Consider the following 114163-nt stretch of genomic DNA (forward strand, 5'->3'; position numbering starts at 1 on the left):
GATCTCCTGGGATTGAAACGCGCAGATGGCTCTTTCGCTCGTCGACAAACTGGTGGTGGCAATCTCGTCGCGCGCGCTGTTCGACTTCGAGGAAGAGAACCGCGTGTACGAGGAAGGCGATCTGCACGCGTATGAAGCCTTGCAGCGCGACCGTCTGAACGTGCCGGCCAAACCGGGCGTCGCGTTACCGCTGATCCGCAAGCTGCTGGCGTTGAACGCCGGCGGCCATCGCGTCGAAGTGGTGATCCTGTCGCGCAGCGATCCGATCAGCGGATTGCGCGCGTTTCATTCGTGCCGCGAACATGGGCTCGCGATCGAGCGCGGCGTCTTCACACGGGGACGCGCGCCGTTCGGCTATCTGAAGCCGTTGAACGCGTCGCTGTTTCTGTCCGCGAATCAGCAGGACGTGCGCGACGCGCTGGCCGCCGGATTTCCCGCCGCACGCGTGTTGCCCGAATCGGCGAAAATGGCGAGCAAGTATCCGGACGAAATCCGCATTGCTTTCGACGGCGACGCCGTGCTGTTTTCCGACGAAGCCGAGCGCGTGTTCCAGACGGATGGCCTGCGCGCCTTCGTCGGCCACGAGACTCACAACAAGGACCTGCCGCTCGCGGACGGTCCCTTGAAGCCGTTGCTCGAAGCGCTGCACCGGCTGCAAAAACTAGCGGACCAGGCCGCGCCGATGCATATTCGTACGGCATTGGTGACGGCGCGCTCGGCGCCCGCGCACGAGCGCGCGATCCGCACCCTGATGGCGTGGAACATCGAAATCGACGAAGCGATGTTCCTCGGCGGTCTCGACAAGAGCGCATTCCTGCGCGAGTTCGAGCCGGACTTTTTCTTCGACGACCAAATTGGCCATTGCGAATCGGCCCGCGTCGTGACGGCGACCGGGCACGTGCTGAGTGGCATCGTGAATGCATCATGACACCCGAACAATCTCCGCTGGGTAAAGCCTCCACTTACACCGAACAGTACGACGCGTCCCTGCTGTTTCCGATCGCGCGCAAAAACGCGCGCGAGGCGATCGGGATCGGCGCGCAGTTGCCGTTTTTCGGCTCGGACATCTGGAATGCGTATGAGCTGTCGTGGCTGAACAGGCGCGGCAAGCCGCAAATCGCGGTGGCGACTTTCTTCGTGCCGGCCGACTCGCCGAACATCGTCGAGTCGAAGTCGTTCAAACTCTATCTGGGCTCGTTCGCGCAGACGGCCTTTGAATCGATCGAGGTGGTGCGCGACACGATCAAACGCGACGTGTCCGCGGCGTGCGGCGCGACCGTGTCGGTTCATCTGGCGACGCCGCACGAGTTCGGCAAGCTGAAGATGGAAGAGTTCGAAGGCTTGTCGCTGGATCGGCTGGATCTGGAGGCCGACGTTTATCAGCCGGACGCCACGCTACTGAGCGCCGCGCACGATGAAGCACCGGTAGAGGAAACGCTGTTCTCCAACCTGCTGAAGTCGAACTGCCCGGTGACCGGACAGCCCGATTGGGGTAGCGTGCAGATTCACTACGTGGGCCCGCAGATCGATCACGCGGGCCTGCTGCGCTATATCATCTCGTACCGCAATCACACCGGCTTTCACGAGCAGTGTGTCGAGCGGATTTTTATCGACATGATGAAGGCCTGCAAGCCGGTCAAGCTTGCGGTGTATGCACGCTATACGCGGCGCGGCGGGCTGGATATCAACCCGTTCCGCACTAACTACAACTTGCCGATGCCGGACAACATGCGTCTGGCCCGGCAATAAACAAGCCATCGGGTAGTCGCTGAGGACATCGCCCTCAGCGACCGAAACCCGTCAAGCCGCCGGCTTCTTATAAGCGACGCAGTCCACTTCCACCCTGCAGTCGATCACCATCGACGACACCACGCAGGCGCGCGCCGGCGGATTGTCGCCGAAGTACTCGCGAAACACCTTGTTGAACGACGCGAAGTCACGCGGATCGTCGAGCCACACGCCGCAGCGCACGACATGCTCGGCGCCATACCCGGCTTCCTTCAGAATGGCGAACACGTTCTGAATCGCCTTATGCGATTGCTCGACGATCCCGCCATTGATCACTTCGCCGTTTTCCATCGGCGTCTGACCGGACACGAACAGCCAGCCGTCCGCTTCGACCGCGCGCGCAAACGGCATATGTTGACCGCCCGTCCCCTTTCCGCCTTCAACGCCATAACGCTTCATCATCACACTCCTCAAAAAGTCCGGCGCGCGCTCGGCACCCGCGCTGCGCGCGCCACAATCAATCGATTAAAAAATCAGAACGCGCCGTGCGCGTCACCCTTCGACGCCGCGCCGCGCGCGACGAAGTGACCGGCCCGCTCGCCCGTCACCGCGCCGTCGCGATACGACAGCACGCCGTTCACCCACACCGCGTCGATGCCGTCCGCCGCCTGCTGCGGATTCTCGAACGTCGCCGCGTCACGTACTTTGTCCGGGCTGAACAGCACCAGGTCGGCGTGATAGCCGATGTGCACCTCACCTCGCTGCGTGAGGCCAAACCGACGCGCCGACAGGCTGGTCATCTTACGCACGGCCTCTTCGAGCGGCAGCAGACCGGCGTCGCGCGCGTAATGGCCGAGCACGCGCGGAAACGCGCCCCACAAGCGCGGATGCGGCAGCGGATCGTTCGGCAAACCGTCCGAGCCGACCATCGTCGCGGGATGCGACAGGATGCGCCGCACGTCCTCTTCCGACATGTTGTGATACACCGCGCCGGCCGGTTGCAGGCGCTTGCCCGCTTCCTGCTGCGTGACGCCCCACTCCGCCGCGATCTCCTTCACGAGCTTGCCCGCCATCTCCGGATGCGGCTTGGACCACGTGATCGTGATGTCGATATCGCCCGTGATCTGCTTCAGAGCGAGCGTCGACGAACTGCGGTTGTACGGATAGCAATCGCAGCCGATCGGCTGCATGCGCCGCGCGCCTTCGAGCGACTTCAGCACTTCTTCGCTGCGTCCCCAGTTCGACGGCCCCGCGCACTTCAGATGCGAGATCACCACCGGCACATGCGCGTGACGGCCGACGCGGTACGCCTCGTCCATCGCGTCGAGAATCGCGTCGAACTCGGTGCGCATGTGCGTGGTGTACAGCGCGCCCGCGGCGGCGAGCGGTTCGGCCAATGCCATGACTTCTTCGGTCGGCGCGGCGAACGCCGAACCGTACGCGAGCCCCGAACTCAGACCCAGTGCGCCGTTGGCCAACGCCTCTTCGAGCTGCGTGCGCATGCCGTCGATTTCCTGCGCCGTCGCCGCGCGATCGAGTCGGTCCATCTGATTGTTGCGCAACGCGGTGTGCCCGATCAACGCGCCGACATTCACCGCCGGGCGCGCGGCGTTCACCGCCTTCACGTACTCGGCGAAGGTCGGGTACTGGAACGCGTCACGCTCGCCGAGCAGGTTCATCGGATCGGGCGGATCGCCCTTCAGCGCAACCGGCGAAGCGCTAATGCCGCAATTGCCGACGATCACCGTCGTCACGCCCTGAGTGATCTTCGGCAGCATTTGCGGCGAGCGGATCACGTGCGTGTCGTCGTGCGTGTGCACGTCGATGAAGCCCGGCGCGAGCGCGCGGCCGTCGGCCTCGATCACTTCTTCGGCGAGCCAGTTCGACAGATTGCCGATCGCGACGATACGGCCGTCGCGGACCGCCACGTCGCGCTCGACGGGCGGCGTGCCGGTGCCGTCATATAGTTGCGCGCCGACGATCAGCGTGTCGGCGGCTTCGGGATGCGAATGCATGGGTCAATCTCCTAACGGTTGTCGATCGCCGCCGCCGCGGTGCGCGTCGAGCGCGTGCTTCATGCGGCGCAGCAATTCGCGGCTCTCGTCACCCTGGCTGACGGCAAGTTCGGTGACGAGCACATCGAGCGCCATCATCATCGCGTAACGCGACGACGACGGTTTGTAAATGAAATCGGTCTCGAACGCAACGATCGGGATTACCCAATCAGCGAGTTTCGCTAGCGGCGAGGTGGGCGCGGTAAGCGCGATCACGGTCGCACCGTAGCTGCGCGCGATCTTGCAGTTCTCGACCATCTCGGGCACGCGCCCGGTGGTGGACAACGCGATCACCACGCACTCGCGCGACACAGTGCTCGCCACCATGCGCTGCAGCAAGCCGTCCTGATAGGTCGCGACCGGCCGGCCGAGACGCACGAGCCGAAAGCGCATCTCGTCGGCGAGCGCGGTAGAACCGCCGCCCATGCCGAATACGTAGATCATGCGCGCCGCGCGCAGCGCGGCCGCCGCGTCACTCAAAGGCGCCTGGCGCAGCAGTTGATGGTTATGAGCCAGCGCGATTTGCAGCTCATCGAACACGCGGGTCGCGATTGGCTCGGGCGCGTCGCCGGGGCGACCAGGCTGCAGGAAGCGCTGACCGACCGCGGCCGCCTGCGCGAGCCGCAGCTTCAGCTCGCGCACGTCGCGGCAGCCCACCGCCTTGGCAAAGCGCGTGACGGTCGCGACACTCACCTCGGCCTGCTGCGCGAGCGCGCCGATGCTGGCACGCGAAGCGCCCGTCAGATCGTCGAGGATCAACGCGGCGACCTTGCGCTCGGCCGAACGCAGTTCGGGCGCGCATTCGGCGATGCGCGCGACGATGTCGAAGGTCAGCGGTTCGGCGGTCAAGTTCATTGCGGGTTGTGGGAGATCGCGCGCAGGCCCGCGACGACTTACAACGAGCCTTCGGCAAGCCTTGGTACTAAATAACATTTCTCCGGCCATCGTACTTTCGGTAACATGGTAAAGTCAAATTTGTTTCAATTTAACTGGTCGATGGAGCAAGGAGACATGAAAGTTACAAACTATCAAGGCGCAACGATTGATCCTTATAGCAAGGGCTTGGGCATGGTTCCGGGCGCCAGCATCCAGCTCACGGACACCGCGCGTCTCGAATGGAATCTGCTTAATGAAGATGTGAGCCTCCCCGCCGCCGTGCTGTACGCGGATCGTGTCGAGCACAACCTGAAGTGGATGCAGGCATTCGTCGCGGAGTACGGCGTGAAGCTCGCGCCGCACGGCAAGACCACCATGGCGCCGCAACTGTTCCGCCGCCAACTCGAAACCGGCGCGTGGGGTATCACGCTCGCCACCGCGCATCAGGTGCGCGCGGCGTATCACGGTGGCGTCTCGCGAATCCTGCTGGCCAACCAGTTGGTCGGCCGCCGCAACATGATGATGATCGCCGAGTTGCTGAGCGATCCGGACTTCGAATTCTTCTGCCTCGTCGATTCGGTCGAAGGCGTCGAGCAGTTGGGCGAGTTCTTCAAGTCGGTGAATAAGCCGCTGCAAGTGCTGCTCGAACTCGGCGTGCCGGGCGGCCGCACGGGCGTGCGCGACGCAGCGCAGCGCAACGCCGTGCTCGACGCGATCGCACGCTATCCGGACGTGCTCAAGCTTGCCGGCGTCGAGTTGTACGAGGGCGTGCTGAAGGAAGAACACGAAGTGCGCGAGTTCCTGCAAAGCGCGGTTGCAGTCACGCGCGCGCTCGTCGAAGAAGGGCGTTTCGCGCGCACGCCGGCGGTGCTGTCGGGCGCGGGTTCGGCGTGGTACGACGTGGTCGCGGAAGAATTCGTGAAGGCGTCGGAGACCGGCAAGGTCGAGATCGTGCTGCGTCCCGGCTGCTATCTGACGCATGACGTCGGCATCTATCGCAAGGCGCAGACTGATATCTTCGCGCGCAATCCGGTCGCGAAGAAGATGGGCGAGGGTTTGCTGCCGGCGCTGCAATTGTGGGCGTACGTGCAGTCGATTCCGGAGCCGGATCGCGCGATCATCGGTCTCGGCAAGCGCGACTCCGCGTTCGACGCGGGCCTGCCGGAACCGGCGCGCCATTATCGTCCGGGCAGCGTTGCGCCGCGCGATATCGCGGCGAGCGAAGGCTGGGAGATTTTCGGTTTGATGGATCAGCACGCGTATCTGCGGATTCCCGCCGGCGCCGATCTGAAAGTGGGCGACATGATCGCGTTCGACATCTCGCACCCGTGTCTGACGTTCGACAAGTGGCGTCAGGTGCTGGTGGTCGATCCGGCGTATCGCGTCACCGAGGTGATCGAAACGTTCTTTTGATGTTTCCGCGAACGGCGCGCTGGGCGGTGATGCCGCGCGTCGTTTGCGGCACGGCTTACCGTGTCAGGAAAATGAGCTTTGACGGGGCTGGCGATTCAGCGAGCTTGCCGGCCACGCTGAGGCGCCTTAAGCGCCGCGGCCCCGATGAGCCCATTGGCCGCGTGAATCACAACTGACGCGGTGCGCCATTACCCGCAGCTTCAGCCGCCTGCTCGGCAACCGTCCCAGCAGCGGCATTCGCCGCAGCCGCCACTTCGCCAATCCTCACCTCGAGCATCTTCAACGCGCCCGACAGCGCGCTCAATGCTTCGTCCGGCAGCGCGGCCATCGTGTCGTGCAAAAACGCATTGCGGCGCGGCAAGCTCGCCTCAGTCGCGGACTGCCCCGCTTCGGTCAGGCGCACATTGGTCACGCGGTTATCGCGCGTATCCATGCTGCGCGCAATCCAGCCCAATCCTTCCAGCGTCTTCAACTGCCGCGTGAGCGCGCCCGGATCGACCCGCAGGCGCTCGACCAGCCGCTTCTGCGACGACTCGCCCGCCTGCTCGTGCAACGCGAGCAGAATGCGCCAGCGCGGCAACGGGTGGCCGACTTGCGTCTCGAATGCCGACATGAATGCCCGATAAGTGCGCCCAAATTGCTGCATGACGGCGACGCGATCCTGTTCTTCCATGATGTACTCAGTAAAACGGTGAATCTGAAAATCAGTCCGCGTGAATCACGGGCTCGAGCTTGCGCTGTAGTTTGATCGGCGGCACGCGGCGGCTTTGCCATACCGACACCACCGCGATGATCGCCGCCATCGCGAGACCCAGATGAATCGCCCCGACCAGTGCTTCGCGCGCGCTTTCCAGCAGCATCGCGCCGTTGTGGCCCGCATGCGTCAACTGTTCGACCAGGGTGGTTTGCGCGTCCCGGTTGATCAGGATTTGCGGATCGCCGAGATCGGCGAACCAGTGCGATGCGTCCGCGCTGTCGAGCGCGCTGCGCACGCCGCTCGCGTACATATGGCTGACCAGCGTGCCGGTCAGCGCCGTGCCGATCATGCCGCCGATCATGCGCAGCGATTGCAGGAGCGCCGTCGCGATGCCGAGGTGTTCGCGGCCGGCCGTCTGCTGCGCGAAGATCGTCAGGTTCGGCATCACGAAACCGAGCCCCAGCCCGCCCACCACCATGAACGACATCAGCACCCAGTGCTGCATGGAACGCGTCGCGACGACCACGCCGAGACACGACAGAGCAACCAGCGCAAAGCCGATGTACAGCATCAGATTCGGATTGCTCACGCGCGACACGATGCGCCCGTTGGCGATACTGCCGATCGTGATGAACACGACCAGCGGCGTGATGACGAGCCCCGCATCTTTCGGCGACATACCGAAGCCGCCCTGGAACAGCAGCGGCGCATAGAACAGCAGCGAGAACATCGTGAAGCCACCCAGCACGGCCAGCGTGAAGAGCGCGGCCAGGCTGCGGTTGCGGAACATGTCGACCGGCAGGATCGCGGTCGGGCAGCGCTTTTCCCACTGCCACAGCGCGTAGGCCGACGCGATACTCAGCGCGAGCAGCGCGAACGCGCTCAAGGTCACGCCATGTTTCGGCAGCAGTTCGACGAACAATTGCAGCGACCCTAGCGCCACCGCGATCAGCGCGGCGCCGGGCCAGTCGAGGCGCATCTTGCCCGTATGCTCGACGTGCCGCAGATGCGGCAGGAAACGCCAGACGAAAAACAGCGACAGCACGCCGACCGGCAGATTCACGTAGAACACCGAGCGCCAGCCGTAGTACTGCGTGAGGAAGCCGCCCAGCGACGGCCCAACGGCATTCGCAATGCCGAACGCCGAACTCATCAGCACCTGCCAGCGCAAACGCACGACCGAGTCGGGGAACAGATCGGGAATGCAAGCGAACGCGGTGCCGACCAGCATGCCGCCGCCGATGCCCTGCAAGCCGCGCGCGAGCACCAGAAACAGCATGTTGTTGGCCGCACCGCACAGCACCGACGCCGCGGTGAACACGACGATCGACGCGATCACGAACGGCTTGCGCCCGTAGTAGTCGCCGAGGCGGCCGAAAATCGGCACGGTGATCACCGAGGTCAGCAGATACGACGTAGCGACCCACGCGTACAGCTCGAATCCTCTGAGTTCGGAGACGATGGTGGGCAACGCCGTGCCGACCACGGTCTGGTCGAGCGCGACCAGCATCGTGACGAACGAGATGCCGAGCATCGCCAGCAAGGATTCACGGAACGGTAAAACTTGCCCACTCGAGTGGTGGGCCGCGGTATGGACAGCCATTTTTGATGGAGCAACAGTTGACTCGTCAAGAGATTGGGAATCATACCACGGTGCGATGCTCTAAGCGGAACGCGCCGCCGCGAACCATCGCGCCGGCAATCGACCGAAGAATGCACACGACATGACGCCAGGGAGGCACATGCAGCCGAGTTCGCTCGCATCACCGTTATCGGAACAGGACCTGAATGCGCTGCGGCGCGCGAAACACCAGTTGGAGAGCCCCGCGCTCGCGATGAAGCTGGCGAGCATCGTCGGCGCGCCGCTGGAAAAGCTGTTGGCGCGGCTTCCGGCGTTCGCCAACGCAAAGGTCACGGACGCGACCGAACTGGCGTTGCGCAAGTGCCTGTCGATCGCGCTGCGCACGCTGGGCCGGCGCGACGCCGGGTCGTTGATCGCGCCCGACAAGCCGAGCAACCTGCTGCACAAGTTCGCGGTGGCGACCACCGGCGCGGCCGGCGGCGCATTCGGCGTGTTCGCGCTGCCGGTCGAATTGCCGGTCACGACCACACTGATGTTCCGCTCGATCTGCGACATCGCGCGCAGCGAGGGCGACGATCTGTCGTCGATCGAAACGCAGTTGCAGTGTTTGACGGTGCTCGGCATGGGCGGCACGTCGAGCGAGGACGACGACGCCGAATTGGGCTACTTCTTCATGCGCGGCGCGCTCGCGCAGGCGGTGTCGAAAGCGTCGTCGGAAATCGCGACCAAGGGCTTCAGCTCGCATGGCTCGGCGGCGCTGCTGCGACTGCTCAACGCAATCGCCGCGCGCTTTTCGGTGCAGGTGAGCGAACAGATCGCCGCCAAATCCATTCCGGCGATCGGCGCGGTGCTGGGGGCGATGGTCAATACGGTGTTCATCGACCACTTCCAGCAAGTCGCGCACGGGCACTTCACGGTGCGGCGGCTGGAGCGGCAGTACGGCAACGAAACGATCGAGGCCGTGTATCAGACTCTCGATATCGAGCTCGACTCCTGACCGGCCGCTTGCGCACTGTTCGCGGCGCGGCTCGTCGCGCGTCGGACGAAGGCCGCCGCGTGCTCGAGCGCGCGGCTCGCTTCCGGGATGAACGGCACGAACATCGGCCACACGTGCGGCATCTCCTTCCACACTTCGAATTCGCAGTCGACACCTGCCGCGCGCGCGTTGTCGGCGACACGTTGCGAATCGTCGAGCAACACTTCCGTGCTGCCGGCCATCATGAAGAGCGGCGGCAAGCCATGCAGGTCGGCGTAGACCGGCGACGCGTAAGGATCAGTGGCCGGGCTGTCGCCGAGGTAGACCTGCGCGGCCCGCGCGATCGCGGCGCCGCAGAACATCGGATCGACGCTGTCGTTGCCGTGGATGCTCGCGCCGGCCGCGGCTAGATCGGTCCATGGCGAGAACAGCAGGCCGCCTGCCGGCAGCGGATCACCTGCGTCGCGCAGCGCCACCAGCGTGGCGAGTGCAAGGCCGCCGCCGGCTGAATCGCCGGCAATCACGACCGACTCAGGCGCGGTGCCCATCGCGAGCAAGCGTCGATACGCCGCGAGCGCGTCATCGAGCGCCGCCGGGTAGCGATGCTCGGGCGCGAGACGGTAATCGAGCGAAAAGACCCGCGCATCGGCGCGTGTCGCCAGTCCGAACACGATCGAGCGATGCGTGCGCGGTGAGCAGAAGTAGTAGCCGCCGCCGTGGCAATACAGCACGATGGCTGCAGACGCATGAGCAGCCGGCGCGCCGTCAACGCGCTCCAGCCATTCGCCGCGCAGAGGCGCGTCGTGCGCGCCGTATGTTTCACGCAGACGCCAGCCGCGCGGCACACGTGGCGACCAGACGCGCTTCGCGGTCAGCGCACGCGCTCTCCCGACATCGACGCGGGGCTTGAGTGTCTCCGGTCGAAACTGTCTGCGCAGATACCAGCATGCGAGTGCACTTTGCCAACTCATCGGGACGCGCTCCTTCGTAACTGTCCCGTCATGGTACGTGCGTTTAGCGCTGCGCCGGTGGACAGCGGCTTCTAATGCCGGGCGAAGGCCTCGCCAGCAGGCATCCAGAGGGCGCCGCCTAGTTCGCCGGCAAAACCTGTCCGCGAATCTCGCCCATCGGGTTCTGCGCGGTGTGCACGTTGAAGTACCACTGCCCGGCCATCAGATCGGTCACCTGTTGCTCGGTGAGCTTGGCCGATCCTTTGATCGGACTCGCGAGTGCGCCCTTGTCGATCGGCACCTGGACCTTCGCGTTCTGACCGACCGGCGCGGGCCCGTGGAAATGCGCGGCGGTGGTCGGCCCGCTCAGGCCTTCATACGTGACGGTCCATTGCAGCGCTTGGGTCGACGTATCGAAGGTGGCGTTCAGCATGCCGTGTCCATGGCTCACCCGAGGCGGTACTTCGCTCGAAGGTTCGAGGTCCGCCTTCAGATCCACCGTGTCCGCGAATGCGACACCCGAGGCCAGCGCCCATAACACCACAGCCAGATTCAGTTTTCGCAGCGTAATCATGGTCTTCTCCGGACGTTGATGCACCGCCGCACCGACCGGTCGGTCACGCGCGGCGCCACGCCATACTAGTGCAAATCGTTAGCGCATGTTGGCGCGTGGGATCGGGCTTGACCGATGCCGGTGTCGAGGTGTGTTCCCGGCGGGCACCTGTTGTGGTGCTGGTTGGGTAGTTGTCCGTAGTGGTTCGCGCAGATGATCGTGGGCCAAGGCGTTCGTGAGCGTGGGTACGAACCGCGCGTTTTGAGAGCACCCGTGCGTCGAATTCCCGATCAACCTAGCAGCCTCAACGGACGATTTCATCGCCTTATTCAAACAGTTAATTGCGGATTTTGAACTAAATCAATTGCGGCATCTCGGCTATGCTTCCTCTTGCGAGAAGTGACTCCTTCATCGAAGGATGTCTCCAAACCTTTTAACGCGGCTTCGGCCGCGTTTTTTTCGCCTTCCCGTTTTGCGGCCTGATTTTCACGCCCGAGCTGCATTTTCTTGCGTACGGCTGCACTCGCTTGCACTGCCTCATGCAAGCACACTTGCGCATGTCCACCGCCGCAAGCGCTCCAACAGCAACGCTCTACGCGAGCAAAGCCGCCTGCTGCTCGATGCCGTCGAGCATGGCGCTGCATTTGTCAATCAATGCGAGCCCGTCGCTACGCAAACGCTCCGGTGTTTTCTCGGCGATACCGCGGCGATATTCGTCGAGCGCTTGAGCCAGCGGCGGATATTGCAGCACGCTTGCCGCCCCTTCCACGCGATGCAGCCACTCGCGAATGGGCGCAATGTCGACGCGCTCGAGCAACGGCGACAACGCCTCTACATCTTCGCGCACGGACGCGACGAACGCGTCGAGCAAGGCCTTGACAGTTGATTCGCTGCCCCACAGTTGCGTCATATGGGTCAGGTCGACCGGAACGAACGGCTCCTCGGCGCCATGCACAACCGGCCCGACGATCGCCGGCACGCTCGTTTCCAAGGGCGCGGCCTGCGACGGGGCATCGGTGCCGAACCAGCGGCTCAGGTAGTCGCGCAAGGTTGCGAGCCGGGTCGGCTTCACGAGGCTGTCGTCCATCCCCGCGTCGCGGCATAGCCGCAGATCGTCAGGCGCGGTGTTCGCCGTGATGCCGAGGATCGGCAACCGGTACCCGCCGCCCTGTTCGCTCTCGCGCACCCGCCGCGTGAGTTCGTAGCCTGACACGTTCGGCATGTGGCAATCCGTGATCAGGCAGCCATAGTTCGTGCGCTCCAGCGCGCCCAGCGCCTCCGCGCCGTCGTTCACCACGTCGCACGCGAAGCCGAGCAAAGCCAGTTGATGACGGATCAGCTCCTGATTGACCGGATGATCTTCCGCGACAAGAATCAGCCGGCCGCTGCCGATAGCCCGTTCGCGATCCGGCGGCGTCGCGACGCCTTCGGCCGTACGCGGCATACCGGCCGCGGGCCGCGCGACCGATGGCAGCCCCGTCATCGCGGCGGCGCACGCCGCGCCGAGGCCGCGCCACGAGATCGGATTGACGCTCACACGCACCTTGTTGTCGAGAATGCGATAACCGGTCGGCTTCGGCTTCTCGGTCAGGCTGATGATGCGTGTGGCCGGACCGATGTTCGCGGCCACCTGCAACAGCACCTCGTCGCTGACGAACAGCAGCTCGGTTTCGGCCAGCGCGGCGCGATCGCGCAGTTCGGCGGCGTCCGGTTCGAGGCTGCGCATGCGTAGCCCAAGCGCCTCGCCGAAGTGAAGCAGCGCGCGGCCAACCCGCTTGTCCCCGGTCGCCACGATGGCGCGCTTGCCGCGCAGGCCGCTGACGTGCGAGCGCTGCACCACAACCGGCATGGTGAGCCGCAAGATCATGCACGTGCCGAGGCCTGGTTCGCTGCGCAACGTGAGCGTGCCGTCCATCAGATCGATCAGCTTGCGGCAGATCGTCAGCCCGAGGCCCGTACCGCCGAAACGCCGCGTGGTGGACGACTCCGCCTGCACGAACGGCTCGAACAAACTCGCCTGCACATCCGGCGCGATACCGATGCCGGTGTCCTCCACGGTCATTTCGAGCGTTTGGCCGGCGTCGTTCCGCTCGACGACCGCCACGCCGACGTCGACCTCGCCCTGCGGCGTAAACTTGATCGCATTGCCGACCAGGTTGAACAGGATCTGCCGCAATCGCACGCTGTCGCCGCGCAGTGTGGCCGCGACTTCCGCCGCGATATCCACGCGCACCTTCAGCCCCTTTTCATGCGCGCGGCCCGCGAGCAGGCCCACGGCGTTGTCGACCAGTTCGCGTATATCGATGGGCTCGGCTTCGAGTGTCAGCCGCCCGGCTTCGATCTTCGAGTAGTCGAGCAGATCGTCGAGGATCTGCAGCAGCGCGCCCGCGGACTCGTGAATCATGCTCAGCATTTCACCTTGATCCGTATTGAGCGGCGTGCGCTCCAGCACCTCGACGAGACCCAGCACGCCGTTCATCGGCGTGCGGATTTCGTGGCTCATCATTGCGAAGAAGTTGTCTTTCGCACGCGACGCCGCTTCGGCCATGTCACGCGCTCGCGCGAGCTCCTCGGAGCGGGCGCGCTCCACGCTGGCGTCCACCCAGAAGCCGCTCCACACGACGCTGCCATCCGCCTCGCGGCGCGGCACCAGTTCGGCGCGCACCCACTTGATCTGCTGCTCGCTCCTGAGGCGAAACTCCATATGCACAGGCGTTTCGCAGTGCGCCGAGCGCTCCAGTTCAGCCAGCACGAACTGGCGGTCCTCGTCCGCCACCCGGTTGAAGTCGACCTGAGCGTGATGATTCGGCGACCCGTCGTTATCGCCCAGCAAGTGCCGCGCGTCGCCGCCGATATACGGAAATGAATACGCACCGCTCGCGGTGCGGCGCAGCTGAAACACCACCGCCGGCAACGAGCGCGTCACGTCGAACAGAAGCCGTTCGGTTTCGCGCGCGAGCATTTCGGCGCGTCGGATACTGGTGATGTCGACCATCGTGCCGACGAGGCACACGGGCTGTCCCTCGCTGCCGTAGCACACGCTGCTCCAGAACAGCCCGTGGCGCAAGTCGCCGGTGCTGTTTTCAAACTGCAATTCCACCTCGGCGGTGCCGCCTTTGAGCACTTCGCGCGTCATGTCGTCGAGGATGCGGCTGTTCACTTCGCCCCATGTGCGCACGTCCATCGTCGTGCGTCCGAGGACGGCCTCGCGACTCTTGCCGCACACTTCTTCATAAGCCCGGTTGACCGCCATGTAACGGCCCTTCAGGTCTTTGGCGACGAACGCATACGGCACCGTCTGCATCATGGCTTCCTGGAAATTGAGCTGCAGCGCGAGTTCGCGCTCGGTTTTCTTGCGCAGCCTGACTTCGCGTTGCAGTACCAGATAGGCGCGCAACGTGACCAGCAGCACGACGCCGATGCCGATCAACACCGGCAGCAGACGCACCGCACTCACGCTCCAAATGCCTTTGTCCGGCACGGCGCCGGCCACCCACCTCTGCCGGATGCGCTGCTTCTCCGCCACCGGCATGGCCTGCAACGCGCGGTCGATCATCCCGGCGAGCGGCCGCAGGTCCGAACGGACCGCGAAGCTGAGCGAGTCGGATTCGCCGAGCGTGCCGAGAATCCTCAGAACACCGGCATAGCGGCGCCTCAACTGGAAATCGACGGCGGCCACGTTGCCCACCATGACGTCCGCCTCGCCATGCGCGACCATGCGCAGCGCGTCTTCCAGACTGGGCGCGATGACGATATGGTCGGGGGCGATGGCGTCGAACGCGTGCGGAATCGAACCGCCCACGTGCGCCGGAATCACAGCGCGCCGCCACGCGAAATCGTCGCGCGAGGGCGCGTCCGGTTCGCCCGCGCGCTCGATGATCACCATCGGATAGCTCGCGTAAGCGCGGCTCTCGCTCGCGTCGTTCAATGGCGGCCCGTGACTGGACGCCGTGGCGAGCATCGCCAGCTCGCCACGCTGGAAAGCTCCCACGGCGGCGGGCCAGTCGGGCAGGCGGGCGCGGGTGAACACGATGCCAAGGGTGCGGCTCAAATAAGCCAGATAGTCTGCGGTGATGCCGGCGGGACGGCCGGAGTCGTCGACCATGCTGAAAGGCGGCCAATTGCTGTCGAAGCCGATCAGCAACGGCGGCAATGAACGAAGCCACTCCTTCTCTTGCGGCGTCAGCACGAATTGACGCGCGGCGGCGGCCGGCTCCGCGTTGAAGTTGCCGGACAGCCAGCGCACGCGAATCGCCGCGCTTTCGGCCGGGTTCATCGACGCGAGCGCGCGATTGAGTTGATCCCGCAGCGCGGTCCTCCCGCGGGGCACGCCAAAGCGTAAGTCGGCAAACGTGGCGCCTTCTTCGAACGCGACATGCAAGCCGCGAAATTCCTCGGTGGCCAATTCGTACTGGATGACTGGGGTGAAACCGAAATAGGCATCGGCTTCGCCGCGGACCACCGCGGCGAGCGCCGCGCGCGTGGTCGCGTACGCATTGATCTCGGCGCGCGGAAAGCTCTCGCGGACCGGGCGCTCGAGCGCAAAGCCCCGCTCTATTGCAAGGCGTGCTCCGGCGAGTTCGCGACGACTCGCATACCGGTCACCGTCGCGGCGAACCACAGCCGAGATGGAAGAGCGGAAGTACGGCGCCGTGAAATTGATGCACTGTTCGCGCTCGGGCGTGCGCGCGACGCTCATCAGCAAGTCGACGTTGCCCGCGCAGACGGCGGCGAGCAGTTGGGGCATGTCGGGAAACACCAGCGGTTCGATGACGACGTTCGGCCCCACCAGCGCGCGCAGATAGTCGCCGCTGACGCCGGTCAGCCTGCCGTCCTGCACCATGTCGAACGGCGCCCAGCCGCCCGCGAGCACGCCGACGATCAATTTCGCGGGAAACGCGCGCGCGGCCGGAACACGCGCCCCGCCCCCGAACGGTTCGGCGACGGACGAGACCACGGCCGCCGACAAAAACAAGGCGAGTAGAAACAACGGCCCGCGCCGCAGCATGCGCTTCACTGCGATGCGCTGGAGAGGAGGCACGATGAACAGGATGAACGGCGCCGGGACGCGTTCATGCCGCGTCGCTCTGGCCGCCCGCTAGCGCGGCGGCGGACGGATCGGCGTCGCCGTGCAGAAACGAGAACAGAACGCCCGCCGCGATGCCGCCCGACAACGGCGCTGCCCAGAACACCCACAGCTGATCCAACGCCCAATTGCCGACGAACAGCGCCTGCGCGGTGGAACGGGCGGGATTGACCGAGCCGCTGGTGATCGGAATGGACACCAGATAGACGAGCGTCAGACAGGCGCCGATCACCAACGGCGCGATCGACACCATGTTTTTTCGAGCGGCGATCAGCAGGCACGCCATCACGAACGCGAAGGACAGGATGAATTCGATCGTCAGCGCCGAATGCAGTTGATAGTCGGCCGGCGAATGGGCGCCGAAACCGTTCGCGGCGAATTCGCTCGCGCTCAGGTCGAAGCCCGGACGGCCGCTCGCCACATACGCGAGGAGCGCCGCGGCGGCGATGGCGCCGAGCGTTTGCGCGGCGATATACGGCAGCAGGTCGCGTACCGGAAAGCGCTGCGCGACCACGAAACCGACGGTGACAGCGGGATTGAAATGCGCGCCGGAATTGGCTCCGAACGCATAGCTTGCCGTGGCGAACGCAAGGCCGAACGCCAACGACACTTCAAGCCCGCCATATCCCTGCAGCACCATACCGGCGTCCAGCACGGTACTGCCGCATCCCACGAACACCAGCCAAGCCGTTCCCACGCCCTCGACCCACAACCGTTTACCTAGCGCGACCATTCCCTCTCCTGTTTTTCTATGTACGAGGCAGACGGCACCGCGCGATTGCAACCAGACCTCTGCCCTGGATCTTTTCGGCCGATCCCTTTCAGGATGACGGAATTACCTGATGCCTTCGGGCAAACAGCAGGCAAACAGGTAATACGGCCTCAGTCAATTCGCAATTATTGAATGGCAGCCTCTTCAGACCAATCAGAAAATTCTTAAATTATTGATTTACCGAGAAATTAAATAATTACCATCATTCAATTCAAAGTTTAAACATTGTTAATCCAATCCGATTTTCCTTGCGTAATTGATTAAATCAACTTCTGTTTCCAGTCCGAGTTTGCGCATTGCGCTGCGCTTCTGTGTGCTAATCGTCTTGCCGCTGCGTCGAAGACGTTGCGCAATCTCACACACCGCCACGCCCTGCACGGAGAGCTGGAAAACTTCCCATTCACGCGGACTCAGCGCGCCGGTGTGAAGCTGCGGCGCGAGTTCCGCTGCGTCCAGAGCGGCGCGCACCTGCTGCGATAGATGAACACCGCCGGCGGCGACCGCGGCAATTGCCTTGATCAAGGTTTCGGCGGCGTCGCGCTTGTCGACGATTCCGGTCACGCCGATATTGCGCAGGCCCGCCAGCAAGTGGCCATGGCAGATCATGGTGAGCACCACGACGTACGGATGTGGCTCGCGACGCAACAGCCGGCGCAGAAACGGCACCGCGTTGCTGCCGCCGTCGAGCCCCGGCATTTCGATATCCGAAACGACGACGTCGCACGCGTGGGCGTCGAGCAGTACCGCCAGGCCATGGGTGTCGACCGCCTCGCCGACCAGTTCGATGTTCGACCTGGCCTGCAGCAGGTATCTGATGCCGGCGCGCACGCATTCATGATCGTCGGCCACGATGACGCGGATCTTGTGTGTCATTTGTTGTTGTGTTGTCGACCGGCACGCTCCGCACGCACGGTGCTTCCCCGGAGCCATGCCAATACTTCTGCGGTTTCGTCGCGCGGCGGCACGACACTGGCCGGCTTGTCAGCGGCTTTGAACGCACCCTTCGGTAATCACGCCGTGTTCGGTGGCGAAACGAAACAGCTCCGCGTCGGATTGCAATGAGAGCTTGCGCATTGCCGTGCATTTCTGCGCGCTGACTGTCTTGACGCTGCGCCCGAGGCGCGTGGCGATCTCGCTGACGGCGAAGCCGGACGCGTACTGCGTGAACACTTCGAGTTCGCGGCGCGACAGCGTGCCGCGAACGAAATCGAGGCGCTGCGCCAAGGTTGCGTCGGCAATCAGCGTGCGCACCGCCGGCCCGACATAGCACTCGCGCGCGAGCGCCATCACGACCGCCACGTGAATCAGATCGATGCGGTCGCGCTTGCTCACCAGCCCGTCGACCCCGAGCGAAATGACCTGCTGCAGCGCGGCCACCTCGGTTTCCATGGTCAGGACGATGAGCGCGACGTGCGGATAGCGCGACTTGAATTGCCTGACGACGTCCAGCCCGCAGCCGTCGAATCCGACCGGCATGTTGAGGTCCATCACCACCAGATCGCAGGGGATGCGATCGACTTCCATGAAGAGTTCGGTGGCGTCGGCGGCGCGGCCGACAATCTGCATGTTCGCATAGCTTCTCATCAGATTTTCGATCGCCAGCAGAACCAGTGGATGGTCGTCCGCAATGATTGCTCGAACAGGTGTTCTTATCTCAGCGGTGTCGTTCATCGTCTCCAGCTCCTTTACCCTGATTTTCCGTAGCCCTTTCCGGCGCAAACGGCTCTGCAGGGATAATTGAATATCCCTTTGCAGATAAACATCAGATCGCTCCGAAATAACCCAATGCTATTTGTATGAATTAAATTGCCTGGATATGAGATTTAAATTCAGGAATGCCGGCGGCGTGCGTGTTGCCGGCATCGCGAGCAGGCCGGGCAGAATGAATGGGGACTGTTCGCCAGAACGATTTGAAGATGAGCCGGGATTTATCCCATTGGTTGTAGGAATGATTTACGCACGCATTGGAAGAAGCAGAGTCACGCGGCCCGCTTTAACGTGCCGCGTGACGACGAATCAAGCTGCCAGTGCGGCGATAAAATAACCCCTACCGCGCCATGAAAATCGGTGTGATCCTAATCAGGCGATAAGCTAATAGCCGATTGCAGCTGTAACGGAAGATTAAGAATTTATTATCCGGATGGAGTATTTTCGACATTCTCACATCGCTCATTTCCGGTTAAGACGCAATGACTTTGCGCGACTAGCGCCGCCGCTGCGCCCGCGTCAGCTTGCGTCGCAGGCTCGTGCCGTTTGCGCGCAGCCCTTGGGCACCGCGCGCGGAAACACCGGCAACGCGAGCAGCGCGCACGCGCTAGCCATCGCCCACACCATCGGCCACGAACCGACGGAAAGCAGCGGCGGAATCGCAAGCGGCGTCAGGAACAGCATAAGAAACACGCAGGTATTGCCGATGGCGAGCGCCGTACCCGCGCGGCTCGTCCCGGCCAGCGTGGCGAGTTCCGTGAAGGCGACGCCGTGCCATGCCGACGCGCTCACGCCGCCCAGTACGACCATCAGCGCGAGCATCACGGTCATCGCCGCGTGCTGCAAACCGGCGAGCCCGGTCAGCAGCGCCAGCAACGCGAACAACCCGGCGGTCAACAGACTGCAGGTGCGCATGTACTCCCGCCGATTGCCCCGCCGATCGGTCCAACCGCCACTCCAGATCCGCGCGATCGCGGCGCCCGTCTGCACGGCGGCCATCGTCACGCTGATCGCCAGCACGCCGGCTCGGCTGAAGTCGTGCAGGAACACGGTGCCGAACGTGATGACGGCGATTTGCGGCACGCACAGCGCTCCAGCGCCGAGCGCCACGCGCCAGATGCGGGTGTCGCGCAACGGCGAGATCCTGGCGGGCGCAGCAGCTGCCGCGCTGGCGCCGTGCAGCGTCGTGCTGGCCGCTGCGTTTGCGCCATGCATTGCCGTACTGGCTGCCGCGTTTGCACGGGGCACCGCCGCGCTGCTGGCCGCACTCGATCCATGCGCGTGCAGGGCCGTCCACGCGGCGTCCTCCCCATCAGCACTAACGTGCAATGGTTCATGCAACCACAGCCACGCGAACACCGCCGTGATCGCGCACACGAGCGCCAATACCGTATAAGCGCTCGCAAATCCGCAACGCGATGCGAGCGCCGGCAACATCAACGCGCCGAGCCCGCCGCGGCCGGCACCGCGGTCTGCCGGATGCTCATCGCCAACCCGCGCTCGCCCTCGCGAAACCACGCCATCACCGCGCGGCCGCTCGATCCGTTGACGCTGCCGCCGAGCAACCCGACCAGCAGCAGGCCGAGCGCAAGCGTCGTCACGCTGGGCACACGAGCGCCGCTCGGCGCGACGAACAACGCGAGGCCGGCGAGCGCAGCGGCCGTCGAAAGCAGGCCGAGCAGCAACACCCGGCGATCGCCCCAGCGGTCGGTCAGCAGGCCCCACGGCAACTCGCTGAGCGCAATGCCGAGCCCGAGCATGCCGAGCACCAGCCCCAGGCCGTGATTGTCCAGGTGATATCCCGAACGCAAAAACACCGCCGTCGTCGGGATACCGGAAAAAGCGGCGGAAAAGCTGGCGTTCGCCGCGAATCCCACCCCCAGCACCTTCCAGCGATGGCTCGCCGCACGCTTGCCCACGACCCGCATGGCCAGAACCGATCTGTTACCCATCACATCCCCTTCGCAAAGAATCTGGGGTTATCCTACGGGTGGGCTTTCCATCGGAAAAGCCGGAAATTCAGATGACTTCCATCGGATATACCGAATCATGAGCCAACGCGGATTCGACCTCGCGCAGTTGCGCACTTTCGTCGCCGTCGCCGAATCGGGCAGCGTGTCGGCGGGCGCGCAGCGCGTATTCCTGTCGCAGTCGTCGGTAAGCGAGCAGTTGAAGAAACTCGAGGAGCGCGCCGGCCAGCCGCTCTTCGTGCGCAGCAAGCAGGGCGTGAACGCCACGCCCGCCGGCAGCCGTCTGCTCGACCACGCGCGGCGCATCATCGCAATGAGCGAAGCGGCGTTCGAAGATCTGCAAGGCCGTTCGCTCGATGGCGAACTGCGTATCGCGATCACCGACTATTACCGCCCGCACGACATCGCGCGCATCCTCAAGGCGTTCTCCGAACAGCACCCGCGCCTGAAGCTGCATGTCACCGTGCTGCCGAGCGCCGTGATCGACAGCAAGGCCGATGACGATGCGTCGTTCGACATCGGCCTCTCGTTGCGGCTTATCACCGGCAAGCCGCACTCAAGCGGCCGGCGCACCGGCGCGGCGAGCACCGTGGTGCGGCGCGAGAAGCTGCTGTGGGTGAGCGCCGCCGACGCCGCGCCGCGACCGGCCACGCCATATCAATTGGTGCTGCTGCCTTCGAGCTGCCAGTTGCAGCGTTTCGTCGTCAAGCTGCTCGATGAGCACAACGTGCCGTATCTGGTCTCGCATTCCGCGTCGGGCGTGGCGGGCTTGCAACTGGCGCTGAAGGCCGGCCTCGGCATTTCCTGCCTGAACGAATCTTCGATCGGCGGCGGGGTGGTGGCCTGTGCGGCGAACATCGGGCTGCCCGCGTTGCCCGCAGTGGAATTTCATCTGCTGCCGGGGCGGCCCGGCGAAAGCGAACGCGTGAGCAACGCACGGATGGCCTTGATGCGTCTGTTCGCGTGACGCGCATTTGATCAACATCAAACAATCACATTCGCGCGATAGCGTTTATGTAGAAAGAGGCCGCACAATAGGACATTGAAAGCGCTCTAACTGCCGCCTATGATGAACAGACGCACGACTTTCCGACCTTTGGGTCGCTATTGACGCTGCGGATAAATTGCTGCAGCCTGCTACACGCTGCCGCACGTTTCAGGTGCCGTTCTCGCAGCCCGAAATTCGCCATCCACCGGCGCATTCAGGCGGATCATTGTTTGAGTCAAGCAATTGCATTGCCGCATCGAATATTGGTTCGCCATCCAAATTAAGTCCGTTCCGATTTGCAGTAGCGCAGTCGTCATAAGAAAAAAACTGGCAGACCCGCGATGCGTCGTCCGTCGGATTCGCGAATGGATCCGCGAACACACGCATGAGAAACAAATCGAGAAAAAGAACGTTCCCCAACGAGGCCTCGCGTGCATCGTAGAACTATCGGATCTTCGGTTCTGTTCGTGTTTTACGTGCTGTGGAGCGGCGCGGCGCTCGCGGCCGCTGACGCGCCTGGCACCATGCCGCCGGGCATGGATGAGCGCGTGCGTGCCTGCACCTCTTGTCACGGCGTGCAGGGCCAGGGCCGCAATAACGATTACTTTCCACGCATCGCCGGCAAGCCAGCGGACTATCTGTTCAATCAGCTAACCGCCTTCCGCGACGGCGGCCGCACCTATCCGCCGATGGGCTATCTGCTAGCGTTTCTGCCCGACGACTATCTGCGCCAGATCAGCCAGTACTTCGCCGATCTGCAACCGCCCTATCCTGATGCCGATCACTCCGAGGTCGCACCCAAGGTGCTCGCCGCCGGCCAGCAGCTCGTGATGCACGGTGACCCGGCGCGCAAGATACCCGCGTGCATCGCGTGCCACGGCGCGCGCATGACCGGCACGCAGCCTGGCATTCCTGGCCTGCTCGGGCTGCATGCGAGCTACATCGCCGGACAGATGGGTACATGGCGCTCGGGCACGCGTCGCGCGCTCGAACCGGACTGCATGCACACGATCGCGGTCAAGCTGAACGACCGCGACATCACGGCGGTATCGAGCTGGCTCGCGCGCCAACCGCGTCCGGCCGATCCACGGCCCGCACCGGCGTCCGCTGAGCGGCTGCCTCTTGCATGCGGGAGCCAGCCACAATGAACCCGATACTTTGCTTGCTGGGGTTGGGTCGTGCGTTGATTGATGTTTGGGGCGCTACGATGCGCTCTGCCTGGTGCTTCGTTACGTGTCTCTTTTCGTGTCTCTTTTCGCGCGTCAGATCGTTCCGCGCATCGCGCGCCGTTGCACGGGTTACTGCACCGCACCGTCGCCCGATCGCATCACTCGTTTCCGGCTCGCTGACCGCGTGCCTCATCGCAACCGGCGGCGCAGCGCTGCTTCACGCGACGCACACGCAGCTGATTGCCAAAGCCCACGCCGCCGATACCACGCCGCCAGCCGCGCCAACCACAACGCAAGCCCCGCCCAGCCCCTTCACCACGATCACCCCCGCCCACAGCGACCCCAACGACACTCGCCCCGACATCGTCAAACGCGGCGAATATCTGGCGCGCGCCGGCGACTGCATCGCCTGCCACACCGCGCCGCGCGGCAAGCTGTTCGCCGGCGGCCTCGCGATGGAAACGCCGTTCGGCACGCTGTATTCGCCGAACATCACACCGGATGCGCAATACGGCATCGGCACGTGGAGCGAGGAAGCGTTCTTCAAGATGATGCGCAGCGGCCGCAAACCGGACGGCACGCTGATCTATCCCGCGATGCCGATCGCCCAGTACACCAAGGTCACACGCGAGGATTCGAACGCGATCTTCGCTTTTCTGCGGACCGTCGAGCCGGTGCGCCAACCCAATCGCAAGCACACGCTGCGCTTCCCGTACAACCAGCGCGAGCTGTTATACGGATGGCGCACGCTGTATTTCCGCGAAGGCGAGTTCAAGCCCGACCCGACCAAGTCGGTCGAATGGAATCGCGGCGCGTATCTGGTCGAAGGGCTCGGGCACTGCACGATGTGCCATACCAAGATCAACATGCTCGGCGGCTCGTCGCCGCGCGATCAGTTCGCCGGTGGTCTGATCCCGGTGCAGAACTGGTACGCGCCGTCCCTGACATCCGACAAGGACGGCGGCCTCGGCGACTGGAGCATCCAGGACATCATGGACCTGTTGCAAAAGGGCACTTCCGCGCGCGGCGCCGTGTACGGCCCGATGGCCGAAGTCACCTATCACAGCCTGCAACACCTGAGCGACGACGACATCCGCGCGATGGCCGTTTATCTGAAGTCGCTGCCGGACAATGCGGGCCGCAAGACCGGACCGTCCCCGCAAGCCGATCCCAAGACGTTCGCGCTCGGCAAACAGATCTATGCCGACAAATGCGCGCTGTGCCACGGCGCCAACGGCGAAGGACAGTTACCGAATTACCCGCCGCTCGCGGGCAATCAGTCGATCGAAATGGATTCGGCGGTCAATCCGATCCGGATCGTGCTGAACGGCGGTTTCCCGCCGGGCACGAAGCGCAACCCGCAGCCGTATGGGATGCCGCCGTTCGCGCAGGAACTGAACGATGTCGAAGCGGCTGCCGTCGTCACCTATATCCGCACGGCCTGGGGCAATCACGGCCAGCCTGTGACGGCCCGCCAGGTCAGCGAATTGCGCAAGGCGCCGCTGCATTGAACCGCCGCACTGGAGAACCCTCGACATGGATCCGAACGACACCCGCAGCGCGCCCCCGCCCACCGACGACGAAGTGGAACGCGTCGTCGCCGCGGGTCCGCATGGCGCAATCGCGCTGGCCGGCGTCGCCACGCTGATCGTCATGGCGATCTGGTTCGGCTTCTACTTTCTCGCGTTCCTGCCGCGCGGCATCATCCACTGACCATGTCGACCAATCCCAATCATCAACCGGATAGCGGCCACGCGGTCGCGCTGCGCGCCGAGCGCCGCTGGGCGATCTTCGCGGTCGGGCTGATCGTGCTGATGCTGGCCGTGATCGTCTTCTCCGGACTGCATTGGGCGATGATGCCGCCGTCGCGCGTCGAAACGATCGACCCGGCGCGCCTGCAGCTGTCGGGTGAATTCGTCGAAGACAATCTCGGCAGCGCGGTGCAGCCGGACGGCTCGGTGATCGTGCGCTTCATCGCGCAGCAGTACTCGTTCACGCCGCAATGCCTGCTGGTGCCCGCCGACACGCCGATCACGATCCGCACCACCAGTGCCGACGTGGTGCACGGCCTGCTCGTCACCAACACCAACATCAACACGATGGTCGTGCCGGGCTACGTCGCCACGCTGAACACGCAGTTCGACCACCCCGCCGATCACACCATGCCGTGCCACGAATTCTGCGGCTTCGGCCATCAGACCATGTGGGCGCATGTGAAAGTGATCGACAAAGCAGCCTTCTTCGAGCAGGCCCGACAATCACGGAGGCTGAGCTGTGTTTCACGCTAAGCGACTCGTTCTCGCGCATTTCTGGCTCGCCTTCATCACGTTTCTGATCGCACTGTTTCTCGGTGCATGGCAGATGCTGGTGCGCAGTCCACTGGTGCCGTGGATCGGTGATCCGGAGTTGTACTATCGATCGGTGACGGCTCACGGCTCGGTGATGGCCTACGTGATGCCCACGCTGGTATCGATGGGCTTCGGCTACGCGATCGTCGAACTCGCGCTCGCGCAGCGCCTAGCCGGCCTCAAATGGGCATGGGCCGCGCTCATCATGCTGACGGTCGGCGCGGTCATGGCGATGGTGCCGGTCGCGCTCGGCTCCGCGTCGGTGCTCTACACCTTTTATCCGCCGATGATCGGCAGCCCGTTCTATTACCTCGGCGTGGTGCTCGTGGTGGTCGGCTCGTGGATCTGGGTCGCGCTGATGCACGTGAACCTGCGCATCTGGAAGCGCGCGAATCCCGGCATGGCGGTGCCGCTCGCGATGTTCGCCAACGTGGCGGGCGCATATCTATGGGCGTGGACCGCCGTCGGCGCGGCGCTCGAAATCCTGTTCCAGATTTTGCCGGTCGCCTTCGGCCTCACGCGTACGATCGACGCCGGCCTATCGCGCATCCTGTTCTCGTGGACGCTGCATGCGATCGTCTACTTCTGGCTGATCCCGGCGTACATCGCGTACTACACGCTGGTGCCGCGCGCGATCGGCGGACGGCTCTATAGCGATGCGATGGCGCGCGTGTCGTTCATCCTGTTCCTCGTGTTCGCGATGCCGATCGGCATCCACCATCTGTTCGCCGATCCGCAGGTCGGCTCCGGCTTCAAGTTTCTGCACGCGGTGTTCACCGGCATGGTGTCGGTGCCGACGCTGCTGACCGTGTTCACGATTTGCGCGTCGGTGGAGATCGCCGGCAGGCTGCGCGGCGGCAAGGGCGCGTTCGGCTGGCTCACCGCGCTGCCCTGGCGTAACCCGATGATGCTGGTGATCGCGTTCTCGTTCGTGATGCTGGGCTTGGGCGGCGCGGGCGGCCTGATCAACATGAGCTACCAGTTGAATTCGACGGTGCACAACACGCAGTGGGTGACCGGCCACTTCCATCTGATTTTCGGCGGCGCGATCGTCATCATGTACTTCGCGATCGCGTATGAGCTGTGGCCGCAATTGACCGGCCGCGCGATCTGCTCCGAAGGGCTGGTGCGCACGCAATTGTGGCTGTGGTTCATCGGCATGATGACGGTAACGCTGCCGTGGCATTACGTTGGCCTGCTCGGCGCGCCGCGCCGCATGGCCTTTTACGACTACTCCATGTCGGGCATGCAGGACCAGGCGTTCTGGGTCGGCATGTCGGCGGTGGGTGGCCTGGTTCTGGTGGTGTCGGGCGTGCTGTTCGTCTATATCCTCGCGAAGTCTCAACTCGGGCCGGCGGTGCAGCCGCAGGCGTTCCGTTTCGCGAGCGCGGTGCATCCGGTCGAACGGGTGCCCGCCGCGCTCAATAGCTTCGGCTTGTGGGTGGCGCTGATGATCGGGCTCACGGTCGTCAACTACAGCGTGCCGATCCTGCAGTTGCTCAGACTCCCGCAGACCTCGGTGCCGGCGGTTGTCATCGGAGCGCAGCGATGAGTGAGGAACGCGTCTTCAGCTTGCGCAACCCGTGGTTCACCTGGAGCGTGGGCGGCACGCTTGCGATTGCGATCGTGGGCATACTGATCGGCTTCATCTGGCTGCCCTCGGCGAGCAGCGCGTTCGGCGACCGTGGCTTATGGGCAACGATCTGCGGCGCCGCCGGCGCACCGTCGAGCTGGTATAGCGGCGCCAGTGCCGGCGGCCCGGTGCCGAGCGAGGTGGTCGTGCTGCCACCCTGGCACCCGACCCGCTCCGCCGCGGATTCGATCGGCCGAGGCGCGACGATCGCGACGCAGAACTGCTCGATGTGCCACGGCGTGACCGGCGCGCCGCCGGTCACGGCGCCCGCGGTGGCCGGGCAGTACCCGGACGCGGTCTATAAGGAATTGCGCGACTATCAGAGCGGTAGCCGGCAGAGCGCGGTGATGCAGGCGATCATCGCGGCGCGCAGCGATCAGGATCTTCAGGATCTCGCGGCTTACTATGCGTCCGTGGCTAGAGGCCCTGCGGCCGAGACGCCGCGCGCCGGCGAAGAACCCGACGCGAACGCGGTGAGGCTGGCGATGCAGGGCGATCCGCAGCGCAATATCGCGCCTTGCGCGGCTTGTCATGGCGAGCTGGATCGCAAGGGTGCGGCGCCGTGGCTGGGCGGACAGTCGTCGACTTATCTCGCGGCGCAGATGCGCGCGTTTGCTTCCAGCGCGCGGCACAACGACATCAACGAACAGATGCGCAACGTGGCGCGGCAGTTGACGTCGGCGGAAATAGATAGTTTGGCTAAGTATTACGCGGCCATGCCGTAACGGCCCGCTCACGCGCGCGGCGCCTGTCGTCCCGAAGACATAAAGCGCCGCCGTGCGAAACGGGCATCCACGTCAAGCCGTGGCGAATTCGCCCGCGTCGTTCAGCATCGGCGGAGCGGCGGCCGTTGCACGCCGCCCCGAGAAAGCAGCAGCGGAACCGCTGCCCGTCTGGAACACCGCCACCGCCGCGGACAAACGCCGCGCCTGATCTTCCAGCGAACTGGCGGCCGCCGCAGCCTGCTCGACCAGCGCGGCATTCTGCTGCGTCACCTCGTCCATCTGCGCGACCGCGAGATTGACCTGATCGATGCCGGTGCTCTGCTCGGTGGCGGCCGCCGCGATCTCGCTCATGATCGAACTGACCCGCGCGATCGCGTCGACGATCTCGCTCATCGTCGACCCCGAGCGTTCGACCAGTTGGGAGCCGGCCTGCACCCGCGCGGTCGACGCATCGATCAAGCCTTTGATCTCCTTGGCCGCCGCCGCGCTGCGCTGCGCGAGCGAGCGCACCTCGCTTGCGACCACCGCGAAGCCGCGCCCCTGCTCGCCCGCGCGCGCCGCTTCGACCGCCGCGTTCAGCGCGAGGATATTGGTCTGAAACGCGATCCCTTCGATCACGCCGACAATATCGGCAATCCGCCGCGAGTCGTCGACGATGCCATGCATCGTGCCCACCACCTGCTCGGTGAGGTCGCCGCCCTGCGCAGCGAGGCTCGAAGCGCCCTGCGCGAGCGAACTCGCCTGCTTCGCGTTGTCGGCCGTCTGTTTGACTGTCGAGGTCAGCTGTTCGATGCTCGCCGCCGTTTCTTCGAGCGATGCGGCCTGCTCTTCGGTGCGTTGCGACAGATCGGTGTTGCCCGCGGCGATCTCGCTCACGCCGGTGTCGATCGATTCAGTGCCTTGACGCACGGCGTTCACCGTCGCGATCAGCGACTCCTGCATCTTGCGCAACGCGGCCGCGAGACGGCCCATTTCGTTGTTGCTGGTCACGTCGATGCGGCTCGTCAGATCGCCGTTGGCGATCCGCTGGAACTGTGCGATTGTCGCGTCGACCGGACTGACGATGGCGCGCACCAGCACGAGACGGCCGAGCCAGGAACCCAGCAGCGACAGCACTATCCCGACCGCCACCGCAATGGAGATCGCATAGAACAGGTCCTGCGCGTCCTGATAGCGCTGCGCGCCGTGATCAAGCTGCAACTGTTCGAGCGCGAGCATCGCCTTCTCGTACGCGCTATAGAGCGACGGCAGCTTGTGCGCCTGCAACTGCTGGAATGCGTTGCGGTCGCCCGACTTGAGCGCGGCAAGCGCCGGCTCGACGCCCTCGTGCAGGAAAGTGTCGCGCTTGGTCTCCATGTCCTTGATCAGGCGTTGTTCGTCGGCATCCGCGCTCGCGCGGCTCACATAGTGGGCCAGACGATCGTTAGATGCTTTCTGGTACTGATCGAAGCGCTTGAGCACGGCATCCGCGCCACCCTGATCGTTCAGTTCGGCCAGCGATGCGTAGGTGGCCAGCGCGAGACGCAGGCGCAGCAGTTGTCCGGCGCTGCCTTCGAGGTCGGCGACGGCTGGGGTGTCCACCGTGTACATCTGCTGCAACGACGCGTTGCTCGCTCGCAGCGACAGCAGCCCGGCGGCGGCGCCGAGCAGCAGCACGATGCCGAAGAACGCGATCATCAGAGTGAGGCTGGTGCGAATCGACAGATTTCTCAACATCGGACTTGTCTCCATGGGGTTGCCTGGCCGATGGTTCAGAAGCGGCCTCGGCCACGCGTGCTGCGCCCAAACCCCATTCGGCCAGGCCCGCAACTTTTGTCTAAAATTTAAGCGAACAGCACATAGAGGGACTACGGCGGAATAAGGGAAAACTTTATGGTTGATGGCGCATACGGTTGCGCACCGTCAATATTTGGACGAGAGGCCGCGAGGCCATTCGCGCAATGCGTTCTTTTGCGGGACTGTCCGGGTTTCCGGCGTGCTGCAGTTGAGGGAAAGTGGCGAGGCGCATGTCTACGGAGCATTTACATGTCAGAAGTCAGTTCCGCTCTACTGGTGTTCGCGCTGTTGCTGATGGCGACCGGCATCGGCGTGTGGGTGCGGCCGCTTCTGCCGGAGGAGCACAAGGCGCACGAGACGGTTCAGTTGATCCAACTGGTGATCGGCATGCTGGTGACATTTGCCGCGCTGGTGCTCGGCCTGCTGACGGCGTCGGCGAAGTCGAGCTTCGATACCGCGTCGAACGACTTGCGCACCTTTGCGGCCGATCTGATCGAATTCGACACGACCATGCGCGAATTGGGCAGCAATGCGGACCAGTCGCGGCATCTGCTGCGGCAGTACACCGCTGCGGCGATCGCGTCGACGTGGCCTGACGAGCCGGTGCCCAGCGGCGAGTATCCGAAGGACATCGGCTCGCAGGACAATACGCAGAAGCTGGAGAACGTGCGGCTAGGCGATATGCTGACTGCGGTGGGCCGCGAGTTGCGGCAAGTGCAAACGCACGATTCGTTGCAACAGCGCGCGCTCGAAGATGCGTTGACGCAATACCGGCGCGTCGTGGACGCGCGATGGAAGATCATCGAAGAAGCGCACAGTTCGATCTCGCTGCCGTTCTTCAAGACGCTGACATTCTGGCTGGGCGTGATCTTTGTGAGCTTCGGGTTGATTGCGCCGCGTAATACGCTGGCGCTCGTCACCATTTCACTGGGGGCCGTGTCGATTGCTTCGGCGATCTATGTAATCGTGGACCTGGATACGCCGTTTTCGGGGCCCATCGTCATTTCCAGTTCGCCGATGAGAGATGCGCTTACGCACTTGAGGCAGTGACGGCGGGCACGGCACGTCCGCCGCGGTTGTTGATGAGCCTGCCGCGTGAAGCACCGGCGTCGCCCGCATTCGTCACTGGTGCCGCGCCATTCAACAGCAAAAAAAAATGGCCCCGAATATCCCTCTTCCGAGAGACCGGGGCCACCTTTACAGCGTCGTTCAATGTTCCGGGTTAGAACGGAATATCGTCATCCATCTCATCAAAACCGCCGCCGGCCGGCGCGCTCGGGCGGCTCGCGCCACCACCGCCACCACCGCCACCACCGCTGCCAGCGTTACCGCCACGCGAACCGCCAGCCGACATCGCGCGACCACCGCCACCGCCGCCGCTACGCTCCGACGGCTCACCGCGGCTATAACCGCCTTCGTCGCCGCCGCCCATCGAGCCGCCGCGACCGCCCAGCATTTGCATCTGCTCGGCGACGATTTCGGTCGAGTAACGATCGGTGCCGTCCTGCGCCTGCCACTTACGGGTGCGGATGCGCCCTTCCAGGTACACCGACGAGCCTTTCTTCAGATATTCCGAAACGATTTCCGCGAGGCGGCCGAAGAACGACACGCGGTGCCACTCGGTGGCTTCCTTCATCTCGCCGGACGCCTTGTCCTTGTACCGATCCGTCGTCGCAAGGCGGATGTTCGCCACTGCGTCGCCGCTCGGAAGATAACGGACTTCCGGATCGGCTCCGAGATTGCCGACGAGAATGACCTTGTTCACGGATGCCATGAGTTTCTCCTGTTGATTCCGTTGCGGGCGGCGCGGCAATGCGCGGTTCGCGTCTCATGGCTGGCGAGCCCGAGACCAGAATCGCGCCTCTGCCCGCCGCCGGGTGAGTTCTGGGTGAATTCGGGATGTGCCCCCGAGCGCGCCGTACTACGCTTTGCGCGGCGGCTGTTTCATCTTTGCGGCGATTATAAGCCAGCAAAAGACGAGCCCCGAACAGGCGAAGAACACCGCGCTTTGTCCATCCACTTTCAGCAGCCAGCCGCCGATCATGCCGCCCAGCGCAAGACCGATCGACTGCGTGGTGTTATACACGCCGGCCGCCGCGCCCTTGCGGGTTCCGGGCGCCAGTTTCGACACCAGCGAAGGCTGCGACGCCTCGAGAATATTGAAGCCGAGAAAGTACACAAAGAGGATCGCCGCCACACTGAGAATCGTATGCGGAGCGACGCCCAATAACAACTGTCCGATCAGGATAAGACCGATCGCGGACAACAGCACGATCTTCATCTTGCCGCGCTTCTCGGCAGCGATGATCGCCGGCACCATCATCACGAAAGACAGGCCCATCACCGGCAAGTACACCTTCCAGTGCGAAGCGACCGGCAAGCCGCCCGCTTCGAGAATGCGCGGCACGACGAGGAAGAGCGCGGTCTGCGTCGCGTGCAGCACGAGCACGCCGAAGTTCAGGCGCAGCAGTTCGACGTTGTGCAGCACTTCGGCGAACGGCGCGCGCACGTGCACCGGCCTCGGCGCATCGGGCACGACCCACAGCACGAGGCCGATCGCGAGGATCGAGAAGATGCCGACCAGCGTGAACAGCCCGCTCATGCCGAGCCACTGGAACACGATCGGCGCGCCGACGATCGCCACCGCGAACGACACGCCGATGCTCCCGCCGACCATCGCCATCGCCTTGGTGCGATGCTCTTCGGACGTGAGGTCGGCGATGAACGCAATCACCGCCGACGACACCGCGCCCATCCCCTGGATCACGCGGCCGACGATGATCCACGTCATGTCGTGCGCGCCCGCCGCGACGAAGCTGCCAAGCGCGAAGATCAGCAGGCCGGTCGCGATGACCGGCTTGCGGCCGATCTTGTCGGAGATCCACCCATAGAAGATGTAGAGCATCGACTGCGTGACGCCGTACGCACCGAGCGCGATGCCCACCAGCAGCACGTTGTCGCCCCCCGGGATGGTCTTCGCGTAGATCGAGAACACCGGCATGATCATGAAGAGACCTAGCATGCGCAGCGCGAAGATGGCGGCAAGCGACACGGTCGCGCGCAGTTCAGGCGCGCTCATGCGTGTGGAAGTGGCGGACGGATTGGACATCGGGAGCGTTCTTTGAATGAGCTGGGCGGCACACTGCGGGCGACCGGCGACGGGCAATCGGCGGCGGGCGAGCCGGCCGTTGGGACGGCCATACCCCGGCGCTTGGCACGTGACGGGCGGAATGCCCCTGGCGCGGCTTTCGAGCCGTCAGCCTTGCAGCACTCCGCTGGCGTTTCGCTGTGCCTTGTACTCGCGGAAATCGGCCCCAGTTAAAGCCCTTTCCCGCGGCGCTAAACCGCTGCCTTACAGCTTGCCTCGCGCGTTATTCCCGCTGTCAGGAAGCCGTAACGGCAGCCTTGAAAAGTCGTTATAGTAGCAGGTTTAGCCTCTTCCTCTTTCCGCCAGTTCATGGAATAAATCCGTGGAACAAATCCGTATTCGTGGGGCTCGCACCCACAACCTGAAGAACGTCAATCTAGACCTACCCCGTCACAAGCTCGTCGTTATTACGGGCCTTTCCGGCTCGGGCAAATCGTCGCTGGCGTTCGACACGCTCTATGCGGAAGGACAGCGGCGCTACGTCGAAAGCCTCTCCGCCTACGCGCGCCAGTTCCTGCAGTTGATGGAGAAACCGGACGTCGATCTGATCGAAGGCCTGTCGCCGGCAATTTCGATCGAACAGAAAGCGACCTCGCATAATCCGCGCTCCACGGTCGGCACGGTCACCGAAATTCACGACTATTTGCGCTTGCTGTTCGCGCGGGTCGGCACGCCCTATTGTCCCGATCACGAGATTCCGCTCGAAGCGCAAAGCGTGTCGCAAATGGTCGACGCGGCGCTCGCGTTGCCGGAAGAGACCAAGCTGATGATCCTCGCGCCGGTGGTGGCGAATCGCAAAGGCGAGCACGTCGAACTGTTCGAGGAAATGCAGGCGCAGGGCTTCATCCGTTTTCGGGTGCGTTCTGGCGGCGGCACCGCGAATGAAGGCGTCGCGAAGATCTATGAAGTCGACTCGCTGCCGAAGCTGAAAAAGAACGACAAACACACGATCGACGTCGTCGTCGATCGTCTGAAGGTGCGCCCGGACATGAAGCAGCGCCTCGCCGAATCGTTCGAAACGGCGCTGCGTCTCGCCGACGGCCGCGCGATCGCGCTCGAAATGGACACGGACAAGGAGCATCTGTTCAGCTCGAAGTTCGCCTGCCCGATCTGCTCGTATTCGTTGCAGGAACTGGAGCCACGGCTCTTCTCGTTCAACAACCCGATGGGCGCGTGCCCGGACTGCGACGGCCTCGGCCAGATCACCTTCTTCGATCCGAAGCGGGTGGTCGCGCATCCTTCGCTGTCGCTCGCGGCGGGCGCGGTGAAGGGCTGGGACCGGCGCAACCAGTTCTACTTCCAGATGCTGCAAAGCCTCGCGGCGTTCTACGAGTTCGACATCGACACGGCCGTCGAAGACTTGCCGGAGAAAGTCCGCAAGATCCTGCTGTTCGGTTCGGGCAAGCAGGAAATTCCGTTCTCGTACATCAACGAACGCGGCCGCACTTCCGTGCGCGAGCATGTGTTCGAAGGGATCATCCCGAATCTGGAGCGGCGTTATCGCGAGACCGATTCGGTCGCGGTACGCGAAGAACTCGCCAAGTATCAGAACAATCAGCCGTGCCCGGCCTGCGCAGGCACGCGCTTGCGCCGCGAAGCCCGCTTCGTGCGGATCGGCGCGGACGGCGACGCGCGCGGCATCTTCGAAATCAGCGGCTGGCCGTTGCGCGATGCGCTCGGCTATTTCCAGACACTGCGGCTGGAAGGCTCGAAGCGCGAGATCGCCGACAAGGTCGTGAAAGAAATCGTCGCGCGGCTGATGTTCCTGAATAACGTCGGGCTGGACTATCTGTCGCTCGAACGCAGCGCGGAAACGTTGTCGGGCGGCGAAGCACAACGGATTCGCCTCGCGTCGCAGATCGGCTCGGGGCTGACCGGCGTGATGTACGTGCTGGACGAGCCGTCGATCGGTCTGCATCAGCGCGACAACGACCGGCTCATCGCCACGCTCAAGCATCTGCGCGATCTGGGCAACTCGGTGATCGTCGTCGAGCACGACGAAGACATGATCCGCATGGCCGACTACGTGGTCGACATGGGCCCCGGCGCGGGCGAGCACGGCGGCATGGTGATCGCCGAGGGCACGCCCAGGCAGGTGCAGGCGAACGCGGCGTCGATGACCGGGCAGTACATGTCCGGCGCGCGCAACATCGAGTTCCCGGACGAGCGCAAGGAGCCGGACGAACGGCACCTGCGCATCGTCGAGGCGTACGGCAACAATCTGCAACGGGTGTCGCTGGACCTGCCGGTCGGCCTGCTCACCTGCGTGACCGGCGTGTCCGGCTCGGGCAAGTCGACGCTGATCAACGACACGCTGTATCACGCGGTCGCGCATCACCTGTACGGCTCGGCCACCGAGCCGGCGCCGTACGAGTCGATCGAGGGCCTCGAACATTTCGACAAGGTCATCAATGTCGACCAGTCGCCGATCGGCCGCACGCCGCGCTCGAACCCGGCCACCTACACCGGCCTCTTTACGCCGATCCGCGAGCTGTTCGCGGGCGTGCCCGCAGCCAAGGAACGCGGCTACGATCCGGGCCGCTTCTCGTTCAACGTGAAGGGCGGGCGCTGCGAGGCCTGCCAGGGCGACGGCGTGCTCAAGGTGGAAATGCACTTCCTGCCGGACGTGTACGTGCCGTGCGACGTCTGCCACGGCAAGCGCTACAACCGCGAGACGCTTGACGTTCAGTACAAAGGCAGGAATATCAGCGAAGTGCTCGACATGACGGTGGAGACCGCCTATGAGTTCTTCAAGCCGGTGCCGGTCGTCGCGCGCAAGCTGAAAACCTTGCTGGACGTGGGTCTCGGCTATATCCGGCTGGGCCAGTCGGCCACCACGCTGTCGGGCGGCGAGGCGCAGCGCGTCAAACTATCTTTGGAACTGAGCAAGCGCGACACGGGTCGCACGCTATACATTCTTGACGAACCGACCACCGGCCTGCACTTTCACGACATCGCGCTGCTGCTGGAAGTGATCCATCGATTAAGAGATCAGGGTAATACTGTCGTGATCATCGAGCATAATCTCGATGTAATCAAAACAGCCGACTGGGTCATCGACCTCGGTCCTGAAGGCGGAGCGGGCGGCGGGCAGATCATCGCTCAAGGCACGCCTGAGCAGGTTGCGAAGTCGAAGGCAAGTTTTACCGGCAAATATCTGGCGCCTCTGCTGAAACGGGCTGCCACCAAAAAGTAACGCTGCACAACACGGGTTGGAGACGGAATAGTCATGGCCAAGCGGAATCAGGCGCGCGACGACGGGCAAGTGCAGGACCTACGCCCACGCCCGGTCAGGCTGACTAGCGACATGAGCCTGCCGAGGCTGTCGGCAGTCGAAATCGGCAGTTATGTTCTGATGCTGATCGGCATGTGGGCGGTCATCGAACTGAAGCTGCTCGGCGCGCTGCTCGCCGGACTGCTGGTGTTCCAGCTCGTGCATACGATCGCGCCGCGCATCGAGCGCCACATGTCGAGCATGCGGGCACGCTGGCTTGCGGTGGTGATCCTGTCGGTGGTGATCGTGGGGGCGCTCACGGGGCTCACGCTCGGCATCATCGAGCATTTCGAGAACGACGTGCCGAGCGTGCAGAATCTGCTCGATCAGGCCATGCAGCTGATCCATCAGGCGCGCGGCCGGATTCCGCAATTCATCGCCAACTCCCTGCCGGTCGACACCGAGCAGATGAAGGCCAAGGCGGAAGAGCTGATGCACACGCACGCCAACATGCTGCAGCAAAGCGGCACGACCGCGGCGCGCGGCTTCACGCACATCCTGATCGGCATGATCATCGGCGCGATCATCGCGGTCGGCGCGCAGAAGCATATGCACCGGCTGCCGCTGTCCACGGCGTTCGTCACGCGCGTTACGCGCTTCGCCGACGCGTTTCGCCGCATCGTGTTCGCACAGGTGAAGATTTCCGCGATCAACGCGATCTTCACCGCCATCTTCCTGCTGGTGATTCTGCCGATCTTTCACGATCAGTTGCCGCTGTCGAAGACGCTGGTGATGATGACGTTCATCGTCGGCTTGCTGCCGGTGATCGGCAACCTGATCTCGAACACGATCATCGTCGCGGTGGCGCTGTCGGTGAGCTTTCCGGCGGCGGTCATGTCGCTAGTGTTCCTGATCCTGATTCACAAGCTCGAATACTTCCTGAACGCGCGCATCGTCGGCGGGCAGATCGAGGCGCGCGCGTGGGAATTGCTGATCGCAATGCTCGTAATGGAAGCGGCGTTCGGCATCCCCGGGGTCGTCGCGGCGCCGATCTTCTATGCGTATATCAAGCGAGAACTGATCTACTTGCGGCTGGTCTGACCGCGCCACGCGCCACGCGCCACGCGCCACGCGCCACGCGCCACGCGCCACGCGCCACGCGCCACGCGCCACGCGGCAGAGCGGGCAACGGAAGCGGCACTTCGGTGCCGCTTTTTTTCGCGTTTTGCGTTTGATCATGGCAACGCGGGATAGCCGCCGTCCTGACGGGAAGCTTGCGGTAGTTTGCACAAGTCCCTAAGATGCGAACAATTCCCATTCACATCAAACTTGGTTCGTGACGCCCCCTCAGCATTTCCCCTCCGCCCCGGCGCCCCGCGCATGAGACGCCAGTTCGTCCGCCTGCATCGCTGGTTCGGCGTCGCCACTGCGCTGTTCCTGTTCGCCGCCGGCCTGACCGGCGCGATCATCGCGTGGGACCATGAGCTCGATGCGGCGCTGAACCCGTCGTTCTTCAAAGCCCGCACGGACGCAGCGGCGCTGTCGGGGCTTGAGCTCGCGCGTCGCGTGGAAGCCGCCGATCGGCGGCTTCAGGTGACTTATCTGCCGCTCACCGCCGAACCGGGCCATACGCTGCAGATGATGGTGCTGCCGCGCACGAACCCCGTCACGAAGCAGCCCTATCCGCTCGACTTCAACCAGATCGCAGTCGATCCCGCGACCGGAGAGATTCAGGGACGCCGCGAATGGGGCGTTGTGTCGCTCGCGCGGATCAATCTGATTCCATTCATCTACAAGCTGCACTACACGCTGCAATTGCCGTTTACCGGCAACTTCGATACGGGCACGTGGCTGATGGGCATCGTCGGCATCGTGTGGCTGTTCGATAGCGTGATCGCGCTCGTGCTGTCGTTCCCGAGCTTCAAGGCCTGGCGCAAGTCGTTCGCGTTTCGTCTGAAGCGCGGCGGCTATGCGCTCACCTTCGACCTGCACCGCTCCGGCGGCGTGTGGATCTGGGGCCTGCTGACGATCGTCGCGCTGACGTCGATATCGATGAATCTGTCCGCGCCGGTGGTCCGGCCCGTCGTGTCGCTGTTCTCGAAGCTCACGCCGGACCCGATCAACAACCCGGCGCTTCTGCGCGCGCCGCAGCCCGGCGATCAGGTGCTGAGCCGCGAACGGATCGTGGAACTGGCGGAGCAGGCCGGCAAGGCGATGAACCTTTCCGTGCCGCCCGGCGGCGTCTACTACGCGGAATTCCTGCATGCGTACGGCGTGGGCTTCTATGCGCCCGGCGACGATCACGGCGATATCGGCCTCGGCAACCCGTGGATGTATTGGGACGCGGCCACCGGCAAGCCGCTCGGCAAAACGATTCCCGGCAAGGGCACGGCGGGCGACATCTTCATGCAGGTGCAATTCCCGCTGCATTCGGGACGCATCCTCGGACTCGGCGGACGGATTCTGATCAGCGCGATGGGCGTGGCGGTCGCGATGCTGAGCGTGACGGGCTTGTTGATCTGGCTGAAGAAGCTGAATGCGCGCCGCCGTTCGGCGCAAAATGCCGGACTTGCGCGGAGCGCGGGCGGGTCGGCGGCGCAGTCTTAAGTGAAGGTTGCGCCGGCTTCGGTCGGCGCGCTTTTGCGGAAATTGGCGCGGTGGTGACGCGACGGCCGAGGGTGCCTATCGCGTGAGTGCTCTGTGCGGTGGTTGCGCAGCGGTCAAGCGGGGCAACCAGCCGCATCGCCAGGACACGGACGCCGACACAAAAACCTCGCCGCCCTCTGCAAACGTGAGGGACGTCTGACGCGCCCTACCCGCTCCTACCGAAACACCACCGTCTTACTCCCGTTCAACACCACGCGATGCTCCACGTGCCACTTCACCGCACGCGCGAGCGTCACGCACTCGACGTCACGCCCGATCGCCGTCAACTGCTCCGGCGTCATGCTGTGGTCGACGCGCTCTACTTCCTGCTCGATGATCGGACCTTCGTCGAGATCCGTCGTCACGTAATGCGCGGTTGCGCCGATTAGCTTCACGCCGCGGTCGAACGCCTGGTAATACGGCTTGGCGCCCTTGAAACTCGGCAGGAACGAGTGATGAATGTTGATCGCGCGGCCGGCCAATGCTTCGCACAGCTTCGGCGACAGAATCTGCATGTAGCGCGCGAGCACCACCAGATCCGCCTGATGCTCGTCGATCACTTCGAGCACGCGCGCTTCCTGCGCGGCCTTCGCGTCGGGCGTGCCGCCCGTCAGCGGGAAGTGATGAAACGGAATGTCGTAGCTGGCGGCGAGCTGATAGAACTCCTTGTGGTTCGAGATGATCGCCGGAATCTCGATCGCCAGTTGACCGGTGCGGTAGCGGAACAGCAGATCGTTCAGGCAATGGCCGATCTTCGACACCATGATGACCACGCGCGGCTTCACCGACGCGTCGTGCAACTCCCAGCGCATGCCGAACGTCGTGGCGAGTTCCGCGAACGACGCGCGCAACGCGTCCAGCCCCGGATCGCCGCCCACCTGCTGAAAATGCACGCGCATGAAGAACTCGCCGGTGCGGCTGTCGCCGAACTGCGCGGAGTCGAGAATATTGCTGCCACGCTCGAACAGAAAGCCCGACACGGCGTGAACGATGCCGGGCCGGTCGGCGCACGACAGTTTGAGAATAAAGCTGTGATCGGTCGACATGACCTGGGTGACTCCCTTCTTCAATGCGTAGTTTGTTCAGCCTGTACGGCTGGGTGCAGCGTGCTGCGGGACGTTCGTCGCGCGAGCGCTCGGGCTACCGTTCAGGCACGCGCCTAAGCGAGCGATGGCGGCGCGAACAACGCTTCGATGCCTACACACGCGTCTTCATCGATCCAACGGCGGCGCAGCAGACAATCCAGCGTGGCGAGACTCGCATCCACCGTCAACGCGCCCTCTTCGATCCAGCGCGCCACTTCGTCGATGCGCGCGAGCCGGTGTTCACCCACTTCGCCGTCCTGATTGCGCGGCGCGAAATCGGCCGGTAGCGTGAGGTCGTAGATGAAAATCTGTTCTGCCTGCGTGCCTTCCGGCAACGATTGCAGCACATGCGCGGTGCGCCCCGCCACGGCACGCACGGCGATCTCCTCGGGGATGCCGGCTTCTTCCCAGCACTCCTTGATGATCGTCGCCTCGATGCCGAAGCCCCAACCAATCCCGCCCGCGACGACATTGTCGAGCATGCCGGGGTCGGTCGCCTTGGTGTCGCTGCGGCGCGCGATCCACAATTGCGGAGCGCCATCCACGTATTCTACGACGCCGTTCAGATGCACCGCGTAGGTCATCGTGCCGAAGAAACGCGACGCCGCGCGTTCGATGTACGTGAGCGGCGCTGCGTCGAACGCATTGCGGATCGCGTAGGTCTCGTTGCGCCAGCCGGGAATGCGGCCTTCGGCGGCCAGCGAACCGATCACCGAGCCGAGCGCCGCGCTGCGCAGATCGACGGTATTAAACGCGGCCGCGAGCGTCACGCGGGCGCTGTCGTTACCACGGTCGATGTCGAACACATCGGGCCAGCGCTCGAGCAACGGCAGATCGCTCGCGCGGATCCAGCCGACCTGTTCGGCGCCGATCCAGAACGGCCGATGCGCGGCGGCGTCGAACCGGCGCGCGGCGGTGATGCAAGGCAAGGTCATCTCAAGCTCCAGCTAAACTTTTCACACTGCGCGGCTGGTGAGCACCGCGCGCTGCATCAGTCACGTCAATCACGCAACGCGACGCGAATCCCGATCGCGATGAACGTAGCGCCGGCCAGGCGATCGAGCCACACGCCCACGCGCGGCCGACGCTTGAGCCAGCCGCCGATGAGCCCCGCGCACACGCCGAACAGCGAAAACACCACCACCGTCTGCAACATGAACAGCACGCCGAGTTCCAGCATCTGCACCGTGACGCTTTGCGCGCCGCGCGGCTGCACGAACTGCGGCAGGAACACGACGAAGAACAGCGTCACTTTCGGGTTCAGCAGATTGCCGAGCACGCTCTGGCGAAACACCATCATCAACGGCTGCGGCGCGCGCTGATGCGCGGTCGCGAGCCCCTGGCTGCGCAGCGCCTTGATGCCGATCCAGACCAGATACGCGGCACCGGCCAGCTTGATCGCTTCGAACGCGAGCGGCGACGAGCGCAGCAACGCCGCGACGCCGAGCGCCGCCAACGTCGTGTGAAACGTGATGCCGGCCGCGAAGCCGAGCGCGGCGACGAGACCCGCCGCGCGGCCCTGCGAAATGCCGCGTGCGAGCACTTGCAGATTGTCCGGGCCGGGCGCCACGGTGATTGCGATCGACGTCGCGAGAAACAACAGGAAGTTGGGCATCGTTGTTACCTTCTTCGTGTGCGGCGGAATGTGCGGTGAAAACGCACGGAGGAATGCGCGGAAAAAGCGTGCGGTGACACGTGCGGCAAAAGCGTGCGCAAAAAGCGCGCAACCAGGCGAGCCAATCGGCGCGCGCTCAATGACCGTCGAAGCTCGTCGCCGTATAGAGCGCGAGGCCGCCGTCGCGCAGCAGCTTCGAGCCGCCCAGCTCGGGCAGATCGACGATCGCCGCGCCTTCCACGACGACCGCGCCGAGCCGCTCGAGCAGAATCTTGCCGGCCATCATCGTGCCGCCGGTGGCGATCAGATCGTCGATGATGACGACCCGGTCGCCGGGCTTGCACGCATCCTCGTGAATCTCGACGGTCGCGGTGCCGTATTCGAGCTCATACGATTGCGCGAGCCGCTTATAAGGCAGCTTGCCCAACTTGCGGATCGGGATGAAGCCGAGGTTCAGCTCGTATGCGAGGATCGGTCCGATGATGAAACCGCGCGCATCCAGCCCCGCTATGTAGTCGAGCTTGGCGTCGATATAGCGCTGCACGAACAGGTCGATCAGCACGCGCAGCGATTTGGGCTCCTGCAGCAGCGGCGTGATGTCGCGAAACTGCACGCCCGGCTGCGGCCAGTCGGGCACCGTGCGGATGTGGCTTTTGATGTAGTTGGCCGCATCGAGCGGCGCGCTCACGAGCGCGTTGGACATGATGTCTCCGGGTGGACCTCGACAGGTCCGATGAAAAGCTGAATCAGGGTGGCTCGCGCCGGGCGGCCTGCAAGCGCAGCAGCAGCGACGAACCAGCCGCATTTGCCGCATTGTGCGACCGGACCCGCTAGGCCGCGGCGGCGCCCGCGCGGCGGTGCTTCGAAAGCCGTTCCTCGGCCTCCGCCAGTTGTTCGGGCAGACCGCGCAGCACCACGATGTCGCTCGCGCGCAGCTTGGTGGACGGGTCCGGCTCGACGCCGCGAATGCCGTGCCGGCGAATCGCCGTCACTTCCACTCCCAGCTCGAACAACCCCAGCTCCGCCAGCGTGCGACCCACCGCATCCGCGTTGGCGTCGACCGGCACCGATTGTAGCCGCACCTGTTCGTGGCCGTCGTCGTCTTCCATGTCGTCGGCGCCGTGGAAATAGCCGCGCAGCAGCGCATAGCGCTCGTCGCGCATCTCCTCGACGCGCCGCACCACGCGCCGCATCGGCACGCCCATCACCACCAGCGTATGCGAGGCCAGCATCAGACTGCCTTCGACGATTTCCGGAATCACCTCGGTCGCGCCGGCGGCCAGCAGTTTTTCCAGATCGGCGTCGTCGACGGTGCGCACGATCACCGGCAGCGTCGGCTCCAGCTCGTGAATGTTGTGCAGCACGCGCAATGCCGATGGCGTGTTCGCGTAGGTGATCGCGATCGTCGCCGCGCGATGGATACCGGCGGCGAGCAGCGACTCGCGCCGCCCGGCGTCGCCGAACACCACCGATTCCCCTGCTGCGGCCGCGGCCGAGACGCGATCGGGGTCGAGGTCCAGCGCGACATACGACAAACCTTCGTGCTCCAGCATGCGCGCCAGATTCTGGCCGGCGCGGCCGTAGCCGCAAATGATCACGTGGCCGCTCTGCTTCAGGCTTTGCGTCGCGATGCGCGTCATCTGCAACGACTGCATCATCCATTCAGTCGACGACAGCCGCAGCACGATGCGGTCCGCGTTCTGGATCAGGAACGGGGCGGCCAGCATCGACAGCAGCATGGCCGCGAGAATCGCCTGCAGCAGCGTGGCGTCGACCAGATGACGGTCGAGAATCAGATTCAGCAGCACGAAGCCAAACTCGCCGGCTTGCGCGAGGCCGATGCCGGTGCGCATCGCGACACCCGGCGACGCGCCGAACAGCCGCGACAAGCCGGTGATCATCACCGCCTTCAGCAGCAGCGCGCCGATCAGAAAACCGAGCACGATGAGCGGATGCTCCCAGATCACGATCGGATTCAGCAGCATGCCGGTGGTCACGAAGAACAGACCGAGCAGCACGTCGCGAAACGGCTTGATGTCCTCTTCCACCTGATGCCGGTACGGCGTCTCGGCGATCAGCATGCCGGCGATGAACGCGCCGAGCGCGAGCGAGAGCCCGAACTTGTCCGTGATGAACGCCGCGCCGAGCGTCACCAGCAACAGATTGAGAATGAACAGTTCCTGCGAACGGCGGCGCGCGACCACGTTGAACCAGCGCGTCATGAAGCGCTGTCCGACGATCAACAGCAGCGCCAGTGCCACCACAATCTTGATGGCCGCGACCCCGAGCGCGCTGACGAGATCTTCCGACTTGCCGCCGAGCGCCGAGATGATGATCAGCAGCGGCACCACCGCCAGATCCTGGAACAGCAGGACCCCGAAGATATTGCGGCCATGCTCCGTTTCGATCTCGAGCCGCTCCGCCAGCATCTTGCTGACGATCGCCGTCGACGACATCGCCAGCGCGCCGCCCAGCGCCACGCTCGCCTGCCACGTGATATGCACCCAGCGCTGCAGCACGAAGCCGAGCGTTACCGCGACCGCGATCGTGCCGATCACCTGCAACAGGCCGAGGCCGAACACCAGCCGGCGCATCGAGCGCAGCTTGGAGAGCGAAAACTCCAGCCCGATCGAAAACATCAGGAACACCACGCCGAATTCGGCGAGGTTTTGCGCGCCGACCGAATCGGGAATCAAACCGAACGCGTGCGGCCCGACGACGATGCCGACCGTCAGGTAACCGAGCATCGGCGGAAGATTCAGAAAGCGAAAGATCACCACGCCCGCTACCGATGCCAGCAACAGGAACAGCGTCATCTCGAGCGGGGAAATCATCGGCAAACACGCATCGGTAAAGCGTCCTCGTTCGTCAGCGGAACCGCGCACGAGAAACGCCGTGCGACAAGGTTGAGGGGCCGGTAAAGGCAGCGGCTTGGCACAGCAGGCCCGGCGCGGCGAACAGGCGCCTTTGCTATACTCCGCGCATGATAGCGAAAATCAATGGCGACCGGGCACTCATGCTCGCTCGCGACGTGCTCGACATCGAAGCGGACGCTGTACGCGCCCTTCGTGACCAACTCGACGATGGCTTCGTAGGGGCGGTCGATTTCATCCTGGGCTGCCGTGGGCGCGTGGTCGTCTCCGGCATCGGCAAATCCGGCCATGTGGCGCGCAAGCTCGCGGCCACCCTCGCCAGCACCGGTACACCCGCGTTCTTCGTACACCCCGCGGAAGCCAGCCATGGCGACCTCGGCATGGTCACTGCGGACGACGTGTTCCTCGCGCTGTCCAATTCCGGTGAAACCGAAGAACTCGTGGCGATCCTGCCGCTCATCAAGCGGCTCGGCGCGAAGCTGATCGCGATGACCGGACGCCCCTCGTCGAGTCTCGCACAACTGGCCGACGTGCATCTGAATTCCGCGGTGTCGAAAGAAGCCTGCCCGATGAATCTCGCGCCGACCGCCAGTACCACCGCCGCGCTCGCGCTCGGCGACGCGCTCGCGGTTGCGGTGCTCGACGCGCGCGGCTTCGGTCGCGACGATTTCGCGCGCTCGCATCCGGGCGGCGCGCTCGGCCGGCGTCTGCTCACTTATGTACGCGACGTGATGCGCACCGGTGAACAGGTGCCGAAGGTCACGCCCGAGGCCACCGTGCGCGACGCGCTGTTCCAGTTGACCGCCAAGCGCATGGGCATGACCGCGATCGTCGACCACGACGGCCGCGTGACCGGCATCTTCACCGACGGCGACCTGCGCCGCGTGCTCGAACGCGACGGCGATTTCCGCCAGCTGTCGATCGCCTCCGTGATGACCGCCGGCCCGCGCACCATCGGCCCGGACCACCTCGCGGTGGAAGCCGTGGAACTGATGGAGCGCTTCCGCATCAATCAGATGCTGGTCGTCGACGAAGCAGGCAAGCTGATCGGCGCGCTCAACATGCACGACCTGTTCTCGAAGAAGGTGATCTGATGGCCATCGCCCCTCCTACCGCCACCGAACGCGCAAGCCGCGTGAAGCTGATGATTTTCGACGTAGACGGCGTACTGACCGACGGTGGTCTGCTGTTCACGGCGGAAGGCGACACGATGAAGGGCTTCAACTCGATGGACGGCCACGGCATGAAGCTGCTGCGCCAGGCCGGTATCGAAACGGCGATCATCACCGGGCGCAAGTCAGGCATCGTCGCGGCGCGTGCGAAGGAAATGAACATCGTGCACGTTTATCAGGGCGTGCAGGACAAACCTCAGGCGTTTGCGGACCTTTTGCAGCAAACCGGCATGAGCCCGGAAGAATGCGGCTACATGGGCGACGACTGGGTCGACCTCGCCGTGATGCTGAAGGTCGGCTTCGCGGCAGCGCCGGCCAATTCGCATCCGGAAGTGATCGCGCGTGCCCATTGGGTCAGCGAAGCGCGCGGCGGCCACGGCGCAGCGCGTGAAGTCTGCGACACGCTGCTGCGCGCGCAGCACAAGTATGAAGCGCTGCTCGCGGCCGCCTGCAGCGGGGAACAGCCGGGACTCGTCGGATGAACCAGTTCCGGCTGACTTCACTGATTCCGCTGGTCGCGATGGCCGCGCTCGCCGGTATCACGTGGTGGCTCCTGCAAGCCACGCTGCCGCGGCAGAACGAAGGCGCGCCCCACCCGAAGGAACACACGCCAGACTACTTCGCGGACAACTTTTCGGTTTCCGAACTCGATCAATCGGGCGCGACGCAGTACCGGCTGACCGCGCAATCGCTGATTCACTATGAAGACGACGAGCTGAGCGATCTGGTCAAACCGGCCATGCGCGCGTTCCAGCCCGGCAAGCCGATCGTCACCGCGACCGGCGACACCGGCAAGGTGAACGCGGACGCGTCGATCGTCGACCTCTACGGCAATGCACGCATTCTGCGGGCTCCCGGCAACGGCGATCCGCAGATGCAGGCAGATTCGGAGCATTTTAAGGTGCTGGTCAACGACGATGTGATCGAGACCGAAAAGCCGGTTAAACTTCAGCGCGGCATGTCGGTGATGACTGCCAGCGGCATGAACTACAACAACGTCACCCGGGTGATGCAGCTGTTCGGCAACGTGAGAGGCGCCATCGCCGCGTCCGACGCCGGCGGCAGCTCGCCCAAGCAACCCGGGTAATCCATTCCAGGCGTGACTGCATGAACGAATCGTTCCCCCGTTTTAATACCGGCCGCACGCGCACCCTGTCCGCGTGCCGCGCCGGACTCGCTGCGCTGCTCGTCGCGTTGCCGCTCGCCGGCTTCGCGCCGCTTGCGCGCGCGGATCGCGCCGACAAGGACAAGCCGCTGAACATCGAAGCGGACAACATGACTTACGACGACCTCAAGCAGGTCAACATCTTCACCGGCCACGTGGTAGCCACCAAAGGGACGATCGTGATCAAGGCCGATCGTGTCGAGGTGACGCAGGACCCGCAGGGTTATCAGTACGCCACCGGCACGTCGAGCGGCGGCAATCTGTCGTATTTCCGCCAGAAGCGCGAAGGTCTCGACGAATACATCGAAGGCACGGCCATCCGTATCGACTACGACGGCAAGCAGGATCTGACCACGCTCACTACGAACGCCACGGTCCGCCGCCTGCAGGGTCTGTCGACGGTAATCGACCAGGTGCGCGGCAGCGTCATTACGTATGACGGCCAGAGCGACTTCTATACCGCGAAGGCAGGCAAGGACGTCGCCGGCCCGGGCAACCCGACCGGCCGCGTGCGCGCCATGCTGTCGCCGCGCAACGGCGGCGCCGCGCCGCTCACCGGCGCGTCGGCCACGCTCGCGCCGTCCACCACGATCCAGGGAGCGCCGAATCAGTGAGCACCTCCGCGTCCCTACCCAATCGCAAGCCGGCCGGCACCAGCAGTTCGCTGGCCGTACGTAGTCTGAAGAAGCGTTACGGTTCGCGCACGGTCGTCAAAGACGTGTCGCTCGACGTGAAAAGCGGCGAAGTGGTGGGCCTGCTCGGCCCCAACGGCGCCGGCAAGACCACCTCGTTCTATATGATCGTCGGCCTCGTGCCGCTCGACGCCGGTGAGATCGATCTGGACGGCAAGTCGATCAGCCTGCTGCCGATCCATAAGCGCGCGTCGCTCGGACTGTCGTATCTGCCGCAGGAGGCTTCGGTGTTCCGCAAGCTCTCGGTTGAGGAAAATATTCGCGCGGTGCTGCAATTGCAGCACGAAGACAACGGCAAGCGGCTCAGTAAGGACACCATCACGTCCCGCACCGAAGCTTTGCTCGACGAGCTGCAGATCGCGCACTTGCGTGAAAATCCGGCACTGTCGCTGTCGGGCGGCGAGCGTCGCCGGGTCGAAATTGCCCGGGCGCTGGCCACCAACCCCAGCTTCATTCTGCTCGACGAACCTTTCGCGGGCGTCGACCCGATCGCGGTGCTGGAAATCCAGAAGATCGTCAAGTTTCTGAAGCAGCGCAATATCGGCGTCCTGATCACCGACCACAACGTGCGCGAGACGCTCGGCATCTGCGATCACGCGTACATCATCAGCGACGGCAGCGTGCTGGCCGCCGGCGCGCCGAGCGAAATCATCGAAAACGAAAGCGTGCGGCGCGTCTATCTGGGCGAGCACTTCCGCATGTAAGTGCACAAAGGAATACCGGCGCTGCGGGCGCGCATCCGCCGGTCCTTTTGCGGCAACCGCACATCAGCATTTTTGACCTGGGCCGTCCCGTGCCCAGCGCCGCCGAAACGGGCGCACGCGCAATTGCGAATGTCGCAAGGTATCGCGGTCGTGGCAAACTCTCTACAATGAATCTCAACTTGCCATGAAAGCCAGCCTCCAACTCCGCCTATCGCAGCATCTTGCGCTGACGCCACAACTGCAGCAGTCCATCCGGCTGCTTCAGCTGTCTACGCTTGAACTGCAGCAGGAAGTCGCAATGGCGATCTCGCAGAATCCACTCCTCGAAAACGAGGACGACTGGATCGCGAGCCCGTTGCGCGTGGCGGCGGACGGCTCGCTGATCGCCCAGGCGCCCAGTTCTTCCGCGCCGCCAGACCAGATGGGCGGCAATGGGTCGTCCACGTCCGCGAGCGGCAGCGAGCGCGCCGAAAATGGCGAGCCGCAGGGGGTCGACGAATACAACGGCCTCTCCGGCGACGGCAACGGCGATACGTCGCAATGGAACCTCGACGACTACGGCCGCTCCGGCAACGCGTCGGATGACGACGATCTGCCGCCGCTGCAAATCCACGAATCGAGCACTTCGCTGCGCGACCACCTGATGGCGCAATTGCGCGTTACCCAGGCGAGCCAGCGCGACCGGGCGCTGATCACGTTCCTCATCGAGTCACTCGACGACGACGGCTATCTCGCCGCCACACTCGAAGAAGTGCGGGCCGATCTGCCCGAAGAGCTCGAAGTCGACCTCGACGAATTGAATGCCGCGCTCGCGCTGTTGCATAGCTTCGACCCAGCCGGGGTTGGCGCGCGTTCCGCGTCGGAATGTCTGAAGCTGCAACTGCTGCGGCTGGATTCGTCGCCTACGCGAACGCTGGCGCTCGACATCGTCGCCCACTACCTGGAACTGCTCGCGGCGCGCGATTTTACGCGTCTGCGCAAACATCTAAAGGCGAACGACGACGACCTGCGCGATGCGCACGTGCTGATCCGCTCGCTCGAACCATTCCCGGGCGCGGCGTACGGCAAGGCGGAAGCGGACTACGTGGTGCCGGACATCATGGTGCGCAAAACCGCACAGGGTTGGCTGGCCGAACTAAACCCGGAGGTGGTGCCGAAGCTGCGCATCAACCACCTGTACGCGAATATTCTGCGCAATAACCGGGGCGATCCGGGTAGCGGATCGTTGCGCCAGCAACTGCAGGAAGCACGCTGGCTCATCAAGAATATCCAGCAACGTTTCGAGACCATCCTTCGCGTCGCGCAAGCAATTGTCGAGCGTCAGAAGAGCTTTTTTGTGCACGGCGAAATTGCCATGCGCCCCTTGGTTTTGCGGGAAATTGCTGATACGCTGGGCCTACACGAGTCGACTGTCTCGCGTGTGACAACCGGTAAATACATGCTGACCCCATTCGGGACGCTGGAATTCAAGTTTTTTTTCGGTTCGCACGTTTCAACCGACACGGGCGGCGCGGCCTCTTCCACGGCCATTCGCGCGCTCATCAAACAACTGATAGGAGCGGAAAACCCGAAATCGCCTCTCTCAGACAGTCGCATAGCCGAACTGCTGGCGGAACAGGGCTTCGTGGTCGCACGGCGTACCGTTGCGAAGTACCGCGAAGCGCTTAAGATCCCGGCAGTCAACCTGCGCAAGTCTCTGTAGCCCGTCGCCTTCCGTGGCGGGCATTTACCGGCCGCTCCGCTGTTGGCGGACAGGCCGGCCGATGCGACCTGCCAGATGTCAGTCACCGGGGGACGACTCAGGCAAGCCGACAGATCGACCGGACCTCTGTCATCGTGCGGAACAAGCGGCCACTAGCTTGGAGAAGCACTATGAATCTGCAGATCAGTGGACACCACCTCGAAGTAACGCCTGCGTTGCGCGAATACGTGATCACCAAACTGGATAGGGTGCTAAGACATTTCGATCAGGTAATCGACGGCAGTGTGGTCCTCTCGGTCGACAACCACAAGGAAAAGGACAAGCGTCAAAAGGTTGAAATCAACCTGCATTTGAAGGGCAAAGATATCTTTGTCGAGAGCTGCGACAGCGACCTTTACGCTGCGATCGATCTGATGATCGACAAGCTCGACCGGCAAGTGATACGCCACAAGGATCGGCTACAAGGCCATCAGCATGATGCGATCAAGTACCAACCGGCGCCGCAACTGGACGTGCCGCCGCAATAAGGGAAATTAGAGGGTTTTTCTCATTACTCTTAGGTTGGTAAAACCGCCCGGAATCGGGCGGTTTTTCGTTTCTGGACGCGTTTTTCCCATGGCGGCGCAGCTTGTGGACCAAATCGTTAAAAATCCATCGCGCATGGATGGCGCGTCGCACCATGAGCATCTACCCTGTTCTATAATGTTCCGGTTACCATCAGGGTCAAGCTAGCTCACACGGAAATCGGCCGGTCGGAGTCTTGCGCTTTCAGGCTCCAACGCACGTCTTCGCGAGCATCGAACGAATGGAACGCCACTCAAACGCCCTAGCGAGGAGAACCCAGGCCACGTTTTCGCCTGTCAACATGAATCGTTTAGCCAAATTTCTTCCCCTCGAGAACGTCGTCGTCGGACTATCGGTCACCAGCAAGAAGCGTGTGTTCGAGCAAGCGGGCCTGATCTTCGAGAACCAGAACGGCATCGCCCGTAGCACAGTCACTGACAATCTGTTCGCGCGCGAGCGCCTCGGATCGACGGGGCTTGGCGAAGGCGTCGCGATTCCGCACGGTCGGATCAAAGGCCTGAAGCAGCCGCTCGCCGCGTTCGTCCGCCTTGCCGAACCCATCCCCTTCGAGTCGCCCGACGGCCAGCCGGTCTCGCTGCTGATCTTCCTGCTCGTGCCCGAACAGGCCACCCAGCAGCACCTCGAAATCCTTTCGGAAATCGCCCAGTTGCTGTCCGACCGCGAAGCACGCGAGCGCCTGCACACGGAAGAAGACCGCGAATCGTTGCATCGCCTGCTCACTCAGTGGCAACCTTGATGCATCGGCGGTTATCCGCCCGCATGCGAATACCGCCCGGCAACGCGCGCGGCCCGTGTTAGCGCGTCCGCGTCCTTGCCAGGCAAGCGGCCCACACTGGAGTCACTGACTCATGGATACGTCCAGCATCAACGCCCAAAGCATTTTCGACGACAACGCCGCCGCGCTGAAACTCAGCTGGCTGACGGGGCATGAAGGCTGGGAACGCGGCTTTTCTTCGGAATCGGTCGCGAATGCCACGTCGAGCGCCGACCTCGTCGGCCACTTGAACCTGATCCACCCGAACCGGATCCAGGTGCTCGGCGACGCCGAAATCGACTACTACAAACGCCAGACCGACGAAGACCGCTCGCGCAACATGGCCGAGCTGATCGCACTGGAGCCGCCGTTTCTGGTGGTGGCGGGCGGCGTGGCCGCGCCGCCGGAACTGGTGCTGCGCTGCACGCGTTCGTCCACGCCGCTGTTCACCACGCCGATGTCGGCCGCCGCGGTGATCGACAGCCTGCGTCTGTACATGTCGCGCATTCTCGCGCCGCGCGCCACGCTGCACGGCGTGTTTCTCGACATCCTCGGCATGGGCGTGCTGCTCACCGGCGACTCGGGCCTTGGCAAGAGCGAACTCGGGCTGGAACTCATCAGCCGCGGTCACGGCCTCGTAGCCGACGACGCCGTGGACTTCGTGCGCCTCGGTCCGGACTTCGTCGAAGGACGCTGCCCGCCGCTCCTGCAAAACCTGCTCGAAGTGCGCGGCCTCGGCCTGCTCGACATCAAGACGATTTTCGGTGAAACGGCCGTGCGCCGGAAAATGAAGCTGAAACTGATCGTGCAACTGGTGCGCCGTCCCGACGGCGAATTCCAGCGGCTGCCGCTGGAGAGTCAAACCGTCGACGTGCTCGGCCTGCCGATCAGCAAGGTCACGATTCAGGTGGCCGCGGGCCGCAACCTCGCGGTACTGGTCGAAGCGGCGGTGCGCAACACGATCCTGCAACTGCGCGGCATCGACACGCTGCGCGATTTCATGGACCGCCAGCGCCTCGCGATGCAAGACCCCGACAGTCAGTTTCCAGGCAAGCTGATCTGAAGCAGCAATACCGTGCAGCATCCGCAACTGAGGGCTGGCCGCGGGTACGCGCATGGGGACCAGATGCTATGATGAAATGTACGGTTTCGATGACTCCATGCGCATAATTCTGATCACTGGTATATCCGGCTCCGGCAAGTCAGTTGCCCTGAACGCACTCGAAGACGCGGGCTATTACTGCGTCGACAATCTGCCGCCGCGCTTTCTGCCGCAACTCGCCGCCTATCTCGCCGACGACGGACAAGATCGCCTCGCAGTCGCGATCGACGCGCGCTCCAGCGCGTCCCTCGACGAAATGCCCGCGATGATCCGCGATCTGTCGCGCGCTCACGACGTGCGCGTGCTGTTCCTGAGCGCCAGCACGCAGTCGCTGATCCAGCGCTTCTCCGAAACGCGCCGCCGCCATCCCCTCTCCGGCTCCCCCGCGCACGACGCGGACGTGGGCCTGCTCACCTCGCTCGCGGAAGCAATCGAGCGCGAGCGCGAACTCGTGGCGGGTCTGGCCGAGTTCGGCCATCAGATCGACACCAGCAATCTGCGCGCGAACGTGCTGCGCGCATGGGTCAAACGCTTCATCGAGCAGAAAGAGGCGGGACTCGTGCTGATGTTCGAGTCGTTCGGCTTCAAGCGCGGCGTGCCGCTCGACGCGGATTTCGTTTTCGACGTGCGCACGCTGCCGAACCCATACTACGATCATGAATTGAGGCCGCTCACCGGCCTCGACAAACCGGTGATGGATTTTCTCGACGCGCTGCCGGTCGTGCATGAAATGATCGACGACATCGAGAAGTTTCTCTCCAAATGGCTGCCGCACTTCCGCGAGGACAATCGTAGTTATCTGACCGTCGCGATCGGTTGCACGGGCGGCCAGCACCGCTCGGTGTTCATTGCGGAGACGCTTGCCGCGCGTCTCGCAGCGTCGGCGAATGTGATTGTGCGGCATCGCGATGCGCCGGTCGACGTCGGCGAATCATCAAAGCTAGTGGCTTAACCGGCCGCGTCGCGCGGCCTTAACCCGAAGCGTTGCGCCATGTCTACTACTTCTACTGTGCTCGCCGATGTGCCGCTGTTTCCGCTGCATACGGTGCTGTTTCCCGATGGACTGCTGCCGCTGAAAATCTTCGAAGCGCGCTACCTCGACATGGCGCGCGACTGTCTGCGCGAAAAAACGCCGTTCGGCGTGTGCATGCTGAAAAGCGGCGCGGAAGTGGCGCGCGAAGAAGAGCCTTCGGTGCCCGAAGCAATTGGCTGCCTCGCCGAAATCGAAGAATGCGACGTCGAAGCCTTCGGCATGTTGTTGATTCGCGCACGCGGCACACGGCGCTTTCGCCTGCTGTCGCATCGCGTGGAAAACAGCGGTTTGCTAGTCGGCATGGCGGAACCGATCGGCGACGACATGCCGCTCGAAGGCAATGAGCTGCTGGCCAAATTCGGAGCGTGTGCGGAAGTGCTCGAACGGATCATCGCGACGATCCGCGAACGGGACCCGGACAGCTTGCCGTTCGCGGAGCCATTCAGGCTCGAAGATCCGTCATGGGTGTCGAACCGTCTTGCCGAAGTGCTGCCGATCGCATTGCGGGCGCGCCAGAAGCTGATGGAGCTGCGGGACGCCGGCGCGCGGATCGATGTGGTTCATCACTATATGCAGCAGCATCAACTCTTATAACCCGGCTGCGCGTCGAGCGGACCAGCCGGTTGCCTTCGTTAGATCAACGAACCCTGCAAACCGTCCAGCAGTTTGCGCACCGGCGCGGGCACCCCGAACGAATCGAGATCGCTGAGCGCGACCCACGCGGTCTCCGCATCGCCAAGTGCTGCCAATGCGCCCACGCCCCGATCCAGTTCCGCGAGCCGCGGCTCGATATCCAGCTTGAAATGCGTGAACACATGCGTGAGCGGCGCGAGCGGCGAAACCGCGCCGTCGCCGCCGAAGGCGCGGGCGCGCTCGGCGAGCGCGGCCTCATCGGCGGCTTCGGGCAGGCTCCACAAGCCGCCCCAGATACCTGACGGCGGACGCTTCTCCAGCATCACCGCATTGCCGTCGCGCAGCACCAGCATCCATGTGCGGCGCGTCGGCACGGCTTTCTTCGGACGTGCCGTCGGCAATTCGCGCTGACGTCCGGTGACATTGGCCACGCAGTCGGCGGCGAACGGGCAACGCAGACAGTCCGGCTTGCCACGCACGCAGAGGGTCGCGCCGAGGTCCATCAAACCTTGCGTGTACGAGCTGACCTCTTCGTCCGATGCATTCGACGGCAGCAACGATTCCGCCAGCGTCCACATCGCATTTTCGACCTTCTTCTCGCCCGGAAAACCTTCGACCCCGAATACGCGCGCGAGTACGCGCTTCACGTTGCCGTCGAGAATCGTCGCGCGCGCGCCAAAGGCGAACGACGCAATGGCCGCCGCCGTCGAGCGGCCAATGCCAGGCAACTCCGCGAGCTGCTCGACCGACGCCGGAAACGCGCCGCCATGCTGCTCGACCACGACTTGCGCGCAGCGGTGCAGATTGCGCGCGCGGGTGTAGTAACCGAGGCCGGCCCACAACGCCATCACGTCGTCGGAAGGCGCGTCGGCGAGCGCGGCGACATCCGGAAAACGCGCCAGAAATTTCGCGTAGTACGGAATCACTGTCGACACCTGGGTCTGCTGCAACATGATCTCCGACAGCCAGATGCGATACGGATCGCGCGTGTTCTGCCACGGCAGATCATGACGCCCGTGCCGGCGCTGCCACGCGATCAGGCGCGTGGAAAAATCCGGCATCACGGGAAACGCAGCCGCTTTGGACGCGGTGGACGCAGTGGCGCGCGAAGCGGCACCCGGGGTTAAGCGAGAAGGCATTGAATGAAGTTCTAGCGCTGGCAGGTGGGACAGAAATAGGTGGAACGCTGCCCCTGCACGATCTGTTTGATCGGCGTTCCACACACGCGGCATGGCAGGCCCGCGCGATCATAGACGAAATAGTCGAGCTGGAAGTAACCGCTTTCCCCGTCGCTGCCGACGAAATCGCGCAGCGTGCTGCCGCCCTTCTCGATCGCGGCGGCGAGCGTCACGCGCACCGCGTCCGCCAGCAATTCGTAACGCACCAGCGAGACGCGACCGGCCGCGGTGGTCGGCCGGATGCCAGCGCGAAACAGACTCTCCGACGCATAGATATTGCCCACGCCAACGACGATTTCACCGGCCAGCAGCGCCTGCTTCACCGACACTTTGCGCCCGCGCGTGAGCCGATGCATGAGCGCGCCGGAGAACGCGGGCGAGAACGGCTCGACACCGAGCCCCGCGAGCAGCGGATGCTCGAGGATGTCGCCGGCTTCGCGCGGATGCCATAGCACCGCGCCGAAGCGCCGCGGATCGCGATAGCGCAGAATGAATTCGTCGAAGATCCAGTCGACGTGGTCGTGTTTCGCCGCGGCCGGCGGATAAGGCACGTGCCGCAGCACCCGCAACGTCCCAGTCATGCCAAGATGCACGATGAACCAGCCCGCCTCGATTTCGAACAGCAGATACTTGCCGCGCCGCTCGACTTTGCGCACCACCTGGCCACGCAAGGTTTTTGCAAGGTCCGCCGGAATCGGCCAGCGCAGCGCGGGCGTGCGCACCTCAACGCGTTCAACCTTGCGGCCGGACACATACGGTTCGATTCCCCGTCGGGTAACCTCAACTTCTGGCAACTCTGGCATTTCTAACTGGTCTGCAACTTGCGTAAGTGGTTGTGCGCGTATTGTAGCGAGCGCGTTACAATCGTCCGAAACATTGAACGGATTTCCATGAACTTGTCCTTCGTGAAGCTGTTTTCGAAGCGCCCGGCTCGCGCGTCCCGCGTGCCGCATGCCGTGTTCGCTCGCCGGATGTTGGGCGCAGCCGCGCTCGCCGTCTGGGCGCTGGCCGCCGTGCCCGCGCACGCGCAGGATCCGTCACCGGATCGGGATGACAGCTCGGTCACGACGCCGGACGCCTTGGGCCCGGCATCGGCGGAAGACCAGAAGTCACTGCCCAGCGTGCCATTGTCGAGCCAGATCGTATTTCAGGTGCTCGCTGCCGAAGTCGCGCTGCAACGCGACCAGCCGGCGCCCGCCTATCAGACCTACCTCGCCCTCGCGCGCGACACGCACGACCCGCGCATGGCGCAGCGCGCCACCGAAATCGCGTTGGCCGCCCAAAGCCCGTCGGACGCGTTGACTGCCGCGCAGTTGTGGCAGCAGTATGCGCCGGACTCGGAGCGCGCCGCGCAAATCGACGCGTCGCTGCTCGTGCTGTCGGGCAAACCCGACGAAGCCGGGCCGATTCTCGCCCGCGAACTCGCGAAGGTGCCGGCGGAGAATCGCGGCAGCGCGATTCTCGCGCTGCAACTGCTGCTTTCGCGCGGCCCGAACCGGATCGGCGGCTTGCACGTGCTGCAGGATCTGCTCAAGAACGATATGAACCGGCCGGAAGCTCAACTGGCCATCGCGCGCCAGCAGTTGCTGTCGGACGACGCGCCGGGCGCGCGCAAGTCGCTCGAACAGGCGCTGACGCTGAAGCCGGACTATCTGCCTGCGGCGCTGCTGTTGTCGCAGATGGGTCCCGAAGAGCGCAAGGAAGGCATCGCGTCGCTCGAAAAATACGTGCAGCAGAACCCGAAGTCGCATGACGCGCGCCTCGCGCTCGCGCAGATGTACCTCGCCAGCGATCGCCTGGACGACGCGCAAAAGCAGTTCGAGATCATGCACAAGGCCAATGCGAACGACCTGACGCCACTCATGGCGCTCGCGCTGATCAAGATCCAGCAGAAGAATTTCAACGACGCGCAAGCCTATCTGATCCAGTATGCGCAGCTGGCCGAAAAAACGCCGGGCGCCGATGCCGGCCAAGCCTACATCTACCTTGCGCAGCTGTCGCTCGAACAGAAGAACGAGGCGGCGGCGAACGACTGGCTGAACAAGATTGCGCCGTCGAGCCAGCAATATATGCCGGCGCAGATCACGCGCGCGCAACTGCTCGCGAAGCAAGGCAAGACCGATGACGCGCGCAAGCTGCTGGCCAGCCTGCAGGTGTCCGACCCGCACGACCTCGCGTTGCTCGCCCGCACCGACGCCGCGATCCTGTTCGACGCGAAGCGCTACCCGGAAGCGGAAGCACGCCTGCAACAAGCCACCGCGGCCTTCCCCGACGACCCGGACCTCACCTACGACTACGCAATGGCCGCCGAAAAGAACGGTCATTACGACGTAATGGAAGCTCAGTTGCGCAAGCTGATCCAGACGCAGCCGGACAATCCGCAGGCGTACAACGCGCTCGGCTATTCGCTGGCCGATCGCAATCAGCGCCTGTCGGAAGCGGACAAGCTGGTCGAGAAGGCGTCGTCGCTGGCGCCGAACGACGCGTTCATCATGGACAGCGTCGGCTGGGTCAAATACCGGATGGGCGACACGTCGGACGCGATCAGGCTGCTGCGCAAGGCCTACGACCTTCAGCCTAACGCTGAAATCGGCGCGCACCTCGGCGAAGTGCTGTGGAAAAGCGGCGACCACGATCAGGCTCGCGCCGCGTTCCGCGATGCGCGCAAGCTGGAGCCGGACAACGACACGCTCGTCAAAACGCTGCAACGTCTTCAGGTAAACGATCTTTGATGCGTCTTTCCCGTTTGATTTTCTTTCCCCGGGTGCCGCGCGGCGCGGCGCTCGGCTTCGCAGCGGCAGCGGTTGTCGCACTGGCCGGCTGTGCGTCGGTGAAACCGCAGGGGCCGTCCACGTCGAATGCCGCGACTGCGGTCACCGCGCAGACGAGCCGTTCTTATCAGGGCCGCTTCGCCGTCCAGTACAACGACCAGAATGGCCAGCAACGCAACGCATACGGTAACTTCTCGTGGCAGGAAACGGGCGACACCGTGACCTTGCAGTTGCGCAACCCGCTCGGCCAGACTCTGGCTATCGTGACGTCGTCGCCGGCTTCGGCCACGCTCGAGTTGCCGAACCGTCAGCCGCTCACCGCGGACAACGTGTCCACGCTGATGCAGAACGCGCTCGGTTTCGCGTTGCCGGTCGAAGGGCTGCGTTACTGGCTGCAGCCCTCGCCGGCCCCTACGTCGCGCGCCAGGACTGAGAAGGATCCGGAGCAACCGTCGCGTCTGAAGCAGATCACGCAGGACGGCTGGACGATCGACTATCTTGCATATGCCGACGCACCCGCCACCGGGGTGAAGCGCGTCAACCTCAGCCGCTCGGAGCCTCCGCTCGACATCAAGCTCGTGCTGGATCAGTGACCCGCGTCGCCGCGTCGGTTGACGCAACTTTGCCGCTTCTTTGGCGCCGCTTTGGCGCATGTAGCCTCGACTCATGATTGAAACGACCGATTCGCTGCGCGATTGCCTCGCGCCAGCGAAACTCAACCTCTTCCTGCATATCACCGGCCGCCGGCCGGATGGTTATCACACGCTGCAAACGGTCTTCCAGTTGCTCGACTGGGGCGACACTCTGCACTTCAAGCGACGCGGCGACGGACTCATCACGCGCAGCACCGAGATCGCCGACGTGCCGCCGGAACACGACCTCACCGTGCGCGCCGCGACGCTGCTCAAGACGCATACGGGCTCGCCCGAAGGCGTCGAGATTGAAATAGAGAAGCGTCTGCCGATGGGCGGTGGCCTCGGCGGCGGCAGTTCCGATGCGGCGACGACGCTGCTGGCGCTGAACCGCTTGTGGAACCTCAACTTGCCGCGTCTGGAATTGCAGGCATTGGCATTGAAGCTCGGTGCCGACGTGCCGTTTTTTGTTTTCGGAAAAAATGCGTTCGCACAGGGTGTCGGAGAATCATTAGACGTTGTACAATTGCCGCCGCGCCACTTCCTAGTGGTGACACCGAGGGTGCTGGTTCCGACTGCAGCGATTTTTTCCGAAAAAGCGTTGACAAGAGATTCAAAGCCCCTCATAATCACGGACTTTCCTGCAGAACTTAGCTGCAATACTGAATGGCCGGAAAGTTTTGGCCGGAATGACATGCAGCAGGTTGTCGTAGGGAAGTACGCGGAAGTAGCGCAAGTGCTGCGATGGTTTGAAAATATCGCGCCGGCGCGGATGTCTGGATCAGGTGCAAGTGTCTTTGCAGCGTTCCGTAGCAAAGCTGAAGCAGAAGCGGTGCAAGCCAAGCTGCCAGGCGAATGGAACAGCGCAGTGGCCGCCGGTCTGGATCAGCATCCACTCTTTACTTTCGCGTCATAAGTTGTTTTGCATCGCCGAACGAAACTCCACGTTCGGCGGAGCTCAGAGTTAGTGTAGGGGAGTCGCCAAGCTGGTTAAGGCACCGGATTTTGATTCCGGCATGCAAAGGTTCGAATCCTTTCTCCCCTGCCAAAAATTCTCGCATTTCCCCTCGCCCCCCAGCCTGAAGCAGGTGCATGATGAGCAGCCATGACGGCCTGATGGTTTTTACTGGCAACGCGAATCCCGCGCTTGCACAGGAAGTCGTCAAAATCCTCGGTATTCCCCTCGGCAAAGCAATGGTTAGCCGTTTCTCGGACGGTGAAATCCAGGTCGAGATTCAGGAAAACGTGCGTGGCAAGGATGTCTTCGTCCTGCAATCCACGTGCGCACCGGCGAACGACAACTTGATGGAACTGATGATCATGGTCGATGCGCTCAAGCGCGCATCCGCTGGCCGGATCACCGCCGCCATCCCCTACTTCGGTTATGCCCGTCAAGATCGTCGCCCGCGTTCCGCGCGCGTCGCCATCTCGGCGAAGATCGTAGCGAACATGCTGGAAATCGCCGGGGTCGAGCGGATCATCACGATGGATCTGCACGCCGACCAGATTCAAGGCTTCTTCGACATCCCGGTTGACAACATCTACGCTACGCCCGTGCTGCTCGGCGATCTGCGCAAGCAGAACTACGAGAACCTGCTGGTCGTTTCGCCGGACGTCGGCGGCGTAGTGCGGGCCCGGGCCTTGGCGAAGCAGCTCAATTGCGATCTCGCAATCATCGACAAGCGTCGCCCGAAGGCGAACGTCGCCGAAGTGATGAACATCATCGGTGAAGTCGAAGGCCGTACCTGCGTGATTATGGACGACATGGTCGACACCGCCGGCACGCTCTGCAAGGCAGCACAAGTTTTGAAGGAACGCGGTGCGAAGCAGGTGTTCGCTTACGCTACCCACCCGGTTCTGTCGGGCGGCGCGGGCGAGCGTATCGCCGCTTCCGCACTCGACGAACTCGTTGTCACGGACACGATCCCGCTCGGCGAAGAAGCCCGCTCGTGCGCAAAGATCCGTTCGTTGACCAGCGCCGGCCTGCTTGCCGAAACGTTCTCGCGCATCCGCCGCGGCGATTCGGTGATGTCGCTGTTCGCTGAAAGTTAAGTATTTGCGAAGGCGCAGCGTATCGCTTCCTGCGGCACGCTGCGCTTTTGCACAATCGGCATGAACGAACGAAGGTTCGTGCCGCAGCTCTGGGGCCTCAGCCGTAACGGCTTGGAGGCCCCGTTTTTACTGCCTGGTCGCGGGCAGTGCATTGGAGATTCAACATGAAAGTAGTCGCTTTCGAGCGTTCTTTGCAAGGTACGGGTGCGAGCCGCCGCCTGCGTAACTCGGGCAAGACCCCGGGCATCGTATATGGCGCTGGTGCTGAAACGCAATTGGTCGAACTGGACCACAACGCGCTGTGGCACGCGCTGAAGAAAGAAGTTTTCCACTCGTCGATTCTCGACCTGGAAGTGGCAGGCAAGTCGCAACAGGTTCTGCTGCGCGACGTGCAATACCACCCGTTCCGTCAGCTCGTGCTGCACGTGGACTTCCAGCGCGTCGACGCGAAGAAGAAGCTGCACACCAAGGTGCCGCTGCACTTCATGAACCAGGAAAGCAACCCGGCAGTGAAGCTGTCGAGCGCGGTGATCTCGCACGTCGTCAATGAACTGGAAATCGAGTGCCTGCCGTCGGCACTGCCGGAATTCATCGAAGTCGACCTGGCGACGATCGAAGCGGGTCAATCGGTTCACGCTAAAGACATCAAGCTGCCGGCAGGTGTGTCGCTGGTTGCTCACGTCGAAGCAGAAAACCCGGTGGTCGCAGCTGCAACGATCCCGGCTGGCGCAATCGCTGAAGGCGACGCAGCTGCTGCTGAAGGCGAAACGCCGGCTGCTTAAGAACCTTTCGGGTTCCGAGCAAGCAATCCTCTCGATCCGTTTTCAATGAAACGGTCGATGTGACCCGCCGAGGTTCGCCCCGGCGGGTTTTTTTTCGGTTTTTTTCGGCCAGGCCGAGTTCGACTCCCTGGCCAGATGGACCTACGCAATCATGATCAAGCTGATCGTCGGGCTCGGCAATCCGGGCGCCGAATACACCGCGACGCGCCACAATGCCGGCTTCTGGCTGGTCGATCAACTGGCGCGCGAAGCGGGCACCACGCTGCGCGACGAGCGGCGCTTCCACGGTTTTTACGCGAAAGCGCGACTGCACGGCGAGGAAGTGCATCTGCTGGAACCGCAAACGTACATGAACCGCTCCGGGCAATCGGTCGTGGCGCTGGCGCAATTCTTCAAGATTCTTCCCGACGAGATTCTGGTCGCGCATGACGAACTCGACATGCCGCCAGGCAGCGTCAAGCTGAAGCTTGGTGGCGGCAGCGGCGGTCATAACGGGTTGAAGGACATCACGGCGCATCTGTCGTCGCAACAGTATTGGCGGTTGCGGATCGGCATCGGCCATCCGCGCGATCTGATTCCCGAAAGCGCGCGCGCCGGTGCGAAGCCGGACGTCGCTAGTTACGTGCTCAAGCCGCCACGGCGCGAAGAGCAGGAAGTGATCGACGCATCGGTCGAGCGCGCGCTCGCTGTGATGCCGAAAATCATCAGCGGCGAGTTGGAGCGCGCGATGATGCAATTGCATCGCAACCCCTGAGCTGCGCCGCTCGCTCATGTATCGCTGCTGTATCCCTTTCGCCACCGACAGGAGAATCGCTTGAGCCGCTATTGGAGTGACATCGTTCACCGTCTGACGCCGTATGTGCCGGGCGAGCAACCCATGGTCGCGCATCCGGTGAAGCTGAACACCAACGAGAATCCGTATCCGCCGTCGCCGCGCGTGCTCGACGCGATCCACCGCGAACTGGGCGAGGCCGGCGAGTCGCTGCGGCGCTATCCCGATCCGACTGCGCTCAAGCTGCGCGAGACGGTTGCCGCTTATCACGGCATCCGCGCCGACCAGGTGTTCGCGGGAAACGGCTCGGACGAAGTGCTGGCGCTCACGTTCCAGGCACTGCTGAAGCACGACAAGCCGCTGCTGTTCCCGGACATCACGTACAGCTTCTACCCGACCTACGCGCGGCTTTTCGAAGTCGACTATCGGACGATCCCGCTCGACGACAGCTTCGCGATCCATGTCGACGATTACGCCACGCCAAACGGCGGCGTGCTGTTCCCGAACCCGAACGCGCCGACCGGCCGGCCGCTGCCGCTCGCCCAGATCGAGCGCCTGGTGGCGAACAATGCCGAATCGGTGGTCGTGATCGACGAGGCCTACGTGGACTTCGGCGCTGAATCGGCGATTGCGCTGATCGACCGTTATCCGAATCTGCTGGTGGTTCAGACGGTGTCGAAGTCGCGCTCGCTGGCCGGCATGCGTGTCGGTTTCGCATTCGGCAATCCGATGCTGATCGATGCGCTGAACCGCGTAAAGGACAGCTTCAACTCCTATCCGCTCGACCGCCTCGCGCAAGTGGCCGCCATCGCCGCATACCAGGACGACGCATGGTTTCGCGACAATTGCGCGAAGGTGATCGCGAGCCGCGAGCGGCTGGCCGCGGAACTGACGGGGCTTGGCTTCGAAGTGGTGCCGTCGGCGGCCAATCTGCTGTTCGCGCGCCATAAAGGTTACGACGCGGCCACGCTCGTATTGCGGCTCAGGGAAAAGGAGATTTTCGTGCGTCACTTCAAGGCGCCGCGAATCGACCAGCATCTGCGAATCTCGGTGGGCACCGACGCCGAATGCGACCTTCTGCTGGACGCGCTGCGCGACATCTTCAGCGCTTACGTCGGATAGCAATCGCACAACGTCAAGTCCTGCCGCTGAAAAAAACGGCGAGGCCAAGGCCTCGCCGTTTTTTTCATTCACCTATCTAATCTCACGCGCCCTTGGCAGCCTGCAACGCGTGGTACTTCGCCATCAAGCCATCGGGCGTTTCCATATGTTCCGGGTCGCGCGGGATGCACTCGACCGGACACACCTGAATGCATTGCGGCTCGTCGAAATGTCCGACGCACTCGGTGCATTTCTTCGGGTCGATTACGTAGATATCCGGGCCCATCGAGATTGCGTCGTTCGGGCACTCGGGCTCGCACACGTCGCAATTGATGCACTCGTCGGTAATCATCAAGGCCATACTTCTCTCACTTCATGCCGGGCGCGGCCGGCTTTTGATCCGTCAAACCGACAGTTTACGCCGGTTACGGCTGCGCCGCCGAAGCGTCGCCGTTCGGATCCAGCGCGGCGACCTTCTCGTGCAGCCATTTTTCAACTGACGGGAACACGAACTTGCTGACATCGCCGCCCAGTTGCGCGATTTCGCGCACGATCGTGCCCGAGATGAACTGGTACTGGTCGGACGGCGTCATGAACATCGTTTCGACGTCGGGCAGCAGGTAGCGGTTCATGCCCGCCATCTGGAACTCGTATTCGAAGTCCGACACGGCGCGCAGGCCGCGCACGATGACCCGCGCATTATTGGTGCGCACGAAATCTTTTAGCAGGCCCTTGAAGCTCATCACCTGGACATTGGGGTAGTGCCCGAGCACCTCATGAGCGATGTCGAGGCGCTCTTCCAGCGTGAAAAATGGCTTCTTGTTGCGGCTGTCGGCAACGCCCACCACCAGCGTGTCGAAAATACTCGACGCGCGCCGAACGAGGTCTTCGTGACCGCGCGTCAGCGGGTCGAACGTGCCCGGGTACACGGCGACTACCATGAGACTTCTCCTCTCTTCAGACAAAGGGGCACGTCAAAGCGTCCACGCGACGCATTTGGCACCGACCGCGCGCGTGACGGCGAACCGCCCGGCGCTTGTTTTGGAACGCGCATTATTCCTCATTTTCGCGCTGCAGCAAATGAAAGTGGACAGCACCCGCTTTCCCCTGCCGCACGATTTCCCAGCCCGCGAGCGTGTCGTTCCCTTCGAGTTCGAGCGCTTCGCCAGCCTCCACGTACAGAAAACCTTCCGCGCTGACGAGCGGCACGGTCAGCGCGAGCGCCTTGCCGAGCAGGTCGCCGTCGAACGGCGGATCGAGGAACACCACGTCGAACGAGCCGGGCGCCAGACTCGCGGCAAGACGCAAACCGTCCGCCTCAGCGATTTCGATCGTGCGCGCAGCCAGCCGTTCCTGATTCACGCGCAACTGTCCGGCGGCTCGCGCATTACGCTCCACCATCAGCACCCGCGCCGCGCCGCGCGACGCGGCCTCGAAGCCGAGCGCGCCGCTGCCGGCGAACAGGTCCAGGCAGCGCTGGCCGTCCAGGCGCTGGCCGAGCCAGTTGAACAGCGTTTCGCGCACGCGGTCTGGCGTAGGGCGCAGGCCGTCGAGATCGAGCACGGGCAAGGGCGTGCGCTTCCAGTCGCCACCGATGATACGGATGGCGTGCGGCTTGCCGCCTTTGGACGAAGCGCCATGGGCGCGTGAAGGTGCGGAACGAGGCATGCGGTTTCAGTGACGTTATCAAAGCGCCCGCTATGTCGAACCATGCGGGCCGGAGCGCCAACGTTACCACAGGGGCGGCGCGCGTCCAGCCTGGCCGATCGGCCGATACGACGGGCGGCGGCGCGCCTGATAAAATGTGCGGCTTCCAGCGCCTTGCATCCCGCACCGCAACGCTGCCTGCCGCTCCCGCCGGTCCCGTACCGGCCGCGCGCATCGGCGCGCGCTCTCACCACGCCAGATCATGTTCAGCTTTTTCAAACGATTCAAGGGTTCGAAAGAGTCCGATACCGCGCAAGACGAATCGCAGGCGGCGCCGGAAGGCGCGGCGGCCGAAGCCGTTGCACAGGCGCCTATTGCACCTGTAGCGCCCGCTGCACCAATCGCGCCGCCGGCTCCGGTCAGCGTCGACACGCCACCGGCCACCCCGTCCGCGATCGAACCGCAGCCCGAGCCGGCGGAATCCGCGTTCGAAACCGTCGAGATCGTCCCGCCGCCCCTGCAGGACGCCAGCGCCAAGCGCTCGTGGCTGACGCGCCTGAAGACCGGCCTGTCGAAGACGAGTTCGAACCTGACCGGCATTTTCGTCGGCACGAAGATCGACGAGGATCTGTACGAAGAACTCGAAACCGCGTTGCTGATGTCGGATGCAGGCGTCGAGGCCACCGAATTCCTGCTCGAATCGCTGCGCGAAAAAGTGCGCAGCGAGCGCCTCACCGATCCCCAACAGGTCAAGGGCGCGCTGCGCACGCTGCTGGTCGATCTGCTCAAGCCGCTCGAAAAATCGCTGATGCTGGGCCGCGCGCAGCCGCTCGTGATGATGATCGCGGGCGTCAACGGCGCGGGCAAGACCACCAGCATCGGCAAGCTCGCCAAGCATCTGCAAAGTTTCGATCAATCGGTGCTGCTGGCCGCGGGCGACACGTTCCGCGCCGCCGCGCGCGAGCAGTTGGCGATCTGGGGCCAACGTAACAACGTGACCGTGGTGTCGCAGGAAAGCGGCGACCCGGCGGCGGTGATCTTCGACGCGGTCGGCGCCGCGCGCGCGCGCAAGATCGACGTGATGATGGCGGACACGGCCGGCCGTCTGCCGACCCAACTGCATCTGATGGAAGAACTGCGCAAGGTAAAGCGCGTGATTGGCAAGGCGCACGACGGCGCACCGCACGAGGTGCTACTGGTGATCGACGCGAACACCGGCCAGAACGCGCTCGCGCAAGTGAAATCTTTCGACGACGCCCTCGGCCTCACCGGCCTGATCGTCACCAAGCTCGACGGCACCGCGAAGGGCGGCATTCTCGCCGCGATCGCACGGCAGCGTCCGATTCCGGTGTACTTCATCGGTGTGGGCGAGAAGGTCGAGGATTTGCAGCCGTTCAGCGCGGAAGAGTTTTCGGACGCGTTGCTGGGCGGTTGAACGCGGGCGCAACATTCGCTAGCGAGCCGAGTAAAAAGGGCACTCCGAGGAGTGCCCTTTTTTCATTTGCGACCGTCAAGCCAACGGCCCATCATTCGGCGTCAGGCTGCACGCCCGGCGCCGCGCGCGCAAACGCGTCGATCTGCATCGCGTGATCGTAGATGCCCTGGATCGTCGGAAACTTCGCCGTGTCGACCTTGAAGCGCTGCGCGTTGAATACCTGCGGAATCAGGCACGCATCGGCGAGCGTCGGCGTGTCGCCAAAACACAGCTTGCCGGTGCGCGCATCGCCTGCCAGACGGGCTTCGAGCGTCGCGAAGCCCGCTTCGACCCAATGCCGATACCAGGCGTCCTTCGCGTCGTCGTCGACACACAGCGTGTGCTTCAGATACTTCAGCACGCGCAGATTGTTCAGCGGATGAATCTCGCACGCGACCTGCATCGCCACCGCCCGCACGTACGCGCGCGCGGCCGGCGCCTTGGGCAGCAACGGCGGCTCCGGATGCGTCTCCTCCAGATACTCGATGATCGCAAGCGACTGCGGCATCACCTCGTGGCCGTCAACCAGCGTCGGCACGATGCCGTCCAGGTTGACCTTGCGATATTCGGGCTTCAACTGCTCGCCGCCGCCGCGCACGAGGTGCACCGGGACGTAGTCATATGGCAGATTCTTCACGTTCAGCGCAATGCGTACGCGATAGGACGCCGAGCTCCGGAAATAGCTGTAGAGCCTCATGTTGTCTGTCTCCTCCGACCCACCGCCCATCAGACGACGCGCACGCTGAACTCGCCGAGTCCGTCCACGCCACCCTTCATCAGATCGCCCTGCACCACCGCGCCGACCCCTTCGGGCGTGCCGGTGAAAATCAAATCGCCGGGCTGCAATTCGAACAGCGTCGACAGATACGCGATCGTCTCGGCCACCGACCAGATCAGTTGCGACACGTCCGAGCGCTGCTTTTCCTCGCCGTTCACCGACAACCAGATCGCGCCCTTGCCGACATGGCCGACCGTCGCCGCCGGATGAATCGGGCCGAGCGGCGCCGAGTGATCAAAGCCCTTCGCGGTATCCCACGGACGCCCCATCTTCTTCGCTTCGGACTGCAGGTCGCGGCGTGTCATGTCGAGACCGAGCGCGTAGCCGTACACGTGGTCGAGCGCGCTTTCCGCCGGAATGTTCTTGCCGGCCTTGCCGATCGCGGCCACCAGTTCCATTTCGAAGTGGACGTTTTTCGACTGCGACGGATACGGGAATTCGCCGGTCGCGCCGGGCGCGACGCACAGCACCGCATCGGCCGGCTTGGTGAAGAAGAACGGCGGCTCGCGGTCGGGATCGTGACCCATCTCGCGTGCGTGCGCCTCGTAGTTGCGCCCCACGCAGTAGATACGACGCACCGCGAACTGCTCGCTGGACCCGACAACCGGCACCGCTGCCTGCGGTGCCGGTGCAAATACGTAACTCATCCGGTTCTCCGTTGTTTGATTTGTGCCGCCGTCGCGACGATAAAACATCGAGTGTAACGCGCAGCCAGACAAGCTGCGTCGGACTCCGGCACGCGCACGCAAATGCGGGCGCTGCGGGCGCGCCGTCTCGCCCGCTGTCTCGCCGGATCGCCATAGATGCGATACTCACATCGAATAGCGTCCCCCGAATACCGTGGCGAGCCGCCTGTCGCGGCAAGCCACCTCGCCCCAATACGCCCGATGACCGACTCCGCCGACACCGCCACCGACATCCCTTTCCCCTGCGCCCGTTTCATCAAGGAAATCGGCCGCGGCCCGCATGGCGCGCGCGCGCTGACCGCCGACGATACGCGCGCGCTCTACACCGCCATGCTCGACGGCCGCGTGGGCGAACTCGAACTCGGCGCGGTGCTGCTCGCCTATCGCGTAAAGGGCGAGACCGCCGACGAACTCGCCGCGATGCTGGCCGCCGCGCATGTGTCGTTCGAGCCGATCCATTTGCCGCATGGCGCGTTCCGGCCCGTGTCGATCCCCACCTACAACGGCGCGCGCAAGCAGCCGAACCTGGTGCCGCTGCTCGCGTTGCTGCTGGCGCGCGAAGGCGTGCCGGTGCTGCTGCACGGCGTCACCGAAGATCCGGGCCGCGTGACGAGCGCCGAAATTTTCACGCATATGAAGATTCCGCACGCGCAATCGCACGCGGATATCGAAGACGGCCTCGCCGAGCGTCGCCTCGCGTTCGCACCGATCCACGTGCTTGCGCCGAAGCTCGCGCGCCTTCTCGCGCTGCGCCGACGGATGGGCGTGCGCAATTCGACGCATACGCTCGTCAAGATCCTGCAGCCGTTCGCGCCCGCCGGGCTGCGGCTCGTGAACTACACGCATCCGCCGTATCGCGACAGTCTGACGCAGCTGTTCAACAGCCATCCGGACGCGGCCGTGGGCGGCGCCCTGCTCGCGCGCGGTACCGAAGGGGAAGCGGTGGCCGATACGCGGCGTCAGGTGCAGGTGGACTGGCTGCATGACGGCGTGTGCGAAACGCGCGTGCCACACCAGCGCTCGTCGCCGGATGCGCCGGAAGTCGACCTGCCCGACGCGCGCGACGCTGCGACCACGGCCGCGTGGATCGACGCCGTGCTGCGTGGCGAAGCACCCGTGCCGAGCGCGCTTGAACGGCAGGTGGAACTGATCGCGGACGTCGCGAAAATACCGGTGTGACGCGCGCTGCGTGAGCCGCTGCATGAGCCGCCGCGACACTGCCGCGGCGACACTCATCGCGCACGAAGCGGCGGCCGTGGGTTGACACGCCGCTTCATACCGTCATACATTTAGCCCCATGCGTTCCCTTCCGAACACCCTCCGAATTACCTTCGGCCGCCTAACGCGGCCTCTATTGCTACGCCTAGCGTAAGTCAGGCGTAGCGCCGCGCGCTGGCAACCCCTGTTGCCGTCGAGCGGTCCTCCGAGCAGTTCCGCAGTTTCCGTTTCACCCCTTGAGTAGTTCTCCACAATCAGTAGTCGTTTGCATTCGTCCGTTTACCGTGCGGACGAAGCGCGAGGGTCAAATGCACGTTGCATGGGCATCATCCACGTTCGTTTTCGTCGTCATGACGCTGTTCGTTCGCGCCCGTTCGTTGTTGCCGCTAGCCACCGGCTGGCGGACCGTGCATCCGTGGCAGTCCGCCAACCGCTCGATGCCACCCCCTTTCGCATACGACACAACGAACAAGGCACATCATGCTGCGCAATCCCGCTGAAAAATATCGCCCCTTCCCCGCCGTGCGTCTCACCGGCCGCAAATGGCCGAGCCGCACGATCAATGATGCGCCGGTCTGGATGAGCACCGATCTGGGCGACGGCAACCAGGCCCTGATCGAGCCGATGAACGCCGCGCAGAAACTCGCATTCTTCGAGATGCTGGTCGCGATCGGCTTCAATGAAATCGAAGTCGGTTTTCCGTCGGCGTCGCAAACCGACTTCGACTTCATGCGCAAGCTGATCGAGGAAAAGCGCATTCCCGACGACGTGACCATCGAGGTCTTCGTGCCGTCGCGCGAGGAGCTGATCGCGCGCACGTTCGACGCACTCGACGGCGCGCCGCGCGCAATCGTGCACCTGTACAACGCGATTTGCCCGTCGTTCCGGCGGATCGTCTTCAACCAGTCGAAGGCCGAGATCAAGACGCTGGCCGTGAACGGCACGCGCATCATCAAGGAACATGCAGAGGCGCGGCCCGGCACGCATTGGACCTTCCAGTACTCGCCCGAAACCTTCAACACGACCGAGCTGCCGTTCGCCCGCGAGGTGTGCGATGCCGTCGCGCAGACGTGGCGGCCCACGCGCGACCACAAGATGATCGTGAACCTGCCGGCGAGCGTCGAGGCGGCGACGCCGAACGTATTCGCCGACCAGATCGAATGGATGGACCGCAATCTCGGCTATCGCGACAGCATCGTGCTGTCGGTGCATCCGCATAACGATCGCGGCACCGCGGTGGCCGCGGCGGAACTGGCGCTGCTGGCGGGCGCGGACCGCGTCGAAGGATGCCTGTTCGGCAATGGGGAGCGTACCGGCAATCTGGATCTCGTCACGCTCGCGTTGAATCTGGAGGCGCAGGGCGTCGATATCGGCCTCGACTTCTCGGATATTGCGGGGGTCCGGCGCGTGGTCGAGCGCTGTAACCGGCTTCCGGTGCATCCGCGGCACCCGTATGCGGGCTATGAGGCGATGCGCGCGACCGATCCGGTTCATGGTCTGGACGGCGCCGAGGCTCGGGACGCCGCAGCGGCCACAACCAGCACAGCGGATCGTCCCGGCTACACCGAAGGACAGGGGCAGCGCGTCGCCGCCTGAGTTTGTTCAGCGAGAGAGAGCGCACACCCCGCGCTCTGATGCCGCCGGCGTGCTCACAAGGCACGACCGGCAAGACAACATGGGCTCACAAGGCTCACTCGAGCGCGCACCGCGTGGCCTGCCACGCGATCAGGCGCCATTGCCCGTCCTCCTGCGCGTGAATCGCCGTATAAGCAATCGGAAACAGCAGCGCGCCGTTATTCGCTTCCATTTCGATCAGCGCGCGACCGGTGACGACACACGTCTCGCGTCCCACGGGCAACACGTCCTGCGACTGCACCTCGATCTGCCTGTAGCGGCGGCGCCCGCCGGTAATCCCGTCGATGAACTGTCGCTTCGTCTCACGTTTGCCGTTCGTGTGGACATAGCTCACGTTGTCCGCGAGCAGCGTGTCGAGCGATTGTCCGTCGCCGTCGACCATCGCACGAAAGCGCTCTCGCTCAAGCCCGCGGATCGCTTCGATCATCTTTGCCAGCATTGCTCAGCCCCTCGCACCGGTGAGCCGAACATGGCCACGGCTGTCAGAAGTTATATTGCAAATATAGCTGGCTGAAATTTATACCAGGATTGGGCTCTTTGATACCGCCGTTGGAAATATGCTGGAAGCGGTAGCCGGCCAGATATTGCTGACGGCTGCCGAACTGCACGCCTACGCCGGCCATTTCGACGAACTGGAGCGCGGTGCCGAGGGTGAAGGTGGAAGAAATGCGCGGGCTCGTCAGCAGGCGGATGCCCGCGCCGAGTTCCATGAAGGGCCGCAGCGATCCAGATCCCTTGATGAAGCGGATCACCGGCGTCGCACCGATTTCGCCGATGTCGTTGTGCACGTCGCCTTCGTTGGTGTGCCACCAGGCCACGTGCGCTTCGCCGATCAGCGAAAAATGCCAGTCACCGATTTGCCACCAGGCGAGATTGGGGTCCCAAGCCACGCCGAGATCGACTTTTTTGATATGGCGATCGCCCGCTCCGGCGGCCACCTGCACGCCGAACTGGTCGGCCGACGCCGCTTCGCAAGCCGCACACGACAGGACCGTCACCACGCCTTTTAGAGCCAGACCACGCCAAACATTCTTTTCGTTGTTCATCTAAACACCCGAATTCGACGAACGTTCTAATGGCGGATAACTGTTTTGCTTATTCTAAATACAATCCGGTTGATAAATTGTATGAAGAATCGATTATTTCTGCAATTAATCACTTTAAATCTGGAAAAAATCGGTCATTTATAAGAGTTAATGCGCGGTACCGAGTAGTTTCTGCGCACTAAGCAAAGCCGCCGCTACCGGCGTATGATGGCTATCAAGAGTTGAATTTCAATAGGATTTAAGGAACCTAGATGCCCCTATGGGCTCTAAGTATTAGCACTCAGCAAATCAGAGTGCTAACATCCATCGCTGGAGTCGTTTACTGAATACGCTTTTGTCTGATTCCAAAGGAGTTTCCTACGTGAGCCATGCAATGACCCTTCCGAGTACTTTGAGCCCGTCGTCGGCTAAGGCCGCTTCGGCAGGTGCACTGGCGCTCTCGCATTCCTCGCTGCTGCCCGGTCAACTGGGCAATATCGACGCCTACATCCAGGCCGTTAATCGGATTCCGATGCTGACGCCGGCGGAAGAACGCCAGTTCGCCACCGAATTTCGCGAGCAGGACAATCTTGAGTCCGCGCGCCGTCTCGTCCTGTCGCACCTGCGGCTGGTCGTGTCGATCGCGCGCAACTATCTGGGTTATGGACTGCCGCACGCCGACCTGATCCAGGAAGGCAACATCGGCCTGATGAAGGCCGTGAAGCGCTTCGATCCGGCGCAGAACGTGCGCCTCGTGTCGTATGCAATGCACTGGATCAAAGCCGAGATCCACGAATACATCCTGCGCAACTGGCGGATGGTGAAAGTCGCCACCACCAAGGCGCAGCGCAAGCTGTTCTTCAACCTGCGCAGCCACAAGCAAGGGCTGGGCGCGTTCACGCCGGACGAGATCGAAGGTCTCGCCAAAGAGCTGAACGTGAAGCGCGAAGAAGTCGCTGAAATGGAAACACGCTTGTCCGGCGGCGACATCGCGCTGGAAGGCCAGGTCGAGGACGGCGAAGAGTCGTACGCGCCGATCGCCTATCTGGCCGACTCGCATAGCGAGCCGACCGCCGTGCTGGCTTCGCGTCAGCGCGACCGGCTGCAAAGCGACGGTATCGCCAATGCGCTGGACGCACTCGACGCCCGCAGCCGCCGCATCATCGAGGCACGCTGGCTGAAGGTGGAAGACGACGGTTCGGGCGGCTCGACGTTGCACGAACTGGCCGACGAATTCGGCGTGTCCGCGGAACGTATCCGGCAAATCGAAGCGAGCGCAATGAAGAAGATGCGCGGCGCGTTGACGGAATATGCGTAAGGTCTGAAAGCCATCAACCTGCCGGTTCGTCCGGCGCGCCAGCCAGCGCCAAGCCCCGCCCTCGCAAGACGGCGGGGCTTTTTTATCCGCCCGCCCGCACGCGCGTTCGCGCCACCCGCCTCCGTTCGAGAAGATGCATGCCCTCCATGCACTTCTTGACCTATAACAAGCTAGATACCAATACTGGATAAACGCGGCGAGTTTCGCGACTCAATGCCGCACTGTCAGATCAATGCGCGCGAGGATCCGCTCCTAAAATCGGGATGCACTCGCCAGACCGCTCGAGCGGCCTGGATCCAGCCGGACTAACCGGTGTGAAGTCGCTTTCGACCGATCATGACCATAGCCCTCAATCGCAACAACTCTCTCCGGTCCCGCTGGCGGAGGCGGTTTACCAGCTGGGTGCGTGGTCCAACGTTCGCGCGGGATATCGCCATCATCCTCGCCATCAAATTCGCACTGCTGATAGTGCTCAAATACTCATTCTTCAATCATCCTCAAGCGGAGCATATGTCGCTGCCGCCTGAACAGGTTTCGCAGGCGCTGCTGTCCGCACCTGCTTCGCATCCGTCTCAAGGTGATCAACATGCCCGTTAGCGAAGTCGTAGAACTGTCGCGCCTCCAGTTCGCCATCACGGCGCTCTATCACTTTCTGTTCGTGCCGCTCACCCTCGGCCTCGCGTGGTTGCTCGTCATCATGGAGTCCGTCTACGTGATGACGGGCAAACAGATCTATAAGGACATGACCCAATTCTGGGGCAAGTTGTTCGGCATCAATTTTGCAATGGGTGTCGCCACGGGTCTCACGCTGGAATTCCAGTTCGGCACCAACTGGGCGTACTATTCACACTACGTCGGCGACATCTTCGGCGTGCCGCTCGCCGTCGAAGGGCTGATGGCGTTCTTCCTCGAGTCGACCTTCGTCGGTCTGTTCTTCTTCGGCTGGAACCGGCTCTCGAAAGTGCAGCACCTGATCGTCACGTTTCTCGTCGCGCTCGGCTCGAACCTGTCGGCGCTGTGGATTCTGGTGGCCAACGGCTGGATGAACAACCCGGTCGGCGCCGTCTTCAACTACCAGACCATGCGCATGGAGCTCGACAGCATCTTTTCCGTGCTGTTCAATCCGGTCGCGCAGGTGAAGTTCGTGCACACCGTGTCGGCCGGTTATGTGACGGCGGCGATGTTCGTGCTCGGCGTGTCGTCGTGGTATCTGCTGAAGCGCCGTGACACCGAGTTCGCGCTACGTTCGTTCGCGATTGCCGCTGGTTTCGGTCTGGCGTCCACGTTGTGTGTGATCATACTCGGCGATGAATCGGGTTACACCACCGGCGAAGTTCAGCAAGTGAAGCTGGCTGCAATCGAATCAGAATGGGAAACCGCGCCCGCACCCGCGCCGTTCACGATATTCGGTATTCCGAATCAGAAGGAACAGCGCACGGATTACGCCATCCGCGTGCCGTACGCGCTCGGCATCATTGCAACGCGTTCACTCGACGAACCCGTGGTCGGTCTGAGAGATCTGATTACTCGTAACGAAGGCCGCATCAAGGAAGGCATGGTGGCCTACACCGCGCTGCAAAAACTGAAACAAGGCGACGCCACCGACGAAGCCAAAGCCGCCTTCGAAGCCCACAAGGAATTTCTCGGCTACGGTCTGCTGCTCAAGCCGTTCACCGCGAACGTCACCGACGCCACGCCGGATCAGATTGCTCAGGCAGCCGAACGAACAATTCCGCCGGTCCTGCCGCTGTTCTTTTCCTTCCGCCTGATGGTCGGCCTCGGGCTACTTTTCCTCGCCACTTTCGTGCTGGCGTTCTGGTTCTGCGCGCAACGCACGCTGCTGCTGGACAAGCGCCGCTGGTTCCTGCGCTGGACCGTGTGGGCGATTCCGTTGCCGTGGATTGCGGCTGAGTTCGGCTGGATCGTCGCTGAAATGGGTCGTCAACCGTGGAGTATCGCCGGCATTTTGCCGACCAACCTGGCCGCGTCGAATTTGACGACCCGCGATCTGTATCTGAGCATTGCCGGCTTCGTGCTGTTCTACACGGTGTTGTTCATCATCGAGATCATGCTGATGTTCAAGTACGCACGGCTCGGCCCTTCGTCGCTGCACACAGGCCGCTATCACCATGAAACAAACCAGCCGCTGAATCAGCCGCTGCCGACCAACACGGCCGCCTGATTCGCCGCCACCGCGCTTCAAGGGAAAAATAATCATGGATTACGCAACCCTCAAATTGATCTGGTGGGTGCTGATCGGCGTACTGCTGATCGGCTTCGCGCTCACCGACGGCTTCGACATGGGCGCAGCAATCCTGCTGCCCTTCATCGCGAAAACGGACGCCGAACGGCGCATTGTCGTGAATACGGTCGGCGCGACATGGGAAGGCAATCAGGTCTGGCTCGTCACCGCGGCCGGCGCGATGTTCGCCGCGTGGCCGCTTGCGTATGCGGCGTCGTTCTCGGGCTTCTACTTCGCAATGTTGCTGGTGCTGTTCGCTCTGTTCTTCCGGCCGGTCGGGTTCGACTATCGCGGCAAGCGTGAGAACCCACGCTGGCGCACGGCGTGGGACTGGGGACTGTTCGTCGGCGGCTTCGTGCCGGCGCTGGTGTTCGGCGTCGCGTTCGGCAACCTGCTGCAAGGCGTGCCGTTCTCGTTCGATACCGACTTGCGCGTCACGTATCACGGCGGCTTCTTCGGCCTGCTGAATCCGTTCGCGCTGTTGTCCGGCCTCGTCAGCGTGTCGATGCTGGCTGCGCACGGCGCGGCCTTCGTGAAGATGAAGACGGATGGCGTGATCGCCCAGCGTGCGTCGCTGGCGCTACGCATTGCGTCGCTGGCCGGCGTGGTGCTGTTCCTCGTGGGCGGCGCGCTGGTCGCCACGATGATCGGGGGCTATCAGATCGTCGACGGCCCGCCGCTCGACGCGGTCGCCAATCCGTTGCTGAAGACTGTCATCGGCGCACCCGGACTGTGGCTCACCAACTACTCGCTCTATCCGTGGATGGTGCTCGCTCCTGTGGCCGGTCTCGTCGGCGGCGTGCTGGCCGTGTTGCTCGCGCGCTCGCGCTTCGAGAAGAGCGCGTTTCTGTCGACCGGGTTGATGATCATCGGCGTGATTCTGACGGCGGGCTTCTCGATGTTTCCGTTCATCATGCCGTCGTCGCTCGACGGCCGCAGCAGCCTGACCATGTGGGATTCGACGTCGAGCCGCATGACGCTGGAGATCATGCTGGTCGCCGTGATCATCTTCCTGCCGCTCATTCTGCTGTACACGAGCTGGGTGTATCGCGTGATGCGCGGCAAGGTGACCGCCGCGGCGCTCAAAGAAAATCACCATTCGATGTATTGATCGGCACTACGTTTAACAGGAGTTTGTGATGTGGTATTTCAGTTGGCTGCTCGGGATCGGCGTCGCGTTGGCGTTCGGCATCATCAACGTGATGTGGCTGGAATCGCGCAGGCCGGTGGAAACGGCAAAGGCCAGGACGCGTTGATGCCGCATGTGGCGGCTGTGTGTCGGTAAACGTAAAAGCGGCACCTTGAAAATTCAAGGTGCCGCTTTTCTATTGCCACTGCTTTTATTGCGGCGGCTTTTATCGCCACGTTACCGAACGCCAGGCAGCGCGGTGCGCTTGCCTGGCACCGCTTGCGTTACGCCGGCAACGGAGTCGCGCCGCCGCTTTGCGGCATGCGCGTCGCCAGCTTCGCGGCGTAGCGCTGCGCAGCCTCGCCGACGACGATATGGAACGTGTCGGCGGAGACCCATGCGGTGTCGAGCGCAGCGAGACGCTGGCGATCGACCACCGACGGATCGCGCACGACGATACGCAGACGCGTCGACGCCACCGCATCCAGCGACACCACGTTGCCCGCGCCGCCGAACACGGCGAGCCAACGCAGCGGGTCCGGGTCGAGCGGACCGCCTTGCGCGTCCGGAGCGGTAGGCGCGGTTGCAGGTGCCGCGGGTGCAGCCACAGCAGCAGGAGCATCCACCTTCACCGTATTGCCACCACCTTGCGCGATCACCGTGCGCATCTCATCCGCGATGATGTCCGCTTCCGGTCCGATGATCACCTGCACGTTGGTCGCGCCGCGCTTGAGCACGCCGCGTGCGCCGATCGACTTCAGTTCGCTCTCGGAAACCTTGTTCGAATCGACCACCGACAGACGCAGACGCGTCGTGCAGGCATCCACCATCGACAGATTCGACGCGCCGCCAAGCGCCGCGATATAGCGCTGCGCGCGCGGCACGGCTGCACCGGCTGCCGGCGACACGAAGCCGCCCGCCGCGAACGAATCAACCTGCTCGTCGGCGGCCGCGGGTTCGCGACCCGGCGTCGCCATGTTGAACTTGCGGATGAAGAAGCGGAACAGCCCGTAGTACACCACCGAGTAGGCCAGACCGAGCGGAATCGCCCACCAGCCTTTGGTCGACAGGCCATAGTTCAGCACGTAGTCGATTGCGCCGGCGGAGAACGTGAAGCCGAGGTGAATGCCGAGCGCCGAACAGATCGCGAGCGACAGCCCGGTCAGCAGCGCATGGATCACGTACAGCACCGGAGCGAGGAACATGAAGCTGAATTCGATCGGCTCGGTCACGCCCGTCAGGAACGAGGTCAGCGCCATCGAGAACAGCAGGCCGCCGACCATCGCGCGGCGCTCCTTCGGCGCTTCATGGAACATCGCGAGACACGCGGCCGGCAGGCCGAACATCATCACCGGGAAGAAGCCCGTCATGAACGTGCCCGCAGTCGGGTCGCCCGCGAAGAAGCGGTGCAGGTCACCCGTCACGGCGGCGCCGCCCGGCGGCGTGAAGGTGCCGAACACGAACCACGTCAGCGAATTGAGGATGTGATGCAAACCCGTCACGAGCAGCAGCCGGTTCAGCACGCCGAACACGAATGCGCCGAACGCGCCCGCGGTGGTCAGCCAGTGGCCGGCTGTATCGATCACGGCCTGCACCGGCTGCCACACGTAGCCGAACGCAATGCCTAGCCCGAGACAGACCACCCCCGTGGCAATCGGCACGAAGCGTTTCCCTCCGAAGAACGCGAGGTAGTCGGGCAGCTTGATGTCCTTGTACCGGTTGTACAGCAAGCCCGCGACGATACCCGCGACGATACCCGACAGCACGCCCATGTTGAGCTTGTCGTTCATATCCTTCATCACCGCGATCTGGACCAGATAACCGATCGCACCCGCGAGACCCGCCACCCCGTTGTTGTCTTTCGCGAAACCGACCGCCACGCCGATCGCGAATAGCAGCGGCAGGTTGTCGAAGATCGCGCCGCCGGCGTCGGCGATCATCTTGATGTTGAACACATCGGGCTGGCCCAGGCGCAGCAGCAGGCCGGCAACCGGCAGCACCGCGATAGGCAGCATCAGCGCGCGTCCCAGGCGCTGAATCTTCAGAAACGGATTCCCATCCATTGATATCTCCAATCCTTGTCTCGTGGTCGAACTTCGTCGTTGAGTTTTGTTGCGAGTTTTCTTGCTATACCTAAACACTGTGCGAAGCGGGCTATGGACCGTGTGGGGTTCAGTCCAGAGGCCAGGTTTCGCGGCTTGCTGCTCTTACCGCCTGCGCCGATTCGAGCGCCAGGGCATCCTGGGCGCGCTGACGGCACAGCTGATAATCGAGGTTGCGCACGCGCGCCTTGATGCCCGGCACCGACACCGGGTCCACCGACAGCTCGGTCACGCCGAGGCCGACGAGCAGCGGCATCGCGAGCGGATCGCCCGCCAGCGCGCCGCACACGCCGACCCATTTGCCATGCTTGTCCGCGCCTTGCACGGCGGCCGCAATCAGGCGCAATACGGCCGGGTGCAGGCCGTCGGCTTGCGCGGCGAGATCGGCCTGGCAGCGGTCCATCGCGAGCGTGTACTGCGTCAGATCGTTGGTACCGATCGACAGGAAGTCCGCGTGCCGCGCCAGTTGATCCGCCAGCAGCGCCGCCGACGGCACTTCGATCATCACGCCTACTTCGATCGGTTCCGTGCGGCCCGCTTCGTGCGCCAATTCATCGATACGCTTGCGGATGCGGATCAGTTCGCCGACATCGGTGACCATCGGCAGCAGGATGCGCACGGCGCCGAGCGGCTGCACCGAGAGCAGGCCGCGCAACTGATCGTCGAGCAGATCCGGGCGCACCTGAGCGAGGCGAATGCCGCGCAGGCCGAGCGCCGGATTCGGTTCGGGCGGCAGCGTCAGATAGTCGACTTCCTTGTCCGCGCCGACATCCAGCGTGCGGATGATCGCGGTGCGGCCGCTCAATGCATCGACGATCGACTGGTAGCTCTGACGATGTTCGTCGGTGCTCGGCGCAGCCGCGCGATGGATGAACAGCAATTCGGTACGCAACAGGCCGACCGAATCGGCGCCGTTGTCGACGGCGGCTTTCGCGTCGTCGAGCGTGGCGATGTTCGCGGCTACCTCGATCGCGCGGCCATCGGCGGTCACCGCGGCCTGCTGCGAAGTGCGGCGATTCGCTTCGCGCACGTCGGCGAGGCGGCTGCGCTCCCGACGCGCACGCTCGACGTCGAGCTCGGTCGGCGCAAATTCGAGGCGCCCCGTGCTGGCGTTCACCACCACTTGCGCGCCTTGAGGAATCGCATGCAACGCATCGCCGACCGCGACCAGCGCGGGAATGCCCGCCTGGCGCGCGAGAATCGCCGCGTGCGAGGTCGCGCCGCCGCGCGCCATCACCAGTGCGGTGACGCGCGAGCGATCCAGCGACGACAGGTCGGACGGCGTGAACTCCTCAGCCGCGAGCACGGCTTCTTCCGGCAGCGTGCGCGCCGCCGCGTTCGTATAACCGAGCGCGCGCAGCACGCGTTTTTCGATATCGCGCAGATCGGCGGCACGTTCAGCGAGCAACGCGTCTTCGATATTGCTCAGGATTGCGATCTGTGCGCGGATCGCGTCGCGCCACGCAAAGCCGGCGCTCTTGCCGAGACTGATCAGATCGCGCGCGGCGTCGAGCAGCGTCGGATCTTCCAGCAGCACGCGATGCACCGCGAAAATCCCCGCTTCGCCGTGCGCGCCGCGTTGCGACGCGTCGCGCACGGTCGTGTCGAGATCGGCATCGACGGTGGCGATCGCCTTGTCGAGCAGGCGGCTCTCCGCAGCGGACGTGCCGTTCGCCTGTTCCGGCGGATCGGTGTCCGCGTCATCCCAGCGCACCAGCTTGCCGACCGCGATGCCCGGCGCCGCGCAAACGCCCGCGAGCGTATTCGGCGCGAGCGCTTCGCCCGCCGGACGCGGCACCGCTTGCGGCGCCGGCGAGCTTTGACGTGCCGGTTTCTCTTCGACTTCGCCGTGCGCTTCGCGCGTCAGTTCGTGAGCAACCGCGTCGACCGCGGCTTTGGCTTGCGGGCCGACGCCGAGCAACTCGACGCTCGCGCCTTCGCCCGCTCCGAGACCGAGCAGACCGACCACGCTTTCGATCGCCGCCTTGCGCCCCTCATAACGCACTTCGACGCGCGCGTCGAAACCGCGCGCCGCTTCGCGCGCACGCGCGGCGGGCCGCGCATGCAGACCACCCGCGTGAACCAGCTTGACCTGGAGACGAGCTTCCTCGGTCACGTTCGTCGCGCTCGCCTGGCGCGCCGCGTCGGCCGCCGCGCCGTCGCGGGCGCGCAGCACCAGCAGCGACGTTTCACCCGCCTTCAGCAAGCCGCGTTGCGCACGCTCGACGATCTCGAACGCGTCCGAATTGGCAATCGCGATCACCGACACGAGGCTCGGCGCATTCAACGCCACCTGGTCCTGATCGAACTCGATCAGCACGTCGCCGGCACGCACCTGCGCGCCCTGCTCGACCATCGGCGCAAAACCTTTGCCGTTCAGCTCGACCGTGTCGATACCGATGTGCAGCAAAATCTCCGCGCCTTCGGCGGTCGCGAGCGTAACCGCATGACCGGTGCGCGCGAGATGGGTGACGGTGCCGTCGCATGGCGCGACGAGCCGCCCTTCCAGCGGATCGACGCCGATGCCGTCGCCGAACATGCCACCCGAAAACACCGGGTCGGGCACGTTCGCGAGCGGCACGACCGGACCGGTCAGCGGCGCGAGCAAAACAATATGGCCTTCAGAATGGCTCATCAAACGGGACTCCTCGACACGTCGCATCTGATTTCTCTTCAGTGAGTTTCGGTGACTTTGTTGAGATGACGCGGCGCGTCTGGATCGCGCCCGCGCGCGGCGGCAAGGCCGGCGGCCATCACGTAAAAGGACAGGATGGCGGCGATCGGGTCGAGCGCCGCGTGAGCGGTGGCGGCCAGCGGCAAGGTGGCCTCGGGCACGTCGTCCGGCGCGGCGAGCAGCACGCGCGCGCCGCGCGCCCGCATGTCGTGCGCGAGTTGCAGCAGACCCGCCTGTTCTGGTCCGCGCGGGGCGAACACCAGCAACGGGTAATCGCGGTCGATCAGTTCCATCGGACCGTGACGCACTTCCGCGCTCGAAAACGCTTCGGCCTGAATGCCGGAGGTTTCCTTCAGCTTGAGCGCGGCTTCCTGCGCGATCGCGAGACCCAGACCGCGGCCGATCACGATCATGCGCTCGATGCCGCGCAGTTCGTCGACGGCCTTCGACCAGTCGAGCTTGCCTGCGCGCTCCAGTGCCTCGGGCAGCGTGTTCAACGCGCCGAGCAGTTCGGCATCCTTCTGCCAATGCGCGACCAGTTGCGCGGAGATCGACAGCATCGCGATATAGCTCTTGGTGGCCGCGACGCTCAGTTCCGGGCCGGCGACGAGCGGCAGTTGCCATTCGCAAGCATCGGCCAACGGCGAGTTCGGCGCGTTCACGGCGGCAACGGTCAACGCGCCTGCATTGCGCAGCGCCGTCATCGTGCCGACCAGGTCCGGGCTCTTGCCCGATTGCGAGAACGCCAGCGCGAGCTGATCGCGCACCTGCAACGGCGCCTGTTGCAGGGTCGCGACCGACATCGGCAGCGACGCGACCGGCACGCCGAGGCGGCTCATCGTCAGGCTGGCGAAGTAGCTCGCCGCATGATCCGAGCTGCCGCGCGCGACAGTCAGCGCGACGTGGCGCGGCTGTTCAGCCAGCTTCGCCGCGAGGGCCGCGACGCGCGAGGTGTCCGTGAGTTGCGCGGCGACCGTTTCAGCGGACGCCAGCGCTTCTTTAAGCATATTCGACAATTGCTTCTCCTTCGACGTAAGTCGCGGTCAACGCCAGTTCACGATCGAACACGACCACATCGGCCCACGCGCCGCGCGCGATCCGGCCGCGGTCCTCGAGACCGAGATAGTCGGCGGCGTAGCGCGACAGACGGTTTGATACATCGGCGATCGGCAGGCCGATCGATACGAGATTGCGCAGCGCCTGATCCATCGTCAGGGTGCTGCCGGCGAGCGTGCCGTCGGCAAGACGCACGCCGCCCAGGCACTTCGTCACGTGCTGGCTGCCGAGGCGGTATTCGCCGTCGGGCATGCCGGTGGCCGAGGTGCTGTCCGTCACCACGTACAGGCGCGGGATCGCGCGCAATGCGGCGCGGATCGCGCCCGGATGAACGTGCAGCAGGTCGGGAATGATTTCGGCGAACTCGGCATGCGCGAGCGCCGCGCCGACGAGCCCAGGATTGCGGTGATGCAGCGGCGACATCGCGTTGAACAGATGCGTGAAACCGCACGCGCCGTGCTTGAGCGCGGCGACCGCGTCGTCGTAGGTGCCGAGCGAATGGCCGAGCTGCACGCGCACGCCGCGCGCCGCCATCGCGGAGATGATCTCCATATGGCCGGCGATTTCCGGCGCCAGCGTGACCACGCGGATCGGCGCGATCGACAGATACTTCAGCACTTCGTCCATCACCGCAGAGACCGCCGCGTCCGGTTGCGCGCCGAGCTTGCCGGGGTTGATGTACGGCCCTTCCAGGTGCACGCCGAGCACGCGCGCGCCGCCCGGCGTGCGCACCTTGGCGTTGTTGCCCAGACCGGCGACCACGTTCATCAGTTCGTCGCGCGGTGCGGTCATCGTGGTGGCGAGCAGGCTGGTCGTGCCGTAGCGCGCATGCGTGCGGGCAATGACTTCGATCGCGTCGCCGGCTTCCATCACGTCGGAACCGCCGCCGCCATGCACGTGCAGATCGATGAAGCCGGGCAGGATGTACGGCGCGTCGTTGGTCGACGGATCGACCCGTTCGCCGGTGAGCGCCGTGATACGGCCGTTTTCGTATTCGAGCGTGCCGTGAATCCACCCATCGGTGGTGAGTATGTTTCCGGTCAGCATGAGTCTCTCTGGTAAGACGTGATACGGGTGTGACTGAATTGCGCTTGCCGGCGCCGCTTCTATCGCTTTAGCCACTTCTGCACTCTCTATCGGCTGGCCGCGCTGCCAGGCCAGGCTCGCAATTCAGGTGCGCAATTCGGCGACGAAGTCGTAGTAGTCGTCGCGGCAATAGGTGTCGGTCAGCTCGATTGCGCGCTGATCGGCGCTATACCCGATACGGGTAATGACCAGCAGTGCCGTGCGCGGTTCGATGTCCATCAACGAGGCGATCTCGCTCGACGCGTTGACCGCGCGGAAGTGCTGCAACGCGCGCACGACCGCCGCGCCGCGTTGTTCCAGAAAGCTGTAAAGCGATACGCCGATCGCCTGCGGGTCCGGCACGATCGCCGCCGGCAGCGCCGAATGCTCGACCGCCATGACGATGCCGTCCGCGCGCCGCAGCCGGCGCAGACTCGCGACCGCCGCGCCCGGCGAGAGCCCGAGGTGCACCAGCTCGTCGCGGTTGGCGGCGCGGATGGCGCGCTCCAGCCACACCGAATCCGGCCGGAAACCGCGCTGCTGCATCTTCTTCGTGAAACCGGTGAGGCGCGACAGCGGATCTTCGACGCGCGGCGTGATGAAGCTGCCCGCACCGCGCGCGCGCCGGATCAAGCCCTGCTCGACCAGCAGTTCGATCGCCTTGCGCGCGGTGATGCGCGACACGCCGATCGCGTCCGACAGCGTGCGCTCCGACGGCAGCGCTTCGCCGGCCGACCACACGCCGCAATGGATCGCCGTCGCCAGATTGCGCGCAAGCTGCAAATAGAGCGGCGTGACGTTGCGGGCGTCAGGCATCAGTGCGGACCAGCGAGTTTCCATGGGACTCCGGCGGCCGTTGCGAAGAGGTCGGCCTACGAAAAATGAGAGCCCATTATATAACCAACATAATACCAGTCAACCGACTGGTTCCATGCTGGTATGACGAGGTGCAAAGCCTTGCGGGATAAGGCTCGCAAGGGTGCGAGAGGGCTGCGCGGGCGGTATTTTCGCGCTAAGGACTTACCCGTATTGGGCCGTCTGGAGAGTACCGGCGCGCGTCGCAGTGGCTCTTACGGAGACTGGCCGGGAGCCTCCTCAAAGGTACCTTTTTAATACCAGTTAGCTGAGGTGATTGCCGGCGTGGCTTTTTTCTCGACAGGCGTTCCAATATAGTGCGGATAACAAGTCATAAACATTCCCCGGGGGAGCAGCATTTGACTGATTCCGAGGCGCTGCGACGCGCTCAGGCCGTCCGCCATTTCAACCGTTTCTACGTGCAGTACATTGGTGCCCTGCATGAGCATCTGGCGAAGAGCGCGTTCTCCTTGACCGAAGTGCGCGTGCTGCACGAACTCTCCCGCGCACGTGCGCAAACAGCTTCGGCGCTCGGCCGGACCCTCGGTCTCGACAGCGGCTATCTCAGCCGCCTGCTGACCAGCTTCGAACGGCGCGACCTGATCACGCGCCGGCCGTCCGACTGGGACGCGCGCCAGTCGCTGATCGCTCTCACCGCCGCCGGGCACGCGGCCTATGAGCCGCTCGATACCGCCGCCGTCGATGAAGTGTTGGCCTTGCTCGGCGGCCTCAGCGCGCTTTCCCAGGAACAGCTGATCGCCGCAATGAAGCTCATCGAGCGGTTGCTCGGCGACACACCGAACCACGAACTCGTAATACTGCGCCAGCCGCGCGCTGGCGAATGCGGCTGGCTCGTGCATCGCCAGGCGCAGTGGTTCGCCGCGGAATACGGCTGGGATCAATCGTTCGAGGGATTGCTGGCGCGCGTCGTGGCGGACTACACGCAGCGCAACGATGCGGTCCGCGAGATGTGCTGGATCGCCGACCAGAGCGGCATGGTGGTGGGTTCGGCGTGCGTCGTCGGGGTATCGACGACGGTGGCGGGGGTGCGCCTGCTATGGGCCGAGCCGGACATGCGGCGCCTCGGCATCGGCACGCAATTGCTCAGCGAATGCGTGCGGTTCGCGCGGCGCGCGGGCTACACGAAGCTCACGCTGACGACCGCCAGCACGCTCGCGCAACTGCGGCGGCTCTGCGAGCGCGCCGGCTTCAGGCTTGCCGGCACGGCGGCCCAGCGCCGCTTCGGCAAGGATCTGACGATCGAAAGATGGGAACTGGAGTTGTAGCGGCAGGCGCGGCGTCCATGGGGCCGCACGCGCCTGGCTGGCATGCGTCGCTTAGAACGACGGTACCATCGAACCTTTGAACTGAGTCTTGATGAACTGGCGCACGTCTTCCGACTGGTAAGCCGCGACCAGCTTCTTGACCCACGGCTTGTCCTTGTCCTGCGCGCGCACGGCGATCAGGTTCGCGTACGGGCTGTGGATGTCTTCCAGCGCGATTGCATCCTTGGTCGGCTGCAGGCCGGCGGCCAGCGCGAAGTTCGTGTTGATCACGGCGGCGTCGACATCCGATAGCGAACGCGGCAGTTGCGCGGCGTCGAGTTCGACGAACTTGATCTTCTTCGGATTCTCGGCGATGTCGAGCGGCGTGGCGTTGTTGCCGCCGGTGCCCGCGTCAGCCTTCAGCTTGATCAGGCCCTGCGCCTGTAGCAACAACAGCGCGCGGTTTTCGTTCGACGGATCGTTCGGCACCGCGACCTTCGCACCCTGCGGCAGATCCTTCAGCGACTTCAGCTTCTTCGAGTAGACGCCGAGCGGCGAGATGTACGTGAGGCCGGCATTGACGAGCTTGTAGCCGCGCTGCTTGATCTGGCTATCGAGGTACGGCTGGTGCTGGAAGCTGTTCGCGTCGAGGTCACCTGCGTCGAGGGCGGCATTCGGCTGCACGTAGTCGTTGAATTCGACGACCTTCACGTTCAGGCCTTCACGCTTCGCCACTTTCGTGACGACTTCCCAGATTTGCGCATCCGGGCCGCCGATAGTGCCGACCTTGATGACTTTGTCGTCGGCGTGCGCGCCGAAGCTGGCGAGGATCGCCGCGCCGGCGACCACTGCGGAGAGGGCTTTGAGGATGTTTCTGCGCTGCATGTAATTCTCGCTGTTTCTAATTCGATTCTCTGATCGGTGTCAGATCCGAGGGGAAGCCGGGTGTGGCACGCGCGGATGCGAGTGCGCCGCCAACTGGACCCTAAATGGTCTCATATGCACAGTAAGATGGGAAATATCACGATCGCATATGGATATGCGTATGAAGCGGCGCGGGGCCGCGTGCGGGACTACCGGCACGCGGTCGGCGGCGTGGTTAGAAGGTGGTCCAGTCGCTGTCGGCGGCGATGCGGGTGACTGTCGTGGGGGCGGACTTTGTCGCGTCGGCAGGCGGGCGCGCCGTCACAAGCCTCGTGCGGGCCGATGCGACAGCAGGCGCGGCAGAGGCCGATGCAGCCGCAGGCGCAGGCAGCTTCGGTTCGGTGCGCGCCGACGCTTTGGCCTGAACCGCCGCGCCGCTCTCCCGTGATGCGGCCGGCTGCGCCGCCGGCGCCGCTCCGCGCGCTGTCCCTGCAACCGCGAGCTCGCTCGCGGCGGCCGCGCCATTCACGCGAAACGCGCTCACCGTGTCGCGCAAACGCCCGGCCTGATCCTGCAGCGAAGCCGCCGCGGCCGCTGCCTGCTCGACCAGTGCGGCGTTCTGCTGGGTGACTTCGTCCATCTGCGTGACGGCGCGGCCCACCTGCGAGATGCCGCTGCTCTGCTCCTCCGACGCCGCCGCGATCTCGCCCATGATGTCGGTGACGCGCTGCACCGCCTGCAGAATCTCGCCCATCGTCGTGCCGGCCTGCTGGACCAGCGTCGAGCCGTTGTTTACGCGCTCGACCGACGCGCTGATCAACAGCTTGATCTCCTTGGCCGCCGTCGCCGAGCGCTGCGCGAGGCTGCGCACCTCGCCCGCGACCACCGCGAAGCCGCGCCCCTGTTCGCCGGCGCGCGCCGCTTCCACCGCCGCGTTCAGCGCGAGAATATTGGTCTGGAACGCGATGCCTTCGATCACACCGATGATCTCCGCAATCTGCCGCGAGCTATCGTTGATCTCGCCCATCGTGCCGATCACGCGGCTCACCACGTCGTTGCCGCGGGTCGCGATTTCGGACGCGTTGTGCGCGAGCCCGCTCGCCTGGCGCGCGTTGTCGGCGTTCTGCTTGACCGTCGCGGTCAGTTCTTCCATGCTCGCCGCGGTCTCCTGCAGCGACGCCGCCTGCTGCTCCGTGCGTTGCGACAGATCGCCATTGCCGGCTGCAATCTGCTGCGTCGCCAACGCGATCGATTCCGCCGAACGCCGGATCTCGCCGATCGTGCGCTGCAAACGGTCCTGCATCTCATGCATCGCGGCCATCATGCTGGTGGTGTCGTGCGGACGCACCTCGACCACTTGCGTCAGATCGCCCTGCGCGATGCTGGCCGCCAGCCGCGCCGCCTGATCCGGCTCGCCGCCGAGACTCGCGCGCACGTTGCGGATGATCAGCACCATCGCCAGCGAAATGATCGCGCCGATCACCAGCACGACGACGAGGTGGCCGAGCAGCGTCTCGTAGTACACCGTGTCGATGTCCTTGATGAACACGCCGCTCGTGATGTTCCAGTCCCACGGCGCGAAACGCACCACGTAACTGATTTTCGGCACCGCCGTTTCGCTGTGCGGCAGACGTCCGCGATACTCCGCGAAACCGCGCCCGCTCGCCTTGGCCGCGTCGACGATCGCCAGGTACAGCAGCTTGCCGTCCGGGTCCTTGAAATCGCCGACCGGCTTGCCGGTCATTTGCGGCAGCGTCGGATGCATCAGCACGACCGGCTTCGAGTCCATCACGAACAGGTAACCGGACTCGCCATAGCGCATCGTGGCAAGCCGTGCGAGCGCTTCGCGCTGCGCGTCGGCCTCGCTCATCTTGCCGCTCTGCGACAGCGCGTAGTAGCCGCTCACGACACCCTGCGCCGCCTCGACGAGGTTCACCATGCCCGCCTTGCGCTCGGCCAGCATGGTGCTGCGCGTTTCGACCGCGCTCCACATCCCGACGCCAAGCAGCGCCAGCCATACGAGCGCGAGCGACAGCCACAGTTTGCGATTCAGACTCATCCTGCTCATTTGTTGTGGTCTCTCTCGTGTGATCGTGGTCCGTGTTCCGTTTGCGGCGTCGCGTTGAGCGCAAACGATTGCCGTAGGTATATCGGCACGGCGCGAGATCAACTTGAGAGAGGCGGCGGGAAACGGGCTGCGTTGTACGGCGGCGGCACACGCTCGTCTTGATTGCGCGCAACAAAACGTCCGCTGACCGATAATTCAAACCCGCCGCCGCGCATGCGGCGTGAAGCGCGCGCGGCCCATTCCATTGCCTGCGAGAGCGCTCATGTACGTGATCAACCTTATCTACACCGCATCGCTCGAACGCATCGACGACGCACTGGACGCGCATCGCGCGTTTCTGGCGAAGCAGTTCGAAGCGGGCGTGTTCGTGGCCGCCGGGCCGAAAGTGCCGCGCGACGGCGGCATCATTCTGGCGGTGCGCATCGAGCGCGACAAGCTGGACCAGATCCTCGCCAGCGACCCGTTTGCGCAGCAGCAGCTCGCGCGTTACGAAGTGACGGAGTTCAAGACGACGCGTCTCGCGCCTGGTTTGAATTTGCCGATGCCGGCTTGAGGGTTGGGCGAAAGTTGCGTTACGGCGAGGGGATTTGAAAATGGACGCGTGCTCGGGTCACGCGCCCATCTAAATTTTGCCGCGTATCAGTCGAGCAGCAACTTGATATCATGCACCCACGGCGTGGCGCCCTGGCCGTCACGCGCGAACAGACGCAGCTTGCCTTGGGTGTCGAACACGTAGCTCGCCGCCGTGTGATCCATCGTGTAGCTGTCGGGCGTCTTGCCCGGCACCTTCGCGTAGTACACGCGGAAGTCTTTCGCGACCTTGGCGAGTTGGGCGTCATCGGCCGGCCGCAAGCCGACGAAGGTCGGATTGAACGCCGGCACGTATTGCGCGAGCAAAGTCGGCGTGTCGCGCTCGGGATCCACGGTGACGAACAGCACCTGCACGCGCTTCGCGTCCTCCGGACCGAGTTGTTGCAACGCCTGCGAAAGCTCCGCCATGGTGGTCGGACAGACATCCGGGCAATGCGTGTAGCCGAAGAACAGCACCACTACTTTGCCCTTGTAATCCGCCATCGTGCGGATTTTGCCGGACGTATCGGGCAGCGAGAAGTCGCTCGCGAATTGGGTATTGCCGGTGATGTCGAGATTCTGGAACGTGGGCGGTTGCTTGCCGCAGCCCGCTGCCAGCACGGCGCCGCCGAGCGCGCAAGCAATCACAGCAGCACGCGCCGCGCGCGCGAAGCGGTTGTTGAGCATGAGTGTTACGCGCCGATCACGACGCGCGCATAGTGGTCGATCAGCAGCGCGGCGAACAGCAGCGACAGATACACGATCGAGTAACGGAAGGTTCTGCGCGCAAGATCATCCGAGTACTCCCGATAGATCTTCCACGCATACGCGAGAAACACGGCGCCCAGCAGCACCGCCGCCGCGAGATACACCACGCCGCTCATGCCGGAGATGAACGGCATCAGCGTGACCGCGAACAGGATGATCGTGTACAGCAGGATATGCAAACGCGTGTACTTTTCGCCGTGCGTGTTCGGCAGCATCGGCAGACCGGCGTTTTCGTAGTCTTTGCGGCGATACAGCGCGAGCGCCCAGAAATGCGGCGGCGTCCACACGAAGATGATCAGCACCAGAATCCAGGCGTCGCCCGGTACGTGGCCGGTGACCGCGGCCCAGCCGAGCGCCGGCGGCATCGCGCCCGACGCGCCACCGATCACGATGTTCTGCGGCGTGGCTGGCTTGAGCAGCAGCGTATAGATGACCGCATAGCCGACGAAGGTGGCCACCGTGAGCCACATGGTCAGCGGATTGGCGAACGTGTAAAGCGTCCACATGCCGACGCCGCCGAGCACTGCCGAAAACAGCAGAATCTGCGCGGTGGTAATCTCGCCGCGCGCGGACGGCCGCCACGAAGTGCGGCGCATTTTCGCGTCGATTTTCTGTTCGACGAGGCAATTGATCGCAAACGCGGCGCCGGCCAGCAGCCAGATGCCGACGGTGCCGCCGATCAGCACCGTCCACGGCACCATGCCGGGCGTCGACAGGAACATGCCGATGACGGCGCAGAACACGGCGAGTTGCGTGACGCGCGGCTTCGTCAGGGCGATGTACTGGGAGACCCGGCTACCGGGCGTTTGGGAGAGTGTTGTGCTGTCCATGTGGAGTCACGCTGGCGCGGCATCGCGCGCAGGGAGCACGGCGCGGCCGGGACGGCTATAAGCGATCCGAAAGTTTAACATAACGAGCAAAAGCAGCAGGATCGCGGCCCCACCGTTATGCGCGACCGCAATCGGCAAAGGCCATTGCAGGACGATGTTCGAGAGCCCCGTGATGAACTGGACCAGCACCACCAGCAGCACGCCGTTCGCCGGCCGCCGCAGCGATTCGAAGCGGCGCAGTTTCAGCGCGAACCACAGCAGATAGGCGATCACCACGAATGCAAAGGTGCGATGCGTCCAGTGAATCGCCACCAGCGCGTCCTGGGTGATCACGTCGCCGTCGCCGGTCATGCCGAGCGCACGCCACAGGTGGAAGCCGTGCGCGAAGTCCATCGGCGGAACCCATTGGCCGTTGCAGGTCGGAAAGTCGGTGCAAGCGAGTACCGCGTAGTTCGTGCTGACCCAGCCGCCCAAGGCGATTTGCGCGACCAGCAGCGCCAACCCCGCCAGTGCCGCTACACGCCAGCGCGCGGCGTCGGGCTCGTAAGCGGGCAATGGCGTGAGCCGCGCCGCCAGCCAGCCGAGCGTACCGAGCAGCGCGAGACCGAGCAGCAGATGCGTGGTCACGATGACCGGCTGCAGTTTCATCGTCACGGTCCACGCGCCGAATGCGCCCTGCACGAGGATCAACAGCAGCAGCGAGGTCGGCCACCACGGCGACACGTGCAACGGACGGCGCTTGATGCGCGCCGTCCAGGCAATGATCGTCTGCGCGATGATCAGCACGCCGATCGCCATCGCGAAGTAACGGTGGATCATTTCGATCCAGGCCTTCGTCATGCTGACCGGCCCGGTGGGCATGGCCTGATGCGCGGCGGAAATCGCCGCGTGCGCGATGAACGGCGACGACGTGCCGTAGCAGCCCGGCCAGTCGGGACAGCCGAGGCCGGAATCGGTCAGGCGAGTGAAACCGCCGAACATCACCAGATCGAGCGTCAGGAAGGTGGTCAGCCAGACCAGCTTGCGGAATTTGTTGTCGTCGGCCTTGACCCATACGTAGGACAGCGGCAACAACGCAATACACAGGCCGATCAGGGCCAGTTGCAATACGAACATCCTTCTTATCCTGGTTGCGGCATCAGCCGATGCTCGACCATTTGAGCAGCTTGGTCACGTCGCCTTTGATCTTGCTGGGGTTCGGATCTTTCGGGAAACGCATCATCAGATTGCCGTTCGGATCGACCATGTAGAGGTGGTCGGTGATCTGCGTGCCCTGGTCGGCGGGCAGCCATGCGGATATCTGCGCCGGATCGGCGATCAGCATCTCGGTGCCGGGATAGGCGGTTTGTATCACGTCGGCGACGTTGCCTGCATCGGTGCGCAGCCACACTTCCACTACGCGCTCGCGTTCCGGGCCCTGGGCTGCGCGGATTTGTCGCATGAAGTAGAGCTTGGTGACGCATGCTTTGTCGCACGCACTGCTGTCGACCGAAATCAGCAGCCAGTGGCCGCGCAGCGTCGCGAGCTTCACCGGCTTGCCGTCCTCGCCGGTGACCACGAGCGATTCGGGGATCGGCCGTTGCGGTTCGACCAGCGTGCCGTAGCTCGTGCTGCCGCCGGTCGGCTTGATCACGTAGTACATGAAGTACGACACGGCGATCGGCGCGGCGCAGATGATCGCCAGCAGCAACAGCATCCAGCGGCCGCGCTGCCACGAGCCTTTGCCGTTGGGTTGACCGGGCATCGCTTTGCGGGCGGCGGATTTGCCGGCTTGCGGCGAACGGGGAGATTGCGTCGACACTACGGACCTCTTTCAATGATTGCGCGGCTTGCCAGCCTTTGGTGGACCGGCGAGCCCCATGTGCTGCGATACGCGCGCGGCGCGTGCATTTTCCCATTACGCGCGGAGCGCGTTCTTGCCTATTGCGCGACTGACTGGCCTGCGTTCTTTCCGGTTTACGCGCCCGGCGCGCGTTCTTTCCTCGCGGCGCGCCGCGCGGCGTACAGGCCGAAGGCCAACGCCGCGGCCGCCATGCCCCACCACTGGAACATATAACCGTAGTTGCGCTCGACGCCGCTAGTTGGCGCGGGCCAGTCGCGAACCAGTTTGTCGCCGCCGTCGCTCAATTGCTGAATCACGAATGATTGCAGCGGCAGCCCGGTTTCAGCGGCGTACGCGGCGATATCCAGATTCTGGCGGATCAACTGATGCGCTGCCGATCCGCCCTGCCCCAACTCGAAGGCGCGCGACGCATCGGCGCGCGCGATCCCTTCGATCTCGATTTCGCCTTGCGGCGTCGTGTACGGCGCGATGGTCTCGCGATTGCTCACGTTGCGCGGCAGCCAGCCGCGATTGACCAGCACGTAGCCGCCGTCTGCCAGTTTAAAAGGCATCACGACGTAAAAGCCCGGCTGATCGTTATACGGACGATTATCCAGGTACACGACCTTGTCCGCGACAAAACTGCCACGCGCCTTCACGCGATGAAATTCGATGTCCTTCAACTCGACCGGCGTGGCGCTCACCGGCTGCGCGGGTGCGTTCTCGAACTGCGTGATGTGCGCTTCGAGCGCTTCCTTCTCATGCGCGCGGTCACGTTGCCAGAAACCGAGCCGCACGGTCACGACGATCACCAGCAGAATCAGCAGCGCGGGAATCACGCGGATCTTCATCGAACACACTCCGCCATTGCTTGCGACGCCAACCGGAGCCGACGGCGAGCGCCCGCGCGCGGTGCGATAATAAACTTCTTGCCTCTGCGCTTCCTGGTATCAGCCAGTTCCATGCACATTCTCGTTCCCATTGCCTTCGCTCTGATCATCGCCAGCATGGTGTCGGCGCTGTATTTCATGATGCATGACAAGGGCAAAACCAAGCGAATGGTCTGGTCGCTCGCTACCCGGGTCGGCCTGTCTATCTCGCTGTTCCTGTTCATCCTGTTCGCACACTGGATGGGTTGGATTCAGTCGACCGGTATTCCTTACGGGCGTTGAGTCCGGCGGAAAAATTTCCGCGCCGCCAAATAAAACGCCGCCCTGACAGGTCGAGGGCGGCGCTGCTTGTGTCCTTGCATACTGCTCTTACGCGCCGCCCCGAAGGATGTTGCGCGAACGGCCTGTGCACACGGCGGATAGCCGGTCGGCGCAGGCCAGACTGCGTTACAGCCAGTACACGACGATGTACAGCCCGAGCCACACGACGTCCACGAAGTGCCAGTACCAAGCGGCGCCTTCGAACGCAAAGTGATGCTCCGCCGTGAAGTGACCGCGGATCAACCGCGCCAGCACCACGGCCAGCATCGTGCCGCCGAGGAACACGTGGAAACCGTGGAAGCCCGTCAGCAGGAAGAACGTCGAACCATACACACCCGACGCCAGCGTCAGATTCAGTTCGTTGTACGCGTGGAAGTATTCGAAGCCTTGCAGGAACAGGAAGCAGACGCCCAGCACCAGCGTAGCCGCCAGCCAGATGATCGCCTTCTTGCGATGGTTTTCACGCAGTGCATGGTGCGAAACCGTCAGCGTGGCGCCCGACGACAACAGCAGCGCCGTATTGATGGTCGGCACTGGCCACGGCTGCATCGACTTGTAGGTCGACACCAGCGCTGCCGGACCGTTGTTCGGCCACACCGCCGAGAAATCCGGCCAGATCAGCTTGTAGTCGAGGCTGCCGAGCTGATGCATTGCGATTTCGCGAGCATAGAACAGCGCACCGAAGAACGCGCCGAAAAACATCACCTCGGAGAAGATGAACCAGCTCATGCTCCAGCGGTACGACTTGTCGACATTCTTGCCGTACATGCCGCCTTCGGACTCGGCGATCGCGTCGCCGAACCAGTGCCACAGCGTAAAGAGCAGCCACAACAAGCCGGCGACCACGCCGATCGGCGCCCAGTCATGTTCGTTGATCCAGGCCGCAAGCGATCCGAGCATGACCAGCAACCCGACCGCGGCGCTGATCGGATGCCGCGACGGATGCGGTACGAAATAGTACGGGCTCTCGTTTTGACCGCTCATTCTTGATTCTCCACTTCAGTCCAGTTGTTCCGGAATCTCCGGCTGTATCTTCGGCGGCGCGTCGATACCGCACCGCTTCACTTTAATTCGTGGGCCCTGCTTTGGCCGCCCTGCTTCACCCGTCTGCTTCGCGCTGCCCTGCTCGCGCGCCGGAACGTCTATCCCACCACGGCGTGCACAACCAGAATCAGCACGCCGATCAGGATTGCCGTACTAATCAACGCTGCTGCAATCACATGCAGTGGGTTCAGCTGCGACGCATCCGCTTCCAGGTCGCGCCGCTTGCGCACGCCGAAAAACGACCAGAACACAGCACGCATCGACTGGCCAAAGCTGCTCTTGCGCGGGCTGCCGCCGTTATCGCTCATCTCGTCTTCCTTCGCCTGCGGCTCGCGCCGTCAGGCGGGATTGGCGGAAGTCGCCGCCGTATTGGCCGTGGGCGCCGCGCTCCCCGCCGTCGCCGCTGCCGGCGTGTTCAATTCGAAGAACGTGTACGACAACGTGATCGTCTTCACATCCTTCGGCAACTTCGGATCGACCACGAACACCACCGGCATACGCCTGGTCTGATTCGCCGTCAACGTCTGCTGCGTAAAGCAGAAACACTCGATCTTCTTGAAGTACTCGGTGGCCTGCTTCGGCGCGTAGCTCGGGATGGCTTGCGCCTGAATCGTGCGGGCCTGTTCGTTGCTGACTTCGTACATCACCGTCGTCACTTCGCCCGGATGCACGTCGAGGCTGCGCTGTTCCGGCTTGAATCCCAATGGGCCGCGCGCGTTCGCGTCGAATTCGATCGAAATCGTACGGCTCATGTCGACTTGCGTATTCTTCGCCTCGCGCGCCGTTGCATCACGCTGCACGAGGTTGTTGATGCCGGTGATCTGGCAGATCGCGCGATACATCGGTATCAGCGCGAAACCGAAACCGAACATCATCAACGCGACGATGATCAGCTTGATCAGCATCGAACGGTTGAAAGAGCGGTCGGCTTGAGCCGGCGGTTGCGTCGACATCTCAATCCTCAACAAACCTGCAGACAGACTCCAACGGCTGCGTCAGGTGAAAAACCACTGCTTGATGATGACGCTCGCGAAAAAGATCGCCGCGACGATGAACATCACAAGACCTATCCGCCTGTTGCCCGCGCGAATCTGTTCGGGTGTACGTCTTTCCTGTGGATTGCGCGTCATGCTCGACTTTCTGAATACTTTCCAAGAGCGGCGTCGGGTTGCCGCCGCCGCCCGGAGGCTGCCAGGTTCCGCTCGACGCTAAAGCGCGCCGCCGAAGTCGGGCATCTCGCCGAAGACCGCTTACTCGACGGTCGGCGGGTGTTCGAACGTGTGGAACGGAGCCGGGCTCGGCACGGTCCATTCGAGGCCCGTTGCGCCGTCCCACGGCTTGTCGCCAGCCTCTTCGTGCTCGCCGCCGCCACGGTAGGCCGGCAGAGCAACCGCGAACAGGAAGTACACCTGTGCCAGACCGAAACCGAACGCACCGATCGAGATGACCTGGTTCCAGTCGGTGAACTGTGCCGGATAGTCTGCGTAACGACGCGGCATACCTGCGAGACCGACGAAGTGCATCGGCAGGAACGCGAGGTTGAAGAAGAACATCGACGCCCAGAAGTGAATCTTGCCGCGCGTTTCGTTGTACATCCAGCCGGTCCACTTCGGCGCCCAGTAGTACCAGCCGGAGAACAGCGCGAACAACGAGCCCGCCACCAGCACGTAGTGGAAGTGCGCCACCACGAAGTAAGTGCCGTGATACTGGATGTCGAGCGGCGCCATCGCGAGCATCAGGCCCGACAGGCCGCCGAACGTGAACACCAGCAGGAAGCCGACTGCGAACAGCATCGGCGTTTCGAAGCTTAGCGAGCCGCGCCACATCGTCGCGACCCAGTTGAACACCTTCACGCCGGTCGGCACGGCGATCAGCATCGTCGCGTACATGAAGAACAATTGCCCCGTCACCGGCATGCCGGTGGCGAACATGTGGTGCGCCCAGACCATGAACGACAGAATCGCGATCGACGAGGTCGCGTACACCATCGAGCTATAGCCGAACAGCGGCTTGCGCGAAAACGCCGGGATCACCTGCGACACGATCCCGAACGCCGGCAAGATCATGATGTACACCTCGGGGTGCCCGAAGAACCAGAAGATGTGCTGGTACATCACCGGATCGCCGCCGCCTGCCGCGTTGAAGAACGACGTGCCGAAGTGACGGTCGAACAGCACCATGGTGATCGCGCCTGCGAGCACCGGCATCACGGCGATCAGCAGGTACGCGGTAATCAGCCACGTCCAGACAAACATCGGCATCTTCATCAGCGTGAGGCCGGGCGCGCGCATGTTCAGAATCGTCACGACGATGTTGATACCGCCCATGATCGACGACGCGCCCATCAAGTGGACCGCGAAAATCGCGAAGTCCATGCCCGGGCCCATCTGCGTGGACAACGGCGCGTAGAGCGTCCAGCCCGCGGCGGTCGCGCCGCCCGGCGCGAAGAACGAACCCACCAGCAGCACAGCCGCCACCGGCAGCAGCCAGAAGCTGAAGTTGTTCATCCGCGCGAAAGCCATGTCCGATGCGCCGATCTGCAGCGGCACCATCCAGTTCGCGAAGCCGACGAAGGCCGGCATGATCGCGCCGAACACCATGATCAGGCCGTGCATGGTGGTCAACTGGTTGAAGAACTCGGGACGCATGATCTGCAAGCCCGGCTCGAACAGTTCGGCACGGATCATCAGCGCCATCACGCCCCCGGAGAGGAACATGGTGAACGAGAAGATCAGGTACAGCGTACCGATGTCCTTGTGGTTGGTTGCGAACAGCCAACGGCGCCAGCCATGCGGCGTTTCGTGGGCATGGTCGCCGTGCACGTGCTCGTGGCCTGCGACTACATCGTGTCCGATGCTAGACATGACAATCTCCTAAAGCGAATACTGCGGTGCTGACCATGAACACGTCAGGCAGCCGGGCTGATCTGAACACGCCGGGCTTCTTTGGCGTCGGTGCCGCCCGTGATCGTTTCCGGCTTTTTCAAAATAATATGGTCTTCGGCAATGCCGGCTGCTTTCAATGCGTCGCGCACGGCTTCGGCACGACTCTTCGCCAGCTTCGCGTTGAGGTCGGCAGAGCCGGTGGCGTCGGTGAAGCCCGACAGCGTGAATTTCGCATCCGGATGCGCTTTCGCGTAGGCTGCGGCAGCGTCGACCGCCGCTTTCGCGTCGGCCGGCAGCGTGCTCTTGCCGGTGTCGAAGTAGATGCTGGCCGGCAGTGCTTCCTGCGCAGCCGCCGCGCCATCCGAACCGGCCGCCGCAGCTTCCGCACCCGAAGCCGCCGCTGCGCCGCTTGCCGCAGCACCCGCGTCGGTCAGATGGTTGCCGCCCTCCGGCAGCTTGCCGTTACGGGCATCCGCCACCTGCTTCGGCTGGAGAATGTCGCCTGTGTGGTTGCCCCACGAGTTGCGTTCATACGTGATCACCGACGCGATTTCGACGTCGTTCAACGTCGGCGCCCACGAAGGCATCGCGTTCTTGCCCTTCAGCACGAGGCTCACGTGCTCGGCGATCGCGCCATTGGCGATCTTGCTGCCGTCGAGCGCCGGGAATGCGCCCGCGCCCTTGCCGGTCGGCTGGTGGCAGACCGCGCAGTTCGCCGCATACACCTTGCCGCCGCGTTCCATCAGCTCGGCCAACGTGTAGGTCTTATTCGGATCGTCCTGGCCGGCGGCCATTTTCTTCTTCTGCGCGTCGACCCACTTCGCGTAGTCTTCGGCGGACAGCACCTCGACCACGACCGGCATGAACGCGTGTTCCTTGCCGCACAGTTCGGTACAGAAGCCGCGGAACGTGCCGACCCGGTTAGCCTTGAACCAGGTGTCGCGCACGAATCCAGGAATCGCGTCCTGCTTCACGCCGAAGGCCGGCACGTACCAGGAGTGGACCACGTCGTTCGCGGTAGTGATGATGCGGATTTTCTTGTCCACCGGGACGACCAGCGGATTGTCGACTTCCTGCAGATACAGCGTGGAAATCGGCTTGCGGCCCTCGGTTTCGGCGCGCGGCGTAGCCAGAGTGGACAGGAAGCTGATGCCCTCGCCCGGGCCCTTCACGTAGTCGTAGCCCCATTTCCACTGGTAGCCGGTGACCTTGACCGTGAGGTCCGCGTTCGTGGTGTCCTTCATCGCGACGACGGTCTTCGTGGCGGGCAGCGCCATCAGCACGACGATGACGAACGGCACGATCGTCCAGATGATTTCGACGGTGGTGCTTTCGTGGAAATTCGAAGCTTTGTGGCCCTTCGATTTGCGGTGAGCAAAGATCGAATAAAACATGACGGCGAACACGCCGACAAAGATGACCGTACAAAGAGCCAGCATGAACATATGGAGGCTGAAGAGCTCCTCAGCGATTCTCGACGCAGGCGGCTGGAGATTGATCTCGTTGACGGCAGGGCCGCCCGGAGCATCGCCCACTGCCAGGGCGGCACCGGCGAAAAGCAGTCCGCTCATCGCCAGCACGCTCATGAGCGCTCGCTTGATTGTTTTCATAGCTTCCTTACCCAAATTTTCCATTCAAACCCTCGACCCCGCTGGCCTGTCCCGCGCTCCCCTTGAACGCCGCGTGCCCCGCCGCATCTAACAACGCGAGAGCCACATACGCAATTCGCCTGCGAACTGCGCGCGCCGATACTGCGCGAGATATTGCCCGATCATGATCGTCTGGCCGCGCGAGACCAGTTTGATCTGGTCACGCGGCGTTGCGCCCGGCTCGATCCGCACCCAGCGCGGATTGAATTCGAACTGCGTAAGCTGCTCGGCGCTGACCTGCTCGATTACCAGCCGGTTCGGAAACAACCGGATGCGCTCGTAATCGACAGCATGACGCGCATAAATGGCAAACGCGATACCCACCGCCAGCAATTCAATACCGGTGAACGGCAACACCAGCCAGGCGCCGACCAGAACCAGCATGAAAGCAATTGCCAACGAGAACAACGCAAGCGACACATAGAGAAATACGAATTGCCGCGGCGAGATCGAACAGTTGCGTTTCATCGTCCAGTCTTTGAGGACCGGTTCTGAATCCGCCAGCAGATCTGTTGCGTCCACCGCTGCCTCCCGCGAATCACCGCTTTCGGCCATTTCTTGCGGCCATCGATTCCGGCCGCGCGAACCCCTACCGCGTCACCTCAAATTGCAGCCCTGCGCCTCGGGCCTGCCGCCCCAAATGTGGGAACTCCGGGCGACAAACTGACGCATTATAGGCGCGATCCATAGCATCCACAAGCAAGCCCCGATTGGCCCACAAGCCAGGCGTGACAAGCCTTAGCGCCGTTTTGACCCGCCTTTTGCGGGTCTTTCGAAGTGCAAATTTCAGACATAACGGATGTCCTCTTTACCGCTTCAACGATTCCTTGACGGACCTCGTCCGATGTCCTCGATTCGCACGATGCCGTGTCCTTCGGCCGTGGTGCGCGGCACCGCTTTCCATGCGTGTCCGTAGATCACCTCGAAGGTGAGCGCGATCGTGCCGTCGGCCCGGCGGCGCGCTTCGAGCGCCGCCAGCAACGCCTTGTGCAGCCTGAGCGCGACAGCGCCGGACAATGCTTCGCGCTCGAATGGATACGCGCCCCAGCGGCGTACGTCCGCGAGCAGCGACTCGGGCGACTTGTAGGTAATGGTGAGGGTTTCCTGGTCCATCACAGGAATTTCGAAGCCGCTTTCGACCAGCATATCGCCGAGGTCATGCATGTCGACAAAGTCGATCACATGCTTGCGCGACGCCACGCCGTGCGCGGCCTCGACCTCGGCGTAAGCGCCACGCAATTCCTTGAGCGTGTCGGGGCCGAGCGTGCTGAACATCAGCAGGCCGTTCACTTTGAGCACGCGCTGCCACTCGGGGAACACGAGATCGGGCCGCGAGTGCCAATGCAGCGCGAGATTGGACCAGATGAATTCGAAGGCGCCGGAGGCGAACGGCAGCGCCGAGAAGTCGGCCTGCGCGAAGCGCGGGCCACGGGCGCCGAGCGCCTTGCCGAGCGATGCCGGCAGAAAGCGCCGCCAGCTCGTGTCGCCGGCATCGTGGTGCAACGCGCGCGTCAGCATGCCGTGCGACAGATCGGAGCCGAACACCGGCGCTTCCGGAAAGCGCTCGCGCAATGCGGGGATGTCTTCGCCCGCGCCACAACCGGCATCGAGCACGCTCGACGGCGCGACCTTGATGTAATCGAGACGCTCGCGCATGCGCTGCGCAATCTCGCGCGGCAGGAACGCAACCTCGCCGAAGGTCGCGGCGCGGCGGTCGAAAATACGCCTTAGGCGCCGGGAATCATAGGCCGGACGGCCAGATTGAGCGGAAGTTGGGGGCATGAGTATCGTGCTGGCGTGGAGCAGGAAGTATACTCGTTCGCTTCCCTGCTTTCAGCGTGAAAGGCCTTCGCGGGCGTCCACTCGTGTCATTGCGACCATTTTGCACATTTTCCGGCGGCAGTTTCACGCGTTTCGCGCGCCGTCTGAATTCGGCATTGCCGCGTGTAATGCATGCCGCATTGCCGAACCTTTGCGCGTTGTGCGGCAATATGTCGCACAAGACGTTGTGCGCCGGCTGCGACGAAGCGTACTGGAACGAGAGCCGCCTGCGCTGTGCGGTCTGTGCGGTGCCTTTGCCGGCGACGCGATGGGCGAGTCACGCACGCTATCGTTGCGCGGACTGCATTGCCGAGCCGCCGCCGTTCGATGCGACCTTCGCTCTCGCCGACTACCGCGCACCGCTCGACACGCTGGCGATCGGCCTGAAATTCCGCGCGCGTCTGATGCTCGCGCGCGAGTTCGCGCAACGCCTCGCGCGGCTCGCGCAGGACTGCCGGCAAGATGAATCCGACTGGCCCGATGTGATCGCGCCGGTGCCGCTCGCCGGCCAGCGTCTGACCGAGCGCGGCTACAACCAGGCATGGCAGATCGCCAAGCCCTTGGCCCGCGCGTTGAATGTACGCAGCGACGCCGCCTTGCTGCAGCGGGTGATCCACACCGCGCCGCAGTCGCAACTCGATCTCGACGCGCGCCGCTTGAACGTCGGCGGCGCATTCAGAGTCACGCGAGCGGTGCGCGGCCTGCACGTCGGCATCGTCGACGATGTGATGACGACCGGCGCGACGCTCGAAGCACTCGCGCGAACGCTCAAAGCCGCCGGGGCGCGGCGGGTCACCAACTTCGTCGCGCTGCGCACACCGAAAAACTAGTCTCCACGTGGTCTCACTATGTTCAATGTCGTTCTCGTAGAACCGGAAATTCCGCCGAACACCGGCAACGTGATTCGCCTGTGCGCCAACACCGGCGCCCGGCTGCATCTGATCGAGCCGCTCGGCTTTCCGCTCGACGACGCCAAGCTGCGGCGCGCCGGCCTCGACTATCACGAGTACGCGCAAATGAATGTGCATGCCGATTGGGCCGCGTTCGTCGCGAAGGAAACGCCGGACCCGGCACGCATGTTCGCCTTCACCACGCGCGGAGCGGGCCGCTTTCACGAGCATGCGTTCCAGTCGGGTGACTGGTTCGTGTTCGGCGCCGAAACGCGCGGCCTGCCCGACGCGGTGCTCGACCAGTTCGCTAACGATCAGCGCGTGCGTCTGCCGATGCGCCCGGGCAACCGCAGTCTGAATCTGTCGAATACTGTGGCGATCGTGGTGTTTGAAGCCTGGCGTCAGACCGGCTTCGACGGCGGCGCCTGATGGCGCTTCAATTCAGCTTCGTAGCGCGCGAACATCGTTTCGTCGAAGCAGGCGAACACCACCTGTTCGATTTGCGGCGTGCGCGGCAAAGTGTCGAGCACCGTGGCGAGCGCGATCCGCACCGCGTCGTCGGCTGGAAAACGGTAGACCCCGCAACTGATCGCGGGAAACGCAATGCTCTTGCAGCGCGCGTCGTGTGCCAGTTCCAGCGAGCGCCGGTAGCACGACGCGAGCAGATCGGTTTCGCCATGCGAGCCGCCTCGCCACACCGGGCCGACCGCATGAATCACGTGCCGCGCCGGCAAGCGGTAGCCGCGCGTGAGTTTCGCATCGCCCGTCGCGCAGCCACCCAGCGTTTCGCATTCACGCAGCAGATCCTTGCCGGCCGCACGATGGATTGCGCCGTCCACGCCGCCTCCGCCCAGTAGCGACGTGTTCGCCGCGTTGACGATCGCATCCACGTCGAGCGTCGTGATGTCGACCACGTGCGCTTCCAGCGTGCAGGAATTGAAAGTGAGCATGACAGCCTCGCCGATCCGAACCGTCTATGAAAACGTGGACCGCGACAAGGGGCAGCCGTTCAACGCCGATGCGCGCTAAACGGCTGAAAGACAACGCTTATTCAGCTTTGGAATCGCGCCGCAGCAGAGCGCTGACGGCGTCGCGAGGCGCTACGCCGTCGAACAGCACGGCGCAGACCGCTTGCGTGATCGGCATCTCGATCGCGTGCGCGCGTGCGATCGCGAGAACCGCTTGCGCACAACGCACGCCTTCGGCCACGTGACCCAGCCCGCCGAGAATGTCGTCGAGCGTGCGGCCCGCGGCGAGTTGCACGCCGACCGTGCGATTGCGCGATAGATCGCCGGTAGCGGTCAGGATCAGATCGCCCAGGCCGGTCAAACCGGTGAACGTTTCCGCCCGGCCGCCGAGCGTCACGCCGAGACGCGACATTTCAGCCAGCCCGCGCGTAATCAACGCTGCGCGCGCGTTCAGGCCGAGGCCGAGACCATCGGCAATGCCCGTCGCAATGGCGAGTACGTTTTTCACCGCGCCGCCCACTTCCACGCCGACGATGTCGTCGCCGGTATAAATACGCATCGCGTCATGATGAAACGCTGCGACTGTGTGCTCGCGGCACGCCGCCGACGCGCTCGCGATCGTCAGCGCAACCGGCAAGCCCTGCCCGACTTCGCGCGCGAAGCTCGGACCGGACAGCACGCCGTTGCTGCGGTGCTCCGGCAACTCGGCCGCGACCACCTGATGCGGCAGCAACTGCGAATCGGCTTCGAAACCTTTGCACAACCACACCACGTGCGCCGGCACTTTGCCCGCGTCGCGCATCGCCCGAAACAGACCGCGCAGTCCGGCCACAGGTGTAGCCACGACGCACAAGGCGTCGTCGGCGAGCGCGTGGTCGAGCGCTGCGCTCAGGTCCGCTTCGTAGCGAAGCGCCGGCGGCAAAGCAACGCCCGCCAGATAGCGGGCGTTTTCGTGCGAAGCGTGGAGGTCGGCGATGAGAGCGGGCTCGCGCGCCCACAACACCGTGTCGTGCCGTAAGGCCAGATGGCCGGCGAGGGCCGTGCCCCATGCGCCGGCGCCGAGGACCGCAACCTTCATAGCCGGCACCGCTCGCGACACCTTAGTGCGTGACGCCGTTCTGCGCCGCGCCTTCCTGACTGCCCATCTGGGCGAGACGTTGCTCGTAGAGCGCCTGGAAGTTGATTTCGGCGAGGTGGATCGGCGGGAAGCCGGCGCGGGTGATCGCGTCGGCGATATTCGAGCGCAGGTACGGGAACAGGATCGTCGGGCAGGCGATGCCGACCAGCGGATCGATCTGCTCGGCCGGAATGTTGCGGATGTCAAAAATGCCGGCCTGCTTGGCTTCGATCAGGAATGCAACCTTGTCCGACACCTTGGCCGTGACCGTGCCTGTGACCAGAATTTCGAACACGGTGTCGGCGAGGCGCTCGGCCTTCACGTCGACTTCGACTTCGACCGACGGCATTTCCTGCTCGAGGAAGATGCCCGGCGAATTCGGCTGCTCGAGCGACATGTCCTTCAGGTAGATGCGCTGGATGTTGAAGAACGGCTGGTTATTCTCGTCGGACATGATTGAGTGATTCCTGATAGGTATGCGTAGTGGCGGCGTATGATTCCATGGCCGCCAGATCGTTGCGGCGCCTCGCCCGTCCCGACAGGACAGACACGCGCCGGCTTGTGTCACCCGCCCGCCCACGCGCCCGGGGGCGCGCGAACTCAGGCGGCTTCGAGCAGCGGTGTCAAACCGCCCGCGCGATCGAGCGCGGACAGGTCATCGTACCCGCCGACATGCGTCTCGCCGATGAACACCTGCGGCACCGTGCGACGACCGGTCCGGGTCATCATCTCCTCACGACGGGCCGGGTCTTTGTCGATCAGCACCTTCTCAACGAGCTCGACGCCGCGCGACTTTAAAAGACGTTCGGCCATCTGGCAATACGGGCACACCTGGGTGCTGTACATGATCACTTTGTTCACTTGGCTGCTCCTTGTTTCACAACCGGCATACCGGCTTTCTGCCAGGCGTCGACACCGCCTTCGAGAACGTGGACTTCCGCATAGCCTGCATCCTGCACGATACGCGCTGCCTTGTTCGACTGCTGGCCGGTCTGGCACACCAGCAGCACCGGGTTGCTCTTGTTCTTCACGAGTTGCGCGACCTTCGCCTGCAACTCCGCGAATTCAAGGTGCCGTGCCGCGGGCAAATGCCCTTTGGCGTAGTCGGCGGACGAGCGTAGATCGATCACCGCCGCGTTGCGCCGGTTGATGAGTTGCGTGGCTTCAGCGGCCGACAGGCCGCCGCGGCCGCGCCGGCTGATCGTCGGCCACAGCAGCAACCCACCGGAGATGAGGACGATCGCGATCAGTACAAGGTTTGTGTAATCAGTGAAAAACTTCACGGAAAATCCGCCGAAAAAGAGAGAAATCGAAAAGGGCAATCGAGCCATTATAAAATAACCGTCTGACGCGATGGCGGCGCTCCTCTAAAGGAACCTCGCCGCTGCGCTTTACCGCTTCCTCACTACCGACCGGCAATCTCATGTACAAACTCGTTCTCATCCGCCACGGCGAATCGACGTGGAACAAGGAAAACCGCTTCACGGGCTGGGTCGACGTCGACCTCACCGAGCAGGGCAACCTTGAAGCGCAGCAAGCAGGCGCGCTGCTGAAGGACTCCGGGTACACGTTCGACATCGCCTACACGTCGGTGCTCAAGCGCGCGATCCGCACCTTGTGGCACGTGCAGGACAAGATGGATCTGATGTACCTGCCGGTCGTGCATTCGTGGCGTCTGAACGAACGCCACTATGGCGCGCTGTCGGGTCTGAACAAGGCGGAAACGGCCGCGAAGTTCGGCGACGAGCAGGTGCTGGTCTGGCGCCGCAGCTACGACACGCCGCCGCCGGCGCTGGAGCCGACGGACGAGCGCGCGCCCTACGACGATCCGCGTTATGCCAAGGTGCCGCGTGAACAACTGCCGCTCACCGAGTGCCTGAAGGACACGGTCGCACGCGTGCTGCCTCTGTGGAACGAGTCGATCGCGCCGGCCATCAAGTCGGGCCGCAAGATCGTGATCGCCGCACACGGTAACTCGATCCGCGCGCTGGTCAAGTACCTCGACGACATCTCGGACGAGGACATCGTCGGCCTGAACATTCCGAACGGCGTGCCGCTCGTCTACGAACTCGACGAGAACCTGAAGCCGCTCAAGCACTACTATCTGGGCGACCAGGACGCGATCGCCAAGGCGCAAGCCGCGGTTGCCAGCCAGGGCAAGGCAGGCTGATTCCGCCGTCGCGCCGCGGGCCGTCGCGCTGAAAACATCGCACAGCGGCGGCCCACCACCGCGCCGGCCGGCAACACGTACCGGTTGGCGCGGCCGGCCCCACGCAAGCGTGCGGTTCCACCCGCCGTTCGCGTGTTACGGGAGATTACTTCGCTCCAGTGTGCCCCATCCCACGAACCAGCTCTGGTCCGTACTGTCGAATCACGATTGTCCGCCCTGCCCCCTGACGGGGCGGGTGTGCAGTTATACTTGTCCGTCCAATCTCAACCGACGCTGCCACGCGCTTCCGACCGCAACAGACTCTATGCGAAAGAACCTGAAAAATATCGGCCTGATTGCCGCGGGCCTTGCTACCGGTGCATTTGCCACCCTGCAACTGTCCGCCTCGGCCCAGCAACCCGCTAGCGCCGTCGCACCTCTGCCGCTAGACCAGCTCAGGCTCTTTGCCGAAGTGTTCGGGCAAATCAAGCACGAATACGTCGAACCGGTCGACGACAAAAAGCTCCTCACCGCCGCGATCAAGGGCATGGTGTCGAGCCTCGACCCACACTCGTCGTATCTCGACAAGACCGATTACGAGGAACTGCAGGAGCAGACCAAGGGCCGCTTCGCAGGTCTGGGCATCGAGATTTCGTCGGAAGACGGCCTGATCAAGGTGATTTCGCCGATCGAAGACACGCCCGCGTTCCGCGCCGGCATCCGTCCGGGCGACCTGATCACGCGCATCAACGACAAGCCCGTGCGCGGCATGACGCTCGACCAGGCGGTCAAGCAGATGCGCGGCGAGCCGGGCACCAAGGTCACGCTCACGATCTTCCGCAAGACCGACGACCGCACGTTCCCGCTCACGGTCACGCGCGCGATCATCAAGGTCCAGTCGGTCAAGGCCAAGATTCTGGCGCCGGGCTTCGCGTACGTGCGCGTCACCAGCTTCCAGGAACGCACCACGCCTGATCTGGCCGCCAAGCTGCAAGACATTGCGCGTCAGGAGCCGAACCTGAAGGGTCTCATCCTCGATCTGCGCAACAACGGCGGCGGTCTGCTGCAAAGCGCGGTCGGCGTGGCCGGCGCGTTCCTGCCGCCGAATTCCGTGGTGGTGTCCACCAACGGCCAGATTCCCGATTCGAAGCAGGTCTATCGCGACACTTACGACAACTACCGCCTGCAGTCCTTCGACAACGATCCGCTGAAGGACATCCCGGCAATCTTCAAGACCGTGCCGATGGTCGTGCTGACCAACGCGTATTCGGCGTCGGCGTCGGAAATCGTCGCAGGCGCGCTGCAGGATCAGCACCGTGCGCTGATCCTCGGCAAGACCACCTTCGGCAAGGGTTCGGTGCAAACCGTGCGCCCCATGACGGCGGACACCGCGCTGCGCCTGACCACCGCGTACTACTACACGCCGAGCGGCCGTTCGATCCAGAACAAGGGCATTCGCCCCGACATTCCGGTCGATCAGTACGCGGAAGGCGATCCGGACGACGCGCTCGTGACCCGCGAAGTCGACTACTCGAATCACCTTGCGAACACGCAAGATCCGAACGAGAAGAAGGAAGCGGAGCAGCGCGAACAGGAACGCATGGACCAGTTGCGCCAGCTTGAGGAACAGAACGACAAGAAGACGCCGGAACAGCGTCAGAAGGACCGTGAGCGCAAGCCGGTGGAATTCGGTTCGAACGACGACTTCATGCTGCAACAGGCACTGGACAAGCTCGAAGGCAAGCCGGTTCAGGAATCGAAGTCTCTGACCGAGCGTCGTCTCGCGCAGAACAAGCCGGCCACGTCGGCGTCCGCGCCGGTCGCGGTGAAGCCGACGCAACCGGTTCCGGGTGCATCGGGAACGGCTCCGGCATCACCTTCGGCGCCTGCCTCGGTTCCGGCTACGCAAGGCAAGTAAGCAGCAACCCCTCCCGAGTCTTCACGGCGATCATGCCGTGAAGACTCGTCGCAGGCGCGATTAAAATAACAGCCACGAAACGCGCGCTGCAGACCACGAGTCTGCGTCCCATCGCGCGACACACTCACGCGCCCCGCCATGAATGACGATCAACTCCTCCGCTACTCCCGCCATATCCTCGTCGACGAAATCGGCATCGAGGCGCAGCAGCGCTTTATCGACGCGCACGCGATCATCGTCGGCGCGGGCGGGCTGGGTTCGCCCGCCGCGATGTATCTCGCGGCGGCAGGCGTCGGCCGCCTGACGCTGGTCGACGCCGATACGGTCGACCTGACCAACCTGCAGCGGCAGATCCTGCATGTGAGCGCGTCGGTCGGGCGCCGGAAGGTGGACTCCGGACGCGACGCGATTGCGCAGATCAATCCCGAGGTGGTGGTGAACGCGGTGGCCGAGCGCGTCGACGATGCCTGGCTCGATCGCGAGGTGCCCCATGCGACCGTCGTGCTCGATTGCACCGACAACTTCGCGACACGCCACGCGATCAACCGCGCGTGCGTGAAGCATCGCGTGCCGCTGGTATCGGGCGCGGCGTTGCGTTTCGACGGCCAGATCAGCACGTTCGATTTCCGCGACGAAGCGTCACCCTGCTACGCGTGCGTGTTTCCCGAAGACCAGCCGTTCGAAGAAGTCGCGTGCTCGACGATGGGTGTGTTCGCACCGGCTGTCGGCATCATCGGCTCGATGCAGGCCGCTGAAGCGCTCAAGGTAATTGGGGAAATCGGCACGCCGTTGCGGGGCCGTCTGATGATGCTCGATTCGCTGCGGATGGAATGGAACACGATGCGCGTTGGGCGCCAGCCGGATTGCCCGGTGTGTGGCCAGCCGCATCGGTCTTGATGCCTGCGCTGAAGCAACGCTGAACGGAAAACGCCGCACACAAGTGCGGCGTTTCTCATTGGGACACGCGCCCGGCTAGCTGACGCCTCAGGCCTCCGCGACTCGCTTGAGTGCGGCCTGCACCTCTTCCGGTTCGAAAGAAGCGAGCACATCGGCCACCGGTTTTTCCAGCGTCTTCAAATGCGAACGCAGCACCTCCTGCTTGACCACCAGCAACTGGCTCGGATGCATCGAAAACTCGGTCAAGCCCATGCCGAGCAACAGACGCGTCAACGCCGGATCCCCCGCCATCTCGCCGCACACCGACACCGGCACGCCCGCGCGTTTCGCCTCGCGCAGCGTGAAGGCGATCAGATGCAGCACCGCCGGATGCAACGGGTCGTACAGATGCGCCACCGAGTTGTCCGCGCGGTCGATCGCCAGCGTGTACTGGATCAGGTCGTTGGTGCCGATCGACAGGAAATCGAGCCGCTTCAGGAACAGCGGCAACGCGATGGCGGCAGCCGGAATCTCGATCATCGCGCCCACCTGCACGTTCGGATCGTAGGTAATTCCCGCGTCGTCCAGTTGACGCTTGGCTTCGCGAATCAGATCGAGCGTCTGGTCGATTTCCTGCGCATGCGCGAGCATCGGAATCAGAATCTTCACCTTGCCGAACGCCGACGCGCGCAGAATTGCCCGCAATTGCGTGAGGAACATCTGCGGCTCCGACAGGCTCCAGCGAATCGCCCTGAGCCCCAACGCGGGATTCGCGGCGGTCTCGTAGCCGTCGCCACCGCCCATCGAATCGAGCGGCTTGTCGGCGCCGACGTCGATCGTGCGGATCGTGACCGGCAACCCGTTCATCAACTCGACCGCCCGACGGTACGCGTCGAACTGCTCTTCCTCTTCGGGCAGGCGGTCCTTGTGATTCATGAACAGAAACTCGGTACGAAACAGGCCGACGCCGGTCGCCCCCGAGTTGACCGCCGCGCGCGCGTCGTCCGGCAGTTCGATGTTCGCGCACAACTCGATGCGGGTACCGCACAGCGTTTGCGTCGGCGAGAATTTCAGGCGCTGCAGCTTGCGCTGTTCCAGTTCCTTTTCACTTTGACGGTACGAGTATTCCTCGAGCACGATCGGCGCGGGATCGACGATCACGATGCCGTGATCGCCGTCGACAATGATCAGGTCGTCCTGACGGATCAACGCGCTAGCATGCTGCACGCCGACCGCGGCCGGAATGCCCAGGCTGCGCGCGACGATCGCCGTATGCGACGTGCGGCCGCCGAGATCCGTGACGAAGCCCTGAAACGTCTGCGTCTTGAACTGCATCATGTCGGCGGGTGCGATGTCGTGCGCGACCACGATCATCTCGTTGCATGCACCGTGCACGCCATCCCCGAGCGTAGCCGACGCCCCCGCGAGCGCCTTCAGCACGCGCTCCACCACTTGCTCGATGTCGGCTTTGCGCTCGCGCAGATATTCGTCTTCGATATCGTCGAAATGGCGCGACAGTCGCTCCAGCTGTTCGGTCAGCGCCCACTCCACGTTGTAGCGGCGCGTGCGGATCAGGTCGATGGTCTCCTGCACGAGCATCGCGTCGTTCAGGATCATTGAATGAACGTCGATGAATGCGCCCATTTCGCTCGGCGCGTCCGCGGCGAGATCGGCGCGCAGCGTATCGAGCTCCCGATGCACGTGTTGCTGGGCCGCGCGAAAGCGCTCCACCTCCCCTTCGATCTGGGCGGGTTCGATCAGATAGTGGTCTACGTCAAGTGCGGCCGGGGCGATCAGATAAGCCCGCCCGATGGCGATACCGCGTGACACGGGAATTCCATGCAGCGTGAAGGACACGCGCACCTCCTCTAGTTGTGTGATGCCGCGGCAAACCGCTGCAATGCTCTCAGACTGTCGTCGTCATTATAAATTCCGCGCCCTCCGCGGGGACGTCACGGGTGTGTGCAGCGCAGCACGAATTGATGTAATCGACACGACAACCCGCCTTCGGTAGTTTTTCGTTCCGGCGACATACGTCATGTACTCAAGCTGCGATTGTCGCGCGCTAAAAAAAACGCCGCGGACAGCCGCGGCGTTGGTGCTAGTTACAACGTGCACACGCGACTTCACTGACCCTCGCCGAATTTATCGGCAATCAGTTTCAACAATGCGTCCATCGCTTCTTTTTCGTCGGCGCCTTCAGTTTCGATCAGCACCGTGCTGCCGATGCCCGCGGCCAGCATCATCACACCCATGATGCTCTTGGCATTGATGCGGCGGCCATTACGGCTCATCCAGATTTCCGCCTGGTAGTTGCCCGCTAGTTGCGTCAACTTGGCCGACGCGCGCGCGTGCAACCCCAGCTTGTTCACAATAGTCGTTTCCTGTTGCAGCATGTGATGTCCAGAACGCGGGTAAATATGTTGTGAAGGTGAAACTGCAAACCAGTTGCAATGCCTTTGAAGCCCTAAGCGACGCGCGGCCCGCTTACAAACCGGCCGCGTCGGTTTTCTGGGTCAGGTCGGCGTCGGGCGGCAATGCGGGCAGACAGTCGCCGGGCGCAGCATCCGGCGGCAACGCTGGCGAGCAATCGCAGGAAGTAGGCGCAGACGTGTCGGGCGCCGGCGTAGCGGGTCCGATGGCATGCACGCCCTTGGTCGCGCCGGCGAGCGCCTTGTCGACCAGCGTGTCGAGCGGCGTCGCGCGATAACACACCGCGCGCACCAGCATCGGCAAGTTGACGCCGCACAGCACGCGCACATTCGGCACAGTGGCGAGCCGGCCCGCGATATTCGCGGGCGTCGCGCCGAACATATCCGTGAGCACGAGCGCGCCGTTCTCTTCCTTCAGCCGCTCGATTTCCGAATGAGCGAACGCAACCATTTCCGTAGGTTCGCAATCGGGCGAAACGTCGATCACGCCGATACGAGCCGGCAAGCCACCATAGATATGCGAAATACAATCGCGCAACGCGGTGGCAAAGGGAGTGTGCGCAATGATCAGAATGCCTGCCATGTCAGCCTTACTGCAAAAGAACGGCCTCGAACCGTGGACCGGGACGAAGCCCGATTCGTCAGCGCTCTCGACCGGCCGTGGATCATGAGAGCCGGAACGCACCATTTGACGAGCGACTGCCGACGCATGACGCGATGCCCGCGCCGGCGAACCCCTGCTCGCTCATCTTCCGCAATCCGTGCCGACGACGCCCGCCAAAGGGCATCGATCCGGCTTGGCGCGGAAGAGCGGGCATTGTATCAGGCTCATTTTCCCGCCAAATCCGGCGCCGCGCTCGCTGCGGATTGACTGGATCTACCACACAGGTTGGGGGCCCCGGCGGGCATTCAAGGGCCGCGCGTCAGGCTGCCGCGCGCTCCAGCGCGTCGATGAACATCGCGGCCACGTCGAAGCCGGTCTGGTCCATGATCTCGCGGAAACACGTCGGGCTCGTCACGTTGACTTCGGTCAGCCAGTCGCCGATCGCATCCAGCCCGACCAGCAACAGACCGCGCGCGGCGAGCACCGGCGCGAGCGTATCGGCGATCTTGCGATCATGCTCGGTGAGCGGGCGCGCGACGCCCAGCCCGCCGGCCGCAAGATTGCCGCGCACTTCATTCCCCTGAGGAATACGCGCGAGCGAATACGGCACGGCTTCGCCGCCGATCAGCAAAATGCGCTTGTCGCCCTCCTTGATCTCGGGGATGAACTTCTGCGCCATCACCGAACGCGCGCCGTCATGGCTCAACATTTCGATGATCGAGCCAAGGTTCATGCCGTCGGCCTTCACGCGGAACACGCCCATGCCGCCCATGCCGTCGAGCGGCTTGAGGATCACGTCACCGTGCTGCTCATGGAATGCGCGCAAACGGCTCGTGTCGCGCGTGACCAGCGTGGGCGTGACGAATTGCGCGAACTCGCCGATCGCCAGCTTCTCCGAATGATCGCGAATCGCCTGCGGCTTGTTGACGATGCGCGCGCCGCCACGCTCGGCCAGTTCGAGCAGCCACGTCGACGTCACATATTCCATGTCGAACGGCGGGTCCTTGCGCATCACCACCGCGTTGAAGCTGTTCAACGCGCGCGGCGCGGCGGGGTCAGCCGCGTACCAGACTTCGCGATGCAGATCGGTCACGTCGCCGACGATCGCCACACGCTGCACGTTCGCTTCGACGTCGCCGCCCGTCCACGCCAGATGCTTCGGCTCGCACGTGTACACCACGTGGCCGCGGCGCGCCGCTTCCGCGATCATCGAGTAGGTCGAGTCTTTGTAGATCTTGAATTGCGTGAGCGGATCGGCGATGAAAAGAATATCCATGAAGGTTCCGGTGCGCCCTGACGGGCTTGGCATTGATCGTAAATATAGTCGTTGAAAATGACGACGGCGGCACGGATGCCGCCATCGACCACCTCGGGTGGCTTAGACCTGGATCGCTTCCGGATCGGTTTTTTCCAGTTCGACCGATGCGGCCAGCAGTCCGAGCCGCGCCACCACGCCGTACATGTAGAAGCGGTTCGGCGGCGCCGCGCCGGGCTTGGCGTGCGCGTCCGGCAGCGCCGTATGCTCGAAGCCGAGCGGGACGAAGTGCATGCCGGGCGCGTTCAGGTTCTGGTCGCGCTCGCGGCTGCCGTGCACGCGGTAGAAGCCGCCCACCACATAGCGGTCGATCATGTAGACGACCGGTTCGGCGACTTCTTCACCGATGCGCTCGAAGGTGTACACGCCTTCCTGCACGATCACGTCGTGAACTTCGAGGCCGTCCTTGGTGGCCGCCATCTTCGCGCGTTCGCGCTTGGTGAGCGCGGCCACTTCGGATGCGTCGTGCACGGTCATCACACCCATGCCATAGGTGCCCGCGTCCGACTTGATGACGACATAAGGTTTCTCGGAGATGCCGTACTCGCGATACTTCTTGGCGATCTTCTTGAGGACGCCGTCGATCGCATCGGCCAGCGCCTGCTCGCCGGTGCGCTCCTGGAAATCGACGCCTTCGACGTGCGCGAAGTACGGATTGATCATCCAGGGATCGATCTCGACCATCTTCGCGAACTTCTTCGCGACGTCGTCATAACAGGAGAAATGCGTCGATTTGCGGCGCACCGCCCAACCCGCATGCAACGGCGGCAGCAGGTACTGCTCGTGCAGATTTTCGAGCACGGGCGGAATGCCGCCCGACAGATCGTTGTTCAGCAGGATCGAGCACGGGTCGAAATTCTTCAGGCCGAGGCGCCGCTGCGAACGTTCGAGCGGTTCGAGCACGAGCTTCTGGCCGTCCGACAGCGCGATCGTGACCGGACCATTGATGCTTTCGTCGAGCGTGCCGAAACGCACGTTCAAACCGGCCTGGCGCATGATCGCGGCCAGCCGGGCGACGTTTTCCAGGTAAAAAGCGTTGCGCGTATGGCGCTCGGGAATCACCAGCAGGTTCTTCGCGTCCGGGCAGATCTTCTCGATCGACGCCATCGCGGCCTGCACGGCGAGCGGTAATACTTCCTGCGGCAAATTGTTGAATGCGCCGGGGAACAGATTGGTGTCGACCGGCGCGAGCTTGAAACCAGCGTTACGCAGATCCACGGAACAGTAGAACGGCGGCGTGTGCTCCTGCCATTCGAGCCGGAACCAGCGTTCGATGGCGGGTGTGGCGTCGAGGATCTTCCGCTCGAGATCGAGCAGCGGGCCGTTTAACGCCGTAACTAGGTGCGGAACCATTGATCACTCGCAGACTGGAGAAAAAAGATTGTAGAGCAAATGCTTTGTCCATTTGGGGACGGTTTCTCCATTCGCAAGCGGACGCGAATGCATTCTCGCTATGGCGATGATAGGCAGGAAAATCTGCCGCTTGCAAGAGAGCGAGCAAGAAAAAAGCCCGCCATGAAGGCGGGCCAAATCGCTGTGCTTACACCGTGATCCAGCGAGCCCGGGAGCGCGGGCTCGCGGAGCGTTCCTTATTCGACGTGCTCGCCGTGCAGGCTCACGTCCAGGCCTTCGCGCTCCTGTTCTTCCGTCACGCGGATGCCCATCACCATATCGATGACCTTCAGCAGGATGAAACTCACGACGCCGCTGTAGATCAGCGTGGTCAGCACGCCTTTGGCCTGCAGGACGATGCTGCCGTCCGCGCCGCCGATGTCCTTG

109 protein-coding genes, 1 tRNA gene and 2 pseudogenes (1 of these 112 cut by a window edge) are annotated in these 114163 nt (G+C 63.6%); 50 read left to right on the forward strand and 62 right to left on the reverse strand.

Features of this window, described 5'->3' with window-relative positions; all coding sequences use genetic code 11:
• Positions 1 to 25 precede the first annotated feature (25 nt).
• Positions 26 to 928, forward strand: coding sequence for a 5'-nucleotidase (locus P0D89_RS06610; RefSeq protein ID WP_408376230.1), 903 nt, complete (start codon positions 26 to 28; stop codon positions 926 to 928).
• On the forward strand, positions 925 to 1749 hold the full coding sequence (gene queF, locus P0D89_RS06615; protein WP_408376231.1) for an NADPH-dependent 7-cyano-7-deazaguanine reductase QueF: 825 nt from the start codon (positions 925 to 927) through the stop codon (positions 1747 to 1749). Before P0D89_RS06610 ends, queF begins: the two co-directional genes overlap by 4 nt.
• Positions 1750 to 1800: 51 nt before the next feature.
• Here the strand turns inward: queF and P0D89_RS06620 are convergent, their stop codons facing one another.
• From P0D89_RS06620 to P0D89_RS06630, 3 genes are all read right to left on the reverse strand, one after another.
• Positions 1801 to 2187 carry a RidA family protein gene (locus P0D89_RS06620; RefSeq protein WP_175151985.1) on the reverse strand — a complete coding sequence of 129 codons (387 nt, stop codon included), beginning with the start codon at positions 2185 to 2187 and terminating at the stop codon, positions 1801 to 1803.
• Positions 2188 to 2261: 74 nt separating this feature from the next.
• A complete protein-coding gene (locus tag P0D89_RS06625) occupies positions 2262 to 3743 on the reverse strand; it encodes an N-acyl-D-amino-acid deacylase family protein (RefSeq protein ID WP_408354000.1) in 1482 nt (493 codons plus the stop codon).
• A 3-nt stretch (positions 3744 to 3746) separates the two neighbouring features.
• On the reverse strand, positions 3747 to 4637 hold the full coding sequence (locus P0D89_RS06630; protein ID WP_408376232.1) for a MurR/RpiR family transcriptional regulator: 891 nt from the start codon (positions 4635 to 4637) through the stop codon (positions 3747 to 3749).
• A gap of 156 nt (positions 4638 to 4793) precedes the next feature.
• On the opposite strand from P0D89_RS06630, the gene P0D89_RS06635 reads away from it, so the two are divergent.
• A complete protein-coding gene (locus P0D89_RS06635) occupies positions 4794 to 6071 on the forward strand; it encodes an amino acid deaminase (protein ID WP_408376233.1) in 1278 nt (425 codons plus the stop codon).
• Between the two features lie 166 nt (positions 6072 to 6237).
• On the opposite strand, the gene P0D89_RS06640 is transcribed toward P0D89_RS06635, so the two are convergent.
• Both P0D89_RS06640 and P0D89_RS06645 read right to left on the reverse strand, forming a co-directional pair.
• Complete coding sequence (locus tag P0D89_RS06640; RefSeq protein ID WP_408354009.1) at positions 6238 to 6744, reverse strand: MarR family winged helix-turn-helix transcriptional regulator; 507 nt, start codon at positions 6742 to 6744, stop codon at positions 6238 to 6240.
• A gap of 31 nt (positions 6745 to 6775) precedes the next feature.
• On the reverse strand, positions 6776 to 8371 hold the full coding sequence (locus tag P0D89_RS06645) for an MFS transporter (protein ID WP_408376234.1): 1596 nt from the start codon (positions 8369 to 8371) through the stop codon (positions 6776 to 6778).
• A gap of 139 nt (positions 8372 to 8510) precedes the next feature.
• On the opposite strand from P0D89_RS06645, the gene P0D89_RS06650 reads away from it, so the two are divergent.
• Positions 8511 to 9347: an EcsC family protein gene (locus P0D89_RS06650; RefSeq protein ID WP_408354015.1), complete on the forward strand. Its 837-nt coding sequence runs from the start codon at positions 8511 to 8513 to the stop codon at positions 9345 to 9347.
• Here the strand turns inward: P0D89_RS06650 and P0D89_RS06655 are convergent.
• The 8 genes and pseudogenes from P0D89_RS06655 to P0D89_RS06690 form a co-directional block, all read right to left on the reverse strand.
• A complete protein-coding gene (locus tag P0D89_RS06655) occupies positions 9317 to 10297 on the reverse strand; it encodes an alpha/beta hydrolase (RefSeq protein WP_408376235.1) in 981 nt (326 codons plus the stop codon). The genes P0D89_RS06650 and P0D89_RS06655 overlap by 31 nt on opposite strands.
• A 118-nt stretch (positions 10298 to 10415) precedes the next feature.
• The gene (locus P0D89_RS06660) at positions 10416 to 10850 is read right to left on the reverse strand and encodes a CHRD domain-containing protein (RefSeq protein ID WP_408376236.1); all 435 of its coding nucleotides are present in this window, start codon (positions 10848 to 10850) and stop codon (positions 10416 to 10418) included.
• A gap of 308 nt (positions 10851 to 11158) precedes the next feature.
• Positions 11159 to 11362 carry a hypothetical protein gene (locus P0D89_RS06665; RefSeq protein ID WP_408376237.1) on the reverse strand — a complete coding sequence of 68 codons (204 nt, stop codon included), beginning with the start codon at positions 11360 to 11362 and terminating at the stop codon, positions 11159 to 11161.
• A 59-nt stretch (positions 11363 to 11421) separates the two neighbouring features.
• Positions 11422 to 15837 (reverse strand): ATP-binding protein, encoded by a 4416-nt coding sequence (locus P0D89_RS06670; RefSeq protein ID WP_408376329.1) that lies wholly within the window; start codon positions 15835 to 15837, stop codon positions 11422 to 11424.
• Between the two features lie 64 nt (positions 15838 to 15901).
• Complete coding sequence (aqpZ, locus tag P0D89_RS06675; protein ID WP_408376238.1) at positions 15902 to 16648, reverse strand: aquaporin Z; 747 nt, start codon at positions 16646 to 16648, stop codon at positions 15902 to 15904.
• Between the two features lie 267 nt (positions 16649 to 16915).
• Positions 16916 to 17560 carry a response regulator gene (locus P0D89_RS06680; RefSeq protein ID WP_408354027.1) on the reverse strand — a complete coding sequence of 215 codons (645 nt, stop codon included), beginning with the start codon at positions 17558 to 17560 and terminating at the stop codon, positions 16916 to 16918.
• Between the two features lie 108 nt (positions 17561 to 17668).
• A complete protein-coding gene (locus tag P0D89_RS06685; protein WP_408354030.1) occupies positions 17669 to 18358 on the reverse strand; it encodes a response regulator in 690 nt (229 codons plus the stop codon).
• A gap of 555 nt (positions 18359 to 18913) precedes the next feature.
• Positions 18914 to 20346, reverse strand: a pseudogene (locus P0D89_RS06690) (MFS transporter).
• Positions 20347 to 20443: 97 nt separating this feature from the next.
• On the opposite strand from P0D89_RS06690, the gene P0D89_RS06695 reads away from it, so the two are divergent.
• From P0D89_RS06695 to P0D89_RS06725, 7 genes are all read left to right on the forward strand, one after another.
• Positions 20444 to 21331, forward strand: a complete 888-nt coding sequence (locus P0D89_RS06695) for a LysR family transcriptional regulator (protein WP_408354036.1) — start codon at positions 20444 to 20446, stop codon at positions 21329 to 21331.
• A gap of 452 nt (positions 21332 to 21783) precedes the next feature.
• Complete coding sequence (locus P0D89_RS06700) at positions 21784 to 22500, forward strand: c-type cytochrome (protein ID WP_408376239.1); 717 nt, start codon at positions 21784 to 21786, stop codon at positions 22498 to 22500.
• Entirely contained in the window at positions 22497 to 24032 is a 1536-nt protein-coding gene (locus P0D89_RS06705) for a c-type cytochrome (protein ID WP_408376240.1), read from the forward strand. The genes P0D89_RS06700 and P0D89_RS06705 overlap by 4 nt, the downstream gene beginning before the upstream one ends.
• Before the next feature lie 25 nt (positions 24033 to 24057).
• Positions 24058 to 24234 (forward strand): hypothetical protein, encoded by a 177-nt coding sequence (locus P0D89_RS06710; RefSeq protein WP_408354045.1) that lies wholly within the window; start codon positions 24058 to 24060, stop codon positions 24232 to 24234.
• 2 nt (positions 24235 to 24236) lie between these two features.
• Complete coding sequence (locus P0D89_RS06715; protein WP_408354048.1) at positions 24237 to 24809, forward strand: cupredoxin domain-containing protein; 573 nt, start codon at positions 24237 to 24239, stop codon at positions 24807 to 24809.
• Positions 24796 to 26421, forward strand: a complete 1626-nt coding sequence (locus tag P0D89_RS06720; RefSeq protein ID WP_408376241.1) for a b(o/a)3-type cytochrome-c oxidase subunit 1 — start codon at positions 24796 to 24798, stop codon at positions 26419 to 26421. The genes P0D89_RS06715 and P0D89_RS06720 overlap by 14 nt, the downstream gene beginning before the upstream one ends.
• The gene (locus P0D89_RS06725) at positions 26418 to 27227 is read left to right on the forward strand and encodes a c-type cytochrome (RefSeq protein ID WP_408376242.1); all 810 of its coding nucleotides are present in this window, start codon (positions 26418 to 26420) and stop codon (positions 27225 to 27227) included. Before P0D89_RS06720 ends, P0D89_RS06725 begins: the two co-directional genes overlap by 4 nt.
• A gap of 72 nt (positions 27228 to 27299) precedes the next feature.
• On the opposite strand, the gene P0D89_RS06730 is transcribed toward P0D89_RS06725, so the two are convergent.
• The gene (locus P0D89_RS06730; protein ID WP_408354057.1) at positions 27300 to 28943 is read right to left on the reverse strand and encodes a methyl-accepting chemotaxis protein; all 1644 of its coding nucleotides are present in this window, start codon (positions 28941 to 28943) and stop codon (positions 27300 to 27302) included.
• Between the two features lie 309 nt (positions 28944 to 29252).
• Here P0D89_RS06730 and P0D89_RS06735 point away from each other — a divergent pair, with 309 nt between their 5' ends.
• Positions 29253 to 30053 carry a bestrophin-like domain gene (locus tag P0D89_RS06735; RefSeq protein WP_408376243.1) on the forward strand — a complete coding sequence of 267 codons (801 nt, stop codon included), beginning with the start codon at positions 29253 to 29255 and terminating at the stop codon, positions 30051 to 30053.
• 172 nt (positions 30054 to 30225) lie between these two features.
• Here the strand turns inward: P0D89_RS06735 and P0D89_RS06740 are convergent, their stop codons facing one another.
• Positions 30226 to 30777 (reverse strand): single-stranded DNA-binding protein, encoded by a 552-nt coding sequence (locus P0D89_RS06740; protein WP_408376244.1) that lies wholly within the window; start codon positions 30775 to 30777, stop codon positions 30226 to 30228.
• Positions 30778 to 30924: 147 nt separating this feature from the next.
• Positions 30925 to 32112, reverse strand: a complete 1188-nt coding sequence (locus tag P0D89_RS06745) for an MFS transporter (protein ID WP_408354067.1) — start codon at positions 32110 to 32112, stop codon at positions 30925 to 30927.
• Between the two features lie 361 nt (positions 32113 to 32473).
• Here P0D89_RS06745 and uvrA point away from each other — a divergent pair, with 361 nt between their 5' ends.
• From uvrA to P0D89_RS06760, 3 genes are all read left to right on the forward strand, one after another.
• On the forward strand, positions 32474 to 35347 hold the full coding sequence (gene uvrA, locus P0D89_RS06750; RefSeq protein WP_408354070.1) for an excinuclease ABC subunit UvrA: 2874 nt from the start codon (positions 32474 to 32476) through the stop codon (positions 35345 to 35347).
• Between the two features lie 33 nt (positions 35348 to 35380).
• Positions 35381 to 36466 carry an AI-2E family transporter gene (locus P0D89_RS06755; protein WP_408354073.1) on the forward strand — a complete coding sequence of 362 codons (1086 nt, stop codon included), beginning with the start codon at positions 35381 to 35383 and terminating at the stop codon, positions 36464 to 36466.
• A gap of 279 nt (positions 36467 to 36745) precedes the next feature.
• A complete protein-coding gene (locus tag P0D89_RS06760; RefSeq protein WP_408376245.1) occupies positions 36746 to 37972 on the forward strand; it encodes a PepSY-associated TM helix domain-containing protein in 1227 nt (408 codons plus the stop codon).
• A 215-nt stretch (positions 37973 to 38187) separates the two neighbouring features.
• Here P0D89_RS06760 and purU read toward each other — a convergent pair whose 3' ends face one another.
• The 5 genes from purU to P0D89_RS06785 all read right to left on the reverse strand — a co-directional run bounded on the left by purU (position 38188) and on the right by P0D89_RS06785 (position 43545).
• Positions 38188 to 39057 (reverse strand): formyltetrahydrofolate deformylase, encoded by an 870-nt coding sequence (purU, locus tag P0D89_RS06765; protein WP_408376246.1) that lies wholly within the window; start codon positions 39055 to 39057, stop codon positions 38188 to 38190.
• A gap of 113 nt (positions 39058 to 39170) precedes the next feature.
• Entirely contained in the window at positions 39171 to 40031 is an 861-nt protein-coding gene (locus P0D89_RS06770) for an NUDIX hydrolase (RefSeq protein WP_408376247.1), read from the reverse strand.
• Between the two features lie 65 nt (positions 40032 to 40096).
• Entirely contained in the window at positions 40097 to 40711 is a 615-nt protein-coding gene (locus P0D89_RS06775) for a LysE family translocator (RefSeq protein WP_408376248.1), read from the reverse strand.
• A gap of 136 nt (positions 40712 to 40847) precedes the next feature.
• A complete protein-coding gene (locus P0D89_RS06780; RefSeq protein WP_408354088.1) occupies positions 40848 to 41414 on the reverse strand; it encodes an adenine phosphoribosyltransferase in 567 nt (188 codons plus the stop codon).
• Positions 41415 to 41541: 127 nt separating this feature from the next.
• Positions 41542 to 43545 carry a monovalent cation:proton antiporter family protein gene (locus P0D89_RS06785; RefSeq protein ID WP_408376330.1) on the reverse strand — a complete coding sequence of 668 codons (2004 nt, stop codon included), beginning with the start codon at positions 43543 to 43545 and terminating at the stop codon, positions 41542 to 41544.
• Between the two features lie 149 nt (positions 43546 to 43694).
• Here P0D89_RS06785 and kdsD point away from each other — a divergent pair, with 149 nt between their 5' ends.
• The 11 genes from kdsD (at position 43695) to P0D89_RS06840 (ending at position 53087) form a co-directional block, all read left to right on the forward strand.
• Positions 43695 to 44678, forward strand: a complete 984-nt coding sequence (gene kdsD / locus P0D89_RS06790) for an arabinose 5-phosphate isomerase KdsD (RefSeq protein WP_408376249.1) — start codon at positions 43695 to 43697, stop codon at positions 44676 to 44678.
• Complete coding sequence (locus P0D89_RS06795) at positions 44678 to 45238, forward strand: KdsC family phosphatase (protein WP_408376250.1); 561 nt, start codon at positions 44678 to 44680, stop codon at positions 45236 to 45238. Before kdsD ends, P0D89_RS06795 begins: the two co-directional genes overlap by 1 nt.
• Positions 45235 to 45843 (forward strand): LPS export ABC transporter periplasmic protein LptC, encoded by a 609-nt coding sequence (gene lptC / locus P0D89_RS06800; protein WP_408354097.1) that lies wholly within the window; start codon positions 45235 to 45237, stop codon positions 45841 to 45843. The genes P0D89_RS06795 and lptC overlap by 4 nt, the downstream gene beginning before the upstream one ends.
• Before the next feature lie 20 nt (positions 45844 to 45863).
• Complete coding sequence (gene lptA / locus P0D89_RS06805; protein WP_408354100.1) at positions 45864 to 46535, forward strand: lipopolysaccharide transport periplasmic protein LptA; 672 nt, start codon at positions 45864 to 45866, stop codon at positions 46533 to 46535.
• Positions 46532 to 47317, forward strand: a complete 786-nt coding sequence (gene lptB, locus P0D89_RS06810; protein ID WP_408354103.1) for an LPS export ABC transporter ATP-binding protein — start codon at positions 46532 to 46534, stop codon at positions 47315 to 47317. Before lptA ends, lptB begins: the two co-directional genes overlap by 4 nt.
• Positions 47318 to 47501: 184 nt before the next feature.
• Positions 47502 to 49019, forward strand: coding sequence for an RNA polymerase factor sigma-54 (locus P0D89_RS06815; RefSeq protein WP_408354106.1), 1518 nt, complete (start codon positions 47502 to 47504; stop codon positions 49017 to 49019).
• A gap of 170 nt (positions 49020 to 49189) precedes the next feature.
• Complete coding sequence (gene hpf, locus P0D89_RS06820; protein ID WP_042328814.1) at positions 49190 to 49546, forward strand: ribosome hibernation-promoting factor, HPF/YfiA family; 357 nt, start codon at positions 49190 to 49192, stop codon at positions 49544 to 49546.
• Between the two features lie 278 nt (positions 49547 to 49824).
• Entirely contained in the window at positions 49825 to 50340 is a 516-nt protein-coding gene (locus P0D89_RS06825; protein ID WP_149668480.1) for a PTS sugar transporter subunit IIA, read from the forward strand.
• 112 nt (positions 50341 to 50452) lie between these two features.
• A complete protein-coding gene (gene hprK, locus P0D89_RS06830; protein ID WP_408354109.1) occupies positions 50453 to 51421 on the forward strand; it encodes an HPr(Ser) kinase/phosphatase in 969 nt (322 codons plus the stop codon).
• Positions 51422 to 51518: 97 nt separating this feature from the next.
• Entirely contained in the window at positions 51519 to 52412 is an 894-nt protein-coding gene (gene rapZ, locus P0D89_RS06835) for an RNase adapter RapZ (protein ID WP_408354112.1), read from the forward strand.
• Between the two features lie 39 nt (positions 52413 to 52451).
• Positions 52452 to 53087, forward strand: a complete 636-nt coding sequence (locus P0D89_RS06840) for an LON peptidase substrate-binding domain-containing protein (RefSeq protein WP_408376251.1) — start codon at positions 52452 to 52454, stop codon at positions 53085 to 53087.
• A gap of 38 nt (positions 53088 to 53125) precedes the next feature.
• On the opposite strand, the gene mutY is transcribed toward P0D89_RS06840, so the two are convergent.
• Both mutY and mutM read right to left on the reverse strand, forming a co-directional pair.
• Positions 53126 to 54265: an A/G-specific adenine glycosylase gene (gene mutY / locus P0D89_RS06845; RefSeq protein WP_408376252.1), complete on the reverse strand. Its 1140-nt coding sequence runs from the start codon at positions 54263 to 54265 to the stop codon at positions 53126 to 53128.
• Between the two features lie 11 nt (positions 54266 to 54276).
• The gene (gene mutM / locus P0D89_RS06850) at positions 54277 to 55107 is read right to left on the reverse strand and encodes a bifunctional DNA-formamidopyrimidine glycosylase/DNA-(apurinic or apyrimidinic site) lyase (RefSeq protein ID WP_408376253.1); all 831 of its coding nucleotides are present in this window, start codon (positions 55105 to 55107) and stop codon (positions 54277 to 54279) included.
• Positions 55108 to 55194: 87 nt separating this feature from the next.
• On the opposite strand from mutM, the gene P0D89_RS06855 reads away from it, so the two are divergent.
• From P0D89_RS06855 to hisC, 8 genes are all read left to right on the forward strand, one after another.
• Entirely contained in the window at positions 55195 to 57036 is a 1842-nt protein-coding gene (locus P0D89_RS06855) for a tetratricopeptide repeat protein (protein ID WP_408376254.1), read from the forward strand.
• Positions 57036 to 57668: a lipoprotein insertase outer membrane protein LolB gene (lolB, locus tag P0D89_RS06860; protein ID WP_408354128.1), complete on the forward strand. Its 633-nt coding sequence runs from the start codon at positions 57036 to 57038 to the stop codon at positions 57666 to 57668. The genes P0D89_RS06855 and lolB overlap by 1 nt, the downstream gene beginning before the upstream one ends.
• Before the next feature lie 73 nt (positions 57669 to 57741).
• Positions 57742 to 58623 (forward strand): 4-(cytidine 5'-diphospho)-2-C-methyl-D-erythritol kinase, encoded by an 882-nt coding sequence (gene ispE, locus P0D89_RS06865; RefSeq protein WP_408376255.1) that lies wholly within the window; start codon positions 57742 to 57744, stop codon positions 58621 to 58623.
• Positions 58624 to 58678: 55 nt separating this feature from the next.
• A tRNA-Gln gene (locus P0D89_RS06870) sits at positions 58679 to 58755 on the forward strand.
• Positions 58756 to 58802: 47 nt separating this feature from the next.
• Positions 58803 to 59759: a ribose-phosphate pyrophosphokinase gene (locus tag P0D89_RS06875; RefSeq protein ID WP_006048037.1), complete on the forward strand. Its 957-nt coding sequence runs from the start codon at positions 58803 to 58805 to the stop codon at positions 59757 to 59759.
• A 164-nt stretch (positions 59760 to 59923) separates the two neighbouring features.
• The gene (locus P0D89_RS06880) at positions 59924 to 60541 is read left to right on the forward strand and encodes a 50S ribosomal protein L25/general stress protein Ctc (RefSeq protein ID WP_408376256.1); all 618 of its coding nucleotides are present in this window, start codon (positions 59924 to 59926) and stop codon (positions 60539 to 60541) included.
• 151 nt (positions 60542 to 60692) lie between these two features.
• Positions 60693 to 61295, forward strand: a complete 603-nt coding sequence (pth, locus tag P0D89_RS06885) for an aminoacyl-tRNA hydrolase (RefSeq protein WP_408376257.1) — start codon at positions 60693 to 60695, stop codon at positions 61293 to 61295.
• A gap of 60 nt (positions 61296 to 61355) precedes the next feature.
• A complete protein-coding gene (gene hisC, locus P0D89_RS06890) occupies positions 61356 to 62435 on the forward strand; it encodes a histidinol-phosphate transaminase (RefSeq protein ID WP_408376258.1) in 1080 nt (359 codons plus the stop codon).
• Positions 62436 to 62517: 82 nt separating this feature from the next.
• Here hisC and P0D89_RS06895 read toward each other — a convergent pair whose 3' ends face one another.
• The 3 genes from P0D89_RS06895 to rsmD form a co-directional block, all read right to left on the reverse strand.
• Positions 62518 to 62775, reverse strand: coding sequence for a YfhL family 4Fe-4S dicluster ferredoxin (locus P0D89_RS06895; protein ID WP_408376259.1), 258 nt, complete (start codon positions 62773 to 62775; stop codon positions 62518 to 62520).
• Between the two features lie 64 nt (positions 62776 to 62839).
• On the reverse strand, positions 62840 to 63355 hold the full coding sequence (gene coaD, locus P0D89_RS06900; protein ID WP_408354143.1) for a pantetheine-phosphate adenylyltransferase: 516 nt from the start codon (positions 63353 to 63355) through the stop codon (positions 62840 to 62842).
• A 112-nt stretch (positions 63356 to 63467) separates the two neighbouring features.
• Positions 63468 to 64082: a 16S rRNA (guanine(966)-N(2))-methyltransferase RsmD gene (gene rsmD, locus P0D89_RS06905; RefSeq protein WP_408376260.1), complete on the reverse strand. Its 615-nt coding sequence runs from the start codon at positions 64080 to 64082 to the stop codon at positions 63468 to 63470.
• Positions 64083 to 64323: 241 nt separating this feature from the next.
• On the opposite strand from rsmD, the gene ftsY reads away from it, so the two are divergent.
• Positions 64324 to 65496 (forward strand): signal recognition particle-docking protein FtsY, encoded by a 1173-nt coding sequence (gene ftsY / locus P0D89_RS06910; RefSeq protein ID WP_408354149.1) that lies wholly within the window; start codon positions 64324 to 64326, stop codon positions 65494 to 65496.
• A gap of 91 nt (positions 65497 to 65587) precedes the next feature.
• On the opposite strand, the gene maiA is transcribed toward ftsY, so the two are convergent.
• Both maiA and P0D89_RS06920 read right to left on the reverse strand, forming a co-directional pair.
• Positions 65588 to 66232 carry a maleylacetoacetate isomerase gene (maiA, locus tag P0D89_RS06915; RefSeq protein ID WP_408376261.1) on the reverse strand — a complete coding sequence of 215 codons (645 nt, stop codon included), beginning with the start codon at positions 66230 to 66232 and terminating at the stop codon, positions 65588 to 65590.
• A 29-nt stretch (positions 66233 to 66261) separates the two neighbouring features.
• Complete coding sequence (locus P0D89_RS06920) at positions 66262 to 66960, reverse strand: fumarylacetoacetate hydrolase family protein (RefSeq protein WP_408376262.1); 699 nt, start codon at positions 66958 to 66960, stop codon at positions 66262 to 66264.
• 240 nt (positions 66961 to 67200) lie between these two features.
• On the opposite strand from P0D89_RS06920, the gene ybiB reads away from it, so the two are divergent.
• Positions 67201 to 68178 (forward strand): DNA-binding protein YbiB, encoded by a 978-nt coding sequence (ybiB, locus tag P0D89_RS06925; protein WP_408376263.1) that lies wholly within the window; start codon positions 67201 to 67203, stop codon positions 68176 to 68178.
• A gap of 519 nt (positions 68179 to 68697) precedes the next feature.
• Positions 68698 to 69678: pseudogene (locus tag P0D89_RS06930) on the forward strand (2-isopropylmalate synthase); the annotation flags it as partial.
• A gap of 229 nt (positions 69679 to 69907) precedes the next feature.
• Here the strand turns inward: P0D89_RS06930 and P0D89_RS06935 are convergent.
• Both P0D89_RS06935 and P0D89_RS06940 read right to left on the reverse strand, forming a co-directional pair.
• Complete coding sequence (locus P0D89_RS06935) at positions 69908 to 70291, reverse strand: nuclear transport factor 2 family protein (RefSeq protein ID WP_408354160.1); 384 nt, start codon at positions 70289 to 70291, stop codon at positions 69908 to 69910.
• Between the two features lie 43 nt (positions 70292 to 70334).
• Positions 70335 to 70898, reverse strand: a complete 564-nt coding sequence (locus P0D89_RS06940; protein WP_408376264.1) for an acyloxyacyl hydrolase — start codon at positions 70896 to 70898, stop codon at positions 70335 to 70337.
• A gap of 361 nt (positions 70899 to 71259) precedes the next feature.
• Between P0D89_RS06940 and rpoH the strand changes: the two genes are divergently transcribed.
• From rpoH to cydX, 5 genes are all read left to right on the forward strand, one after another.
• On the forward strand, positions 71260 to 72195 hold the full coding sequence (rpoH, locus tag P0D89_RS06945; protein WP_408354166.1) for an RNA polymerase sigma factor RpoH: 936 nt from the start codon (positions 71260 to 71262) through the stop codon (positions 72193 to 72195).
• A gap of 336 nt (positions 72196 to 72531) precedes the next feature.
• Entirely contained in the window at positions 72532 to 72792 is a 261-nt protein-coding gene (gene cydP / locus P0D89_RS06950; protein WP_408376265.1) for a cytochrome oxidase putative small subunit CydP, read from the forward strand.
• Positions 72782 to 74377: a cytochrome ubiquinol oxidase subunit I gene (locus P0D89_RS06955; RefSeq protein ID WP_408376266.1), complete on the forward strand. Its 1596-nt coding sequence runs from the start codon at positions 72782 to 72784 to the stop codon at positions 74375 to 74377. The genes cydP and P0D89_RS06955 overlap by 11 nt, the downstream gene beginning before the upstream one ends.
• A gap of 34 nt (positions 74378 to 74411) precedes the next feature.
• The gene (gene cydB, locus P0D89_RS06960) at positions 74412 to 75548 is read left to right on the forward strand and encodes a cytochrome d ubiquinol oxidase subunit II (RefSeq protein ID WP_408376267.1); all 1137 of its coding nucleotides are present in this window, start codon (positions 74412 to 74414) and stop codon (positions 75546 to 75548) included.
• 28 nt (positions 75549 to 75576) lie between these two features.
• Positions 75577 to 75693, forward strand: coding sequence for a cytochrome bd-I oxidase subunit CydX (gene cydX, locus P0D89_RS06965; protein ID WP_149668505.1), 117 nt, complete (start codon positions 75577 to 75579; stop codon positions 75691 to 75693).
• Positions 75694 to 75850: 157 nt separating this feature from the next.
• Here the strand turns inward: cydX and nagE are convergent, their stop codons facing one another.
• From nagE to P0D89_RS06990, 5 genes are all read right to left on the reverse strand, one after another.
• Positions 75851 to 77629: an N-acetylglucosamine-specific PTS transporter subunit IIBC gene (gene nagE / locus P0D89_RS06970; protein WP_408376268.1), complete on the reverse strand. Its 1779-nt coding sequence runs from the start codon at positions 77627 to 77629 to the stop codon at positions 75851 to 75853.
• A 109-nt stretch (positions 77630 to 77738) separates the two neighbouring features.
• Complete coding sequence (gene ptsP, locus P0D89_RS06975) at positions 77739 to 80303, reverse strand: phosphoenolpyruvate--protein phosphotransferase (protein ID WP_408376269.1); 2565 nt, start codon at positions 80301 to 80303, stop codon at positions 77739 to 77741.
• A 38-nt stretch (positions 80304 to 80341) separates the two neighbouring features.
• Entirely contained in the window at positions 80342 to 81349 is a 1008-nt protein-coding gene (locus tag P0D89_RS06980; protein ID WP_408376331.1) for an SIS domain-containing protein, read from the reverse strand.
• The gene (nagA, locus tag P0D89_RS06985; RefSeq protein ID WP_408354184.1) at positions 81342 to 82445 is read right to left on the reverse strand and encodes an N-acetylglucosamine-6-phosphate deacetylase; all 1104 of its coding nucleotides are present in this window, start codon (positions 82443 to 82445) and stop codon (positions 81342 to 81344) included. Before nagA ends, P0D89_RS06980 begins: the two co-directional genes overlap by 8 nt.
• Before the next feature lie 123 nt (positions 82446 to 82568).
• Positions 82569 to 83303 carry a GntR family transcriptional regulator gene (locus tag P0D89_RS06990; RefSeq protein WP_408354187.1) on the reverse strand — a complete coding sequence of 245 codons (735 nt, stop codon included), beginning with the start codon at positions 83301 to 83303 and terminating at the stop codon, positions 82569 to 82571.
• 374 nt (positions 83304 to 83677) lie between these two features.
• Between P0D89_RS06990 and P0D89_RS06995 the strand changes: the two genes are divergently transcribed.
• A complete protein-coding gene (locus P0D89_RS06995) occupies positions 83678 to 84604 on the forward strand; it encodes a bifunctional helix-turn-helix transcriptional regulator/GNAT family N-acetyltransferase (RefSeq protein ID WP_408376270.1) in 927 nt (308 codons plus the stop codon).
• Positions 84605 to 84655: 51 nt separating this feature from the next.
• Here P0D89_RS06995 and P0D89_RS07000 read toward each other — a convergent pair whose 3' ends face one another.
• On the reverse strand, positions 84656 to 85468 hold the full coding sequence (locus P0D89_RS07000; RefSeq protein ID WP_408376271.1) for a MetQ/NlpA family ABC transporter substrate-binding protein: 813 nt from the start codon (positions 85466 to 85468) through the stop codon (positions 84656 to 84658).
• A gap of 214 nt (positions 85469 to 85682) precedes the next feature.
• On the reverse strand, positions 85683 to 87515 hold the full coding sequence (locus tag P0D89_RS07005) for a methyl-accepting chemotaxis protein (RefSeq protein ID WP_408376272.1): 1833 nt from the start codon (positions 87513 to 87515) through the stop codon (positions 85683 to 85685).
• A gap of 262 nt (positions 87516 to 87777) precedes the next feature.
• Between P0D89_RS07005 and P0D89_RS07010 the strand changes: the two genes are divergently transcribed.
• Entirely contained in the window at positions 87778 to 88068 is a 291-nt protein-coding gene (locus P0D89_RS07010; protein WP_408354199.1) for a YciI family protein, read from the forward strand.
• A gap of 86 nt (positions 88069 to 88154) precedes the next feature.
• On the opposite strand, the gene P0D89_RS07015 is transcribed toward P0D89_RS07010, so the two are convergent.
• The 5 genes from P0D89_RS07015 to P0D89_RS07035 all read right to left on the reverse strand — a co-directional run bounded on the left by P0D89_RS07015 (position 88155) and on the right by P0D89_RS07035 (position 92356).
• The gene (locus P0D89_RS07015) at positions 88155 to 88772 is read right to left on the reverse strand and encodes an SCO family protein (RefSeq protein WP_408376273.1); all 618 of its coding nucleotides are present in this window, start codon (positions 88770 to 88772) and stop codon (positions 88155 to 88157) included.
• Between the two features lie 5 nt (positions 88773 to 88777).
• Positions 88778 to 89683: a heme o synthase gene (cyoE, locus tag P0D89_RS07020; RefSeq protein ID WP_408376274.1), complete on the reverse strand. Its 906-nt coding sequence runs from the start codon at positions 89681 to 89683 to the stop codon at positions 88778 to 88780.
• A 6-nt stretch (positions 89684 to 89689) separates the two neighbouring features.
• Entirely contained in the window at positions 89690 to 90799 is a 1110-nt protein-coding gene (locus P0D89_RS07025; RefSeq protein WP_408354207.1) for a COX15/CtaA family protein, read from the reverse strand.
• A gap of 22 nt (positions 90800 to 90821) precedes the next feature.
• Positions 90822 to 91484: an SCO family protein gene (locus P0D89_RS07030; protein ID WP_408376275.1), complete on the reverse strand. Its 663-nt coding sequence runs from the start codon at positions 91482 to 91484 to the stop codon at positions 90822 to 90824.
• A gap of 155 nt (positions 91485 to 91639) precedes the next feature.
• A complete protein-coding gene (locus P0D89_RS07035; RefSeq protein ID WP_408376276.1) occupies positions 91640 to 92356 on the reverse strand; it encodes an SURF1 family protein in 717 nt (238 codons plus the stop codon).
• 111 nt (positions 92357 to 92467) lie between these two features.
• On the opposite strand from P0D89_RS07035, the gene P0D89_RS07040 reads away from it, so the two are divergent.
• Complete coding sequence (locus P0D89_RS07040; protein WP_121316432.1) at positions 92468 to 92677, forward strand: twin transmembrane helix small protein; 210 nt, start codon at positions 92468 to 92470, stop codon at positions 92675 to 92677.
• A 165-nt stretch (positions 92678 to 92842) separates the two neighbouring features.
• Here P0D89_RS07040 and P0D89_RS07045 read toward each other — a convergent pair whose 3' ends face one another.
• From P0D89_RS07045 to P0D89_RS07080, 8 genes are all read right to left on the reverse strand, one after another.
• The gene (locus P0D89_RS07045; protein ID WP_408354216.1) at positions 92843 to 93700 is read right to left on the reverse strand and encodes a cytochrome c oxidase subunit 3; all 858 of its coding nucleotides are present in this window, start codon (positions 93698 to 93700) and stop codon (positions 92843 to 92845) included.
• A gap of 158 nt (positions 93701 to 93858) precedes the next feature.
• Entirely contained in the window at positions 93859 to 94068 is a 210-nt protein-coding gene (locus tag P0D89_RS07050) for a DUF2970 domain-containing protein (protein WP_408354219.1), read from the reverse strand.
• A 30-nt stretch (positions 94069 to 94098) separates the two neighbouring features.
• Complete coding sequence (locus tag P0D89_RS07055) at positions 94099 to 94713, reverse strand: cytochrome c oxidase assembly protein (protein ID WP_408376277.1); 615 nt, start codon at positions 94711 to 94713, stop codon at positions 94099 to 94101.
• A gap of 42 nt (positions 94714 to 94755) precedes the next feature.
• Positions 94756 to 94890 (reverse strand): cytochrome oxidase small assembly protein, encoded by a 135-nt coding sequence (locus P0D89_RS07060; protein ID WP_408354225.1) that lies wholly within the window; start codon positions 94888 to 94890, stop codon positions 94756 to 94758.
• Between the two features lie 120 nt (positions 94891 to 95010).
• On the reverse strand, positions 95011 to 96624 hold the full coding sequence (ctaD, locus tag P0D89_RS07065) for a cytochrome c oxidase subunit I (RefSeq protein ID WP_408354228.1): 1614 nt from the start codon (positions 96622 to 96624) through the stop codon (positions 95011 to 95013).
• A 44-nt stretch (positions 96625 to 96668) separates the two neighbouring features.
• The gene (gene coxB / locus P0D89_RS07070; RefSeq protein ID WP_408376278.1) at positions 96669 to 98279 is read right to left on the reverse strand and encodes a cytochrome c oxidase subunit II; all 1611 of its coding nucleotides are present in this window, start codon (positions 98277 to 98279) and stop codon (positions 96669 to 96671) included.
• A 63-nt stretch (positions 98280 to 98342) separates the two neighbouring features.
• Entirely contained in the window at positions 98343 to 98816 is a 474-nt protein-coding gene (locus P0D89_RS07075; protein WP_408376279.1) for a DUF2244 domain-containing protein, read from the reverse strand.
• Positions 98817 to 99110: 294 nt separating this feature from the next.
• Positions 99111 to 100076, reverse strand: a complete 966-nt coding sequence (locus P0D89_RS07080) for a methyltransferase domain-containing protein (protein ID WP_408354236.1) — start codon at positions 100074 to 100076, stop codon at positions 99111 to 99113.
• A 167-nt stretch (positions 100077 to 100243) separates the two neighbouring features.
• Here P0D89_RS07080 and P0D89_RS07085 point away from each other — a divergent pair, with 167 nt between their 5' ends.
• Together P0D89_RS07085 and trmL are read left to right on the forward strand one after the other, a co-directional pair.
• A complete protein-coding gene (locus P0D89_RS07085; protein ID WP_408376332.1) occupies positions 100244 to 100945 on the forward strand; it encodes a ComFC family protein in 702 nt (233 codons plus the stop codon).
• 18 nt (positions 100946 to 100963) lie between these two features.
• Positions 100964 to 101434, forward strand: a complete 471-nt coding sequence (trmL, locus tag P0D89_RS07090) for a tRNA (uridine(34)/cytosine(34)/5-carboxymethylaminomethyluridine(34)-2'-O)-methyltransferase TrmL (RefSeq protein WP_408376280.1) — start codon at positions 100964 to 100966, stop codon at positions 101432 to 101434.
• On the opposite strand, the gene P0D89_RS07095 is transcribed toward trmL, so the two are convergent.
• The 6 genes from P0D89_RS07095 to P0D89_RS07120 form a co-directional block, all read right to left on the reverse strand.
• Positions 101407 to 101955, reverse strand: coding sequence for an O-acetyl-ADP-ribose deacetylase (locus P0D89_RS07095; RefSeq protein ID WP_408376281.1), 549 nt, complete (start codon positions 101953 to 101955; stop codon positions 101407 to 101409). The genes trmL and P0D89_RS07095 overlap by 28 nt on opposite strands.
• Positions 101956 to 102052: 97 nt before the next feature.
• On the reverse strand, positions 102053 to 103051 hold the full coding sequence (locus P0D89_RS07100) for an NAD(P)H-dependent glycerol-3-phosphate dehydrogenase (RefSeq protein ID WP_408376282.1): 999 nt from the start codon (positions 103049 to 103051) through the stop codon (positions 102053 to 102055).
• A 22-nt stretch (positions 103052 to 103073) separates the two neighbouring features.
• Complete coding sequence (gene secB, locus P0D89_RS07105; protein ID WP_074762880.1) at positions 103074 to 103544, reverse strand: protein-export chaperone SecB; 471 nt, start codon at positions 103542 to 103544, stop codon at positions 103074 to 103076.
• Between the two features lie 146 nt (positions 103545 to 103690).
• On the reverse strand, positions 103691 to 103951 hold the full coding sequence (gene grxC / locus P0D89_RS07110; protein ID WP_018419298.1) for a glutaredoxin 3: 261 nt from the start codon (positions 103949 to 103951) through the stop codon (positions 103691 to 103693).
• Positions 103948 to 104373 carry a rhodanese-like domain-containing protein gene (locus P0D89_RS07115; protein ID WP_408298575.1) on the reverse strand — a complete coding sequence of 142 codons (426 nt, stop codon included), beginning with the start codon at positions 104371 to 104373 and terminating at the stop codon, positions 103948 to 103950. The genes grxC and P0D89_RS07115 overlap by 4 nt, the downstream gene beginning before the upstream one ends.
• Entirely contained in the window at positions 104357 to 104515 is a 159-nt protein-coding gene (locus P0D89_RS07120; RefSeq protein WP_408376283.1) for a hypothetical protein, read from the reverse strand. Before P0D89_RS07120 ends, P0D89_RS07115 begins: the two co-directional genes overlap by 17 nt.
• Here P0D89_RS07120 and gpmA point away from each other — a divergent pair.
• The 3 genes from gpmA to P0D89_RS07135 all read left to right on the forward strand — a co-directional run bounded on the left by gpmA (position 104514) and on the right by P0D89_RS07135 (position 108054).
• Positions 104514 to 105260 carry a 2,3-diphosphoglycerate-dependent phosphoglycerate mutase gene (gpmA, locus tag P0D89_RS07125; RefSeq protein ID WP_408354250.1) on the forward strand — a complete coding sequence of 249 codons (747 nt, stop codon included), beginning with the start codon at positions 104514 to 104516 and terminating at the stop codon, positions 105258 to 105260. The genes P0D89_RS07120 and gpmA overlap by 2 nt on opposite strands.
• A 304-nt stretch (positions 105261 to 105564) precedes the next feature.
• Positions 105565 to 107157, forward strand: coding sequence for a S41 family peptidase (locus P0D89_RS07130; protein WP_408354253.1), 1593 nt, complete (start codon positions 105565 to 105567; stop codon positions 107155 to 107157).
• Positions 107158 to 107295: 138 nt separating this feature from the next.
• Positions 107296 to 108054 carry a HesA/MoeB/ThiF family protein gene (locus P0D89_RS07135; RefSeq protein ID WP_408376284.1) on the forward strand — a complete coding sequence of 253 codons (759 nt, stop codon included), beginning with the start codon at positions 107296 to 107298 and terminating at the stop codon, positions 108052 to 108054.
• 87 nt (positions 108055 to 108141) lie between these two features.
• Here the strand turns inward: P0D89_RS07135 and ptsP (P0D89_RS07140) are convergent, their stop codons facing one another.
• From ptsP (P0D89_RS07140) to P0D89_RS07165, 6 genes are all read right to left on the reverse strand, one after another.
• Entirely contained in the window at positions 108142 to 109890 is a 1749-nt protein-coding gene (gene ptsP / locus P0D89_RS07140; RefSeq protein ID WP_408354259.1) for a phosphoenolpyruvate--protein phosphotransferase, read from the reverse strand.
• A gap of 269 nt (positions 109891 to 110159) precedes the next feature.
• Entirely contained in the window at positions 110160 to 110429 is a 270-nt protein-coding gene (locus P0D89_RS07145) for an HPr family phosphocarrier protein (protein ID WP_007179472.1), read from the reverse strand.
• 91 nt (positions 110430 to 110520) lie between these two features.
• Positions 110521 to 111048 (reverse strand): PTS sugar transporter subunit IIA, encoded by a 528-nt coding sequence (locus P0D89_RS07150; protein WP_408354262.1) that lies wholly within the window; start codon positions 111046 to 111048, stop codon positions 110521 to 110523.
• A gap of 340 nt (positions 111049 to 111388) precedes the next feature.
• Entirely contained in the window at positions 111389 to 112345 is a 957-nt protein-coding gene (gshB, locus tag P0D89_RS07155) for a glutathione synthase (RefSeq protein WP_408376285.1), read from the reverse strand.
• 102 nt (positions 112346 to 112447) lie between these two features.
• Positions 112448 to 113737 (reverse strand): glutamate--cysteine ligase, encoded by a 1290-nt coding sequence (gene gshA, locus P0D89_RS07160; RefSeq protein WP_006048087.1) that lies wholly within the window; start codon positions 113735 to 113737, stop codon positions 112448 to 112450.
• A gap of 236 nt (positions 113738 to 113973) precedes the next feature.
• Positions 113974 to 114163, reverse strand: the final stretch of a protein-coding gene (locus P0D89_RS07165) for an ammonium transporter (RefSeq protein ID WP_408354269.1). It continues 1292 nt past the right edge of the window; only the last 190 of its 1482 coding nucleotides appear in the window; the start codon falls outside the window, past its right edge; the stop codon is at positions 113974 to 113976.

It is taken from the genome of Paraburkholderia sp. RL18-085-BIA-A, from assembly GCF_046027075.1.
Lineage (GTDB): Bacteria > Pseudomonadota > Gammaproteobacteria > Burkholderiales > Burkholderiaceae > Paraburkholderia.

Bases quoted from the DNA above. Each gene is read 5' to 3' on its own strand.
- P0D89_RS06610 (WP_408376230.1), top strand. From the start codon at position 26: ATGGCTCTTTCGCTCGTCGACAAACTGGTGGTGGCAATCTCGTCGCGC.
- queF (WP_408376231.1), top strand. From the start codon at position 925: ATGACACCCGAACAATCTCCGCTGGGTAAAGCCTCCACTTACACCGAA.
- P0D89_RS06620 (WP_175151985.1), bottom strand. From the start codon at position 2,187: ATGAAGCGTTATGGCGTTGAAGGCGGAAAGGGGACGGGCGGTCAACAT.
- P0D89_RS06625 (WP_408354000.1), bottom strand. From the start codon at position 3,743: ATGCATTCGCATCCCGAAGCCGCCGACACGCTGATCGTCGGCGCGCAA.
- P0D89_RS06630 (WP_408376232.1), bottom strand. From the start codon at position 4,637: ATGAACTTGACCGCCGAACCGCTGACCTTCGACATCGTCGCGCGCATC.
- P0D89_RS06635 (WP_408376233.1), top strand. From the start codon at position 4,794: ATGAAAGTTACAAACTATCAAGGCGCAACGATTGATCCTTATAGCAAG.
- P0D89_RS06640 (WP_408354009.1), bottom strand. From the start codon at position 6,744: ATGGAAGAACAGGATCGCGTCGCCGTCATGCAGCAATTTGGGCGCACT.
- P0D89_RS06645 (WP_408376234.1), bottom strand. From the start codon at position 8,371: ATGGCTGTCCATACCGCGGCCCACCACTCGAGTGGGCAAGTTTTACCG.
- P0D89_RS06650 (WP_408354015.1), top strand. From the start codon at position 8,511: ATGCAGCCGAGTTCGCTCGCATCACCGTTATCGGAACAGGACCTGAAT.
- P0D89_RS06655 (WP_408376235.1), bottom strand. From the start codon at position 10,297: ATGAGTTGGCAAAGTGCACTCGCATGCTGGTATCTGCGCAGACAGTTT.
- P0D89_RS06660 (WP_408376236.1), bottom strand. From the start codon at position 10,850: ATGATTACGCTGCGAAAACTGAATCTGGCTGTGGTGTTATGGGCGCTG.
- P0D89_RS06670 (WP_408376329.1), bottom strand. From the start codon at position 15,837: ATGCTGCGGCGCGGGCCGTTGTTTCTACTCGCCTTGTTTTTGTCGGCG.
- aqpZ (WP_408376238.1), bottom strand. From the start codon at position 16,648: ATGGTCGCGCTAGGTAAACGGTTGTGGGTCGAGGGCGTGGGAACGGCT.
- P0D89_RS06680 (WP_408354027.1), bottom strand. From the start codon at position 17,560: ATGACACACAAGATCCGCGTCATCGTGGCCGACGATCATGAATGCGTG.
- P0D89_RS06685 (WP_408354030.1), bottom strand. From the start codon at position 18,358: ATGAACGACACCGCTGAGATAAGAACACCTGTTCGAGCAATCATTGCG.
- P0D89_RS06695 (WP_408354036.1), top strand. From the start codon at position 20,444: ATGAGCCAACGCGGATTCGACCTCGCGCAGTTGCGCACTTTCGTCGCC.
- P0D89_RS06705 (WP_408376240.1), top strand. From the start codon at position 22,497: ATGAACCCGATACTTTGCTTGCTGGGGTTGGGTCGTGCGTTGATTGAT.
- P0D89_RS06710 (WP_408354045.1), top strand. From the start codon at position 24,058: ATGGATCCGAACGACACCCGCAGCGCGCCCCCGCCCACCGACGACGAA.
- P0D89_RS06715 (WP_408354048.1), top strand. From the start codon at position 24,237: ATGTCGACCAATCCCAATCATCAACCGGATAGCGGCCACGCGGTCGCG.
- P0D89_RS06725 (WP_408376242.1), top strand. From the start codon at position 26,418: ATGAGTGAGGAACGCGTCTTCAGCTTGCGCAACCCGTGGTTCACCTGG.
- P0D89_RS06730 (WP_408354057.1), bottom strand. From the start codon at position 28,943: ATGTTGAGAAATCTGTCGATTCGCACCAGCCTCACTCTGATGATCGCG.
- P0D89_RS06735 (WP_408376243.1), top strand. From the start codon at position 29,253: ATGTCAGAAGTCAGTTCCGCTCTACTGGTGTTCGCGCTGTTGCTGATG.
- P0D89_RS06740 (WP_408376244.1), bottom strand. From the start codon at position 30,777: ATGGCATCCGTGAACAAGGTCATTCTCGTCGGCAATCTCGGAGCCGAT.
- P0D89_RS06745 (WP_408354067.1), bottom strand. From the start codon at position 32,112: ATGTCCAATCCGTCCGCCACTTCCACACGCATGAGCGCGCCTGAACTG.
- P0D89_RS06755 (WP_408354073.1), top strand. From the start codon at position 35,381: ATGGCCAAGCGGAATCAGGCGCGCGACGACGGGCAAGTGCAGGACCTA.
- P0D89_RS06760 (WP_408376245.1), top strand. From the start codon at position 36,746: ATGAGACGCCAGTTCGTCCGCCTGCATCGCTGGTTCGGCGTCGCCACT.
- purU (WP_408376246.1), bottom strand. From the start codon at position 39,057: ATGTCGACCGATCACAGCTTTATTCTCAAACTGTCGTGCGCCGACCGG.
- P0D89_RS06770 (WP_408376247.1), bottom strand. From the start codon at position 40,031: ATGACCTTGCCTTGCATCACCGCCGCGCGCCGGTTCGACGCCGCCGCG.
- P0D89_RS06775 (WP_408376248.1), bottom strand. From the start codon at position 40,711: ATGCCCAACTTCCTGTTGTTTCTCGCGACGTCGATCGCAATCACCGTG.
- P0D89_RS06780 (WP_408354088.1), bottom strand. From the start codon at position 41,414: ATGTCCAACGCGCTCGTGAGCGCGCCGCTCGATGCGGCCAACTACATC.
- P0D89_RS06785 (WP_408376330.1), bottom strand. From the start codon at position 43,545: ATGATTTCCCCGCTCGAGATGACGCTGTTCCTGTTGCTGGCATCGGTA.
- kdsD (WP_408376249.1), top strand. From the start codon at position 43,695: ATGATAGCGAAAATCAATGGCGACCGGGCACTCATGCTCGCTCGCGAC.
- P0D89_RS06795 (WP_408376250.1), top strand. From the start codon at position 44,678: ATGGCCATCGCCCCTCCTACCGCCACCGAACGCGCAAGCCGCGTGAAG.
- lptC (WP_408354097.1), top strand. From the start codon at position 45,235: ATGAACCAGTTCCGGCTGACTTCACTGATTCCGCTGGTCGCGATGGCC.
- lptA (WP_408354100.1), top strand. From the start codon at position 45,864: ATGAACGAATCGTTCCCCCGTTTTAATACCGGCCGCACGCGCACCCTG.
- P0D89_RS06815 (WP_408354106.1), top strand. From the start codon at position 47,502: ATGAAAGCCAGCCTCCAACTCCGCCTATCGCAGCATCTTGCGCTGACG.
- hpf (WP_042328814.1), top strand. From the start codon at position 49,190: ATGAATCTGCAGATCAGTGGACACCACCTCGAAGTAACGCCTGCGTTG.
- P0D89_RS06825 (WP_149668480.1), top strand. From the start codon at position 49,825: ATGGAACGCCACTCAAACGCCCTAGCGAGGAGAACCCAGGCCACGTTT.
- hprK (WP_408354109.1), top strand. From the start codon at position 50,453: ATGGATACGTCCAGCATCAACGCCCAAAGCATTTTCGACGACAACGCC.
- rapZ (WP_408354112.1), top strand. From the start codon at position 51,519: ATGCGCATAATTCTGATCACTGGTATATCCGGCTCCGGCAAGTCAGTT.
- P0D89_RS06840 (WP_408376251.1), top strand. From the start codon at position 52,452: ATGTCTACTACTTCTACTGTGCTCGCCGATGTGCCGCTGTTTCCGCTG.
- mutY (WP_408376252.1), bottom strand. From the start codon at position 54,265: ATGCCTTCTCGCTTAACCCCGGGTGCCGCTTCGCGCGCCACTGCGTCC.
- mutM (WP_408376253.1), bottom strand. From the start codon at position 55,107: ATGCCAGAGTTGCCAGAAGTTGAGGTTACCCGACGGGGAATCGAACCG.
- P0D89_RS06855 (WP_408376254.1), top strand. From the start codon at position 55,195: ATGAACTTGTCCTTCGTGAAGCTGTTTTCGAAGCGCCCGGCTCGCGCG.
- lolB (WP_408354128.1), top strand. From the start codon at position 57,036: ATGCGTCTTTCCCGTTTGATTTTCTTTCCCCGGGTGCCGCGCGGCGCG.
- ispE (WP_408376255.1), top strand. From the start codon at position 57,742: ATGATTGAAACGACCGATTCGCTGCGCGATTGCCTCGCGCCAGCGAAA.
- P0D89_RS06875 (WP_006048037.1), top strand. From the start codon at position 58,803: ATGAGCAGCCATGACGGCCTGATGGTTTTTACTGGCAACGCGAATCCC.
- P0D89_RS06880 (WP_408376256.1), top strand. From the start codon at position 59,924: ATGAAAGTAGTCGCTTTCGAGCGTTCTTTGCAAGGTACGGGTGCGAGC.
- pth (WP_408376257.1), top strand. From the start codon at position 60,693: ATGATCAAGCTGATCGTCGGGCTCGGCAATCCGGGCGCCGAATACACC.
- P0D89_RS06895 (WP_408376259.1), bottom strand. From the start codon at position 62,775: ATGGCCTTGATGATTACCGACGAGTGCATCAATTGCGACGTGTGCGAG.
- coaD (WP_408354143.1), bottom strand. From the start codon at position 63,355: ATGGTAGTCGCCGTGTACCCGGGCACGTTCGACCCGCTGACGCGCGGT.
- rsmD (WP_408376260.1), bottom strand. From the start codon at position 64,082: ATGCCTCGTTCCGCACCTTCACGCGCCCATGGCGCTTCGTCCAAAGGC.
- ftsY (WP_408354149.1), top strand. From the start codon at position 64,324: ATGTTCAGCTTTTTCAAACGATTCAAGGGTTCGAAAGAGTCCGATACC.
- maiA (WP_408376261.1), bottom strand. From the start codon at position 66,232: ATGAGGCTCTACAGCTATTTCCGGAGCTCGGCGTCCTATCGCGTACGC.
- P0D89_RS06920 (WP_408376262.1), bottom strand. From the start codon at position 66,960: ATGAGTTACGTATTTGCACCGGCACCGCAGGCAGCGGTGCCGGTTGTC.
- ybiB (WP_408376263.1), top strand. From the start codon at position 67,201: ATGACCGACTCCGCCGACACCGCCACCGACATCCCTTTCCCCTGCGCC.
- P0D89_RS06935 (WP_408354160.1), bottom strand. From the start codon at position 70,291: ATGCTGGCAAAGATGATCGAAGCGATCCGCGGGCTTGAGCGAGAGCGC.
- P0D89_RS06940 (WP_408376264.1), bottom strand. From the start codon at position 70,898: ATGAACAACGAAAAGAATGTTTGGCGTGGTCTGGCTCTAAAAGGCGTG.
- cydP (WP_408376265.1), top strand. From the start codon at position 72,532: ATGACCATAGCCCTCAATCGCAACAACTCTCTCCGGTCCCGCTGGCGG.
- P0D89_RS06955 (WP_408376266.1), top strand. From the start codon at position 72,782: ATGCCCGTTAGCGAAGTCGTAGAACTGTCGCGCCTCCAGTTCGCCATC.
- cydB (WP_408376267.1), top strand. From the start codon at position 74,412: ATGGATTACGCAACCCTCAAATTGATCTGGTGGGTGCTGATCGGCGTA.
- cydX (WP_149668505.1), top strand. From the start codon at position 75,577: ATGTGGTATTTCAGTTGGCTGCTCGGGATCGGCGTCGCGTTGGCGTTC.
- nagE (WP_408376268.1), bottom strand. From the start codon at position 77,629: ATGGATGGGAATCCGTTTCTGAAGATTCAGCGCCTGGGACGCGCGCTG.
- ptsP (WP_408376269.1), bottom strand. From the start codon at position 80,303: ATGAGCCATTCTGAAGGCCATATTGTTTTGCTCGCGCCGCTGACCGGT.
- P0D89_RS06980 (WP_408376331.1), bottom strand. From the start codon at position 81,349: ATGCTTAAAGAAGCGCTGGCGTCCGCTGAAACGGTCGCCGCGCAACTC.
- nagA (WP_408354184.1), bottom strand. From the start codon at position 82,445: ATGCTGACCGGAAACATACTCACCACCGATGGGTGGATTCACGGCACG.
- P0D89_RS06990 (WP_408354187.1), bottom strand. From the start codon at position 83,303: ATGGAAACTCGCTGGTCCGCACTGATGCCTGACGCCCGCAACGTCACG.
- P0D89_RS07000 (WP_408376271.1), bottom strand. From the start codon at position 85,468: ATGCAGCGCAGAAACATCCTCAAAGCCCTCTCCGCAGTGGTCGCCGGC.
- P0D89_RS07005 (WP_408376272.1), bottom strand. From the start codon at position 87,515: ATGAGCAGGATGAGTCTGAATCGCAAACTGTGGCTGTCGCTCGCGCTC.
- P0D89_RS07010 (WP_408354199.1), top strand. From the start codon at position 87,778: ATGTACGTGATCAACCTTATCTACACCGCATCGCTCGAACGCATCGAC.
- P0D89_RS07015 (WP_408376273.1), bottom strand. From the start codon at position 88,772: ATGCTCAACAACCGCTTCGCGCGCGCGGCGCGTGCTGCTGTGATTGCT.
- cyoE (WP_408376274.1), bottom strand. From the start codon at position 89,683: ATGGACAGCACAACACTCTCCCAAACGCCCGGTAGCCGGGTCTCCCAG.
- P0D89_RS07025 (WP_408354207.1), bottom strand. From the start codon at position 90,799: ATGTTCGTATTGCAACTGGCCCTGATCGGCCTGTGTATTGCGTTGTTG.
- P0D89_RS07035 (WP_408376276.1), bottom strand. From the start codon at position 92,356: ATGAAGATCCGCGTGATTCCCGCGCTGCTGATTCTGCTGGTGATCGTC.
- P0D89_RS07040 (WP_121316432.1), top strand. From the start codon at position 92,468: ATGCACATTCTCGTTCCCATTGCCTTCGCTCTGATCATCGCCAGCATG.
- P0D89_RS07045 (WP_408354216.1), bottom strand. From the start codon at position 93,700: ATGAGCGGTCAAAACGAGAGCCCGTACTATTTCGTACCGCATCCGTCG.
- P0D89_RS07050 (WP_408354219.1), bottom strand. From the start codon at position 94,068: ATGAGCGATAACGGCGGCAGCCCGCGCAAGAGCAGCTTTGGCCAGTCG.
- P0D89_RS07055 (WP_408376277.1), bottom strand. From the start codon at position 94,713: ATGTCGACGCAACCGCCGGCTCAAGCCGACCGCTCTTTCAACCGTTCG.
- P0D89_RS07060 (WP_408354225.1), bottom strand. From the start codon at position 94,890: ATGACGCGCAATCCACAGGAAAGACGTACACCCGAACAGATTCGCGCG.
- ctaD (WP_408354228.1), bottom strand. From the start codon at position 96,624: ATGTCTAGCATCGGACACGATGTAGTCGCAGGCCACGAGCACGTGCAC.
- coxB (WP_408376278.1), bottom strand. From the start codon at position 98,279: ATGGAAAATTTGGGTAAGGAAGCTATGAAAACAATCAAGCGAGCGCTC.
- P0D89_RS07080 (WP_408354236.1), bottom strand. From the start codon at position 100,076: ATGCCCCCAACTTCCGCTCAATCTGGCCGTCCGGCCTATGATTCCCGG.
- P0D89_RS07085 (WP_408376332.1), top strand. From the start codon at position 100,244: ATGCATGCCGCATTGCCGAACCTTTGCGCGTTGTGCGGCAATATGTCG.
- trmL (WP_408376280.1), top strand. From the start codon at position 100,964: ATGTTCAATGTCGTTCTCGTAGAACCGGAAATTCCGCCGAACACCGGC.
- P0D89_RS07095 (WP_408376281.1), bottom strand. From the start codon at position 101,955: ATGCTCACTTTCAATTCCTGCACGCTGGAAGCGCACGTGGTCGACATC.
- P0D89_RS07100 (WP_408376282.1), bottom strand. From the start codon at position 103,051: ATGAAGGTTGCGGTCCTCGGCGCCGGCGCATGGGGCACGGCCCTCGCC.
- secB (WP_074762880.1), bottom strand. From the start codon at position 103,544: ATGTCCGACGAGAATAACCAGCCGTTCTTCAACATCCAGCGCATCTAC.
- gpmA (WP_408354250.1), top strand. From the start codon at position 104,514: ATGTACAAACTCGTTCTCATCCGCCACGGCGAATCGACGTGGAACAAG.
- P0D89_RS07120 (WP_408376283.1), bottom strand. From the start codon at position 104,515: ATGAGATTGCCGGTCGGTAGTGAGGAAGCGGTAAAGCGCAGCGGCGAG.
- P0D89_RS07130 (WP_408354253.1), top strand. From the start codon at position 105,565: ATGCGAAAGAACCTGAAAAATATCGGCCTGATTGCCGCGGGCCTTGCT.
- P0D89_RS07135 (WP_408376284.1), top strand. From the start codon at position 107,296: ATGAATGACGATCAACTCCTCCGCTACTCCCGCCATATCCTCGTCGAC.
- P0D89_RS07145 (WP_007179472.1), bottom strand. From the start codon at position 110,429: ATGCTGCAACAGGAAACGACTATTGTGAACAAGCTGGGGTTGCACGCG.
- P0D89_RS07150 (WP_408354262.1), bottom strand. From the start codon at position 111,048: ATGGCAGGCATTCTGATCATTGCGCACACTCCCTTTGCCACCGCGTTG.
- gshB (WP_408376285.1), bottom strand. From the start codon at position 112,345: ATGGATATTCTTTTCATCGCCGATCCGCTCACGCAATTCAAGATCTAC.
- gshA (WP_006048087.1), bottom strand. From the start codon at position 113,737: ATGGTTCCGCACCTAGTTACGGCGTTAAACGGCCCGCTGCTCGATCTC.